Annotated in this window: 114 protein-coding genes and 1 pseudogene (1 of these 115 running past the window's edge); 67 read left to right on the top strand and 48 right to left on the bottom strand. The window is 51.9% G+C overall.

Annotated features, from left to right (window positions below; genetic code table 11):
• From gndA to BZG25_RS06665, 4 genes are all read left to right on the top strand, one after another.
• Window positions 1-104, top strand: partial view of an NADP-dependent phosphogluconate dehydrogenase gene (gene gndA, locus BZG25_RS06680; RefSeq protein ID WP_077638720.1) — the 3' end only. The gene continues 1,387 nt to the left of window position 1, outside the view; only the last 104 of its 1,491 coding nucleotides appear in the window; its start codon lies off the left edge, out of view; it ends in the stop codon at window positions 102-104.
• 109 nt (window positions 105-213) lie between these two features.
• A complete protein-coding gene (gntR, locus tag BZG25_RS06675; protein ID WP_077638719.1) occupies window positions 214-1,215 on the top strand; it encodes a gluconate operon transcriptional repressor GntR in 1,002 nt (333 codons plus the stop codon).
• Between the two features lie 35 nt (window positions 1,216-1,250).
• Complete coding sequence (locus BZG25_RS06670) at window positions 1,251-1,535, top strand: hypothetical protein (RefSeq protein WP_077638718.1); 285 nt, start codon at window positions 1,251-1,253, stop codon at window positions 1,533-1,535.
• A gap of 127 nt (window positions 1,536-1,662) precedes the next feature.
• A complete protein-coding gene (locus BZG25_RS06665) occupies window positions 1,663-4,803 on the top strand; it encodes a DUF3427 domain-containing protein (protein ID WP_077638717.1) in 3,141 nt (1,046 codons plus the stop codon).
• A gap of 325 nt (window positions 4,804-5,128) precedes the next feature.
• Here BZG25_RS06665 and BZG25_RS06660 read toward each other — a convergent pair whose 3' ends face one another.
• Entirely contained in the window at window positions 5,129-5,992 is an 864-nt protein-coding gene (locus tag BZG25_RS06660) for a YicC/YloC family endoribonuclease (RefSeq protein WP_077638716.1), read from the bottom strand.
• A 160-nt stretch (window positions 5,993-6,152) separates the two neighbouring features.
• Here BZG25_RS06660 and rph point away from each other — a divergent pair, with 160 nt between their 5' ends.
• Window positions 6,153-6,872: a ribonuclease PH gene (gene rph, locus BZG25_RS06655; RefSeq protein WP_046074690.1), complete on the top strand. Its 720-nt coding sequence runs from the start codon at window positions 6,153-6,155 to the stop codon at window positions 6,870-6,872.
• Window positions 6,873-6,966: 94 nt separating this feature from the next.
• Window positions 6,967-7,608: an orotate phosphoribosyltransferase gene (pyrE, locus tag BZG25_RS06650; RefSeq protein ID WP_046074691.1), complete on the top strand. Its 642-nt coding sequence runs from the start codon at window positions 6,967-6,969 to the stop codon at window positions 7,606-7,608.
• 63 nt (window positions 7,609-7,671) lie between these two features.
• Here pyrE and slmA read toward each other — a convergent pair whose 3' ends face one another.
• Together slmA and coaBC are read right to left on the bottom strand one after the other, a co-directional pair.
• Window positions 7,672-8,262 carry a nucleoid occlusion factor SlmA gene (gene slmA, locus BZG25_RS06645; protein WP_077578225.1) on the bottom strand — a complete coding sequence of 197 codons (591 nt, stop codon included), beginning with the start codon at window positions 8,260-8,262 and terminating at the stop codon, window positions 7,672-7,674.
• A 196-nt stretch (window positions 8,263-8,458) separates the two neighbouring features.
• On the bottom strand, window positions 8,459-9,709 hold the full coding sequence (coaBC, locus tag BZG25_RS06640; RefSeq protein ID WP_077638729.1) for a bifunctional phosphopantothenoylcysteine decarboxylase/phosphopantothenate--cysteine ligase CoaBC: 1,251 nt from the start codon (window positions 9,707-9,709) through the stop codon (window positions 8,459-8,461).
• A 245-nt stretch (window positions 9,710-9,954) separates the two neighbouring features.
• Here coaBC and radC point away from each other — a divergent pair, with 245 nt between their 5' ends.
• The 5 genes from radC to mutM all read left to right on the top strand — a co-directional run bounded on the left by radC (window position 9,955) and on the right by mutM (window position 12,670).
• Window positions 9,955-10,638, top strand: coding sequence for a DNA repair protein RadC (gene radC / locus BZG25_RS06635; protein ID WP_046074694.1), 684 nt, complete (start codon window positions 9,955-9,957; stop codon window positions 10,636-10,638).
• A 185-nt stretch (window positions 10,639-10,823) separates the two neighbouring features.
• Complete coding sequence (gene rpmB, locus BZG25_RS06630; protein WP_046074695.1) at window positions 10,824-11,060, top strand: 50S ribosomal protein L28; 237 nt, start codon at window positions 10,824-10,826, stop codon at window positions 11,058-11,060.
• A 13-nt stretch (window positions 11,061-11,073) separates the two neighbouring features.
• Window positions 11,074-11,244 carry a 50S ribosomal protein L33 gene (rpmG, locus tag BZG25_RS06625; protein WP_046074696.1) on the top strand — a complete coding sequence of 57 codons (171 nt, stop codon included), beginning with the start codon at window positions 11,074-11,076 and terminating at the stop codon, window positions 11,242-11,244.
• A 116-nt stretch (window positions 11,245-11,360) separates the two neighbouring features.
• On the top strand, window positions 11,361-11,840 hold the full coding sequence (locus tag BZG25_RS06620) for a hypothetical protein (protein WP_046074697.1): 480 nt from the start codon (window positions 11,361-11,363) through the stop codon (window positions 11,838-11,840).
• 17 nt (window positions 11,841-11,857) lie between these two features.
• Window positions 11,858-12,670, top strand: coding sequence for a bifunctional DNA-formamidopyrimidine glycosylase/DNA-(apurinic or apyrimidinic site) lyase (gene mutM, locus BZG25_RS06615; RefSeq protein WP_046074698.1), 813 nt, complete (start codon window positions 11,858-11,860; stop codon window positions 12,668-12,670).
• On the opposite strand, the gene coaD is transcribed toward mutM, so the two are convergent.
• Window positions 12,665-13,213 carry a pantetheine-phosphate adenylyltransferase gene (coaD, locus tag BZG25_RS06610; RefSeq protein ID WP_371326849.1) on the bottom strand — a complete coding sequence of 183 codons (549 nt, stop codon included), beginning with the start codon at window positions 13,211-13,213 and terminating at the stop codon, window positions 12,665-12,667. The two genes, mutM and coaD, sit on opposite strands and share 6 nt — an antisense overlap.
• 119 nt (window positions 13,214-13,332) lie before the next feature.
• Between coaD and BZG25_RS06605 the strand changes: the two genes are divergently transcribed.
• Complete coding sequence (locus BZG25_RS06605; RefSeq protein WP_241828666.1) at window positions 13,333-14,043, top strand: 3-deoxy-D-manno-octulosonic acid kinase; 711 nt, start codon at window positions 13,333-13,335, stop codon at window positions 14,041-14,043.
• A 2-nt stretch (window positions 14,044-14,045) separates the two neighbouring features.
• Here BZG25_RS06605 and waaA read toward each other — a convergent pair whose 3' ends face one another.
• Complete coding sequence (gene waaA / locus BZG25_RS06600; protein WP_077638715.1) at window positions 14,046-15,305, bottom strand: lipid IV(A) 3-deoxy-D-manno-octulosonic acid transferase; 1,260 nt, start codon at window positions 15,303-15,305, stop codon at window positions 14,046-14,048.
• 169 nt (window positions 15,306-15,474) lie between these two features.
• On the opposite strand from waaA, the gene BZG25_RS06595 reads away from it, so the two are divergent.
• Entirely contained in the window at window positions 15,475-16,389 is a 915-nt protein-coding gene (locus BZG25_RS06595) for a hypothetical protein (RefSeq protein ID WP_077578230.1), read from the top strand.
• Here BZG25_RS06595 and BZG25_RS06590 read toward each other — a convergent pair.
• The 8 genes from BZG25_RS06590 to rfaD are packed head-to-tail and all read right to left on the bottom strand — an operon-like array spanning window position 16,379 to window position 24,581.
• Window positions 16,379-17,416, bottom strand: coding sequence for a glycosyltransferase family 4 protein (locus tag BZG25_RS06590; RefSeq protein WP_077578231.1), 1,038 nt, complete (start codon window positions 17,414-17,416; stop codon window positions 16,379-16,381). The two genes, BZG25_RS06595 and BZG25_RS06590, sit on opposite strands and share 11 nt — an antisense overlap.
• 4 nt (window positions 17,417-17,420) lie before the next feature.
• The gene (locus tag BZG25_RS06585; protein WP_077578232.1) at window positions 17,421-18,203 is read right to left on the bottom strand and encodes a glycosyltransferase family 2 protein; all 783 of its coding nucleotides are present in this window, start codon (window positions 18,201-18,203) and stop codon (window positions 17,421-17,423) included.
• 15 nt (window positions 18,204-18,218) lie between these two features.
• Complete coding sequence (locus BZG25_RS06580) at window positions 18,219-19,121, bottom strand: glycosyltransferase (protein ID WP_158010014.1); 903 nt, start codon at window positions 19,119-19,121, stop codon at window positions 18,219-18,221.
• A complete protein-coding gene (locus BZG25_RS06575) occupies window positions 19,114-20,280 on the bottom strand; it encodes a glycosyltransferase (protein ID WP_077578234.1) in 1,167 nt (388 codons plus the stop codon). Before BZG25_RS06575 ends, BZG25_RS06580 begins: the two co-directional genes overlap by 8 nt.
• Window position 20,281: 1 nt before the next feature.
• Window positions 20,282-21,592 (bottom strand): O-antigen ligase, encoded by a 1,311-nt coding sequence (locus BZG25_RS06570; protein ID WP_158010015.1) that lies wholly within the window; start codon window positions 21,590-21,592, stop codon window positions 20,282-20,284.
• Window positions 21,589-22,614 carry a lipopolysaccharide heptosyltransferase II gene (gene waaF, locus BZG25_RS06565; protein WP_077578236.1) on the bottom strand — a complete coding sequence of 342 codons (1,026 nt, stop codon included), beginning with the start codon at window positions 22,612-22,614 and terminating at the stop codon, window positions 21,589-21,591. Before waaF ends, BZG25_RS06570 begins: the two co-directional genes overlap by 4 nt.
• Complete coding sequence (gene lpxM, locus BZG25_RS06560) at window positions 22,611-23,591, bottom strand: lauroyl-Kdo(2)-lipid IV(A) myristoyltransferase (RefSeq protein WP_046074706.1); 981 nt, start codon at window positions 23,589-23,591, stop codon at window positions 22,611-22,613. The genes waaF and lpxM overlap by 4 nt, the downstream gene beginning before the upstream one ends.
• A gap of 45 nt (window positions 23,592-23,636) precedes the next feature.
• Window positions 23,637-24,581 (bottom strand): ADP-glyceromanno-heptose 6-epimerase, encoded by a 945-nt coding sequence (gene rfaD, locus BZG25_RS06555; protein WP_077578237.1) that lies wholly within the window; start codon window positions 24,579-24,581, stop codon window positions 23,637-23,639.
• Between the two features lie 103 nt (window positions 24,582-24,684).
• Between rfaD and BZG25_RS06550 the strand changes: the two genes are divergently transcribed.
• The 3 genes from BZG25_RS06550 to tdh all read left to right on the top strand — a co-directional run bounded on the left by BZG25_RS06550 (window position 24,685) and on the right by tdh (window position 27,791).
• Window positions 24,685-25,353 carry a TetR/AcrR family transcriptional regulator gene (locus tag BZG25_RS06550; RefSeq protein WP_046074708.1) on the top strand — a complete coding sequence of 223 codons (669 nt, stop codon included), beginning with the start codon at window positions 24,685-24,687 and terminating at the stop codon, window positions 25,351-25,353.
• A gap of 193 nt (window positions 25,354-25,546) precedes the next feature.
• Entirely contained in the window at window positions 25,547-26,743 is a 1,197-nt protein-coding gene (locus BZG25_RS06545; protein ID WP_046074709.1) for a glycine C-acetyltransferase, read from the top strand.
• A 19-nt stretch (window positions 26,744-26,762) separates the two neighbouring features.
• The gene (tdh, locus tag BZG25_RS06540; RefSeq protein WP_108744014.1) at window positions 26,763-27,791 is read left to right on the top strand and encodes an L-threonine 3-dehydrogenase; all 1,029 of its coding nucleotides are present in this window, start codon (window positions 26,763-26,765) and stop codon (window positions 27,789-27,791) included.
• Window positions 27,792-27,875: 84 nt separating this feature from the next.
• Here the strand turns inward: tdh and BZG25_RS06535 are convergent, their stop codons facing one another.
• Both BZG25_RS06535 and gpmM read right to left on the bottom strand, forming a co-directional pair.
• Window positions 27,876-29,009, bottom strand: coding sequence for a peptidoglycan DD-metalloendopeptidase family protein (locus tag BZG25_RS06535; RefSeq protein ID WP_046074711.1), 1,134 nt, complete (start codon window positions 29,007-29,009; stop codon window positions 27,876-27,878).
• Between the two features lie 7 nt (window positions 29,010-29,016).
• On the bottom strand, window positions 29,017-30,555 hold the full coding sequence (gpmM, locus tag BZG25_RS06530; protein ID WP_046074712.1) for a 2,3-bisphosphoglycerate-independent phosphoglycerate mutase: 1,539 nt from the start codon (window positions 30,553-30,555) through the stop codon (window positions 29,017-29,019).
• A gap of 478 nt (window positions 30,556-31,033) precedes the next feature.
• Here gpmM and BZG25_RS06520 point away from each other — a divergent pair, with 478 nt between their 5' ends.
• The 4 genes from BZG25_RS06520 (at window position 31,034) to cysE (ending at window position 34,050) form a co-directional block, all read left to right on the top strand.
• On the top strand, window positions 31,034-31,495 hold the full coding sequence (locus BZG25_RS06520) for a rhodanese-like domain-containing protein (protein WP_046074714.1): 462 nt from the start codon (window positions 31,034-31,036) through the stop codon (window positions 31,493-31,495).
• 97 nt (window positions 31,496-31,592) lie between these two features.
• Complete coding sequence (secB, locus tag BZG25_RS06515; protein ID WP_077459041.1) at window positions 31,593-32,072, top strand: protein-export chaperone SecB; 480 nt, start codon at window positions 31,593-31,595, stop codon at window positions 32,070-32,072.
• A 9-nt stretch (window positions 32,073-32,081) separates the two neighbouring features.
• On the top strand, window positions 32,082-33,101 hold the full coding sequence (gpsA, locus tag BZG25_RS06510; protein WP_077578239.1) for an NAD(P)H-dependent glycerol-3-phosphate dehydrogenase: 1,020 nt from the start codon (window positions 32,082-32,084) through the stop codon (window positions 33,099-33,101).
• A 115-nt stretch (window positions 33,102-33,216) separates the two neighbouring features.
• Complete coding sequence (gene cysE, locus BZG25_RS06505; protein ID WP_231637427.1) at window positions 33,217-34,050, top strand: serine O-acetyltransferase; 834 nt, start codon at window positions 33,217-33,219, stop codon at window positions 34,048-34,050.
• Between the two features lie 129 nt (window positions 34,051-34,179).
• On the opposite strand, the gene pfkA is transcribed toward cysE, so the two are convergent.
• The 3 genes from pfkA to BZG25_RS06490 form a co-directional block, all read right to left on the bottom strand.
• Complete coding sequence (pfkA, locus tag BZG25_RS06500) at window positions 34,180-35,142, bottom strand: 6-phosphofructokinase (protein WP_077638714.1); 963 nt, start codon at window positions 35,140-35,142, stop codon at window positions 34,180-34,182.
• Between the two features lie 186 nt (window positions 35,143-35,328).
• Entirely contained in the window at window positions 35,329-36,219 is an 891-nt protein-coding gene (gene fieF / locus BZG25_RS06495) for a CDF family cation-efflux transporter FieF (protein WP_077638713.1), read from the bottom strand.
• Window positions 36,220-36,296: 77 nt separating this feature from the next.
• Complete coding sequence (locus BZG25_RS06490; protein ID WP_077638712.1) at window positions 36,297-36,746, bottom strand: Spy/CpxP family protein refolding chaperone; 450 nt, start codon at window positions 36,744-36,746, stop codon at window positions 36,297-36,299.
• 168 nt (window positions 36,747-36,914) lie between these two features.
• Here BZG25_RS06490 and BZG25_RS06485 point away from each other — a divergent pair, with 168 nt between their 5' ends.
• The 3 genes from BZG25_RS06485 to BZG25_RS06475 all read left to right on the top strand — a co-directional run bounded on the left by BZG25_RS06485 (window position 36,915) and on the right by BZG25_RS06475 (window position 39,526).
• Window positions 36,915-37,610: a response regulator gene (locus tag BZG25_RS06485; protein ID WP_077638711.1), complete on the top strand. Its 696-nt coding sequence runs from the start codon at window positions 36,915-36,917 to the stop codon at window positions 37,608-37,610.
• The gene (gene cpxA, locus BZG25_RS06480) at window positions 37,598-38,998 is read left to right on the top strand and encodes an envelope stress sensor histidine kinase CpxA (protein ID WP_077638710.1); all 1,401 of its coding nucleotides are present in this window, start codon (window positions 37,598-37,600) and stop codon (window positions 38,996-38,998) included. Before BZG25_RS06485 ends, cpxA begins: the two co-directional genes overlap by 13 nt.
• Window positions 38,999-39,061: 63 nt before the next feature.
• The gene (locus tag BZG25_RS06475) at window positions 39,062-39,526 is read left to right on the top strand and encodes a tRNA (cytidine(34)-2'-O)-methyltransferase (protein ID WP_077638709.1); all 465 of its coding nucleotides are present in this window, start codon (window positions 39,062-39,064) and stop codon (window positions 39,524-39,526) included.
• 50 nt (window positions 39,527-39,576) lie between these two features.
• Here BZG25_RS06475 and tpiA read toward each other — a convergent pair whose 3' ends face one another.
• Window positions 39,577-40,344 (bottom strand): triose-phosphate isomerase, encoded by a 768-nt coding sequence (gene tpiA, locus BZG25_RS06470; RefSeq protein ID WP_077638708.1) that lies wholly within the window; start codon window positions 40,342-40,344, stop codon window positions 39,577-39,579.
• 249 nt (window positions 40,345-40,593) lie between these two features.
• Between tpiA and BZG25_RS06465 the strand changes: the two genes are divergently transcribed.
• A complete protein-coding gene (locus tag BZG25_RS06465; protein ID WP_241828657.1) occupies window positions 40,594-40,971 on the top strand; it encodes a 5-carboxymethyl-2-hydroxymuconate Delta-isomerase in 378 nt (125 codons plus the stop codon).
• A 2-nt stretch (window positions 40,972-40,973) separates the two neighbouring features.
• On the opposite strand, the gene BZG25_RS06460 is transcribed toward BZG25_RS06465, so the two are convergent.
• From BZG25_RS06460 to glpX, 4 genes are all read right to left on the bottom strand, one after another.
• Complete coding sequence (locus tag BZG25_RS06460) at window positions 40,974-41,327, bottom strand: DUF3135 domain-containing protein (protein WP_077638706.1); 354 nt, start codon at window positions 41,325-41,327, stop codon at window positions 40,974-40,976.
• Between the two features lie 237 nt (window positions 41,328-41,564).
• Window positions 41,565-42,308: a ferredoxin--NADP reductase gene (locus tag BZG25_RS06455; RefSeq protein ID WP_046074726.1), complete on the bottom strand. Its 744-nt coding sequence runs from the start codon at window positions 42,306-42,308 to the stop codon at window positions 41,565-41,567.
• A gap of 9 nt (window positions 42,309-42,317) precedes the next feature.
• Complete coding sequence (locus BZG25_RS06450) at window positions 42,318-42,938, bottom strand: metalloregulator ArsR/SmtB family transcription factor (protein WP_046074727.1); 621 nt, start codon at window positions 42,936-42,938, stop codon at window positions 42,318-42,320.
• Window positions 42,939-43,057: 119 nt separating this feature from the next.
• On the bottom strand, window positions 43,058-44,065 hold the full coding sequence (gene glpX / locus BZG25_RS06445) for a class II fructose-bisphosphatase (protein WP_077606868.1): 1,008 nt from the start codon (window positions 44,063-44,065) through the stop codon (window positions 43,058-43,060).
• A gap of 291 nt (window positions 44,066-44,356) precedes the next feature.
• On the opposite strand from glpX, the gene zapB reads away from it, so the two are divergent.
• The gene (zapB, locus tag BZG25_RS06440) at window positions 44,357-44,599 is read left to right on the top strand and encodes a cell division protein ZapB (RefSeq protein WP_046074728.1); all 243 of its coding nucleotides are present in this window, start codon (window positions 44,357-44,359) and stop codon (window positions 44,597-44,599) included.
• A 52-nt stretch (window positions 44,600-44,651) separates the two neighbouring features.
• Here the strand turns inward: zapB and rraA are convergent, their stop codons facing one another.
• The 7 genes and pseudogenes from rraA to priA all read right to left on the bottom strand — a co-directional run bounded on the left by rraA (window position 44,652) and on the right by priA (window position 52,388).
• Window positions 44,652-45,170: a ribonuclease E activity regulator RraA gene (rraA, locus tag BZG25_RS06435; protein WP_046074729.1), complete on the bottom strand. Its 519-nt coding sequence runs from the start codon at window positions 45,168-45,170 to the stop codon at window positions 44,652-44,654.
• Window positions 45,171-45,289: 119 nt separating this feature from the next.
• Window positions 45,290-46,195 carry a 1,4-dihydroxy-2-naphthoate polyprenyltransferase gene (locus BZG25_RS06430; protein WP_077638705.1) on the bottom strand — a complete coding sequence of 302 codons (906 nt, stop codon included), beginning with the start codon at window positions 46,193-46,195 and terminating at the stop codon, window positions 45,290-45,292.
• 160 nt (window positions 46,196-46,355) lie between these two features.
• Window positions 46,356-47,687, bottom strand: a complete 1,332-nt coding sequence (hslU, locus tag BZG25_RS06425) for an HslU--HslV peptidase ATPase subunit (protein ID WP_077606822.1) — start codon at window positions 47,685-47,687, stop codon at window positions 46,356-46,358.
• Between the two features lie 2 nt (window positions 47,688-47,689).
• Window positions 47,690-48,226 carry an ATP-dependent protease subunit HslV gene (gene hslV / locus BZG25_RS06420; RefSeq protein ID WP_069361883.1) on the bottom strand — a complete coding sequence of 179 codons (537 nt, stop codon included), beginning with the start codon at window positions 48,224-48,226 and terminating at the stop codon, window positions 47,690-47,692.
• A 150-nt stretch (window positions 48,227-48,376) separates the two neighbouring features.
• Window positions 48,377-48,934 (bottom strand): SPOR domain-containing protein, encoded by a 558-nt coding sequence (locus BZG25_RS06415; protein ID WP_077578246.1) that lies wholly within the window; start codon window positions 48,932-48,934, stop codon window positions 48,377-48,379.
• A gap of 72 nt (window positions 48,935-49,006) precedes the next feature.
• Window positions 49,007-50,017 (bottom strand): annotated as a pseudogene (gene cytR / locus BZG25_RS06410) (DNA-binding transcriptional regulator CytR); the annotation flags it as partial.
• Window positions 50,018-50,186: 169 nt separating this feature from the next.
• Window positions 50,187-52,388: a primosomal protein N' gene (priA, locus tag BZG25_RS06405; RefSeq protein ID WP_077638704.1), complete on the bottom strand. Its 2,202-nt coding sequence runs from the start codon at window positions 52,386-52,388 to the stop codon at window positions 50,187-50,189.
• Window positions 52,389-52,604: 216 nt separating this feature from the next.
• Between priA and rpmE the strand changes: the two genes are divergently transcribed.
• Together rpmE and BZG25_RS06395 are read left to right on the top strand one after the other, a co-directional pair.
• Window positions 52,605-52,820 (top strand): 50S ribosomal protein L31, encoded by a 216-nt coding sequence (rpmE, locus tag BZG25_RS06400; protein WP_046074736.1) that lies wholly within the window; start codon window positions 52,605-52,607, stop codon window positions 52,818-52,820.
• A gap of 254 nt (window positions 52,821-53,074) precedes the next feature.
• Window positions 53,075-54,328 carry a malic enzyme-like NAD(P)-binding protein gene (locus BZG25_RS06395; RefSeq protein WP_046074737.1) on the top strand — a complete coding sequence of 418 codons (1,254 nt, stop codon included), beginning with the start codon at window positions 53,075-53,077 and terminating at the stop codon, window positions 54,326-54,328.
• 95 nt (window positions 54,329-54,423) lie between these two features.
• Here the strand turns inward: BZG25_RS06395 and metJ are convergent, their stop codons facing one another.
• Window positions 54,424-54,741: a met regulon transcriptional regulator MetJ gene (metJ, locus tag BZG25_RS06390; protein WP_046074738.1), complete on the bottom strand. Its 318-nt coding sequence runs from the start codon at window positions 54,739-54,741 to the stop codon at window positions 54,424-54,426.
• 186 nt (window positions 54,742-54,927) lie between these two features.
• Between metJ and metB the strand changes: the two genes are divergently transcribed.
• From metB to metF, 3 genes are all read left to right on the top strand, one after another.
• The gene (gene metB / locus BZG25_RS06385) at window positions 54,928-56,094 is read left to right on the top strand and encodes a cystathionine gamma-synthase (protein WP_077578248.1); all 1,167 of its coding nucleotides are present in this window, start codon (window positions 54,928-54,930) and stop codon (window positions 56,092-56,094) included.
• A 61-nt stretch (window positions 56,095-56,155) separates the two neighbouring features.
• The gene (locus BZG25_RS06380) at window positions 56,156-58,597 is read left to right on the top strand and encodes a bifunctional aspartate kinase/homoserine dehydrogenase II (protein ID WP_077638703.1); all 2,442 of its coding nucleotides are present in this window, start codon (window positions 56,156-56,158) and stop codon (window positions 58,595-58,597) included.
• Window positions 58,598-58,858: 261 nt separating this feature from the next.
• Window positions 58,859-59,758 carry a methylenetetrahydrofolate reductase gene (gene metF / locus BZG25_RS06375; RefSeq protein WP_077638702.1) on the top strand — a complete coding sequence of 300 codons (900 nt, stop codon included), beginning with the start codon at window positions 58,859-58,861 and terminating at the stop codon, window positions 59,756-59,758.
• A gap of 60 nt (window positions 59,759-59,818) precedes the next feature.
• On the opposite strand, the gene BZG25_RS06370 is transcribed toward metF, so the two are convergent.
• From BZG25_RS06370 to ppc, 3 genes are all read right to left on the bottom strand, one after another.
• Complete coding sequence (locus tag BZG25_RS06370) at window positions 59,819-60,367, bottom strand: PadR family transcriptional regulator (RefSeq protein ID WP_046074742.1); 549 nt, start codon at window positions 60,365-60,367, stop codon at window positions 59,819-59,821.
• Between the two features lie 64 nt (window positions 60,368-60,431).
• On the bottom strand, window positions 60,432-61,709 hold the full coding sequence (locus tag BZG25_RS06365; protein WP_077638701.1) for an O-acetylhomoserine aminocarboxypropyltransferase/cysteine synthase family protein: 1,278 nt from the start codon (window positions 61,707-61,709) through the stop codon (window positions 60,432-60,434).
• A 184-nt stretch (window positions 61,710-61,893) separates the two neighbouring features.
• Window positions 61,894-64,527: a phosphoenolpyruvate carboxylase gene (gene ppc / locus BZG25_RS06360; protein ID WP_077638700.1), complete on the bottom strand. Its 2,634-nt coding sequence runs from the start codon at window positions 64,525-64,527 to the stop codon at window positions 61,894-61,896.
• A gap of 529 nt (window positions 64,528-65,056) precedes the next feature.
• Between ppc and argC the strand changes: the two genes are divergently transcribed.
• The 5 genes from argC to BZG25_RS06335 all read left to right on the top strand — a co-directional run bounded on the left by argC (window position 65,057) and on the right by BZG25_RS06335 (window position 71,720).
• Window positions 65,057-66,067, top strand: a complete 1,011-nt coding sequence (gene argC / locus BZG25_RS06355) for an N-acetyl-gamma-glutamyl-phosphate reductase (RefSeq protein WP_077638699.1) — start codon at window positions 65,057-65,059, stop codon at window positions 66,065-66,067.
• A gap of 9 nt (window positions 66,068-66,076) precedes the next feature.
• Window positions 66,077-66,856 carry an acetylglutamate kinase gene (argB, locus tag BZG25_RS06350; RefSeq protein ID WP_077578253.1) on the top strand — a complete coding sequence of 260 codons (780 nt, stop codon included), beginning with the start codon at window positions 66,077-66,079 and terminating at the stop codon, window positions 66,854-66,856.
• A gap of 54 nt (window positions 66,857-66,910) precedes the next feature.
• The gene (locus BZG25_RS06345; RefSeq protein WP_046074747.1) at window positions 66,911-68,122 is read left to right on the top strand and encodes an argininosuccinate synthase; all 1,212 of its coding nucleotides are present in this window, start codon (window positions 66,911-66,913) and stop codon (window positions 68,120-68,122) included.
• 35 nt (window positions 68,123-68,157) lie between these two features.
• Complete coding sequence (argH, locus tag BZG25_RS06340) at window positions 68,158-70,038, top strand: argininosuccinate lyase (protein WP_046074748.1); 1,881 nt, start codon at window positions 68,158-68,160, stop codon at window positions 70,036-70,038.
• A gap of 215 nt (window positions 70,039-70,253) precedes the next feature.
• Window positions 70,254-71,720: an alkaline phosphatase gene (locus tag BZG25_RS06335; RefSeq protein WP_108743417.1), complete on the top strand. Its 1,467-nt coding sequence runs from the start codon at window positions 70,254-70,256 to the stop codon at window positions 71,718-71,720.
• Here the strand turns inward: BZG25_RS06335 and BZG25_RS06330 are convergent.
• The 3 genes from BZG25_RS06330 to BZG25_RS06320 all read right to left on the bottom strand — a co-directional run bounded on the left by BZG25_RS06330 (window position 71,717) and on the right by BZG25_RS06320 (window position 74,386).
• The gene (locus BZG25_RS06330; protein ID WP_046074750.1) at window positions 71,717-71,989 is read right to left on the bottom strand and encodes a DUF3624 domain-containing protein; all 273 of its coding nucleotides are present in this window, start codon (window positions 71,987-71,989) and stop codon (window positions 71,717-71,719) included. The two genes, BZG25_RS06335 and BZG25_RS06330, sit on opposite strands and share 4 nt — an antisense overlap.
• A 161-nt stretch (window positions 71,990-72,150) precedes the next feature.
• Entirely contained in the window at window positions 72,151-73,602 is a 1,452-nt protein-coding gene (locus BZG25_RS06325) for a dihydrolipoyl dehydrogenase (RefSeq protein ID WP_046074751.1), read from the bottom strand.
• 52 nt (window positions 73,603-73,654) lie between these two features.
• Window positions 73,655-74,386 (bottom strand): glutathione peroxidase, encoded by a 732-nt coding sequence (locus BZG25_RS06320; RefSeq protein WP_046074752.1) that lies wholly within the window; start codon window positions 74,384-74,386, stop codon window positions 73,655-73,657.
• 150 nt (window positions 74,387-74,536) lie between these two features.
• On the opposite strand from BZG25_RS06320, the gene oxyR reads away from it, so the two are divergent.
• Window positions 74,537-75,445, top strand: coding sequence for a DNA-binding transcriptional regulator OxyR (gene oxyR, locus BZG25_RS06315; RefSeq protein ID WP_046074753.1), 909 nt, complete (start codon window positions 74,537-74,539; stop codon window positions 75,443-75,445).
• Window positions 75,446-75,532: 87 nt separating this feature from the next.
• Here the strand turns inward: oxyR and BZG25_RS06310 are convergent, their stop codons facing one another.
• Entirely contained in the window at window positions 75,533-78,025 is a 2,493-nt protein-coding gene (locus BZG25_RS06310) for a penicillin-binding protein 1A (protein WP_046074754.1), read from the bottom strand.
• Window positions 78,026-78,167: 142 nt separating this feature from the next.
• Between BZG25_RS06310 and pilM the strand changes: the two genes are divergently transcribed.
• The 9 genes from pilM to dam all read left to right on the top strand — a co-directional run bounded on the left by pilM (window position 78,168) and on the right by dam (window position 86,841).
• Complete coding sequence (gene pilM, locus BZG25_RS06305) at window positions 78,168-79,082, top strand: pilus assembly protein PilM (protein WP_046074755.1); 915 nt, start codon at window positions 78,168-78,170, stop codon at window positions 79,080-79,082.
• A complete protein-coding gene (locus BZG25_RS06300) occupies window positions 79,073-79,651 on the top strand; it encodes a PilN domain-containing protein (protein ID WP_052708058.1) in 579 nt (192 codons plus the stop codon). The genes pilM and BZG25_RS06300 overlap by 10 nt, the downstream gene beginning before the upstream one ends.
• Window positions 79,648-80,259, top strand: a complete 612-nt coding sequence (locus BZG25_RS06295; protein ID WP_046074757.1) for a type 4a pilus biogenesis protein PilO — start codon at window positions 79,648-79,650, stop codon at window positions 80,257-80,259. The genes BZG25_RS06300 and BZG25_RS06295 overlap by 4 nt, the downstream gene beginning before the upstream one ends.
• Window positions 80,256-80,768, top strand: a complete 513-nt coding sequence (locus tag BZG25_RS06290) for a pilus assembly protein PilP (protein WP_046074758.1) — start codon at window positions 80,256-80,258, stop codon at window positions 80,766-80,768. The genes BZG25_RS06295 and BZG25_RS06290 overlap by 4 nt, the downstream gene beginning before the upstream one ends.
• A 13-nt stretch (window positions 80,769-80,781) precedes the next feature.
• Window positions 80,782-82,530 (top strand): type IV pilus secretin PilQ, encoded by a 1,749-nt coding sequence (locus BZG25_RS06285; protein ID WP_077578254.1) that lies wholly within the window; start codon window positions 80,782-80,784, stop codon window positions 82,528-82,530.
• A 144-nt stretch (window positions 82,531-82,674) separates the two neighbouring features.
• A complete protein-coding gene (gene aroK, locus BZG25_RS06280; RefSeq protein ID WP_025739049.1) occupies window positions 82,675-83,193 on the top strand; it encodes a shikimate kinase AroK in 519 nt (172 codons plus the stop codon).
• 19 nt (window positions 83,194-83,212) lie between these two features.
• Window positions 83,213-84,292, top strand: a complete 1,080-nt coding sequence (aroB, locus tag BZG25_RS06275) for a 3-dehydroquinate synthase (RefSeq protein WP_077578255.1) — start codon at window positions 83,213-83,215, stop codon at window positions 84,290-84,292.
• A gap of 11 nt (window positions 84,293-84,303) precedes the next feature.
• Window positions 84,304-85,938, top strand: coding sequence for an AAA family ATPase (locus tag BZG25_RS06270; RefSeq protein WP_077578256.1), 1,635 nt, complete (start codon window positions 84,304-84,306; stop codon window positions 85,936-85,938).
• A gap of 72 nt (window positions 85,939-86,010) precedes the next feature.
• Entirely contained in the window at window positions 86,011-86,841 is an 831-nt protein-coding gene (gene dam / locus BZG25_RS06265; protein WP_046074762.1) for an adenine-specific DNA-methyltransferase, read from the top strand.
• Between the two features lie 23 nt (window positions 86,842-86,864).
• On the opposite strand, the gene BZG25_RS06260 is transcribed toward dam, so the two are convergent.
• Window positions 86,865-87,053: a DUF2970 domain-containing protein gene (locus tag BZG25_RS06260; RefSeq protein WP_046074763.1), complete on the bottom strand. Its 189-nt coding sequence runs from the start codon at window positions 87,051-87,053 to the stop codon at window positions 86,865-86,867.
• A 150-nt stretch (window positions 87,054-87,203) separates the two neighbouring features.
• Between BZG25_RS06260 and rpe the strand changes: the two genes are divergently transcribed.
• From rpe to BZG25_RS06215, 9 genes are all read left to right on the top strand, one after another.
• On the top strand, window positions 87,204-87,878 hold the full coding sequence (rpe, locus tag BZG25_RS06255) for a ribulose-phosphate 3-epimerase (protein WP_046074764.1): 675 nt from the start codon (window positions 87,204-87,206) through the stop codon (window positions 87,876-87,878).
• Window positions 87,879-87,888: 10 nt separating this feature from the next.
• A complete protein-coding gene (locus BZG25_RS06250; protein ID WP_077578257.1) occupies window positions 87,889-88,569 on the top strand; it encodes a phosphoglycolate phosphatase in 681 nt (226 codons plus the stop codon).
• A 60-nt stretch (window positions 88,570-88,629) separates the two neighbouring features.
• Window positions 88,630-89,643, top strand: coding sequence for a tryptophan--tRNA ligase (gene trpS, locus BZG25_RS06245; RefSeq protein ID WP_077578258.1), 1,014 nt, complete (start codon window positions 88,630-88,632; stop codon window positions 89,641-89,643).
• A gap of 199 nt (window positions 89,644-89,842) precedes the next feature.
• A complete protein-coding gene (locus tag BZG25_RS06240) occupies window positions 89,843-92,185 on the top strand; it encodes an ExeM/NucH family extracellular endonuclease (RefSeq protein WP_077578259.1) in 2,343 nt (780 codons plus the stop codon).
• Between the two features lie 92 nt (window positions 92,186-92,277).
• A complete protein-coding gene (locus BZG25_RS06235; protein WP_077578260.1) occupies window positions 92,278-92,853 on the top strand; it encodes an aminodeoxychorismate/anthranilate synthase component II in 576 nt (191 codons plus the stop codon).
• Window positions 92,854-93,222: 369 nt separating this feature from the next.
• Entirely contained in the window at window positions 93,223-94,440 is a 1,218-nt protein-coding gene (locus BZG25_RS06230; RefSeq protein ID WP_077578261.1) for an aspartate aminotransferase family protein, read from the top strand.
• 29 nt (window positions 94,441-94,469) lie between these two features.
• Window positions 94,470-95,492, top strand: a complete 1,023-nt coding sequence (gene astA, locus BZG25_RS06225; protein WP_046074770.1) for an arginine N-succinyltransferase — start codon at window positions 94,470-94,472, stop codon at window positions 95,490-95,492.
• Between the two features lies 1 nt (window position 95,493).
• The gene (astD, locus tag BZG25_RS06220) at window positions 95,494-96,975 is read left to right on the top strand and encodes a succinylglutamate-semialdehyde dehydrogenase (RefSeq protein WP_046074771.1); all 1,482 of its coding nucleotides are present in this window, start codon (window positions 95,494-95,496) and stop codon (window positions 96,973-96,975) included.
• A 10-nt stretch (window positions 96,976-96,985) separates the two neighbouring features.
• On the top strand, window positions 96,986-97,777 hold the full coding sequence (locus BZG25_RS06215) for a DUF1338 domain-containing protein (protein WP_077578262.1): 792 nt from the start codon (window positions 96,986-96,988) through the stop codon (window positions 97,775-97,777).
• Window positions 97,778-97,844: 67 nt separating this feature from the next.
• On the opposite strand, the gene BZG25_RS06210 is transcribed toward BZG25_RS06215, so the two are convergent.
• The 7 genes from BZG25_RS06210 to BZG25_RS06180 form a co-directional block, all read right to left on the bottom strand.
• Entirely contained in the window at window positions 97,845-98,711 is an 867-nt protein-coding gene (locus tag BZG25_RS06210) for an ABC transporter substrate-binding protein (RefSeq protein ID WP_077578263.1), read from the bottom strand.
• Between the two features lie 130 nt (window positions 98,712-98,841).
• On the bottom strand, window positions 98,842-99,474 hold the full coding sequence (gene crp / locus BZG25_RS06205) for a cAMP-activated global transcriptional regulator CRP (protein ID WP_002535199.1): 633 nt from the start codon (window positions 99,472-99,474) through the stop codon (window positions 98,842-98,844).
• Between the two features lie 249 nt (window positions 99,475-99,723).
• On the bottom strand, window positions 99,724-100,593 hold the full coding sequence (locus tag BZG25_RS06200; RefSeq protein ID WP_046074773.1) for a phosphoribulokinase: 870 nt from the start codon (window positions 100,591-100,593) through the stop codon (window positions 99,724-99,726).
• A 56-nt stretch (window positions 100,594-100,649) separates the two neighbouring features.
• The gene (locus BZG25_RS06195) at window positions 100,650-100,868 is read right to left on the bottom strand and encodes a YheU family protein (RefSeq protein WP_046074774.1); all 219 of its coding nucleotides are present in this window, start codon (window positions 100,866-100,868) and stop codon (window positions 100,650-100,652) included.
• A gap of 108 nt (window positions 100,869-100,976) precedes the next feature.
• Window positions 100,977-101,993: a hydrolase gene (locus BZG25_RS06190; protein WP_077638698.1), complete on the bottom strand. Its 1,017-nt coding sequence runs from the start codon at window positions 101,991-101,993 to the stop codon at window positions 100,977-100,979.
• Window positions 101,977-102,519, bottom strand: a complete 543-nt coding sequence (locus BZG25_RS06185) for a TIGR02444 family protein (protein ID WP_077638697.1) — start codon at window positions 102,517-102,519, stop codon at window positions 101,977-101,979. Before BZG25_RS06185 ends, BZG25_RS06190 begins: the two co-directional genes overlap by 17 nt.
• On the bottom strand, window positions 102,462-104,390 hold the full coding sequence (locus tag BZG25_RS06180) for an ABC transporter ATP-binding protein (protein WP_077638696.1): 1,929 nt from the start codon (window positions 104,388-104,390) through the stop codon (window positions 102,462-102,464). Before BZG25_RS06180 ends, BZG25_RS06185 begins: the two co-directional genes overlap by 58 nt.
• A gap of 197 nt (window positions 104,391-104,587) precedes the next feature.
• Here BZG25_RS06180 and kefG point away from each other — a divergent pair, with 197 nt between their 5' ends.
• The 4 genes from kefG to slyD are packed head-to-tail and all read left to right on the top strand — an operon-like array spanning window position 104,588 to window position 107,716.
• Window positions 104,588-105,169: a glutathione-regulated potassium-efflux system ancillary protein KefG gene (gene kefG / locus BZG25_RS06175; RefSeq protein WP_046074778.1), complete on the top strand. Its 582-nt coding sequence runs from the start codon at window positions 104,588-104,590 to the stop codon at window positions 105,167-105,169.
• On the top strand, window positions 105,162-106,961 hold the full coding sequence (kefB, locus tag BZG25_RS06170; protein ID WP_077638695.1) for a glutathione-regulated potassium-efflux system protein KefB: 1,800 nt from the start codon (window positions 105,162-105,164) through the stop codon (window positions 106,959-106,961). The genes kefG and kefB overlap by 8 nt, the downstream gene beginning before the upstream one ends.
• A 9-nt stretch (window positions 106,962-106,970) precedes the next feature.
• Entirely contained in the window at window positions 106,971-107,174 is a 204-nt protein-coding gene (locus BZG25_RS06165) for a YheV family putative zinc ribbon protein (protein ID WP_046074780.1), read from the top strand.
• 50 nt (window positions 107,175-107,224) lie between these two features.
• Complete coding sequence (gene slyD, locus BZG25_RS06160) at window positions 107,225-107,716, top strand: peptidylprolyl isomerase (protein ID WP_046074781.1); 492 nt, start codon at window positions 107,225-107,227, stop codon at window positions 107,714-107,716.
• A gap of 52 nt (window positions 107,717-107,768) precedes the next feature.
• Here slyD and BZG25_RS06155 read toward each other — a convergent pair whose 3' ends face one another.
• Together BZG25_RS06155 and BZG25_RS06150 are read right to left on the bottom strand one after the other, a co-directional pair.
• A complete protein-coding gene (locus BZG25_RS06155) occupies window positions 107,769-107,990 on the bottom strand; it encodes a SlyX family protein (RefSeq protein ID WP_046074782.1) in 222 nt (73 codons plus the stop codon).
• A 12-nt stretch (window positions 107,991-108,002) separates the two neighbouring features.
• Window positions 108,003-108,986, bottom strand: a complete 984-nt coding sequence (locus tag BZG25_RS06150) for a WD40 repeat domain-containing protein (RefSeq protein ID WP_046074827.1) — start codon at window positions 108,984-108,986, stop codon at window positions 108,003-108,005.
• Between the two features lie 126 nt (window positions 108,987-109,112).
• Between BZG25_RS06150 and fkpA the strand changes: the two genes are divergently transcribed.
• From fkpA to BZG25_RS06105, 9 genes are all read left to right on the top strand, one after another.
• On the top strand, window positions 109,113-109,895 hold the full coding sequence (fkpA, locus tag BZG25_RS06145) for an FKBP-type peptidyl-prolyl cis-trans isomerase (protein WP_046074783.1): 783 nt from the start codon (window positions 109,113-109,115) through the stop codon (window positions 109,893-109,895).
• A 159-nt stretch (window positions 109,896-110,054) separates the two neighbouring features.
• Window positions 110,055-110,744, top strand: a complete 690-nt coding sequence (locus tag BZG25_RS06140) for a transcriptional regulator (protein ID WP_152795982.1) — start codon at window positions 110,055-110,057, stop codon at window positions 110,742-110,744.
• Window positions 110,741-111,133 (top strand): sulfurtransferase complex subunit TusD, encoded by a 393-nt coding sequence (tusD, locus tag BZG25_RS06135; protein ID WP_046074785.1) that lies wholly within the window; start codon window positions 110,741-110,743, stop codon window positions 111,131-111,133. Before BZG25_RS06140 ends, tusD begins: the two co-directional genes overlap by 4 nt.
• Window positions 111,134-111,140: 7 nt before the next feature.
• Complete coding sequence (gene tusC, locus BZG25_RS06130; protein WP_077578270.1) at window positions 111,141-111,497, top strand: sulfurtransferase complex subunit TusC; 357 nt, start codon at window positions 111,141-111,143, stop codon at window positions 111,495-111,497.
• A 10-nt stretch (window positions 111,498-111,507) separates the two neighbouring features.
• Window positions 111,508-111,798, top strand: coding sequence for a sulfurtransferase complex subunit TusB (tusB, locus tag BZG25_RS06125; protein WP_158010016.1), 291 nt, complete (start codon window positions 111,508-111,510; stop codon window positions 111,796-111,798).
• A gap of 177 nt (window positions 111,799-111,975) precedes the next feature.
• The gene (gene rpsL / locus BZG25_RS06120; RefSeq protein ID WP_025673238.1) at window positions 111,976-112,350 is read left to right on the top strand and encodes a 30S ribosomal protein S12; all 375 of its coding nucleotides are present in this window, start codon (window positions 111,976-111,978) and stop codon (window positions 112,348-112,350) included.
• Between the two features lie 97 nt (window positions 112,351-112,447).
• A complete protein-coding gene (gene rpsG / locus BZG25_RS06115) occupies window positions 112,448-112,918 on the top strand; it encodes a 30S ribosomal protein S7 (RefSeq protein ID WP_025673237.1) in 471 nt (156 codons plus the stop codon).
• Between the two features lie 75 nt (window positions 112,919-112,993).
• Window positions 112,994-115,090 carry an elongation factor G gene (gene fusA / locus BZG25_RS06110; RefSeq protein WP_046074788.1) on the top strand — a complete coding sequence of 699 codons (2,097 nt, stop codon included), beginning with the start codon at window positions 112,994-112,996 and terminating at the stop codon, window positions 115,088-115,090.
• A gap of 100 nt (window positions 115,091-115,190) precedes the next feature.
• Window positions 115,191-115,343, top strand: a 153-nt coding sequence (locus tag BZG25_RS06105; RefSeq protein WP_241828664.1) for a GTP-binding protein, incomplete at its 3' end; no start/stop codon positions are given.

Below are 115,343 nucleotides of genomic sequence, written 5' to 3'. Positions count from 1 at the left end.
GCGACTATTTTGGCGCCCATGGCTATGCACGCGTGGATGACGATGAGTCACGCCAGTACCATTTGACCTGGAGTGAGCAGCCAAAGCGACAACAAACACGATAATAGAAGGCGCGCTGTGATGGGCGCGCCTTTTTGTTACACGTAACAACAAAAAGGGCCAAAGAGTGGGTATGATGGAGCCAAAACAAGACTGCATCAACGACAGACCCAGATGGCGAATAAGAAAAAGCGACCGACATTACAAGACATTGCCGACCGAGTCGGCGTCACCAAAATGACAGTAAGCCGCTGTTTGCGCGATCCGGCGATGGTCTCGGACGCCGCCCGTGAAAAAATCCAATTAGCAGTAGAGGAGCTGGGTTATATTCCCAACCGCGCCCCCGATATTCTTTCTAATGCGAAATCCCACGCGATTGGCGTACTGGTGCCTTCCCTGACCAACCAAGTCTTTGCCGAAGTGATCCGCGGGATTGAATCGGTTACCTCACCAGAGGGCTATCAAACCATGATTGCCCACTACAGCTACAGCGCCGCGCTCGAGGAGCAGAGCATTGAGTCTTTGCTCTCGTATAACGTCGATGCGATTATTTTGTCCGAAAATGTCCATACCGATAGAGCGCGTAAAATGCTGCAAACCGCCTCGATTCCGGTGATTGAAATCATGGATAGCGTGTCGCCACGCCTCGAGCAAGCGGTCGGTTTTGACAACACCAAAGCCTCGCGGGATATGACCAACGCCCTGATTGAAAAAGGGCGTCGATGCATTGCATATTTTGCCGCTCGTATGGATGAGCGCACGCGCTTAAAGCTTGAGGGTTATCATCAAGCGATTGCTCAAACCCAGCAAATGCCGATCAGCCTGCAAACTGAAGACGCCTCGTCATTTACCTTAGGGGCCAAGTTACTCGGCCAACTGCTTGAATTACATCCCGAGGTGGATGGCATTGTTTGCACCAACGATGACCTGGCGATTGGCGCTTTATATGAGTGCCAACGACGCGGAATCAAGGTGCCGGAACACATTGCGATTGCCGGTTTTCACGGTCACGACATCAGCCAAGCCATGCTCCCCAAACTGGCGACAGTGATCACCCCCCGAGAAGAAATCGGCCGCGTCGCCGCCACCGAGCTTATCGCCCGACTCCGCGGTGCCGACACCTGGCCGAGCCACATCGATCTTGGCTACCGCATCGAACACGGGGAGAGTATTTGAGGTAGGAGCCATGGCACAGCGGTGGGGCGTTGTCTGTGAAAGCGTTAACCGCTATTTATCGCCAGCGTGAGCCTGGTTGCCAGCAAGCGCACGAGCAAGCGGATCGTACTTGCCCCAGTGGCTGCGATCCGGCATCACGCTATTTGCATCAGCCTCACGATAATGCTGCTTCCTTTGTTCAGTTATTTAAGCGCTCTGTCGCAGCCAATAGCCGTCGTGAAGTGTTATTAGCAAAATTATCGTTCAGTTTTAATTGGCTGAAAGCCTTTGTGCCCGCCTCTAGGTCTACACATTGTTACCTATTAAGTCACTTTGTGTAGACCTCAGATGAGAGTCTGACTTAACTCTTAGTTGCTATTGTTTGAAAAATATAGAAAAGTGACCCTTTCATAGCGCCTACAACCCGTGGTTTGTAAGGTGAAACTGACTCATCACGTGGAAGGAAAAATGCAGCAGGTCGGAATTTATGAGCAGCTGGTAACGCAGCTTATTGAGAGCCGTATTGATCGAGAAAGATTTTATGTTGGCGAGCGGACGCTTACCAGCAACGAGGCGTCAGTTTGGTTGTCTCGCTTTTTATCGCATGTTTTGCACCATGTGCTCGACGCCGTGCCTGCCAGTGATGATCGCCTAGAGCAGCAAATCACACTATCCAACCAATTCTTGCTGTGGCTGAAAACCAAGATCCACGATAAAGACATTATCGACGATAATTTGCTCGCGAGTCAGGGGAAAATCCTGACGGCCCTTTATGAGTTTGAAAACCCGATAGCATCTGATTTAGCGCGTTATGTGCAAGATGTTTTCCCACTCACCGGCTTAACGCAAAGTGAGCTTTTTTGTGGCAGTAATGCGGGTCTTTCATTGGAGTCAGAGCTGAAAAGAGAGATTTTATCCGCAGACAGAATTTATTGGTTGGTGTCATTCATCAAATGGGCGGGGATAAGAATTTTTCGAAAAGAGCTGGAAGCCTTTACCCGTAGTGGTCGCGAGTTAAAGGTCATCACCACATCATACATGGGCGCGACAGACGCGAAAGCGGTGGAGTATTTAGCCAGCCTACCTAATACCGAGGTGAAGTTAAGCTACAACACTGAGCGCGAGCGTCTTCACGCAAAAAGCTATTTGTTTCTGCGCGAGACCGGCTATCACACCGGTTATATCGGATCGTCAAACCTCTCTCATTCTGCACTGACGAATGGCTTGGAGTGGAACCTCAAAATTACCTCGCAAGAAATTCCCCATATTATCAATAAATCACTCAGCACCTTTGAAACGTATTGGGCCTCGAATGAATTTGAACGATTTGACGGAGATGTAAAAAGCACCGAAAAACTGAATCAAGCCCTTCGGCAGCAGCGCGGTGGCGAAGAAGATGGTGCTACGTTTTTCTTCGACCTCTCTCCTTTCCCTCACCAGAAGGAGATTTTGGAGCAGCTGACGGTTGAGCGTCAGACGCATCAACGTTTTCGCAACTTAGTGGTGGCGGCAACAGGCACTGGTAAGACACTGATCTCTGCGTTTGATTTCGCCCGTTTTTTGAAAAAACACCCTGATGCCAACTTTTTATTTGTGGCTCATCGTGAAGAAATCCTTAAGCAGGCGCGTGCGGCCTATCGAGGCGCATTACGTAACAGTACCTTTGGCGAGCTGTGGGTCGGTGGTCACACGCCAGATCATTACCGTCAGCTGTTTGTCTCGATTCAAACATTGAACAACCAGCTCGATACGCTCAACTTGACGGCCGATTACTATGACTACATTGTGATTGATGAAGTGCATCATATTGCTGCGAGCAGTTATCGCGCGGTTTTGCACTACTTTTCGCCGTCAGTACTACTGGGTCTGACGGCGACACCCGAGCGTCACGATGGCGGCGATATTCTCGCGGATTTTGGTGGTGTTATTGCGGCTGAGATTCGGTTGCCAGAGGCGATTAACCGTCGTCATCTTTGCCCATTCCAATATTTTGGTATTGATGATGATACCGATCTGAGGACCATTCCTTGGCAGCGTGGCCGCTATGATATTGCACAGCTGACTAACCTCTATACCTCCAACCAAGCACGGGTGGATAAGATATTACTCAGCATGAACGAGATCATCACGGATCTTAGCCGTATGAAAGCACTCGCTTTTTGTGTGAGTAAAGAACACGCTCAATACATGGCTCAACAGTTTTCACTGCAAGGGCTTAAGGCGGATGTGTTGACCAGCGACAATCGGCATGAACGCCAGCGAAAGCAGCAATCGCTGCGCGTCGGTGAGATCAATGTGCTTTGTGTGGTTGATATTTTCAACGAGGGGGTCGATATCCCTGAAATGGATACCTTATTGTTTCTGCGTCCCACCGAGAGTTTAACCATTTTCCTTCAGCAGCTAGGCCGCGGTTTACGGTTAGCCGAGGGCAAAGAGTGCTGTACCGTCCTGGACTTTGTCGGTCATTCGCGTCCAGAGTATGACTTTGCAAACAAGTTTCGGGCGCTGGTGGGCAAGAGCGCTCGAGCGATCAATCGCGAGATTGAACAAGGCTTCCCCCATGCGCCTTTGGGCTGTCGTATTGAGCTTACTAAGCGCACCCAAGAAATGGTCTTGGATAACATTAGCAAAGCGTCTCTAACGCTAAGGCGCTTAGTGGCAATGGTTCGGCAATATCCTCAGCACACCCATCTGCCGATGACGCTAGCGAACTTTCTAACCTTGTATCCGCATATTGATTTGAACGAACTATACAAGCGAGGCTGCTGGTCAGAATTGGTGTTCAAAGCAGATCTGCAGGTCAATGATGCTCCTGTTGATGAAAGTGCACTTAAAGCAATCAAGAAGGCGATTTTTCAGCGGATTTTAACTACTGATGATCATGCGTATCTAGAGTTTTTAAAGCAGCTTTGCCAAACAGATTTTGCGCCTGATACGGGTAGCGAACGGCATCGACTTATGTGCCATTATGATGTTTGGCAACAAACAGGGCCAGCTCTTGGCTTTTCATCCATTGCGCAAAGCTTTGCCGCGTTAAGGCGGCTGGGCATCAAAGCAGAATTAATGGACGTGTTGGACTGGAAACTGTCACAAACCAAGCATGAGCAGTTAAGGATGGACGATTTGCCTGATGTGCCATTACGGCTTCATGCTCGATATGCGCGTGAGCAAATTCTAGTTGGGTTTGGTGCTACCACTTTGGAGCGGCAGCCACCTGCACGAGAGGGACTTTATGCGCTGAAAGATCAAAACATTGAGTTGTTATTTGTCACCTTGGATAAAAATGAAAAGCAATTTTCCCCGACGACCATGTATCACGATTATGCGATCAACGCATCACGCTTTCACTGGCAGTCGCAAAACAGCTCGCGCCCTGATAAAGGCCGAGGCAAAGATTACATTCAACATCAAAAGATAGGGAAGCGCCTGTTTTTGTTTGTACGAGAGCAAACTAAAGATGAATTCGGGCGTACCATGGGATTTGTGAATTTTGGCGAAGTGAATTATATCTCACACACCGGCTCTCAGCCGATGGATATTACGTGGGAGCTGGTCACCCCGATGCCAAACTTTATGTGGCAGCAAGCGGCGAAGTTGGCGGTAGGCTAGGGGATGGCGAATCTTTTGTAGACACTGGTTGGATGAATAATGTGGGAGGGTAGAGCAAGCTATGACTGAGAATACGTGGACATTGATTGGGCTTTGGCTATTTTTTACTGTGGTATTCGCGTGGTGCGGGCTCAGCCTAAAAATCCAAAAAATGAATCAAAACAGTGAAAAGCGGGATAACACAAGCGGTTAATACAGATTTGCTTTACCGCTCCCGCAAAAGGGGCCTACTCGCATAACGCTATAGGCGATACAAAACAACCCGACATGTAGAGCCGAGCTGTCTTTATATGACTGATAGTTAAGCGCCGCGAACCGTTATTGTTCACTCAATATTCTGGATCTGCTCGCGCATTTGTTCGATAAGCACTTTAAGTTCGACGCCGGAGGCGGTGATCTCGGTGTTGATTGATTTGGAGGCGAGGGTGTTGGCTTCGCGGTTGAACTCTTGCATCATAAAGTCCAAGCGTCGGCCGCAGGCGCCGCCTTTTTTGAGGATTTTATGTGCTTCTGAAACGTGTGAGTCGAGGCGGTCAAGCTCTTCTGCGACGTCGACTTTTTGCGCCAGCATCACCATTTCTTGCTCAACGCGGGCTGGGTCGAGTTCCACTTGTGCTTCTTCTAAGCGCGTGGTTAAACGTTCACGCTGCCACTCAATCACGGTGGGCATCTTTTCACGGACTTTGATCACTTCGGCGCTAATGGCATCGAGTCGTTGCTCAATCAGGGCTTTCATGTTCTCGCCTTCACTGGCACGTGCGGCGATAAAGGCATCGAGTGCTTCATCAAGACCAGTTAATAAGGCGCGGTGTAGCTCGTCGGTGTCTTGCTCCGGCGCTTCCATCACGCCTGGCCAGTTCAGGACTTGAAACGGATTGATGTTGCCTTCACCCGCGGTCTCTTTCACCCATTTGGCGGCGTGAATCACTTGCTTGGCCAAGGCTTCATTGATGGTGAGCTTATCTTGGCTGGCTTGTGAGGTATCAAAGCGCAGGTTGCATTCCACTTTGCCGCGGGCTAGGCGCTTGCGAAAACGCTCGCGTACCACAGGCTCAAGGCTACGTAGCTGCTCAGGCATGCGAATGTAGGTTTCGAGATAGCGCTGGTTAACGGAGCGGATTTCCCAAACCGCGTTGCCCCAATCGCCCTTGAGTTCTTGACGGGCGTAGGCGGTCATACTGTGGATCATGTGTACCTGCTCTTGTGTGCTGAAGGTGAATGGCAAAGATTATACGCATCCACGCCCCTGTCGTCAGCTGTCTTGGTCTGTCGGGCGGACAGGGATCGCAAGCGGGCGGAGAAACACGTATAATCGCGCCCACATTCTGTCAGTCAATAAGGTAACTTGCATGCGCCCAAGTGGAAGAGCACTCGACCAAATTCGTCCCGTTAGCTTTACCCGCGGTTTTACGGCCCACGCAGAAGGCTCTGTGTTGGTGTGCTTTGGTGATACCAAGGTGATTTGTAACGCCACGATTGAAGAGGGCGTGCCGCGCTTTTTAAAAGGCAAGGGCCAAGGTTGGGTGACTGCCGAGTATGGCATGTTGCCACGTGCAACCCACACCCGTAACCGTCGTGAAGCGTCAAGCGGTAAACAAGGTGGCCGTACCGTCGAAATTCAACGTTTGATTGGTCGCAGTTTGCGCGCCGCGGTCGATTTAAAAGCACTGGGTGAGCGCACCATTACCGTTGACTGTGACGTGATTCAAGCCGACGGCGGTACGCGCACGGCGTCCATTTCGGGGGCGAGCGTGGCCCTGGCAGACGCGCTTAACGCGCTGGTACGTGATGGCAAGCTTGCAGCTAACCCGATGCGTGGGCATGTGGCCGCTGTGTCAGTGGGTATTTATCAACAAACGCCGATTTGCGACCTTGAATACGTGGAAGACTCGGCGGCAGATACCGACATGAACGTGGTGATGCTCGAAGATGGCCGCATGATTGAGGTGCAGGGCACCGCCGAAGCGGAGCCGTTTACCCCCGATGAGCTAAACGCGATGCTCGCGTTGGCCAGTAAGGGCATTGATGACATTGTCGTCGCGCAAAAATCGGCACTCGCCGACGCATAACAGATTGAATAGCTCCCACATCGGGGGCTATTTTTTTATCTATCCGACCCGGGTGACATGTGGCGTGTCACCAAGACAACCAAGAGAGGAACGAATGAAAGCCTATCAGCGCCAGTTTATTGAGTTTGCCCTTGAGCGAGAGGTATTAAAGTTTGGCGAGTTTACGCTTAAATCAGGGCGGAAAAGTCCGTACTTTTTTAACGCCGGCTTGTTTAACACCGGGCGTGACTTGGCAAAACTGGGTGAATTTTATGCGGCCGCGTTGATGGATGCAGGGATTGATTACGATGTTTTGTTTGGTCCTGCGTACAAAGGGATCCCGATTGCGACCACCACCGCGGTAGCACTTGCTGCGCACCATAATGTGGATACGCCTTATTGCTTCAACCGTAAAGAAGCCAAAGACCATGGTGAGGGCGGCAACTTGGTCGGCAGCGCGCTGAGTGGCCGTGTGATGTTAGTGGATGATGTGATAACCGCAGGCACTGCCATTCGCGAGTCAATGACACTGATTCAAGCGCAAGGGGCGCAGCTTGCTGGGGTGTTGGTGGCAATTGACCGCCAAGAGCGCGGTCAAGGTGAATTGTCGGCGATTCAAGAAGTGGAGCGTGACTTCGATTGTCAGGTGGTTTCCATTATCAGCTTGTCGGACTTGGTCGCCTATTTGGAACAAAGCCAAGCGGATCCGGCTCATCTAGCGGCGGTGAAAGCGTACCAGGCGAGCTACGGGATTTAAGTTACAGGTGTGCAGCTGGCTGGCTTGAGTGCGCCAGCTGCACTACGCTCGTTGCGCTGCTATTCACTGCAGTTGATTGGTGAGCAGTTGCCAGTATTGCTCGAAATTGGCGGTCGGCAGCTGTTTAAATGACGAGCGTACGTAGCGACAAAAGCCGCCTTCTACTTGGCTAATCAATTGGCTGGCAAGCACCGCCTCATCTAATGGAAACCCTTTTCCCTCACGTAAACGACGCTCGCGCAGTACTTGCTTAAGCTGTGCCTCGACGCGCTCAAACAGCTGGTTGATACGCGCTTGTAACCTATCTTGCTCAAACATCAATGCATGACCTGTCATAATGCGCGTGAGCCCCGGGTTGCGCTCACCAAAGGCCAGCAATAATTGCAAGATCAGTTTGAGGCGCACCAAGGTATCCTTTTCTTCCTCAATGATCAGGTTGATGCGGGATAACAGTGAATCTTCAATAAATTCGATTAATCCCTCAAACATCCGCGCTTTACTGGGGAAGTGGCGATAGAGTGCCGCCTCAGACACTCCGACTTGTTCGGCGAGTTTGGCCGTGGTGATGCGTTGGCTGCCTTGGGTTGACTCCAGCATCTGCGCGAGCGCTTGGAGGATCTCTTCGCGGCGATTACTTTTTTTTGGGGCTGCCATGGGTGCGATTCCTTTGTCTTTTTATCTATCACACTGGCGACCAGTAAAGGAGGCATCATGGAGAGGTGTCGCCCAGTGTGAGTCTTTCCTCCTATCTTAGCGACGAGGTCTCTGTATTAAAAGCAAAAAGCGTGGCCATGGCGCACGCTTTTGAACTTGTATTTTTGCTCAATATAAGCTGTTTGTATTGTGTGGTTCAGGGTTGCTTCTGACAGGTTTGTTGTAAATAGCACGCGTGAATGTGTGCCATGACATTGCGCGCTAATAAGCGTTTTTCCTCGACGGGCAGCGCCTGGTCGCCGCCAGGCCAGAACAGATGTAAGGCATTGCGATCGCTGTTAAAGCCTTGATCGGATTGAGACACATCGTTAGCACAAATCATATCAAGCTTTTTGCGCGCCAGCTTGTCACGCGCGTAGGCCGCGACATCTTGGGTCTCGGCGGCAAAGCCGATCGTAAATGGACGATGTGACGTTAAGCCCGCTACCGAAGCAATAATATCGGGATTTTTTACCATGGTGACGGTCATCGCGTCTTTATCCACTTGCTTTTTCATCTTCTGTTCGGCGATGTGTTGTGGACGGTAGTCCGCGACCGCGGCACAGCCGATAAAAATATCTTGGTCGGTGATGCGCTCATGCACCGCATCATGCATCTGTTGGGCGCTGGTGACATCAATACGCGTGATTCCTGCTGGCGCTGACAGCGCAACCGGGCCAGAGACTAAGGTGACGTCGGCCCCTAAACTGGCTGCCGCCTCGGCGAGGGCATAGCCCATTTTCCCTGAACTATGGTTAGAGAGATAACGAACAGGGTCCAAGGCTTCGCGGGTAGGACCGGCGGTAATCATCACGCGCTTGCCTGAAAGCGGTTTGGGGCCGGCCCAGCGTTCGCATTCAGTCACTAAGGCCAGCGGCTCGAGCATGCGCCCAAGGCCCACATCGCCGCAAGCTTGCGCGCCACTGTCGGGGCCCCATATCAAGCAGCCGCGAGCACGCAGTCTACGTAAGTTCGCCTGAGTGGCTTGGGCGCGGTACATTTGCTGGTTCATTGCTGGCGCAATCGCCAGAGGCGCATCGGTGGCCAAGCATACGGTGGTGAGCAAATCATTGCCCATGCCTGCGTGTATCCGGGCAATCAAATCGGCAGTTGCCGGGGCAATCAGCACGAGATCCGCCCATTTAGCCAGTTCAATGTGTCCCATTGAGGCCTCGGCAGCTGGGTCGAGCAAGCTATCAGACACGGGATGCCCAGAAACGGCTTGCATGGTCAATGGCGTAATAAACTCTTTTGCGGCATGGGTCATCACCACCTTGACGGTGGCCCCACGCTCGATGAGGCGGCGGGTGAGATCGGCACACTTATATGCGGCAATCCCGCCACCCATGCCAAGCAGAATACGTTTACCGGCCAGCGTCTGGGCTGGCTGCTGTGAACTATTGGCCATAATGCTCTGTGTGTTTGAACGACAATGACGAAACCATACCATAATCCTTAGCGCAAAAAGCTTGTTTGAGCGCATGAATCCGTATGGGGTGTGACGTGCGTTGGATGTGATATGGCTAGCGCGTGGCTGAAAGCATTGACGGTGGCACATGATAAAACCACGAGCGCGCCGCAGTTACATGGAAAAGCTATTGCGGCGTGAAAGAGGCTTACTTTAACTGGCGGCAACGTTGAAGAGGGAGCACCATGAGCCTAAAAACCTTGCCACAAGACTGTCGACCCAGAGAGCGTTTATTAGCGCGAGGGGCGGAAAGCTTATCGGACGCCGAGCTGTTGGCGATTTTTCTACGCACCGGCGTCACAGGGATGAGTGCGGTAGCGCTGGCTGACCACCTGTTGCAGGATTTTGGCTCGCTCCGGGCGCTGATGGGCGCCGACCAAGGGGCGTTTTGTCAGCGAAAAGGACTGGGTAGCGCCAAATATGCCCAACTTCAAGCTGTGCTTGAGCTGAGCCGGCGCTATTTAAAAGAAACCTTAAGCAAAACTGACGCACTGACCAGCCCGGACCATACTCGCCGTTATCTCTCGACGTTACTGCGCGACCGGCCTCGCGAGGCCTTCTACGTTTTATTTCTCGATAATCAGCATCGCGTGATAGCCGATGAGCAACTTTTTGAAGGCACGCACAATGCGGCGAGTGTTTACCCACGAGAAATTGTTCGCCGCGCGCTCGAATTGCATGCCGCTGCACTGATTTTGGCCCATAACCACCCATCGGGCGTGGCAGAGCCGAGCCAGGCAGACCGACATATTACCGATAGAATTGCCAATGCCTTGTCATTAGTGGATGTTCGCGTGCTTGATCACCTAGTGATTGGGGACGGAGATGTGGTATCGTTCGCCGAGCGAGGTTGGTTGTTATCCCCTTAAGGATCGCCATTGGCGAAAAAAACGATCAAAAAGCGCATAAAAGGATCTGCTCGGGACTTGAGCAATGTGAATTCAGTTAGTATAATGCGCCACCTTTGATAGCCTTGACCTTCGACCTGACCTTAACGATGCAGGACTGGCGGACAAGGTTGATATCGAGCCGAAACGATTTTGGAGAGACTTTCATGTCACGAGTATGCCAAGTAACTGGCAAGCGTCCTGTAGTTGGTAACAACCGCTCTCACGCTAATAACGCCACCAAGCGTCGTTTTCTGCCGAACCTGCAAACTCATCGTTTCTGGGTAGAAAGCGAAAAACGCTTCGTTAAACTGCGTCTATCTACTAAAGGTATGCGCATCATCGACAAAAAAGGCATTGATTCTGTACTTACAGAAATGCGTGCCCGCGGTGAGAACGTATAAGAGGAATTAGAGAATGGCTAAAAACGGCGTTCGTGAGAAGATTCGTCTAGTATCCTCTGCAGGTACTGGTCACTTCTACACCACAGACAAGAACAAACGTAACATGCCTAGCAAATTCGAGATCAAAAAATTTGATCCTGTAGTTCGCAAGCACGTTATGTATAAAGAAGCCAAAATCAAGTAAATTGATCGACGCTTTGAGAAAGACCCAGCTTCGGCTGGGTTTTTTTATAACTAAAATCTGGCCGCATTTGCGGTTATACTGCGGAGGACACGCGTAACGTCCTCAGGTGAACCGACATGAAGCTAAAGCGGCAGACATGGAATAACATCCTGATTTTCTCAGTGGTGGTTTTTTTTGGCTTAATGCTGCTGCCAGATTATTTGCGCCATCAGCGCCAAGCACGGGCGACGCCTGAGGGGGTAATCGCGCTGGTTGAATCGCGCAGTGAAGTGCTGTCGTTGCGGTTCTCCCATTTAACCCTGACGCGTACGTTAGAGGGGTGGCAATCGGATAAACCCCTGGTAATTAGTCCGACAGAGCTCGCTCAGCGCTGGTTGGGGCTGACTGGGACACAAATCGATGACACCACCTTGCAGTCGTTGCGACCCCAATTAACGTCTCCCCGTACGTTGGAGCTTACTCGCAGCCCCGACCAAGAGCCCATTCGCATTACCTATTATCAACAACCCCAGTTTTGGTTGATGCAAAACGAACACGGCCAATGGTTAGCTGTGTCAGTGGATAGTCGGTATCTTTTCCCGCTATCAAAGTCGTAAATATTAAGAGCTGTGTTATGCCCGAGTTACCTGAAGTAGAAGTAAGCCGTTTAGGTATCATGCCGTATGTCGAAGGGCAAACGGTCACCGAGATTACCATTCGTCAGCCCAAGCTACGCTGGCCCATTCCCGAAACGTTACAACAGTTGAAAGGCCAGGTGATACGTCGCGTCACGCGTCGCGCCAAGTATCTTTTATTGGAGACGGATGTCGGTACTGCGATTGTGCATTTGGGGATGTCAGGCAGTTTGCGGGTGCTGCCCACGTCACTGGCACCGGAAAAGCATGATCATGTTGATGTGACACTCAGCAATGGTCGCTTAATTCGTTACCACGATCCGAGGCGTTTTGGCGCCTGGTTGTGGCAGGAGGGAGATTTGCCGCATCCCGTGTTGGGAAAGCTCGGCCCTGAACCACTCACCGATGCGTTCAATTCAGATTATTTGCTGGCCAAGGCGGCAGGCAAAAAAATGGCGATGAAAAGCTTTATTATGGACAATGCAGTCGTGGTGGGCGTGGGGAATATTTACGCCAACGAATCGCTGTTTTGTGCTGGAATCCACCCTAAACGTCCTGCCGGTAGCCTGACGCAAACAGAAGCGACGGCGCTGGTGGATGAGATAAAAACGGTGTTGGCCGCGGCGATCACGCAAGGCGGTACGACGCTAAAAGACTTTACGCAGGTAGACGGGAAGGCCGGTTACTTTGCTCAAGCGCTACGCGTTTACGGAAAGTCGGGTGAGCCGTGTCCAGCCTGTGACACGACCCTTGAGCGCATAGTCATCGGCCAGCGGGCAACTGTCTTTTGCCCACAATGCCAGCCCTTATGACGACGTCTTGCTTTGCAGCTTTTCTTGTAAGGCCGTTAGCACGCTAGGCGCGACAAACTCACTGGTATCACCGCCGTGCAACGCGACCTCTTTGACCAAGGTAGAAGAAATAAACGAATGCTCCTCTGACGGAGTCAGAAAGACGCTTTCCAGTGCGGGCATCAGTCGACGATTCATATTGGCGAGTTGGAATTCATACTCAAAGTCGGAGACCGCACGCAAACCGCGCACCAGAATATTGGCTTGGTACTGTTTGGCAAAATTGACCAGCAACCCTGAAAACCCAACCACAGAGACATTGGGAAGGTGCGCGGTGACCGCTTGCGTGAGTGCCACTCGCTCATCCAGATCGAACAATGGTTTTTTGCTTGGGCTAGCCGCAATCCCCACAATCACATCATCAAACATCCTTGCTGCCCGCTCAATCAGGTCCAAATGACCATTCGTGATGGGATCAAATGTGCCTGGGTAAATCACGCGTGTATGCTGTTTGTGTGTCACGAGCTTTTCCTTAAAAACGTTGATCTGGAAAGAGGTTATCAAATCCTTGTCCATCACGCATTGTTCTTACGGTCCCGTGAGGTATCGCCTGTGAATCCATTGACGAGCAAGGTACACTAATGTGCGCTAGCGTGAGTGCGCAAACAGGAAAAACCGTGAGTATAGAAGTAGAGCAACGCGAAAACGAGTGTATTTGGTACGATCCGGCTTTAGTGGAGGGCGACCCTCGCCAGTATTTTGATATTCATTTTTGGCACCAGCAAGCCGCTGTCACCGGTTCAGCCAAAGGGCGCGGTACCACGTTCTTTATCCGAGGGCCGAAAATGGAGATGGCGTTACGTCATTACTATCGCGGTGGTTTGTTTGGTAAATTCGTGAAGGATCAGTATTGGTTTCAAGGGTGGGAGGCGACCCGTTGTGGCGCTGAGCTCAACTTACTGGCCTATCTTCGCGAGAAGAAAATGCCTGTGCCTCGCCCTGTCGCTGCACGCGCGGTAAAAAACGGCCGTACCTATCGTGCTGATATCTTGGTGGAGAAAATTCCAGGTGCACGCGATCTGGTCGCTATCTTGAGTGAAAATAGCTTACTTGCCCATGATTATCGTGCCATTGGTCGTTTGGTTCGCCGCCTACATGACGCTGGCGTGTGCCATACCGATCTGAATATCCACAACATTTTGCGTGATAGAAAAGGAAAGCTGTGGCTGATTGACTTCGATAAGTGCCAACAGCGCGATGGCGAACAGTGGAAAGAGGATAACCTTGCCCGCCTTCATCGCTCGTTTAAAAAAGAAAAAGAGAAGCGTCAGATCCGTTGGCAACCCGAGGATTGGGCTGCCGTATTAAAAGGCTACAACCATATCCGCAAGTAGCACTAGCGTGGGTGATTAAGCCAGGGCGCGATCGCCTGCAAAGTGCGCTCGACCGCGCCGCGATTTTGCTCTACCACAGAGAGCCCAGCGTTGCCGGCTTGTGCGGCAAGGGCGGGTGCACTGAAAAAAGCCCCGATTTTGGCAGCGAGATCTTGGCTGTCGTTACACACCTGTAGGGCGCCAGCGTCAATCAGAGCATCACCAATCACTTGGAAATTATAATAGCTTGGGCCTGTTAAAAGGGGCTTGCCTAACGCCGCGGGTTCAAGCAGGTTATGCCCACCCACTTTGGTACCCAGAAAACTGCCCGCCATCACTACCACATCTGCGCCAGCAAGGTAGGTCATCATCTCTCCCATGGTATCGCCAAGATAAACTTGAGTACTGAGTGCCAGCGGCTCACCTTCGGTGCGTCGTTGCACACTGAGGCCTTGGCTAGCCACTTGCTGGGCAACATCATCAAAACGTTCAGGGTGGCGAGGGACCAGTATCAGTAGCGCGTCTGGGTAATCGCGCAGTAATACACTGTGAGCGGCGAGCAAGGTGGCGTCTTCTCCCGCGTGAGTACTGGCACCTATCCAGCAAGGGCGATCACCGCGCGCTTGGCGAAGTGTGGCACCCAACGCCGGATCCACGGCTTTAATATCAAATTTCACCGAGCCAGCCACTGCAAGCTTGTCGTTAGCGACACCGAGGCTTGCAAAGCGCGCTTGGTCGTTTTGATGCTGACAAACGATTAAGTCGATATGTTTACTCATGGCTTGAAAGAGCGGTGCGATTTTCTGATAGCGTTGGCAAGCTTTTTGAGAAAGCCGGGCGTTGATAACCGTAATGGGAATGCCCGCTCGACCCACATGATGCAAGGTATTTGGCCAAAGCTCAGTTTCCATGATCACGCACACCCGTGGTGACACCGCGCGGAGAAAACGTTTTACCGAAAAAGGAAAATCAACCGGCATATAGCGGTGTATGATCCCATTAAGACGCCTGGCCTGCTCTGCGCCGGTGGCGGTGGTGGTGGTGACCAGGATCGGCACGTCTGGATAGGCTTGTTGCAGCGCGCTGATCACCGGCTTTGCCGCGAGAACTTCCCCCACCGACACCGCATGGAGCCAAATAGGCTGACCGTCTACGTTGGGCGTACCGCCAAAGTGCTCACGCCATCGCTCGCCAACAGCAGGCTTACCAGGCCGTTTACGGTACAGCCCAATAAGCAAAAAAGGGGCGGCAAGCGTGAGTAAGAGTGTATATATCCAGCGCACAAGTTAGCTCCTATTGATGGCTCCTCGCCATGATAGCGTCTTGATGAGTATTTGTTGATGTTTGATTGTCGGTAATAGCTCACGCCTTGGATGTTGTGAGCGCTAAGCGATGATGAAACTGTGCTAAAGTTGGCGCCATTTAGCGGAGAACAACAGCGATAACATGGGAATGCTTAAAAAAATAAAGAAAAGTATTAGAGAGCGGAAGCAGCGGCATCGGAACCAACGGGATATTGAAAGCATTTTTGCCACGCGTCTTCGTCAAGAGCAACTTCACCAACAGATGCTTTCTCATTCAGCCTCACTGGTGACATCTAAAGCCTATTTTGATGCACCCTTGGTGGTGAGTTTAACCTCGTTCGCCGAGAAGGTGCACGAAGTGTACTTGGTTATCGAATCCTTGGCGCAGCAGACGTGCCCACCAAACCGCATCATTCTTTGGCTGGATGAGAAGGAATACAGTGACGTTAACCTGCCTCATTCTCTAAAAAGACAATGTGAACGTGGGCTGGAGGTGAGGTATTGCGACAATATCAAGTCGTATAAAAAGATCATTCCCACACTGACACTAGCACCAGAGGCCTATATTTTAACCGTCGATGACGACGTTATGTATCCGCACAGCATGATTGAAGGGTTAATTCGCACTTGCCGCTATCATCCGGGGCATATTTATGGGCATAGAGGACACAAAATCACCACCCGTGGTGGCGAAGTGCGACCCTACAAACGCTGGCAATACTGCGCTAGCTTCTCTGCACCCAGTCATCATCTGATGCTCACTGGCTGCGAGGGGATATTATATCCGCCGCAATCGCTTCATCCTGATGTGCTCGATCAGTCATTATTCATGCAGCTTGCGCCGAACGCCGATGACTTGTGGCTAAAAATCATGGCAATCCGCCAAGGCAGTCTGTGCATGAAAGTGCCATATAGCGATCCATCGCTTGCTTTAAAACGGCACCGTGCGATTGGTCTAGCGCAGGCGAACATTCGCCAAGGTGGCAATGATAAGCAACTTAACATGCTGCTTGACCATTATCCTGAGGTCAAACAGGCATTATTGGCTGATGCTAGCGCGTGATCACTTGTTGGTAGAGATCTTGATAGGTGATGGCGGTTTGGGAGATATCACACGCAGCCGCTTGCTGGTGGCTGCCTTTAATAAGGTGAGCTCGCAGCGCGTCTTGTTGAGCAATGTCCGCGATATGTTGTGCTAACTGATTGGCGTTGCCTGGCTCAATGAGATGTCCGGTGACCCCATGTTCAATGATATCAGGTATCCCGCCGGCTCGAGCGCCTATCACGGGTAGCCCTGCTGCCATCGCTTCTAAAATAACCGAGCCTAAGCCCTCTGTGTAGGAAGGATGGACAAGCAAATCGGCCGCTGCGAACCAATCTCCCATATTGGTTTGTTTACCCATAAAATGCACATTCGTGAGCCCCTGAGCTTGCGCCTCGAGTGACGCGCGCTCTTTGCCATCACCCAGTAAACAAAACTGGATGTTGGTGTCTTGTTTCGCAAGTTTGCGAGCCGATTCGATAGTGACGTCAAAACCTTTGTGGGCATACATGTTCGCCGCATGAATCACCAAAAACTGCCCCGGGAATCGTGATTTAATCTCCTCAACCCGAGAGGGTGAAACCGGGTAGCTAACTGGTGAGCTTGGGATCTTAACCCGTTGAGCGGCTGGATGATGTTTTTCAAGCTGACAGAGAATCTCCGAGCTCAAGCCGACCAGCGCACTGGCTTTGCGGTACGCAAATTGATTTAACCACTTTTTCTTTAAAGGGTTATCAATACGGCGTGTCACTATGTAGGGAACACGATGCAATAGGTGTTGAAGCAACGCCCAATAAATGGCGCGGCCTTCGTGGACATGGACCAGATCGCATGTTGCGGTGATTGAGCGCCCGTGTCGCCGAGTATAGTGCGGACAAAGCACGATCTGGCATTGAGGTATCGCACGGAGTTCGTTGACCAGCGGGCTTTTGGGGTTCACCACTGCGGTGAGCTGATAGCCCATTTGGGCTTGTTGCTGGATCAAGGTGAGGGTTTGACGTTCACCACCGCTAAAACCTGATGCGAGATTGACGTGACAAATGTGCATATTGTCACCACACCTTATTGAAGTCTTCGTTTTCTAATACTGTCGGATCGCGTTGAAACTCCAAGAGCTTGGCATATTTAAGGTAGCTATTAACGGCTGAGCTCAGTGCGACTGTCATACCGTCAACACCCCCTAAAAAGCCCCGTTGAAACAGATATTTGCGAATAAAGGCATTGAGTCCGTGTATAAACGGTGAGAATGCGTTGGCGCGCTTGCCCTTTTGATACATTATTTTCGCGGCACGGCCGCTAAAGTTACGCCCAGGTTTGGCAAAGAGCTGTCCGATGTTCTCAAAGGAGTAGTGGATAAGATCGCAATCAAGCTGTTTAGGATTTTTAGCCTGTACTGCCGCGTGTTGCTTAACCTCGGCAAAACGGGTTTTTGACTTGTTATACAAGCGAATGCAGTAATCTGGATACCAACCGCACTGTTTCACCCAGCGGCTACCAATATGGTTACGACGGCGAAAGGCAAAGGCGTCATGCTCAGTATTAGCCAAATCTAGCGCTTGGATTTGCTCCACTGCCTCTTCGGTAAGACGTTCGTCAGCATCAATACTGAGGATCCATTGATTGTCAGTGTGCGCCAAGCCAACGTTTTTTTGCAGGCCATCACCGAGGTAAGGCTGCGTGATAACAGTCGCATCAAGCTGCTCAGCAATGGCAATAGTGCGATCTGAGCTTTGCGAGTCAACCACCACAATGTCAGAACACACCTGCTGGAGCGACTCGATACAAGCTTTGATGTTTTTTTCTTCGTTGAGCGTAATGACGACGCCTGTGATCATGATGACCTCTAATAATTAATACTGGGAACGAGCCACGCGTGACGTGAACCAATGCAACAGTTTTAGGACTTTGAGTTTGAGTTTGAACATATAAGAGTCTTCTACACCATACATGGCCTTAATATGTCTTTTATACAAGTCTGAAGGCGCTCCTTTCCTTTTCAGGTGTTGTATATACTTAAAGCAAGACTTTTGAAACGGGTAATAGAGGCACCGCTTGCCAGAGTAAATATTATATATAGAGTCGACAATTGTTATATAGTTAAGCTGATGCTCTGCGTCATACGAAAGTTGATTGGTAATAGAGTGACTTCTTACTCGATAATAAATAATGCTGTTATCTACTATCTGTATCCTAGGTTCAAGAGAGAATACTTGCCAGTAGAACTCTTCATCCTCGTGGATGATACCTTCTTTAAAGGTGAGCCCTTTAATAAAATCATGTCGATAGAGTTTGTTCCAGACGACAAGCTCGAGTTGAAAAAAATTCCTCTTTAAATCTACCTCTTTATGCCTTTTTTTCTTATAAGGCGTGTAGTGATTGGTGCTCTCGTGATAGACAGTCGCACTTCCAGCAACAACGTCAGCCTTTGCTGAATTAGAGACCAAAATGGATATTGCGTCTTGAGCTAGCCAGTCGTCAGCATCGATGAAAAAGATGAATTCGCCAGTTGCAAGAGCAAGCCCAGTATTACGTGCCGCTGAGACTCCTTGATTCTCTCTGTCTACAATATGTAGCCTTCTATCTTTCTTCGCAAAGGATTTACATACATGAAGGCTACTATCAGTAGAGCCATCATTGATGCAAATAATCTCAAGGTTGTCATATGTCTGGTTAATCACTGACTCTAAACACTGAGCAATAAAAGCTTCAACATTATAGACAGGAATAATGATACTCACTTTTGGGTTATGCATGAGAGGCCTTTTTATACTCAGACACAATTTTTCCACAGCTGAACTGGGCCAACTTTTCATTAACGTAGGTTTGCTCTGCGTCCGACCATGACGAAGTGAGCGACTTGTGCATTTTATCGGCGAGCGGCTCAGGCTCTTGGGCGCTGAGGTACTTTTCGAGTTCACCACCCATTATTTGGTGCACTCCGCCGGGGGAGTCCGTGCAGACGATGCGCGTGCCACAGGCCAGTGCTTCAAGTAATACCATGCCGAGCCCTTCAAATCTTGAGCTCAGTACAAAAAGATCGGCGTGTTGAAACCATGGGAATGGGTTTTTCCGTGCACCTTTGAAAAACACGCGATGTTCAATATTGAGTGCTTTTACTGACGCCTCGATATTGTCTCTATCTTTACCTTCACCCACGATAACCAGATCGTGATGGATATCATATGTCTTAACAAGGTGCGCGTATGCTTCGACCAGTAATGTAAAGTTCTTTACTTGGGTGAGTCGCCCAAGGCCAAGAATAAAAGGTCGAGGGTGCATATCGGGCTCTACCTTGTCCGCCTGCTCACGGATATACACCTCGTTATTAGGGTTGCTAATCACTCTAGCTTGAGACGGCGTGATGGCATGTGTTTGAGTCAGGGATTGGAACGTGTTGTAGGCACCATCTGAGACGCAGACGATATGTTTCTTATCGAACAATGCTCGGTAAATAACGCCGGAGAAAATACCATATTGCTGTGGCTTGATAATGTTTTCGCAGACATAAACAAAGCGGTCATCATGCAACGGCCAGAGCTGTTCAAAGGTGCCTTGGCCACGAAAAATGACCAAATCAAACGGTCCTTTTTCTGCTTCGAGCCGCCGGAGTTTTCGCTTGAAGAAAAAAGCACTGGGATAAGCAAATAGCAGCGGGAAGGTCTTGCTGATGAACGCATTAAATAGTTTGCAAATCAGATAGTAAAATGCACCTATGCCCGTTTTCAATACTGATTGTTTAAGATCAAAAAGGCGGACGTCAACATCCGACGTTGGCTTTATATCTTGAGGTCGATTTTTGAGATAGATTAACGTGGCATCGTCACCATTGGCGGCGAATGCATCGGATAAATTAACCGCAACTCTCTCCATACCACCGAGTTTCAGACAATTGACGACAATCGCGACACGCATATCAGCGCTCATCCTGTGTGTTGTTTTTTATGTTTGCCAGTGAGTAAAAACAGCCTGACACAATCACAAAGGCAAATACGCCAAGGCTTCGGCTGTTAAAGGTTTCAAAGGCATTGACCGTTAGCCAGTAGATAAAAAAGGCGATAGAGAAGAATGCGACTATCTTACCGCTCTTCGACGTATCGCGAGCGACAAAGCAACGCGTAGCAAGCTGGAAATAGGTAAATAAAATCAGTGCAAAACCTGCCAATCCATAGGCGACCAGTGTTTCTACGTGGTTGCTATGTAAATGCGATAGGTTGCTATACATAGGCACTGTTTTTTTTAGCTCTGAGAGCTTGTCGGAAGAAGAGATAACATACCCAATTCCATTTTCACCCAGACCCACAAAGGCGGTATTTTGAAATACATCCCAAGCCGCTAACCAAGAATTCAGTCTTACGCCAACACTGGTCATCGGAATATTGTCTAGGTTGCCCTGGATAACACTAGAGATGACAGCACTCTCTTTTAGTGCTCGGTTTTGAATATAGTCAGATTGACTGACTGCAAACAGGGTGATGACGACAAACGCGTAGCCTAAGAGCAACTTCTTCTTTCCCTCAATGACGCCCACAAAGAACAGCAGTATCGGCGTTAATGCGATGACGATCGCGAGGGCAAGCCACACTTGTCGCGACTGGCTGACCAGTGTCAATACGAGGCCTAGGATGGCTGAAAGTGCAAAGAACGCGCGAAGCGTCCAGCGACTTTTGTCGACGAGATAAAAGCTAAACGCCGAAATAATCGCAATCACACCGCCCAGCATCGAGGTGTACTGCGCATTCTTTAAACCAAAGTCGACGCGGTGCGTGTGGAGCAGTTGCTGAATTTGGTTTGAGAAGTCGCTTTGTGTATAGCAAGCAATGAACACGCCCAGAACAAAGCAGGCGGCGAGCCCGATCACGGTGTCTTTTCGCCCTTGCAACGCGAGGCCGATGGGGACGAGCAAAAATAGTTTTGCCAACCGGTCGACATGTGGGTAGGCATTGGCAATGTCAGGAATATGCATCAAGCTGTTTGCCCAGCTCAGGCACTGGACGATAATTACTCCAAAAAACGCCCAGACAATGGGATCTTTTTTAAGCTGGGGCCAGTGGATATAAAGCAAAGGCAGACTCAATAGCAAAAAGCCGGCACGGAAGACTTCACCCACGTCAGGAAATGCGATCGCACACAAGGCATAACCGAATAGGAAAAAGCGGGTGATTTGGTAATACAACTGATGACTCAGGTAACGAGAACTGGATGATGCCATGCTGATACTGCTCACGGTAGAATCCTTTTTACAACTCGGCTCGGGGCGAGATCGTTTAAACATTTTAAGTGCCCTAGGGGACATTCGCGCTGGAAGCAAGGACGGCACTCGATATCCGTGTGCACAATATCGACCTTACTGGTCAGCGGCGGGGTATAATCGGGGGATGTTGAGCCGTAGATGGCTATCACTTGGCAGTTGACTGCCGCGGCGATGTGCATCAACCCCGAGTCATTGCTGACCACGGTTTGACACGCGCCTAAAAGGTCGACGGCTTCGATTAAGTTGGTTTTGCCTGCCAATACATGAATATTAGGCGCATGCTCTGCGAGAGCGGCAATTTTTTCACAGGTTTCAACATCTTTCGCCGAGCCAAAAAGCCAAATTTGGTAGCCTTGTTGATGCGCTTGGCGTGCGACCTCAGCATAGTGCTGTTCTGGCCACTTTTTGGCAGGCCCGAACTCGGCACCCGGGCATAAACCAATCACAGGTTTGTCTTGGTTTAATCCTAGTTTGGCGATGACGGCCGCTTGGGCGTCTGGGTCGATGTCTAGCGCCGGCTTAGGGAGGTTGTCGAGCCCACCCAGCGAGGCAGAGCTTTGCATCTCGGTGCGCGGGTGAGCGAGGGCAACATAACGCTCAACCATGTATTGAAACGCTTTCTTGTTGGGACGCAGGTCGTTGAGCAAGCCATAACGCATTTCACCTTTCCAACCCGTACGCGTCGGGATCCCTGCAAACCACGGGATCAGTGCGGATTTAGCAGAATTAGGCAACACGTAGGCGCGATCATAACCGTACTTTGCTAAGCGTTTCCCCAGTTGGTAGCGCTTACCAAGTGCCAATTCGCCATGGCCGAGTGGCATTTCAATGCTGCGATTAACCTCAGGCATGCGCGCGAGAATCGGCGCGCACCAAGCGGGCGCCATCACATCAATCTTGGCATCCGGGTGCTGTTGCTTGAGGGTTTTATACAAAGACTGCGACATCACCATATCGCCGACCCATGATGGGCCAATGATTAATACGCTGGTCATGATGCCCGTTTCCTCTTTGCTTCTTGGTAGATATTACGGCCGTCCTCGCGGGTACGAAGTAGCTGCAAGATCCACATGTATTGATCCAGCTGACCGTCGAGCATGGTTTCTATTTGTTGGTTCATCATGCGTGCGTCGGTGCGACTGTCTCCCGTTGGGAAGTCGTTAAACGCAGGGTGAACCTCGATGACGAACCGACCCGTCTGGGCATCAAAGCCTGACAGCACAGGGACAATATGCGAGCGGGTGACTTTGCTTAATTTGCCTAGACTCGGCAAGGTCGCTTTGGTGGTGGCAAAAAACGGCACGAACTCGCTGCTCTCATCTCGCATATCTTCGTCGGGCAAGTAATATCCCAAAAATCCGCGCTTAACTGCACGGATAAAGGGCTTAATCCCTGCTTCGCGCTCATAACAGTTACCGCCATATTGTACGCGTTGGCGATGCATCAGCCAGTCTAGTAGCGGGTTTTTTTGTCGTTTTGAGAATGCCGCCACGGGGAGCCCTTGCGAGGCAAATAAAATCGCGGCTGCATCGATGGCCCAAGTATGGGGCACAAAGAGGATCACCGCTTCGTCGTTATCAGTGTGCCGAGTGATATGTTCCATGCCAGTCACATCACAGTGGTGTTGAAACCACTGGCGACTGCGCAAGGTGATCAGCGGAAAGCTCAGCAAAAAAGCCCCTGCGGTGGTCAAGGTGTCGACTAATATGGCTTCGCGTGCTTGCGCGGATTTCTCGGGAAAGCAGGCTTCCAAATTAAGCCAGGCGTTAAGGATCGTGCCTTTTTTCTTTTTAACCAGTTTGCGCGCCACCCATTGTGCGAAGCGATGCTTACCGCGCGCCGGCACCAGAAGGCTGAAAGGCATTGCGATGAGTAGCATCAGCCACGTGCCCCAGTATTTAGGCGCTAAGTAAGCACGCGAGAACTCTGGGTTATACGCGTGCGCGTCGTAGTCGTGTCGCTGTTTTGTCATTGCTCTTTCTCGCGTCCCACTATCAAGGGGGACGAATTGCTTTTATTAGCGGTTGATTTCGGCTAGGTAAGCGGCGACACCTTCAGCCACGGTCTTAAAGGAGGCGGTGTATCCCGCTTCACGTACCTTGGTCAGATCGGCTTGTGTGTACGCTTGGTAGCGACCTTTTAGGTGGTCGGGGAAGGGGATCTCTTCAATCTCTCCTTGACCGTGGAAATCAATCACCGCACTGGCAACCGCACTAAAAGGCTCGGCGCGGCCGGTACCACAGTTGTAGATCCCGCTGATCTGTTGCTGCCAGAACCAAATATTCATTGCGCAGACATCACCGACATAGACAAAGTCACGCTTGAAGGTATCACTGCCCTCAAAAAGTTTGGGGTTCTCGCCTTTTAGAATTTGTTGATTGAGGTGATAAGCCACTGACGCCATGCTGCCTTTGTGCTGTTCGCGCGGACCATACACATTAAAATAACGGAAGCCAGTAATCGGTGGCAGAGTCTCGCCATGGGCCTTGGCATCTTCTTGCACACGACGGACATAGTTGTCGAACTGCTGCTTGGAATACCCATAGACATTCAGCGCGCCTTCATACTCTGGCGCTTCAATGAAGTTACTGTCGCGGCCGCCATAGGTGGCTGCTGACGAGGCGTAGAGAAAGGGGATATCGCGGTCAATACAATAATGCAACAGTTCTTTCGAGTACTCGTAGTTGTTGAGCATCATGTATTTGCCGTCCCACTCTGTGGTCGCTGAGCAAGCGCCTTGGTGGAAAATGGCTTCGATCGGGCCGAAGTTCTCTCCGGCCATGATTTGGGTAAGAAAATCTTCCTTATCCATATAGTCCGCGATGTCGAGGTCAACCAGGTTAACGAATTTGGTGCCGTCTTTGAGGTTATCGACCACCACGATGTCACGGTAGCCTTGCTCGTTCAGTGCTTTTACTAAGTTGCTGCCAATCATGCCAGCACCACCAGTCACAAAAATCATATCGTTACCTAATTCATCTCTATCTGACGACAGACCCCGTCGCCATCACTGTTGACTGTGATAGTATGGTCAAGCATCAACCGGGCAGAGGACTGAACCATACATGAAAACCCGAGACCGAATTATCCATGCTGCACTGGCTTTATTCAATCAACATGGTGAACCGAATATCACCACCAACCATATCGCAGCAGAACTCGGGATTAGCCCGGGCAACCTTTACTATCACTTCCGTAATAAAGAAGCGATTATACACAGTATATTCGACCAATACGCGCAAGATCTTGCCCTTGCCTTTGATCCTAGTCAGCCTCGTGATGATACCCAAGCCTTGCTGCAGCATTACTTGGACGCGACCTTTAGCTTGATGTGGCGTTATCGGTTTTTTTACGCCAATTTGCCGGACATTTTGCGTCGTGACGAAGCATTGCAACAAAAATATCTTGGGGCGCAGCAACAGCTACAAACCAACTTGATGACCATTTTGCATCATTACCGTCAAGCCGGTTGGCTGAGTCTCAATGACAGTGCTTTGTCTGCGGTCGGAGAAACGCTTAAGCAAGTGGCGTCGAGCTGGATTTTTTATCAAAGTGCACAAGCTCCCCAAACGCAAATTCATGCAGGGGTGATCTACAAAGGTATTTTGCAGATGCTGGCATTGTTACATCCTCTGACATCGGCACAGGGACAAATGGCTATCACTGCGTTGATAGACCACTACGAGCAGCAGTTAGTTCGCCAAGACTCACGCTCGCTGGACACATTGAACTGAGCTATCTCTCTAGGCGGTGGTGGCATTGCGCGATATTCGCCCAGCTTGTCAGTGATTACACGATATGAATCACTGTCTCGCGCCCCTTATTGGCACAAAACGCGCGAACGTGCCATGATAGCAAGCATTCATTCGTCGTACACAATGTGTGCGGCGGCCTTCCCAAAGTAATCATCACAGCACGGAGATTGCGATGACGGCTGCCTTCTACCAGCAAATCCGTCATCAGCTTGAGCAAGTTAAAGCTGATGGCTTGTACAAAAGTGAACGCCTTATTACCTCACCACAAGCGGCCAGTGTGGCCGTCAATCATGAACAGCAGGTATTGAACTTTTGCGCCAATAACTATTTGGGGCTCGCTAACCATCCTGAGTTGGTGGACGCTGCCAAAGCAGGCATGGATGAGCACGGCTTTGGTATGGCGTCGGTACGGTTTATTTGTGGGACGCAAGATGCGCACAAAACCCTGGAAGCCAAGTTATCTGACTTTCTCGGGATGGAAGATACCATCCTGTATTCCTCATGCTTTGACGCCAATGCGGGATTATTCGAAACCATTCTCGGCCCAGACGATGCCATTATTTCTGATGCGCTAAACCATGCGTCGATTATCGATGGCGTGCGCTTATGTAAAGCCAAGCGTTTCCGTTATGCCAACAACGATATGGACGAGTTGGAAGCCCAGCTAAAAGCGGCGAAAGCGGCCGGTGTGGCGAATATCTTGATTGTGACTGATGGTGTCTTCTCGATGGACGGCGTGGTAGCGAATTTGCCGGCTGTGTGCGATCTGGCGGAGCAATATGGTGCGTTGGTGATGGTGGATGACTCTCACGCGGTCGGCTTTATGGGCCAGAACGGTCGAGGCACCCACGAATATCATCAAGTGATGGATCGTGTCGACATCATCACTGGTACCTTGGGCAAAGCAATGGGCGGTGCTTCAGGAGGCTACACCTCAGGGAAAAAAGAGGTGATTGATTGGTTGCGTCAACGTTCGCGCCCTTACCTTTTCTCCAACTCGCTGGCACCGGCGATTGTATCTGCCTCTATTCGCGTACTGGATATGCTGGCCGAAAGTGATCACTTGCGTGAGCAGCTTTGGGACAACAGCCAACACTTCCGTGCACGCATGACGGAAGCGGGCTTTACCTTAGCGGGCGCTGATCATGCCATTATTCCCGTGATGCTGGGTGATGCCAAAGTGGCCAGTGAGTTTGCCGAGCGGATGATGGAAGAGGGTGTCTATGTGGTGGGCTTCTCCTACCCAGTGGTGCCCAAAGGGCAAGCACGTATTCGTACCCAGATGTCAGCCGCGCATACGCGTGAGCAACTGGACCGTGCCATTGATGCCTTCATCAAAGTGGGCAAAGAGATGAAATTGATTGGGTAATGTCATGACACAAACAACCATGAAAGCCTTGGCCAAACTCAAGGCGGAGCCCGGCATTTGGATGACGGAGGCCGAGCTTCCTGAGCTGGGGCATAACGATCTGCTGATCAAAATTCGTAAAACGGCCATCTGTGGCACCGATGTGCATATTTATAAGTGGGACGAGTGGTCACAAAATACCATCCCTGTTCCTATGGTGGTCGGCCATGAATATGTCGGTGAAGTCGTCGGCATTGGTCAAGAAGTGCGTGGCTTTTCACTGGGGGACCGTGTCTCTGGTGAGGGCCATATCACCTGTGGGCACTGCCGGAACTGCCGTGGCGGTCGTACCCATCTATGTCGTAATACCGTCGGGGTGGGGGTCAATCGCGAAGGGGCGTTTGCCGAGTATTTGGTAATCCCTGCGTATAATGCGTTCAAAATCCCCGATGAGATTTCGGATGATTTAGCCTCGATTTTTGACCCGTTTGGCAACGCCGTCCACACCGCGCTCTCGTTTGATTTGGTGGGCGAGGATGTGCTGATCACCGGTGCAGGTCCGATTGGGATCATGGCCGCTGCGGTGGCGCGCCATGTCGGGGCGCGTCATGTGGTGATCACCGATGTGAACGAGTATCGCCTCGAGCTTGCCCGCAAAATGGGGGTGACCCGTGCGGTCAATGTCGCCAATACCTCGCTGGAATCAGTGATGGAAGAGCTGGGGATGAGTGAAGGCTTTGATGTTGGCCTCGAAATGTCTGGTGTGCCGGCGGCGTTTAATAGCATGCTGACGGCCATGAATCACGGTGGCAACATAGCGCTTCTTGGGATCCCACCCAGTGATATGGGGATTGATTGGAACCAAGTGATTTTTAAAGGCTTGGTGATCAAAGGTATCTATGGCCGTGAGATGTTCGAAACCTGGTACAAGATGGCGTCGTTAATCCAATCAGGGTTGGATTTAACCCCGATCATCACCCATCACTACAGCGTGGATGACTTTCAACAAGGCTTTGATGTGATGTGCTCAGGCCAATCAGGCAAGGTGATCCTCGATTGGCAGAGCTAAATACCACGATTGCCGCGTCCATGTTGAACCATGGCGATGGGCTCTGTTAGATGACAAACGCGCCCGCCGATGAGGTGGGCGTGTTTAATCCAGCCAAGGCACGGGGTTGGTGGTGTTGCCTTTACGGCGAATTTCGAAATACAGAGAAGGGGTGGATTGTCCACCACTGTCGCCGACCAAGGCGATAGCTTCCCCGGCAGTGACCGTATCGCCTACGTCTTTTAGCAAAGCTTGGTTGTAGCCATATAAGGTCATGTCCCCTTTGCCATGGTCAACGGCAATCAATAACCCATAGCCGCGTAGCCAGCTAGAAAGCACGACTTTACCCGCATGCGCCGCTTTGACCTCGGTACCGCGTTTGGCCCCAATTACGATACCATTCCACGAGACTTCACCTGACTGACGCTCACCAAAACGGTGGAGCAGCTTCCCTTGGGTGGGCCAGTGAAGTTTGCCTTTGGCTTTTCCAATGCCCGCCATTTTTACTTGTGCACGGCGCGCCGCCGCAGCAATTTGCTCTTGCAGCCGTTGCTTGTTTGTCTTGAGCTCAGCTAAATAAGCATTGTCGCTGGCAATTTTGGCCCGGATTTTTTTCGCGGTCTGGCTTTGCGAGGCTTGCTCCCGCTCCAGTGCTTGTTTTTTCTCGGTTAACTCTGCCACCAAGCTAGCCTGCTTATCACGTTGTTGTTTGAGCTGGTGGGCCGTGAGTTGATAATCGGTGCGAGTCGCAGCTAATGATTCGATCGCCTCCTGCATGGTGCTTGCAAGCACTTCAGCATACTTCGTGAGTCGGTCGAGCTTGGTGGGTGACTCTTGGCTAAGTAGGCGTTTTAGCTGATCATGCTCGCCTTGGCGATATTGGGCGTCGATCAATTCGGCTAACTGTGCCTGCTGGGCAATCATCTCTTGTTTGAGTCGCGCTTGCTTTTTGCTTAGGCGCGTGATTTGAGCATCAGTCTGCTGCAGGGTTTGCTGAGCTTGGCGCGTTTTTTTAGACAGGGTATCAATGCGTTTCGACTGTGCTTTTAGATCGCTTTGTAACGCATTGAGCTTTTTATTGTGCGCCGCCAATTGCGATTGCTGGCGGGCAATTTCATCGCTCACTCCCTCTAGCTCAGAGTTGGCATTGGCTGAGCCAATCAACAGGCAGAGAAAAACGCCAGTGCATAATGCACTGGCGCGGAGGGTTTGGCTTAAGCGTGTTCGTTTCTCCCGCATAGGGGGATTATTTCAGATCGAACAGTGGCTTGCCAGTCATCTCTTCAGGAATCTCCATACCGGTTAATGCCAGCATAGTCGGTGCCAGGTCAGAGAGCTTACCGCCTTCTTTCAAGCTTACCGGCTGACTGCCCACATACATCAGCGGGACAGGCAGGTTGGTGTGTGCCGTATACGCACCGCCGGTCTCTTCGTTGACCATCATCTCAGCGTTACCGTGGTCGGCGGTGATCAGCATCTGACCATCCACTTCTTTGATGGCTTCCAAGACACGGCCGATGCAGTGATCGACGGCTTCGCAGGCCTGTACTGCAGCGTCATACACCCCAGTGTGGCCAACCATGTCGCCGTTTGGATAGTTACAGATGATCATATCGAACTTACCAGACTTAATCGCATCAACGAGCTTGTCGGTCAGCTCTTCTGAACTCATTTCTGGTTGTAGATCATAGGTAGCCACTTTTGGTGAGGCGACCAAGGCACGCTCTTCGCCTTCAAACACGGTCTCGATACCGCCGTTGAAGAAGAAAGTTACGTGTGCGTACTTCTCGGTTTCAGAGATACGCAGCTGAGTTTTACCATTTTTTGATAGCCATTCGCCAAGCGTGTTGGAGAGGCTTTCAGGTGGGAAGGCCACCGTGGTATCGATGTCAGCGGCGTATTCCGTCAGCATCACAAAGTCAGACAGTTCCGCGTATTTTTTACGCGCAAAGCCATCAAAATCCGGCATAAAAGCGCGCGTCATTTGACGAGCACGGTCGGCACGGAAATTCATGAAAACAACCGCATCGCCATCGTTAATGGTCGCTTTGTTGTCCCCGTCACGGTAAATTTCTGTTGGGGCGACAAATTCATCATTTTCTTCACGTGCGTAAGCCGCTTCCAAGCCTTCTACAGCGCTGGTCGCAGTGAATTCGCCTTGCGCTTGGGTGAGCAAATCATAAGCGCGCTCGACACGGTCCCAGTTGTTGTCACGGTCCATGGCGTAGTAGCGACCAACCAGTGATGCGGTACGGCCTTTACCCAGCTTTTCAAACAGGGCATCGAAGCGCTCTAGCGATGCTTTTGCACTGCGTGGCGGCGTATCACGGCCATCCAGGAAGCAGTGTAGATAAATCTGATCGGCACCGCGCTCTGCGGCCAGTTCAACCATGGCGGCAATATGATCTTCATGGCTGTGTACACCGCCAGGCGACATCAGACCCATAATATGCACGGCTTTGCCTTTATCGACGGCTTTATCAACGGCGGCCGTCAGTGCTGGGGTTTGGTTAAACTCACCGTCCGCAATGGATTTGCCAATACGGGTCAAGTCTTGGTAAACCACGCGACCTGCGCCGATGTTGACATGGCCAACTTCTGAGTTACCCATTTGCCCATCAGGCAGACCCACATCGAAACCGGACGCTGAAATCAGTGTGCTGTTCTCGGCCATGAGGCTGTCGATCACAGGGGTGTTGGCGTTGGTAATCGCGTTATCGCTTTGTGGGTCGCGATAACCCCAGCCATCGAGAATCACCAGTGCAAGTGGTTTTTTCGCAGACATGTTACGTCCTCTTAATTCAAGCAAAAGACTGACATTGGATGCCAATGACATTGGATGTCATGGAGCAACCACTGAGGCATGGAGCCAGATGCATGGCTAGCTTCAGGGCTCAGTGTGTGCGTAATTTTACAACATTTTACGGGCTGATATGTAGGCTAAGATCAATTATCCCAGCTGACAAGTTAACCAGCAAGCCTTGGTTCACTTGCCTTCGAACCTTGACTCCCCTCATTATGGCGAAGATCGCCGCTGTGCGCGAATGGCTTGGCTCGATTTCTGCGATTGATGAAACCTTCTTTCTTTTCAAGTTATTGAGCGGAAGGTGAAAACGCGGGGACGTGCGTATGAGTGAGCAAACGCGCGATTTCGTCTCGGCAGGCTGTAAAACCATGGCGAGCAGGTTATACTCGACACCATTTTCACCCCTTGATGGACTCTCGCCCTCGGCGAGACAAGCAAGCAGTATAGAGCAAAGGTTATGCAGGAATATATTGATTTTGTCTCCAATAACATGATTCTCACCCTTGTCTGGGTAGGCTTGGCGGCCGCTTTACTGATGTCGCTGATTAAACAAAAAACGGCTGCCTATAAAGTGGTAGGCCCTAATGACGCGGCGATCCTTAACAACCGAGAAAATGGGGTATTCGTCGACATTCGTGGCCATGATGATTTTCGCGCCGGCCATATCACGGGGGCGATTAATGTGTTGCCGAGTGAAATCAAATCACAGTCGTTTGGTGAGCTTGAAAAACACAAAAATGACCCCATCATTGTGGTATGCAAAACCGGTCAAACGGCGGCAGACAGTGCCAATCAACTGGCAAAAGCAGGCTTCGAGTCCGTTTATATTCTTAAAGACGGTTTGACCTCTTGGAACGATGCCAAAATGCCGCTGGTCCGTGCCAAAAGCGGTAAGGGCAAGAGCAAAAAGAAAAAGTGATCCTTCACTCAATTCTCGAGCGACCGCATGACGCGGTGGCTCGCATTTTTTAATGTGCCAGGCGCATTTGCAATTTTTAAAATAAGGACGAACCATCATGGCTGAAGCCGAAAACAACCAACAAGCCGAGCAAAATTTTGCCATTCAACGCGTTTTTCTCAAGGACGTGTCTTTTGAAGCGCCAAACTCGCCAGAAGTGTTCCAACAAGATTGGGCGCCAGACGTTAACCTTGATTTGGACACGCAAAGCCGCGAGTTGGGTGAAGGCATCTATGAAGTGATCTTGCGTTTGACCGTGACGGTGAAAAACCAAGAAAGTAATGCCTTCCTTTGTGAAGTGCAGCAAGGTGGTATTTTCTCTGTGTCAGGCATGGAATCGCCACAATTGGCACATTGCCTGGGCGCTTTCTGTCCTAACATTCTTTTCCCTTATGCGCGTGAAACGATTTCGAGCTTGGTCGTTAAAGGAACCTTCCCGCAACTGAACCTGGCACCGGTTAACTTTGATGCCTTGTTCATGAACTACCTGCAGCAGCAGGCGGGCGAAACAGCTAGCGAAGAAGACGCGCAAGCGTAAGGTGTGATGATGACAGATCTTGCTCCTACTCAAGATGCGGCCATTACGGTACTGGGCGCCGGCTCTTACGGGACGGCGCTAGCAATCTCGTTGGCCAGAAATGGCGCCAACGTGGTGTTATGGGGGCACGATCCGAGTCATATCGCACAGCTGGAAATTGATCGCGCCAACCAAGCGTTTCTTCCCGATGTGGCGTTTCCAGACTCATTAGTGCTCTGTGCGGATCTATCTGTTGCGGTCAATGCCAGTCGCGATTTGCTTGTGGTCGTCCCCAGCCATGTATTTGGTGATGTACTGAGCCAAGTGCGCCCTCACTTACGGGCCGACTCTCGTGTGTGTTGGGCGACTAAAGGCCTAGAGCCGGAAACCGGTCGTCTATTGCAAGACGTGGCACGTGAACAATTGAGCGACGATATACCGCTCGCGGTGTTATCGGGGCCTACGTTTGCTAAAGAGCTTGCCGCGGGCATGCCTACCGCGATTTCGGTGGCCTCGCCCGACGCAGAGTTCGTGAGTGATTTACAAGAGACCATTCATTGCCAACACAGCTTTCGCGTCTATGGAAACCATGACTTCATTGGTATGCAGCTTGGCGGCGCGGTGAAAAACGTGATTGCGATTGGTGCTGGGATTTCCGATGGTATTGGCTTTGGCGCAAACGCACGAACGGCATTGATTACCCGAGGGCTTGCTGAAATGACCCGGCTGGGTGAAGCGCTGGGCGCCTCTCGAGATACCTTTATGGGGATGGCGGGATTAGGCGATTTGGTGCTCACGTGCACCGATAACCAGTCGCGCAACCGTCGCTTTGGCCTAGCGTTAGGCCAGGGTGAGGACGTACAAGGTGCCCAAGATAACATCGGCCAAGTGGTCGAGGGGTATCGCAACACCAAAGAAGTATGGGCACTGGCCCAGCGCGCGGGCGTCGAGATGCCTATTGTGGAGCAGATTTATCAAGTGCTCTATCAAGGCAAACTGGCCCATCATGCTGCGCGAGATTTGCTGGCACGAGACAAAAAGTCCGAATAACAGCAAAGACGAACAGAGTAACGCGCGGGGTGAGAACCGCGCGTTTTTTTTATACACTGGCGTGGGGCGGTGTTGTCGCCTGAGTGGTAGATCATTTGGGATAAGGATGAAGGCAGTGAATCAGGCTAAAAAACAATGCCAACAAGATCGTGTCTGGCAAGCAGTGAAAAAAGAAGCGCGCGAGCATTCAGAGCGTGAGCCGATGTTGGCGAGTTTTTACCACGCCACCATTATTAAGCACGACAATTTAGCCAGCGCATTGAGTTATATCCTCGCCAACAAGCTTTCCACGCCCTCGATGCCCTCAATGGCGGTGCGAGAAGTGATAGAAGAAGTCTATGCCAACGATGCTTGCGTGGCGGAATCCGCCGCGTGTGATATCTGTGCCACCGTTGAGCGCGATCCGGCTGTCGAATTGTATTCAACGCCACTTTTATACCTGAAAGGCTTTCATGCGTTGCAAGGCTTTCGGGTCGCTAACTGGCTATGGCGTCAAGGACGAAAAGAGTTGGCCACCTACTTACAAAACCAAATTTCGGTGACCAGCCAAGTGGATGTTCACCCAGCGGCCTGTATTGGTCGTGGCATTATGTTTGACCACGCCACGGGTATTGTTATCGGTGAAACCGCAGTCATTGAAGACAATGTGTCTATTCTCCAAGATGTCACCTTGGGCGGCACCGGCAAAGAGGGCGGCGACCGCCATCCGAAGATCCGTACGGGCGTGATGATCGGTGCCGGGGCGAAAATTCTGGGTAATATTGATATTGGAGAGGGGGCGAAAATTGGCTCCTGCTCTGTGGTGCTTAACCCCGTACCGCCTCACACCACGGTGGCTGGCGTACCGGCCAAGATTGTGGGTCGGCCCAGCTCGCACATGCCGTCGCTGGATATGGATCAAGAATTTAATGGCTCGCACAAGACGTTTATCTCGGGAGATGGGATATAGCGCGGCTTGCATAAGCGCGGCTTGCATAAGCGCGGCTTGCATAAGGGTGGGCCTCATCCAAGCCATCTCAGAATAAAAAACGGAGCCGTCAGGCTCCGTTTTGTTATGCATAAATCATGATGTCGCTATTTAGAACAGCTTTTCGGCGACTTCATATAGGTCGTCGCGGAATGGGCGCTTCATGTTTTCAATCGCGTCAACGATGTCATGATGCACCATTTTGTCATTCTGAATACCGACACAACGGCCACCTTCACCTTGTTGCAGAAGGTCAACGGCGTAAGCGCCCATGCGCGAGGCAAGAATGCGGTCAAAGGCACCGGGTTGGCCGCCACGTTGAATATGGCCAAGAATGGTCGCGCGTGTTTCGCGGCCGGTTTCGGTCTCGATGAACTTCGCGAGTTCATTCGCGTCGGTCATCAGCTCAGTAATTGCGATAATCGCGTGTTTCTTACCTTTGTAGATGCCTTCTTTAACCTTGGCGAGGAGCTTGTCTTTATCCAAGCCGATCTCTGGGGTGATGATGTATTCACAGCCACCGGCAATCGATGCCATCAGGGTCAGATCGCCGCAATGGCGTCCCATCACCTCAACAATTGAGATACGCTGGTGAGAAGATGAGGTGTCGCGCAGGCGGTCAATCGCATCAATCACTGTGTTCATCGCCGTCATGTAGCCGATGGTATAATCCGTACCGGCGACGTCGTTGTCGATGGTGCCAGGTAAGCCGATGCAGGGGTAGCCCATTTCGGTGAGCTTTTTCGCTCCCATAAAGGAGCCATCACCACCGATCACGACCAAGGCGTCGATGCCGTGCATTTTCAGGTTCTGAATCGCTTGCTCACGCACTTTTTCGTCGGCAAATTCAGGAAAACGCGCTGAGCCTAGGAAGGTGCCGCCGCGGTTAATCACGTCAGAAACGCTTGTGCGATTGAGGCGCTCAATGCGGTTTTGATGCAGGCCGAGAAAACCATCATAAATACCATATACTTCTAAGCCTTCGCTGAGCGCGCTGCGAACCACACCGCGAATCGCTGCGTTCATACCTGGCGCATCACCGCCACTGGTCAAAACACCAATTTTTCTAACCATGGTTACCCTCTAACTGTTCGTCACTTATTTCGTGCCGATTGCGGTAATGGCAACCTGCTTGCCCCAGTGAACCCGCAATGACGATCGCTTAAACTGTAATTTTCCTACTTCTGTAATAGTATTACAATTGCTATAGAAAAAAAGTTGATACATGTCAGCCCGATGAGCTTTTGTTCATGCCGTCCCTCACGCTTTTGCCCCCTTTGGCACCACGGATTTCGGGTCTTGATGGATGATCACATCCGCCCCGGGAAACGCGACGAGCAATCTATCTTCCACTTCATCGGCGATAGTATGTGCATCCACTAAGGGTAGCTCGTCATCCAGCTCTATGTGTAATTGGATAAACTTTGTCATGCCCGCCTGCCGAGTGCGCAATTGATGAATGCCGTGCACCCCTACCACTGAGCTCGAGAGCACCGCTATTTTTTCTTGTTCTTCAAGCGGTAGCTGCCTGTCGAGCAGTGATTGGATGGCCTCGTAAGCCATTTTAAGTGCTTGCGATAAAATAAACAGGCTGATGGCAATCGCAAACCAAGCATCGGCTTGCGCCCAGCCGTACCAGCTGAGGCCAAGCGCAATAATAATCGCAATGTTCATCAATAAATCAGATTGGTAATGAAGCGCATCAGCGGCGATGGCGGGGCTGGCGGTTTTACGGATCACCCATTTTTGAAACAGCACCAAGCCAAAGGTGATCAAGGTGGCACCGACACTGACCATAATGCCAAGTTCAGGAGCGGCAATCGGTACGGGCTTGAACAAACGTTCGAGCCCGCTGAGCAGCAAGAATGAGGCGGAGCCAATAATGAAGGTAGATTGCGCCAAGGCGGCCAATGATTCCGCTTTACCATGACCAAAACTGTGTTCACTGTCCGCGGGCTGAACTGCGTAGCGCACCACGACTAAATTGGTGAGCGAGGCGAGCAAATCGAGCAATGAGTCAACAAAGGAGGCCAGCACACTGACCGAGCCGGTGAGCCACCAAGCGATGAGTTTGGCTAATAGGAGAAGGGTCGCCACACAGGTGGCTGCCCACGCCGCGGCTTCGACCCAAAACGCATACTTTTTTGTCATACAGAGGGCAGTCGGTTAATCAACACTGCCCTCAAGTATATATGCCATTGACGGCAAACGTATGACACGGCGCAGGTTTAGCGCCAACAGTCACCTTTTTGACCCGACTGGTGATGCCCCCCTTTGCCACGGTGACCGCGGTGATCCCGTTTTTCCATCATCGCATCAAAAAAGGCGCTTTGTTGCTCAGGTGTCAGTACTTGCAACATGGCGTGTTGGTGACGAGCGTGAGCCAAACGACGCTCAAGCTTAGGTTGTGACTGAGACGCCAAGAGATCGCGCACCGCTGCTTCATCAAACGTCTCTTGGGTGAGCAGTGTATGCATGTTGGTATGGAAGTCGCCTCGTACTTGTTGGCGCTGGGCTCGGTAATCGTCTCGCAATGCTTCAAGCTGCGTCTTTTGCTCAGCGGTCAAGTCCAGGTCACGCCACATACCGCGGTCCATGCCACCGCCAAAGTGCGGAGCAGCCAAGGTGGGAAGGGTCACTGCTGCAAGTGCCAAGCCAATGGTCAAGCGTTTCATCATCTTTCTCCTTTAGTGGATTGTTTACCCTGTTAGCCTACGTGCTGGGATGTAAAGTGACGTTATGGGATGTAAAGATGGGTAAAGTCACGCATGTGTATGAGCCGCTATGATAGAAATACACCCTGTTGGGTGTCACAAACACGCCACCTTGGGAGTGAGTGTAAAAGCATGTATCAGGTTTTAATCATCGATGATGACACAGCGTTAACGGACCTTCTAAGCGAACTGCTGTCCTTGGAGGGATTTTCGGTGCGCTGCGCGGATAACGGCCAAGTGGGTTTGGAGATGGCCAATGCGTCACCGCCCGATATTATTTTACTGGATGTGATGATGCCTGTGCTCAACGGGATGGAAACCTTGCGCCAGCTACGCGCGACCTCCAACGTGGCGATTTTGATGCTAACCGCGCGAGGTGAGGAAGTGGATCGTGTGATGGGGTTAGAATTAGGTGCGGACGACTATTTGGCTAAACCCTTTAGTGATCGTGAACTGCTTGCCCGAATGCGAGCGATTTTACGCCGGACGCAGGGAGATGGCGCCGAACAGACGCAATCGGACGAGGAACCTGTCCTCGCGCATCATGACGTGCGGGTCTACCCACGCCGGCTGGAAACGCTATGCCAGGACGCACCGGTGGATCTAACGGGGATGGAAACAGAAATGTTGGCATGCCTACTGCAACACCCTGGCGAAGTGGTGAGTAAAGCCCTGCTCAGCGAACAAGTGCTGGGCAAGCGCTTAATGCCGTTTGATAGAGCGGTAGATGTACATATCTCCAACTTACGCAAGAAGTTGCCAGAGCGCCTTGATGGTAAGCCAAGAATCAAGACCTTAAGAGGTAAGGGGTACCTATGGGTCGATTAGCGACGTGGCGACAACGATCCGGGGCGCGTTGGGCGCGGGTGCCTTTTCTCGGCAGCTTATACGGTCGGGTTTTTATTATTTTCTGGCTTACTTTGCTGGTGGTATTAGCCGCGGTGATGTGGGCTCAGCGTGGTGACCCGCGTAGCCTGCATGCGATCCCATCCCCAGAAAAAGCGCGTATACAAGGTCAGATTGAGAAACTGATGGCCGTCGCGCAAGGTCGGGAGATACCGCTTTCCGTGTTGGTTGCACGGCAAAATCAACATCATGGACACCGTCGCACACCCTATAAGCTCTACTGGGTGCCTGACAGCGCACCACTCGACGCTCTTCCTCGCGAGTTACGCCACTTTATGTCACGCACTTCAGACTCCGCTACCCCCATGCAGCGGCTTTACCGAGGGACCATGCTCGCTGGGCCGTTTCCAGTTGTGACACCTGAAGGAGCAGGCCGTTTTTACCACGCCAGACGTTGGCAGCCTCGGCTACCCTTTGTCCTCAAAATACTGGAAAAGCCAGAGCACTTGCTGGTGGTAACCATGTTGGTGAGCACCCCTTTGCTGTTGTGGCTAGCGTATACCTTAACGCGACCGGCCAGACGTTTTCAGGCGGCCAGCCGACGAGTGGCGCACGGTGAATTGGTGACCGATCCTCAGCTTGAGCGAGGTCCAAGGGAGTTTCGTGATGCAGGGCGGGGTTTTAACCAAATGGTCACAGCGCTTAATCAGATGGTGACGGGGCAACAACAGCTGGTCTCAGATATTTCTCATGAATTACGCTCGCCGCTCACGCGTTTGCAAATGGCGCGGGCCCTCGCTGCGCGTGAGCTGGGCGATAGCGAGGCGTTAGCGAGAATTGAGCGCGAAGCGAGCCAACTTGAGGCGTTGATCAGCGAGTTACTCACTTTGTCACGCTTACAATCCCAAGGCCACCTAGAGCGAGAAAGAATCAGTGCTGATGCCTTGTGGCAAACAGTGATAGAAGATGCCCAGTTTGAAGCCAGTCAACAAGGTAAGCAAGTGACCAGCAATGGGATCCCCGATGCCATGCTGACCGCCAATGTGCGCCTGGCACGTAGTGCCTTAGATAACGTATTACGCAACGCCATTCACTATGCAGACCAACAGGTTAGCATCACGGTTGAGCGAAAAGGGGCACAACTGTGCATTGTGGTCGAAGATGATGGGCCTGGGGTACCAGAGACGATGTTAAAAGACATTTTCCGCCCGTTTTACCGAGTATCGGCCGCGCGTGATCGCCAAAGTGGAGGCTCAGGGCTTGGACTGGCGATTACCGCACAAGCGATTCAACAGCACGGTGGGCAGGTTAACGCGGCCAATCGCCCACAAGGTGGGCTGGCGGTGTGTTTATATTGGCCATGTAGTTAATATTGCGCAATCCACAAGCGGTTGCGACAATACCGCCTTTGCTGGATTTTGCGGGTCACTGCCATGTTTGATATTGCGCTCTATGAGCCTGAAATTGCACCGAATACGGGCAATATTATTCGTCTGTGTGCTAATTGCGGCGCGCACTTACATCTGATTGAGCCGCTAGGCTTTGATCTTGACGAGAAGAAAGTCCGTCGCGCGGGATTGGATTATCACGACCTTGCTCGCGTAACACGGCATAAAGATTACGCAGCCTTTGCAAAAGCGATGGCGGGGCGTCGTATTTTTGCGTGTACCACCAAAGCCACCCAGTTTCATACGGAGGCGACGTTTGCGGACGGTGATGTGTTGTTGTTTGGGCCAGAAACGCGCGGCTTGCCTGATGCGTTGATCCAAGCATTACCAGACGTGCAGCGGTTACGCATTCCCATGCAGCCAGAGGCGCGTAGCCTTAATCTGTCTAATGCCGTGGCCATTATTGGCTATGAAGCGTGGCGGCAATTAGGGTTTGCCGGCGCACAATAAAAAACGTCCCCAGTCTGGGGACGTTTTTTTAGGCGTTTAGCGTCAGTCGCTTACGCTTTTTTCGCGTCAGCCGCTGCTTTAGCAATCGCCGCAAAGCCAGCGGCGTCAAGTGCGGCACCACCAACGAGCGCGCCGTCGATGTCTGGCATTGCAAACAGCTCAGCCGCGTTGCCTGCTTTCACCGAGCCGCCGTATTGAATAACCACTTTGCTCGCCACGTCTTCACTGTAAGATGCAATGTGCTTGCGAATCGCCGCATGGATATCTTGCGCTTGCTGTGCGGTAGCCGCTTTACCGGTGCCGATTGCCCAGATTGGCTCGTAGGCGATCACGGCATCGTTCAAGGCTTCAACCCCTTGTGATTGGATCACAGCGTCAAGCTGACGTGCGCATACCGCGAGGGTTTCGCCGGCTTCGTTTTGTGCTTCAGACTCACCGATACACAGCACAGGCGTTAGGCCGTTTTCTTTTAAGAAAGCAAACTTCTGCGCGACAAATTCGTCAGACTCTTGATGATATTCACGACGCTCTGAGTGGCCGATAATGATATGGGTCGCACCAAAGTCTTTCAGCATCTCTGCAGAGATATCACCGGTGAATGCGCCGCTGTTGTGTGTGTCGACGTTTTGCGCACCGAGTTTGATGGCACTATCAGCCAGCAGTTGCTCGGCTTGAGCCAAATACATCACTGGTGGCGCGACGGCAACGTCCACGCCTTCAACACCTTTAAGTTCAGCGTTTAGGCCGTTAAGCAGTTCAGTGACCATGGCTTTGCTGCCATTGAGTTTCCAGTTACCCATTACCAATGGACGGCGCATAGGAATTCCTCCGCGGTTTAGTTGATTTGAAGTCAAAAGATGTAAAGAAGGTAGTCTATTGTAGCGCGGCCTTCTCTGTTTAAAATCATAGAATGGCGAGAATGCTTTTGTTTTTACCCGTTTTAGGCCGAAAAGGGAACCTTAAGGTAGTAAATTTTCATCATAATGACAGGCTGACATCGGCAAAATTGTGACAGTCGCGCTCGTGGTAAGGCAAGACTTTCGGCACTATGCGAATTGGCGTTTTTAATGGAGGGACGTTTTATGCCCCATCTGGTGATGGAATACACAGACGCACTGGCCGAGCGAGTCAATATTGATCAACTGGTGGATGATCTTCATCGTGCCGCGATTGCTACCGGCAGCTTCGACCCCGAGGCGTTAAAATCACGTGCTGTTCCTTGTGGTGTGTGGCGGGTTGGTGCTCAGTCAGACCGCAGTGAATTTGTCCACGTGGAGTTTCGTTTGCTTGCCGGACGCAGTGACACGCAAAAAGCGGCGATTAGTGACGCACTCACCACACCGCTACGCGAGCACGCCGGTCACGTGAGCAGTTTAACGGTAGAAGTACGCGACATGGACACCAACAGCTACCGTAAGTGGGTGGGCGACAAGCAAGCGATGTAAGGCTAGCTTGGACGCTCGGGCGCATTGGCGGTCGCTTTTCTGGCGGCTTGGCCGACGCGAAAGTCCATAATGTCCGCTTGATGACTGCGCAACTCTTCCGGCGCCGTAAAGGCAGTGGCAAAGCGCGAGTATTGGCGGGTGAGAGCCTGAAACAACATCACGTTGACGTGTAAAGGGTTCTTGCCATGGTCAATCATTCGGTTGATATGGCTCAACATCGCGTGGAGCTGAGGTTGGGTGGCGTAAGATGCATTGGCGATGACATCTTCACTCATTGTTAGCCTCAGCTCTTCTAACGCACGAGGGTCAGACTCAGCCAGTGCCGCTAACTCATCGAAAGAGGGTAGGGTTTTCATCGCGTACTCCTTACACGCCGCCGATCCGCTGATCGTGTTACCAAAGCGTTAATTTAACTATGAGCCGGGGGCTGGAGGGGATCAAATAAGCGATGTCTGGCTATGTTGACGGCCTGAATGGAGATGCAGACGGAGGCGGGGGCAATCGACTGAATCTGAATTGGTTTTTGTGGTTAATTCTCGTCGATAAAAATGCCCTGCTTTACCGTATGCGTGTCAGCAAAGCAGGGCTCGCGTTTACCAATAGTGCTCGGTGGTGACGTTGCCGGGTTTACGGCGCAGGTTTTTGCTGAGTCCTTTGCCTTCCAAGAGTGTTTTCACTTCTTTGACCATGGCGGGGTTGCCACACAGCATCACTTGGCTGTGTTCAGGCGTGAGGGGCAGACCAACCACCCGTTCGAGTAGCCCATCCTCTAGTGCGTGGGTCACACGCCCAGAGAGCGCACCCGCGGTCGGCTCACGACTGACAAATGGCTGCACCACTAGTTGGTCAGGGTATTGCTCTTGCAGCGCGTTAATGCGTGCTTGGTAGGTTAAATCGGCGGCGAAGCGTACCGCATGCACCAGTATCACTTTACGAAAACGTGACCACAGATCGCCTTGTTCCATCAGTGAGATGTAAGGGCCGATTGCCGTCCCAGTGGCAAACATCCAAAGGTGTTGGCCTTGTGGCACTTCATCGAGGGTAAAGTAGCCGGCCGGATCTTGCGTGATCATCACGCTGTCGCCTGGCTCGAGTGCATGGAGGCGGGGTGACATTATCCCGTCGGCGACACGCGTGGCATAGACTTCTAAGTATTTACTTTGTGGAGGATTCACGAACGAGTAGGCACGCTGGATCAACTTACCATCGATCTCCATGCCGAGTTTTGTGAATTGGCCTGCCTTAAACGGCTCGACAGGGGCGGATAACACCAGGCTGAAGAGATCCTTTGTCCAATGTTGGTTCTCCACTACCTCAGCCTTGATCCAAGTGGCCATATTACCTCCTCACGTCTTCTCTCCAATACGATATGTGCAGCGGCGCTGTCCAGAGACGATATGCTCTTCGCGTTCGACCCGGTAGGCCTCACCGAGTAGGTGGCGGAATAACTGGATTTCTGAGCGGCATAATGCCGGACAGGACTTCGCTGCATGACAGATAGGGCAGTGATGTTCAATCAGTATATAGTCGGTGCCGTCTTGATGAAGCTCGGCCATATATCCCTCGCTCTCTCTAAGATACGCCAAGGTTCGCAATTTAGCCTCTAAATTATCGCAATCTTTGAGCGCGTCTTGATATTGGGCAAAGGTGGCGGCTTCACGTTGAGCAATGACTTTTGCAACACCTTGCTCGCCAAACACGTCTTGCACGGAATCGATAAGGGTAATCGATAAATCATGGTGGCTGTCGGCAAAGCGGCGGTGACCATGGGCGGTTAGGGACCAATGACGAGAAGGTCTGCCCACTTTGGCGCGGATATCCTCAAAGTCGACCAAGCCATCGCGCTCTAAGCTTTGCAAATGTTGACGTACGCCCATGGTGGTCATGCCAAGCTCATCAGCCAAGGCTTTCGCACTTACGCTGCCTTCGCGTTTGATGGTGTGTAGAATGCGGTCAGTGGACTTCATGATTCGATTTCGATTACCCCAATCGTGTCGTCGCAAATAAATAAAGTAAACTATTTATAAAAGGGTAATCGAAATCGACGGGCTTGACCAGTCAAGGGCCGTATTCACGGCCACTGAGGTTACAGGATGTGCGGTTTGATCGCCGCATCTTTGCGGCTTAAATAATGGGTCGAGCGGATCCGACGAATGGTGCGGCACTGTCCGCGTACCACCAAGGTTTCAGTGGTGGCTAAATCCCCGTGTCGGGTAATGCCATCGAGCAGATCGCCTTTAGTGATCCCGGTCGCCGCAAATACCACATTATCACTGCTGGCCATGTCCGATAGCGTTAACACCTGATGAGCGGCAATCCCCATTTGCGTGCATCGTGTCATTTCTTGTTCACCGAGCAAGCGGTTGTCTGGGGTATCCCCTTTCACGTCGTGGCGTGGTAGCAATCGCCCTTGCATATCGCCGCCCAGCGCCCGGATTACGGCCGCGGACACCACGCCTTCTGGCGCACCGCCAATGCCAACCATCACATCCACTTCACTTTCAGGCATACAGGTCAGAATGGAGGCCGCCACATCCCCATCGGGAAACGCAAAGACGCGGATCCCTTTCGCCTGCATGGTGGCGATGATCTCATCATGGCGTGGTTTAGCCAAGGTGGCGACCACCAAGGTATCGAGTGTTTTATCCAGCGCCACCGCAATGCGCTCAAGGTTATCGATTAAAGGTTTACTGAGGTCAATCGCGCCTTTGGCGTCGGGGCCGACAACCAGTTTTTCCATGTACATATCAGGGGCTTTCAAAAAGCTGCCTTTCTCGCCGGCGGCGAGCACCGCGAGCGCGTTGGCTTGCCCCATGGCCGTCATTCGTGTGCCTTCTATCGGGTCAACGGCAATATCGACCGCATCGCCACCCAACCCGACGTGTTCGCCAATGTAGAGCATCGGGGCATCATCGATTTCACCTTCCCCTATCACGATTTCACCGTCGATATCGGTGAGGTTAAGTAAGGTGCGCATTACTTCAACAGCCGCGCCATCGGCCGCGTTCTTGTCTCCTCGTCCCAGCCATTTGTACCCAGCCAATGCTGCGCCTTCGGTCACACGCGAGAAAGCCAATGCGAGATCACGTTTCATCAGTACTCCGGAAATGTCAGCCACATTAAGACAGGCCTTAGCCCAATTTGCGCGCAAGTCTACCAGAAAGAGAAAACGTTTGCGTTGGGTCAGGTCGGGTGTTTTTGCCGAATCTGAAACGGTGATGACAAAAGGCGCTGCATTTTTGCGCACTTGTACGCGGGCAGGTAGCGAGAACAGTGGCAGTCTGGTATCACCTGAGTACAATAAAGCCGGGGTGCACATTCAGTTGCACGGGTTGCTGCACATTAGGCAGTAACGGGATCAATCGTCAGAAATAAGGTGGCCTTGATGTCATTGGAAGTATTAGAACAACTCGAAGCTAAAGTACAAATGGCGGTGGATACCATTTCGCTGCTACAAATGGAAATCGAAGAGCTCAAAGAAAAGAACGGGTCACTCGAGCAAGATGCCGTCGCGGAAAAAGAGCGCCGTGAGCAGCTTGAGCAGGAAAACGCCAAACTGCGCGACGAGCAGCAAGCATGGCAAGATCGCATCCGGAGCTTGTTAGGTAAGATTGAGAACGTCGAATAAACAAAAACAGAGCCAATTGGCTCTGTTTTGCTATTCGGTGTCAGGCGACGAGTCAGTCGTCGTCTTCCGCCTCATCGATGTCCGCGTCTGCCATGGTCAGCGCATCAGGTGAAAGGATCACGCCGGTGGTGTCGGCATAGACATGATCATCAGGCAAGAAGGTAACGCCGCCAAAGTTCACTGGCACGTCCGTTTCACCGACACCTTGCTCGTCAGCCCCCACTGGAATTGAAGCCAGTGCTTGAATGCCGATATCGATTTCATCAATGGTATCGACATCACGGACACACCCATAAACAATCATGCCAGCCCAGTCGTTGTCAGCGGCAAGCTGCGCAATCTCGCCGTCAATAAGGGCGCGACGTAACGAACCGCCGCCATCAATCAGCATAATTCGCTGCTCGCCGTCTTGTTCGGCCATTTCACGAATTAACCCATTGTCCTCAAAGCATTTTACTGTGGTAATTTGGCCACCAAACGAGCTGCGGCCCCCATAAGAGCTAAACATTGGCTCCACGACATCCACGTGTTCGGGGTACATGTCGCATAGTTCCGAGGTATTATATTCCATAGTCTAACTTCTTGTTGAGGCAGAAAAAGGCTGGCAAGCTAGTGTTGCCAACATGGCAAGTCCAAGTATAACGAGCCCATAAGGGTTTGCAATGTTAAAGCGGACAATCTGTGGCCTGATTAGACTAACAGCATACCGGTCATAAACAGGCCATTGGTGATCAGTGCACAACGCACCATGGTTCCCATCATGGGACGCAGGGCGTTGGCATTGGTGGCTTGGTAAACGTCACGCCCATGGCGCACCAGTAAGGGCACACTGGCAAGGAACAACCAACCCAACCAGGCTTGCAAGGTGAGGGCGGCAAATAAGGAATAACACGCAACCGCCCCGGCCAGTAAAATCACATGATACTGACGTCCGCGCTCCGGCCCTAAACGCACCACTAAGGTATGCTTACCACACGCGCGATCGTTATCAATATCTCGTAAATTATTGATATTGAGTACGCCGACCGCTAATAAGCCACACGCCGTCGCGGGTAAAATGACCAAGGAATCAATGTGGCCGACCTGCAAATAATAAGTGCCTGCCACCCCGAGCCAACCAAAGAAGATCAGCACCGACACATCTCCTAAACCGCGATAGCCATACGGCTTGTTGCCCACGGTGTAGGTAATGGCCGCGACAATCGCCATCACACCGAGCAGCAAGAAACTAATAATGTCAGTCGGCTGTTGGCAGGCAATCGCAATCAGTGACCCACCACTGAGTAGGGTTAAACCAATATTAAGCATGAGCGCACGGCGCATGGTGGTCAGGCTGACGTGGCCGGATTGGATCGCGCGCATGGGACCGATACGCGTCACGTTATCCGTGCCTTTTATCGCATCACCATAGTCGTTCGCGAGGTTAGACAGGATCTGCAGCAATAAGGCAGTGACGAGCGCCATCAAGCTGATTGACCATGACAGGCTCCCTTGCGAGGCAGCGACCGCACTGCCGGACAAAATCGAGGTAACGGCCAGCGGTAGCGTTTTAGGTCGCGCCGCATCCAGCCATATCGCGAGAGTAGAAGGCCGCATAGCGATCCTCAAGACGAAAAAACGATGTCACCATTATTGCGCAAGCCAGGGGAGGAGTAACCCATTGTCGGCTGAAATCCGACTTGCTGTTGCGCTAGCTCAAATTTTGATGCAAAAAAGGGCAGCGTTTGCTGCCCTAGTATTGCGGTCTCGAGCTCGTTTAGAGGATGAAGCGACTCAAGTCTTCGTCATCAACCAACTCTTCGAGGTGGCGGCGGACATAATCCGCATCAACGGTGACACTTTGACCGGCGCGTTCGCTGGCGTCGTATGAGACCTCTTCCATCAAGCGTTCCATCAAGGTATGCAGGCGACGGGCGCCGATGTTTTCGGTTTTCTCGTTCACCCGCCACGCGGCAGAGGCCAGCTCATCAATACCACTTTCCTCAAACGCCAGATCAATCTCTTCGGTTTTTAGCAGTGCGGTATATTGCTGAGTGAGCGACGCATTTGGCTCGGTGAGGATCCGCTTAAAGTCATCGGTGGATAGCGCTTCAAGCTCAACACGGATGGGCAAGCGCCCTTGCAATTCCGGGATCAGATCAGACGGACGTGATACTTGGAAAGCGCCTGAGGCGATAAACAGAATATGATCGGTTTTGATCATACCGTGTTTGGTAGACACTGTGCTGCCTTCGACCAATGGCAAGAGATCGCGTTGCACCCCTTCGCGAGACACCTCGCCACCACTGGTGTTGCCTGACTTACAGATCTTATCGATTTCATCCACAAACACGATGCCGTTGTTCTCCACCATGTGGATGGCTTGCTCTTTAATTTCTTCTTGGTTAACCAGCTTGGCGGCTTCTTCCTCGGTCAGCGCTTTCATGGCGTCTTTGATTTTCATCTTACGCTTTTTGGTGCTGTTGCCACCGAGGTTTTGGAACATGCTTTGAAGCTGGTTGGTCATCTCTTCCATGCCTGGCGGCGACATGATTTCCACCCCCATTTGTGGGGCGGCGACATCGACTTCCACTTCTTTATCATCAAGCTGGCCTTCGCGTAATTTTTTACGGAAGCTTTGCCGTGTTGAAGAATCCTCTTGGCTGGCCTCATTTTGGCCCCATGCGTCGCGTGCGGGTGGCAGCAAGATATCGAGGATACGATCTTCAGCTTGTTCTTCAGCGCGGAATTTTACCTTTTCCATCGCTTGCTGCTGGGTCATATTCATCGCCACATCCGCCAGATCGCGAATAATGGTTTCCACCTCTTTCCCGACATAACCCACTTCGGTGAACTTGGTAGCTTCCACCTTGATAAAAGGCGCGTTGGCAAGGCGTGCTAACCGGCGAGCGATCTCCGTTTTACCCACACCGGTTGGACCAATCATCAAGATGTTTTTCGGGGTGACTTCCGCACGCAGCTCTTCGGCAAGCTGCATTCGGCGCCAGCGGTTTCGCAGTGCGATCGCCACCGCACGTTTGGCATTGTCTTGACCGATAATGTGACGGTCAAGCTCATGCACGATTTCGCGTGGAGTCATTTCAGACATCACTAATCCTGTTTCTTACTCTCGAGTTCTTCAACGGTGTGCTGCTGGTTAGTAAACACACATATATCACCGGCGATGGTTAGCGCTTTCTCTGCGATCTCGCGGGCATCTAACGCCGTGTTTTCAAGCATAGCAACGGCGGCGGCTTGGGCATAGTTGCCGCCAGAGCCAATGGCGATCAAGTCGCGCTCTGGTTCAACCACATCGCCGTTACCGGTAATGATCAATGAGGCGGTTTCATCAGCGACCGCCAGTAGGGCCTCTAATCGACGTAGCGCGCGATCAGTACGCCATTCTTTAGCCAGTTCAACGGCCGCTTTGGTTAGGTGCCCTTGGTGTAATTCAAGCTTGCGCTCGAAGCGCTCAAATAAGGTGAAGGCATCAGCAGTGCCGCCAGCAAATCCGGCGAGAACTTGGCCGTTATACAAACGACGGACTTTTCGGGCATTGCCTTTCATCACGGTATTGCCGAGTGACACTTGGCCATCGCCAGCAATAACCACTTTACCTTCGCGACGAACGGAAACGATTGTAGTCACGGGAACCTCTTTCTTTGTGTCTGGTACACCAGGTGGGTGATTAATGTAAGAGGTTGGGCTTTGCCGCTCACTTTTCAAGGGGAGAAGGAAGGATTTCAATCAAGGCTGGGCAAGGAATAGACTTGACCCAGCCGATAAAATGCGGCGCTGTTATTCCCAGTACCAAATAGCACAAGGCTCAACCCCGGCGCGGCGGAGCATATTACGGTCACGCTCTGCTTGACGCTTGCGTGGGTAAGGACCCAATACCACCCGGTACCAGGTGCCTTTTTCTCCTTGGCTTATCTTGATTTGGCTTTCTAGCCCTTGAAAAGCGATGATCGCTTTACGTTCATTTGCCTGCTCTTGACTGCGGTACGCACCGCATTGCATCAGGTAAGGACGCGTGGATTGCGGCAATGCTTTGGCCTTCACTTCCACCTCTTTACTCTCCAGCTCTTCGATGTAACTCCATTTTTCTTCAGGCTTTTTAGGCAGATGTGCCTTCTTGCTCTGCGTGGAAGGCTGAGGCTGTGTGTCTGTTGCCGGTTTAGGCGCGGGCGCGTCGGTATTACTTAATAGGTACAGGCCATAACCAAACGCGCCAACCAAGCAGACGGCAAGCAACGCCCATTTTAATGGGAAACGAGCACGCGCTTTGGGTGGTTGGCGGCGGGTATTTTTTTTACGTGGTGCTTTACCACGTTTTACGTAGTCACGAGTTGCCACAGCAAATATTCAATTTCAAAAAGCCAGTAAAGCGCTCATGTTACTGGCTTCGACTCGTGCTGACCAGTCTTACTACCGAGACGGTGGGGCAACGCTCTCACGGATCACTAATTTGGCATCTAAAAGTCGTGATCCTGCATTCACTTCACGCCCTTGCAAGGTGTTGAGCAGCATTAACATCGCCTGACGACCAATGTCGTAGCGAGGTTGGGAGACAGTGGTCAGGGGAGGATCGCAATATTCGGCGAATTGGATGTCATCAAACCCTACAATCGAAATATCTTGCGGCACGCGCATGCCTAGGCGCTTTGCTTGTTGCATGGCACCGACGGCCATCACATCACAATGACAGAATACCGCGGTGGGAGGCTCAGGGAGGGACAATAGATTGGTCATTGCCCGCGCTCCAGAGGCAAAACTGAAATCTCCCACCACGCTGTAGGCTGGGTTGACTGTAATCCCCGCGCGCTGCAGGGCCTGCTGATAGCCTTGTGAGCGGAATTGCGTCAGTGCGGTTTCCGGCACCCCAGTAATATTGGCAATACGGGTGTGGCCGACTTGGGTGAGGTAATTGACCGCCTCAAAAGCGGCAGTCAGGTTGTCGATATGCACCGTCGGCAATTCAAGATCCGGGGCATACTCACATGCCATCACAAGCGGAGGGAGATTTTTCTGCTCGGGCTTACTGACATCAAAGGGAACATCGGAGCCCAGTAGGAGCATGCCATCTGCCTGTTTGGTAAAAACCAAGTTGACGAATGAGTTTTCGCGGTGGTGTTGTTGGGCACTATCTCCGAGCAAAACCAGGTAACCGTGCTCCATCGCCGCTTCTTCGATCCCGCGGATGATCTCACTAAAGTAAGGATCGCAGATGTCTGGGACAATCGCGACGATGGTTTTGGACTCGTTGCGGCGTAGGTTACGTGCAAGTGAGTTAGGGGAATAGCCAGCTTCTACGACCGCTTGCTCAACCTTTTTACGGGTTGTGGCCGAGACCTTCTCAGGGTTCATCAGCGCGCGAGAGACGGTTGCTGTGGATACACCGGCAATGTGGGCAACGTCCTTCATTGTCGCCATAATGACAGTCCTCTTGTTATCTGTATTGTGAGATCAGACAGTTATTAGCTCGTCTGACCTGTTCTCTTAGCCAATTGCGGCCTTATTCTACCTAGCCTTGTCCGATTTAAACACGGACAAGCTAACACTTATTGCAATGAAAGTGTGATTGCTGTCGCTTTACTGCAAGGGAATGTTAAGAAAGGTCTTGCGGCTCGACATCTAATGACCACCTCACTTTACGCGACAGAGGGAGCTGTTGGATGGCCGGGAGCGCCACTTGGAGCCATTGCTGCATGATTTTTCGGCTGGGCGCTTGAATGAGGAGTTGCCACCGATAGCGACCCGCGCGTTTCGCCATGGCGGCGGGCATAGGCCCCATAATATGGCATTCATCCTGTTGAATCGGTGAGGTAGCCAGCGTTTGACGCACCTGTTGTAAAAACTGCTGGACGCTGTTTTCTTCATGCCCGTCGGCGCGAAAGAGACTAAGAAACGTGTAAGGCGGCAGCCACGCCTGACGCCGTTCATTTAACGCAGATTCGGCAAAGGCTTGATAACCTTTATGCACTAAAGATTGGATCAGGGTGTGCTCTGGATGGTGGGTTTGTAATAACACGGTACCCGGCTTACTGGCGCGGCCCGCTCGCCCGGCGACTTGCACCATCAATTGGGCCAAACGCTCAGGGGCACGAAAGTCATTACTGAATAGAGCCCCGTCAACATCGACTAAGGCGACCAGGGTGACGTTAGGAAAGTGATGGCCTTTGGCGAGCATTTGTGTGCCCAATAGAATTTGATACTCACCCTTTTCAATGTCGGCCAAGTAACCTTCAAGGCTCCCTTTTCGCCGGGTATTATCGCGATCAATGCGAACGGTATTGTATTCGGGAAACAAGGTGCCAAGCTGGGATTCGAGTTGCTCGGTACCGACACCGACGCTAATAAGCTGGGTAGAACCACAGTCGCCACATTGGGGAGGCACACGTTTTTGGTGGCCACAGTGATGACAACGCAACTCTTGGTGTTGTTGATGAAGGGTATAGTAGGCATCACAGCGTTGGCAGTTCGCTAGCCAGCCGCATTCGTGACACATCATCGCGGGCGCATAACCGCGGCGATTTAAAAACAGCATCACCTGGTTACCTTGTTGCAGGTGCTGACGCATTTCAGCAATCAGCGGCGCCGACAAGCCAGCTTCGAGGTGATGGCCTTTGATATCGAGTATCCCTTGCCGGGCGGTGACCGCGTTACCAGGGCGTTGCGTGAGCTTAAGGTACTGGTATTTGCCGGTTTTTGCGTTGTGTAAGCTCTCCAGTGATGGCGTTGCCGAGCCCAAGATCACCGGCACTTGTTCTTCATGCCCCCGCATGACAGCCAGATCGCGGGCGTGATAGCGAAAGCTATCTTGCTGCTTATAGGAAGGGTCGTGCTCCTCATCGATAATGATGATGCCAAGCTTTGCCATGGGGGTAAAAAGCGCTGAGCGTGTGCCAATCACTATCGCGGCTTGATTCTCCCGTGCGGCCAGCCAGGCGTTGAGACGGTCGGTATCGCTGAGCCCTGAATGCATCACGGTCACAGGAACAGCAAAGCGGCGCTCAAAACGGCGAATGGTTTGTGGTGTCAGGCCAATTTCTGGCACCAGGATGAGCGCTTGCTGGCCACGTGCGAGCACCGGCTCAAGCACATTGAGATACACCTCGGTTTTGCCTGAGCCAGTGATCCCCTCTAATAGCGCGCAGGCAAAACCATCGCCAGCATTGAGGGTGGCAACCGCCATCGCTTGCTCGTGGTTTAACGTCGGTTTTTCTTCGGTCACCGCAAAGTTTTTTACCCAAGCATTGGCCTGAGAAGGGGGCGAGTAGGGCGCGATCCAGCCTTTTTCTGCCACCGTTTTTAGCACCGGCGTGCCGATGTCTTGTTCGATTAAGTCGGCTTGAGTGGCTGGACCGTGCGTGAGAAGCTGCAACACTCGGGCTTGTTTGGGGGCGCGGCTCAGACCTGATAGAGGTTGGTTTTGTCCTGACTCGGTGATTTGCCACCATTTTTGTTGCTGCAATGTCGCAGGGCGTCCTTTACGCAGCGAGGTTGGCATCACCGCCCCCATCGCATCTCCTAGCGGATGATGGTAAAAACGGCTCGCCCATTGCAGGAGATTGTATACCGCGGGGGTCCAAACCGGCTGCGTGTCGAGTACGGTATCAATCGCTTTGAGTTGGCTGGCTTCCACACTGGCCGTTGGCGACAAGCCGGTAACGATGCCAACTTTATGCTGGCGTCCAAACGGCACCTTGACGCGCCCTCCGATGATCGGATGCTGATCGTCTGCAATACGGTAATCAAAGGTTTTCGGCAAAGGGACAGGCAAAGCCACCTGAGCAAACTGTTCCATCACAACATCTTATTGGCCAGAAGGAATGTCAGTGTAACGGTTAGCCACACGTTGGCAAAGCCTTGTTGCACCGTAAGAGACACGCGGATTGCACAAAAAAGTTGCGAAAAAGAGGGCGCTTGATTAGAATTGCGCGCCTTAGAAAATGTTTGTTAACGACGTGTGGTGCCCGGCTTAGGATCGGGAGAGCGACACGGCCTTTAAGATGAGGTTATCCCTATGAAAGCTGGTATCCATCCAGAGTACAAAGCCGTCACAGCAAAATGCTCTTGCGGTAACGAATTCGCGTTCAGCACAACCCTAGGCAAAGACATTTACCTAGACGTGTGTGACAAGTGTCACCCATTCTACACTGGTAAGCAGCGTATCCTTGATACCGGTGGCCGTGTTGACCGCTTTAAGAAGCGTTTCGGTGCCCTTAGCAGCAAAAAATAAGCCGCTATTGACCGAATACAGAGAAGGGACGCATCAGCGTCCCTTTTTTGATCGTATCGTCCCTGTCATCGGACAACAGGTCCGAGCATCATCGCGAATGTGCTGTTAGTACTGGTGGACGTTTGCTCCCTGCGTTACCATCTTTTTTATTATACAAACCTTCCCTGTGTGGTTTGTAGAGTGTCTGACTAATATCGGTGACGCTTCCCTGTCGATATTAGTTTCCCCTTCACGATAATAATTAGGAACACTAGATGTCGGACGATAAACGCCAGCAAGCGCTGGATTATCATGCATACCCTACTCCCGGAAAAATTTCTGTTGAATTGAGCAAACCTGCCGACTCGGCCGCGGATCTCGCGTTGGCGTACAGTCCTGGCGTTGCTGAGCCTGTGCGTGAGATAGCGCAAGATGCGGATGCGGTTTACCGCTATACGGGTAAAGGCAACATGGTGGCGGTGGTCTCAAACGGCACCGCGATTTTGGGGCTAGGAAATTTAGGCCCCATGGCTTCTAAGCCTGTCATGGAAGGTAAAGCTTTATTGTTCAAGCGTTTTGCTGGATTGGACTCGATCGACATTGAAGTCAAACACCGTACTATCGATGAATTCGTGGATACCGTGGCGAACATCGCGGATACCTTTGGCGGTATCAATCTCGAAGATATCAAAGCCCCAGATTGTTTTGAGATTGAAAAACAATTAATTGCACGTTGCGAAGTGCCTGTATTTCATGATGATCAACACGGCACTGCCATCGTCACCGCTGCCGGCATGCTTAACGCGCTTGAGCTGCAAGGCAAAGATATCCGCGAGGCGACGGTGGTGTGCATGGGCGCAGGCGCAGCGGCTGTTGCCTGTATGGAGCTATTAATAAAATGTGGCGCTCAGCGGGAAAAAATCTATATGTTGGATCGTAAAGGCGTGATCCATACGCGTCGTGACGACATCAACAAATACAAGCAGCTGTTTGCCAATAACACGGATAAGCGTACCCTCGAAGATGTGATTGAGGGCGCGGATATGTTCGTTGGCGTCTCCGGTCCAGACTTGCTTTCACCCGACGCCTTGAAGCTGATGGCAGATAAACCCGTGGTATTTGCCTGCTCGAACCCAGATCCTGAAATTCATCCGGATGTGGCGCATCAAGTGCGCGATGATCTGATCATGGGAACCGGGCGTTCGGATTACCCGAATCAGGTCAATAACGTGCTCTGCTTCCCGTTTATTTTCCGTGGCGCATTGGATGTACGTGCCAGTGAAATTAACGATGCGATGAAGTTGGCAGCGGTAGAGGCCATTCGCAGCCTAGCCAAAGAGCCTGTCCCACAAACGGTATTAGACGCCGCCGGTTTGTCTTCGCTAAGCTTTGGCCCAGATTACATTATTCCCAAGCCAATGGACGCGCGTTTATTACCTAAGGTTGCCCGCGCGGTAGCGCTGGCCGCCGTGGAAACCGGCGTGGCTCGTATCGAGATGCCAGAAAACTATATGCTCGACAAGGCGTAATGCTTGAGCGTGAGGAAAAGCGCGGTGGAATAGAGCCTGAGAAGGTTGTGCTGAGCACCTATCATTACAGAAAACCCGCCAATCGGCGGGTTTTTTTAGTATTCGCTATCGTCGAACTCGATACCAAGCTCTTCCATGATCCGACGTGCTTCAGCGGGAATGCTGTCGGGTTTATCCTTACGGATATCGTCATCGGTTGGTAGTGGTTGGCCGGTGTAGGCATGAAGAAATGCCTCACACAACAACTCACTGTTGGTCGCATGACGGAGGTTTTGCACCTGACGACGAGTACGCTCGTCGGTAAGAATTTTTAGTACTTTTAATGGGATAGAGACGGTGATCTTCTTTACCTGCTCTTTCTTTTTACCATGTTCGGCATACGGATTAATGTAGTCGCCGTTCCACTGCGCCATGTCTCACCTATCTTGATTATGGAATACCCAGAATGATGCTGCGGAGATTTTAGCTATATTAACCGCCACATGCAAAGGAGTATAGACGTCTAGAAGTGTTGACGTCCCAAAAAGCGCAGGGTAAGGTGGCAGTATGAAACCTGGATCACGCCCACCATGCGCAAACCAGACTAGCAAGGATAGATCATGACTGAGAAAAAAACCGACACTATCGCCGTTCGGACCGGGATTGGGACTGACACCCAGCACCATGCGGTGGTGCCTCCCCTGTACTTATCGACCAATTACCGTTTCCCGGCACTGGGTGATGTGCCTACTTACGACTACGCGCGAGGCGGCAACCCAACGCGTGCGCAGCTCGAACAAGCGCTGACTGACTTAGAAGGGGGCGCAGGTGCGGTGGTGACCAACTGCGGGATGTCGGCGATAAACTTGGTGCTATCTCTGTTGGAGGCTGGCGAGCATATTGTCGCCCCACATGATTGTTATGGCGGCACCTATCGCTTGCTCGAATCGCGTGCCAAACAAGGGATCTGGCAGGTAAGTTTTGTCGATCAATCGGACCATGATGCGTTGGACCAGGCATTGGCCAAACAGCCCAAGCTCGTGCTGGTGGAAACCCCATCCAATCCACTCTTACGCGTGGTCGATATCGCAGAAATATGCCAAAAAGCCCATCAAGTGGGGGCTTGGGTAGTGGTCGACAACACGTTTTTATCGCCAGCTTTGCAAACGCCTTTTGCGCTGGGCGCGGATATGGTGGTGCATTCGACCACCAAATTTATTAATGGCCATTCTGATATTGTCGGTGGCGCGGTGATCGCCGCGACCAGTGAACTTGCCGAGACATTGGCTTGGTGGGGAAATTGCTTAGGGGCGACGGGCAATGCATTTGACAGTTATATGACACTGCGAGGGTTGCGCACATTGGGTGCACGCGTTAAACAACACCAACACAACACTGAAGCGGTACTCAGCTACCTGCAAACGGTGTCGGCAGTGCGGAAAATCTACTACCCCGGGCTGGCCTCTCACCCTGGCCACCAAATTGCTGCGCGCCAGCAAGCGGGGTTTGGTAGCATGCTGAGCTTAGAATTGGATACAGACCAAGCCGGTGTGGCGCGATTTATTGATGGCCTCACGTTATTTGCCCTCGCCGAGTCTCTCGGGGGGGTAGAAAGCTTAGTGACGCACCCTGGTTCGATGACACACAGAGCCATGAGTGACGCCGCGCAAGCGGAGGCGGGCATCGCACCGACCTTGTTGCGTTTTTCCATTGGATTAGAAGATGCGCAAGATTTGGTTGCCGATTTGGCGAACGCCTTTGCCCGTTTAGAGGGTGACACCCCATAGAGGCTGCGCTTCAGTGCGCGCCGCTTTACCGAGATCGATAGACATTAAGAGAGACCTTGCCATGCATGCGCAACCGACGGAAACGTCCCCCGAGTCACCACGCCAATTGCACAAGTTTGGTGGCAGTAGCCTTGCGAGCCCTGATTGCTATCGCCGTGTGGTCGATGTATTGACCGCGCATGCGAGCCAGCAAGACTTAATCGTGGTGTCCGCGGCAGGAAAAACCACTAACCAGCTGATCATGTGGTTAGCACAGTTAGACAAGGATGGACGAGTGGCGCATGAGACCTTGCAAGCGGTGCGCGCCTTTCAGCAAGACTTGATTGAGAACTTGATTGATGGTGAACCCAAGCAGCAGCTGGTGGATGCGCTTTATGCCGATATCGCAACCATTGCGTCGTTGGGCGATCAGGGCGTGAACGAGAGCGACAAAGCGTACGTGCAAGGTTTTGGAGAGGTCTGGTCGGCGCGTCTGTTGGCCCAGTTATTGAAACAGCATCGACGTGCCGCGGTGATGTTAGATTCACGCCAATGTTTGCGCGCCGAGCGCGCCGCTCAGCCGGAAGTAGATCGCGGGGCGTCTTGGCCTTTATTGCAAAATCAGCTTTCTCAGCATGGCGATACGCATGTGGTGATCACCGGCTTTATGGCACAAAATCAAGCGGGAGAAACAGTGCTGTTAGGGCGCAATGGCTCCGATTACTCGGCCACTGTCTTGGGGGCGCTTGCAGGCGTGAGCCGTGTGACCATTTGGAGTGATGTCGCCGGGGTCTATAGTGCGGACCCACGCCATGTTGATAATGCCTGTTTGCTGCCTTTAATTCGTCTCGACGAAGCGGGCGAGCTGGCGCGACTCGCCGCTCCCGTGCTGCATAGCCGAACCTTACAGCCGGTGGCGCAAAGTGCGACCGACCTGACGTTGCGCTGCACCCAAGCGCCGGATAGCGGATCAACACGTATTGAGCGCGTGTTAGCCACCGGGCGCGGGGCAAAAATCATTACGGCGTTGGATGAGGTGAGCTTGCTCCAGTTTGATGTTGCGCGAGGACAAGATTTTCAAGCGATAAAACAAGAGCTCAGCCGGATTTTGTCACAGCTAAAAGTACAGCCATTAGCAACGGATTACCAAGACGACCAGTACCGTATTTTGTTAGCGTTTACCACGGAAGTCGTGGCATTGGTAATGGCGCAAATTCAAGACGCCGGCCTCCCAGCTGAACTCAAACTGCGTGAAGGCTTTACCATGGTGGCGGCGGTTGGGGCAGGCGTGGTGAACAACCCCGTACACTGCCATGGCTTCTATCAGCAACTCAAATCACAGCCGGTGGAATTTATCAGTGAGTCGGCCTCTGGGCTGAGCCTGGTTGCTATCCTACGCCACGTCCACACTCAGGCACTGGTTGCCAGTTTGCATGATGCCTTGTTTCAAGCTCAGCGCCGTATCGGCTTGGTGTTGGTGGGCAAAGGCAATATTGGTACCCGTTGGCTAAGCCTTTTTGCCGAGCAAAAAGCACACTTGGAAAAGCGTCATGGTAAGGAAGTCTCACTGATTTCAGTGATGGACAGCCGCAACCAATGGCTTGATTTTGCCGGTATTGATGCCACGCATGTGTTGGATGGGTTTGACGAGCGTTGCGAGCCTTATTTTGATGATGAGTGGCTCACTCGTCTACTGAATCACCCGTATGACGATGTGATTGTGTTGGATGTCACCGCCAGTGAGTCATTAGCGTACTTGTATCCGCGACTTGCCGAGCATGGCTTTCACTTAATCTCCGCCAACAAAGAGGCGGGCGCCGCACCCGCCGAGCAGTACCACGCGATTCAGCAGGCGTTTAGCAAAACCGGGCGCCATTGGCTCTACAATGCGACCGTGGGCGCCGGGTTACCGATTAACTACGCGGTGCAAGATCTGCGTGAAAGTGGTGACACGATTGTTGCACTGTCTGGGATCTTTTCTGGCACTTTGTCATGGCTGTTTTTGCAATTCAGTGGTGAGGTCCCCTTTAGCGTCCTGCTTGAGCAGGCTTGGCAGCAAGGCCTAACCGAGCCTGACCCACGGGATGATCTTTCTGGGGCTGACGTGGTGCGTAAATTGGTGATTTTGGCACGTGAAGCGGGCATGTCCCTCGAACCTGAGCAGGTAAAGGTTGAGTCCTTGGTGCCTAAGTCACTGGCTGATCTGTCTTTGGATGCCTTTCTTGATAATGCACACCAAATGGATGAACCGCTACAAGAGCGATTAGACAAAGCGCATAAAAATCGGTCAGTGCTACGTTATGTGGCGCGCTTGGAGGTTAACGGTCACGCCCATGTGAGCCTAGAAACCTTACCCAGCGAGCATCCACTTGCGCATCTATTACCGTGTGACAATGTGTTTGCGATTGAAAGCCAATGGTATCGCGAGAATCCTTTGGTCATTCGTGGGCCAGGGGCGGGACGCGATGTCACCGCAGGCGCCATTCAATCCGATCTAAATCGCTTGATAAGTCGCCTTCACTAACCCGCTAATGGATAACCGTGATCAAGCTGTCTGCGCGCTGCGTAGGCAGCTTTTTTTGTGCCGTTACCCGCGTTGTGAGGTGTGCATTGATGGCTGTGTCGTCTATCTTCATAACACCATGAGTTTTTTTCATGGCTTGCATCGTTGACATTTTAGCCGAATCACGACAATCTTTAGACATATGGACGTCTAAACGTATAAATCAAAAGCAGAGCAGAAACAGGCAGACTGAACAGCGTCGTTCGGTGTCAGGGAGAGGATATGAGCTACACACACGCAGGCCACATTGATGCACTCAATCAGAACATTGCTGACTTAGATGGCGATATTAACGTCTCATTTGAGTTTTTTCCTCCCAGCACCCCAAGTATGGAAGAAACCCTCTGGAACTCAGTACATCGCTTAAAAGCACTCAAACCTAAGTTTATGTCGGTAACCTATGGCGCCAACTCCGGTGAGCGTGATCGCACCCATGACATCGTGAAAAGCATTCATGACCAGACTGGTATCGCGGCAGCACCCCATCTAACCTGCATTGATGCCACTGAAGATGAGCTCCGTCATATTGCCCGTGATTATTGGCAAAATGGCATCCGTGACATTGTGGCGTTGCGTGGCGACTTGCCATCGCCGGAGAAGAAGCCGGATATGTACGCGGTCGATTTAGTCCGTTTGCTCAAAGAAGAGCATGACTTTGATATCTCGGTTGCCGCTTACCCTGAGGTGCACCCAGAAGCGAAAAGCGCGCAGGCGGATTTGATTAACCTCAAGCGCAAAGTGGATGCTGGTGCTAGCCGGGCGATTACGCAGTTTTTCTTCGATGTCGAAAGTTATCTACGTTTTCGTGATCGCTGTGTTGCCGCCGGGATTGATGTGGAAATTGTCCCAGGGATTTTGCCCGTCTCTAACTTTAAGCAGGCGTCGCGCTTTGCCAAGATGACCAATGTGCGTGTGCCGCAGTGGATGCACAAACAGTATCAAGGGCTGGAGGATGATCCTGTCACGCGTCAGATGGTTGGCGCCTCTATTGCGCTTGATATGGTGCGAGTGCTAAGCCGTGAAGGCGTGAAAGATTTTCACTTTTATACCCTCAACCGTGCGGAATTGACGTATGCCCTGTGCCATACCTTAGGGGTTCGCCCGCTTACGGTCACGCCTTAAAAAAATACGCCCCGGTTATGTCGGGGCGTATTAGGTTGCGTGTTGTGTTTGTTGTAGTGATTAAGCACTGGCGGCGAGCATAGTGAGCTCGTCGCGCACTTCCTGCGCCCATGCCATCCATGCACGACGTTGATGGATGCTGCGTCGCAGTGCGAGGCGCATTAAACGTTGTTGTGACGTGAGCAGAGTGACTTGGCCATATTCACGCTGTTCCAGTAGCGTATAGTGATTAAGCAGCTGCTGAGACTCGGCAATCAAGTTATTCACATGATCCAGCATGGGAGCTGGGTCGAGTACATCACAACTGAGTAGTCTGGCGACATACTCGTCACGTGGTGGGGCTAACTTGGGTGTTTGAATAAACCACGCCTCAAGCATCTCAGTGCCGACAGGTGTGATGGCGTAGACCTTCCTATCGGGTTTACCGACTTGCGGCTCCAGGCGGTAGGTGACAGCACCTCGATCGGCGAGCTTATTGAGTTCACGATATACCTGTTGATGGCTGGCTTTCCACACATTGCTGATGGTGGTGGAAAACGCCTTGGTAATATCATAACCCGTGGCCTCGCAGTTGCTTAGCACTGTCAGTATTACATGGGGGAGTGACATCTCTTATATCCACAGTTTTGTTTGTACAACGATTGTTTCCTGGCGGCGGCTAGCCTTCTTTGGGCTATTTCACCGTCGCCAAGGCTTGTTCCAAGTCGGCAATGATGTCATCGATATGCTCAATGCCGACACAAAGACGGATCATCTCTGGCGTTACCCCGGCTTTGGCTTGTTCTTGCTCATTCAGTTGGCGGTGGGTCGTCGAGGCGGGGTGACAAGCCAGCGATTTAGCATCACCGATATTCACTAAACGTTTGAACAGATTAAGCGCATCATAAAATTTCACCCCTTCATCAAAGCCGCCCTTTAAGCCGAATGACAGCAATGACGCGGGCAGCCCGCCGCGTATCAGTGACTGGGCGCGGGTATAATGTGGGTGAGCGGATTGACCCGCATAGTTCACCCACGCGACGGCGGGATGATGGGCAAGGTAATCGGCCACGGCTTTGGCGTTTTCGCAGTGGCGCTCCATCCGCAGACTTAAGGTTTCTAAGCCTTGCATCAACATAAAAGCATTCATCGGCGAGAGGGCTGCGCCACTGTTACGCAGCGGTACCGTACGTGCGCGGGCAATAAACGCCGCAGGACCAAAAGTCTCACTGTAAACCACGCCATGATAGGCCGGTTCCGGTTGTGAGAATTGCGGGAAGCGGGCTTGATGGGCCACCCAGTCAAAGGTACCGCCATCGACAATCATGCCGCCAAGGGTGGTGCCATGGCCGCCAATGTATTTAGTCAGCGAGTGCACCACGATATCGGCGCCATGCTCAATGGGTTTACACAAAACGGGCGTAGCCACGGTATTGTCGACCACCAAAGGGACACCATGCGCGTGTGCGATTTTGGCAAAACCCGGTATATCCGCGATATTGCCAGCAGGGTTGCCAATCGACTCGCAATAGACCGCTTTGGTGTTGTCATCGATCAGCGCCTCAATCGCACTGGCGTCGTCACTCGCGGCAAAACGCACCTCGATGCCTTGCTCGGGAAGCATGTGGGCAAACAAGGTATAGGTGCCACCATAAAGCTGTGGCGTGGCGACGATGTTGTCACCGGCCTTGGCAAGTGTTTGAATCGCATAGGTGATGGCGGCTGCACCGGCACTGACGCAAAGCCCTGCGATACCCCCCTCTAATGCCGCCACCCGTTGTTCCAACACGTCGTTGGTCGGGTTCATGATCCGTGAGTAGATATTGCCTGGCACATCGAGGTTAAATAGATCAGCGCCGTGTTGGGCATTATCAAACTCGTAAGCGACGGTTTGATAGATAGGTGTCGCCACCGATTTGGTGGTGGGGTCGGTCTGGTAGCCGTGATGAATCGAGAGGGTTTCGTCTTTCATGGCAATTCCTTTGCGTTGTTGGGTCGCGTCAGTGCGACCTTCAATAGTAATAATATTATCAATGCAACAGCAAGCATTCGCTGACGCTTTAGCTAAAAAAAACGAGCAGCGGTTGCCGTGACACGACAAATCGATACGGAAACAAAAAAGCCGTACCCTGAGGTACGGCTTGGTGCTCGGTGATTTAACCGGTATTACGTAGGCCGGCGGCAATCCCCGCGATGGAAATCATCAAGGCATCGTCGAGTGATTGGTCCGGATCCTCTTGCTGACGCGTGCGGTATAACAGTTCGGCTTGTAGCATGTTGAGCGGCTCGACATAAATATTACGTAAGCGAATCGCTTCAGCCCCCCACGGGTTTTGCTCCATCAGGTTATCGCTGTTTTCCACCGCCAGCACCACTTGGATATCTTGGCGTAATTGCTCACGCAAGGATTCACCTAGCGGCCAGAGGCTTTCATCGACCAAGCGCTGATCATAGTACTTGGCAATGTCTAGGTTGGTTTTGGTAAACACCATTTCCAGCATCCCGAGACGGGTGGAGAAAAACGGCCATTCGCGGCACATTTCTTCCAGCCGGGCTTTGTGGCCCTTTGCAATGGCGTGATCGATTGCTTGTCCAGCCCCCAGCCAAGCCGGTAGCAATAAACGGTTTTGACTCCAGGCGAAAATCCAAGGAATCGCGCGCAAGCTTTCCACACCGCCGTTGGGGTTGCGTTTAGAAGGGCGCGATCCCAGTGGTAGTTTGCCTAATTCAAGCTCAGGGGTGGTGGAGCGGAAGTAAGGGACAAACTGCTCATGCCCACGCACTACATCACGGTAGGCTTGGCAGGAGATGTCACTCAAGGTGTCCATCAGCTGTCGCCATTCCTGCTTAGGCTCCGGCGGTGGCAGCAAGTTCGCTTCCAAAATCGCGCTGGTATACAGGTTTAAGCTGTTAACGGCGACACCAGGCAGCCCCAATTTAAAGCGGATCATCTCGCCTTGTTCGGTCACGCGTAGGCCACCTTTTAGGCTGCGAGGTGGCTGTGAGAGCAAGGCGGCGTGGGCAGGGGCACCTCCCCGGCCAACCGTCCCGCCACGGCCATGGAAAAGGGTGAGATTAACCCCTTGTTCATCACACAAATTGACCAAGGCTTCCATGGCGCGATATTGCGCCCAACCCGCGGACATGACTCCAGCATCTTTGGCGGAGTCCGAGTAACCGATCATCACCATTTGAACGTTCTGGGTAAAGCCTCGGTACCAATCAATGGCCAGCAGCTCACCAATCACCGCCTCGGCATTGTTCAGATCGTCCAGGGTTTCGAATAATGGACACACATCCATGCGGAATGGACAGCCAGCTTCTTTTAGCAATAAATGCACGGCCAGCACGTCGGAAGCGGTGCGAGCCATCGAAATGACATAGGCACCCAAGGCTTCGCGCGGCTGTTCGGCAATTACTCGACAGGTGTCGATCACTTCTTGTACCTCAGGCGAGGGTGACCAATCACGTGGCAACAACGGACGCTTAGACGCCAGCTCGCGAGTCAGGAAGGCTTGCTTGTCTTGCTCGCTCCATTGGGCGTAATCGCCCATCCCCAAATAACGGGTTACTTCTGAGAGCACATCGGCATGGCGGGTACTTTCTTGGCGAATATCGAGCTTGATCAGGTGCACGCCAAAGCATTGCACGCAGCGAAGTAGGTCAAGCAACTTGCCGTCGGCAATAATGCCCATGCCACATTGATGGAGAGACTGGTAACACGCCAGTAATGGTTGCCACAATTGCTGGGTGTCGGTCAGGATACCTTGTGATGAGGCGCGCTCGCCTTTCAGTTTGGCATCCAAGTAGTTCAAGGTATGAGTTAGCTGACTGCGCATGGTTTTGAGGATGGCGCGATACGGTTCGTGCGCCTCGCCGGCCATCTCACGCACAGTGTCATCACACTGTGTCATTGACAGTTCACTGATCAAATCCTGCACATCGCGCAAATACAAATCCGCTGCTTTCCAGCGTGATAACAGCATCACTTCACGGGTAACCTCGCTGGTGACATAGGGGTTACCGTCACGGTCGCCGCCCATCCAAGAGGAAATTTGTACCGGTTTGGCATCAATGGGTAAGTTGATGTCGAGATGGCTTTCAAGCTGCTGATCAAATTGGCGCAAAAACGCCGGTACTGCTTGCCACAGTGAATTTTCAATCACCGCAAAGCCCCATTTGGCTTCATCAAGTGGGGTAGGTCGCTCTTGGCGGATCACATCGGTGTGCCATGCTTGTGCAATCAACTGCTCAAGACGTTTCTCAGTTTTGGCACGCTCTGCCGCCCCCAAATGTTCACTGAGCTCTAATTTCGATAAACATTTATTAATCTGCACCAAGTTATGAATGGTGGTGCGGCGTGCGATTTCGGTCGGGTGAGCGGTCAGCACTAACTCAATTTTTAAATCGGCGATCGCTTGTTGCGCGTCATTGGCATCAATTTCACCTTGGCTGACACGGCGGAGTAAATCGTCGATAGCGTCCGGGCTGCACTCCAACGCGTCGCATTGACGCGAGACGGTGTGATATTGCTCGGCGATATTAGTCAGATTCAAAAATTGGCTAAAGGCGCGGGCGACCGGAAGCAGTTGGTCAGCCGGCAAGTTTTGCAGCACGGTTTTCAGCTTAGCATGATCGTCCTGATTGCCAGCGGCAGCCGATTTTGAGAGCTGACGAATTTCCTCAACTTTTTCTAAGAGTGCTGGACCATGGGCATCTTGGATGGTGTTACCCAGCAGACGGCCAAGCATACTGACATTGCTTTTCAAGGCAGAGTACTTTTCGTTCATAGCGTATCCATTCTGTAACAAAGTTACATCCTACTGTGACTGTAAAGAACCAATCTAGCGAATATTGCGCGATCGGGTCAACTTAACCGCAAATTAGCGCGAAAACTGGCCACCGGATTTGATGCTTATCATAGCACCACCCTAAAAGCTGAAAAAAAGTTTCAGCTTTTAGGGCTGCCAATCGCGAGAGGCACTCTCCATGCCTGCCATATCGCGATATTCTCGCGAATCGCGATAGGGTAACTTGCATGATTAGATAGAATTATTGCTCTATTATGAATGAATAGACATAAAAAGTGACTTTTTACGCTTTTAGGGCTTGACGGCTAAACGGGAATACGATAAAAAATAACCATTCACTATTTATGAATAAAAATATTTTTGAGAGTTGACCCATGATGCCACTCGCCACCAAATACAATGCCCTTTCTGCTCGACGACGCTAGCCTGCCTTGCGTGGCTATTGGCTACGCCCTCGATACTCTGCTGCCCCGCAGCACACCGTAAACACCCATAAAGAGAGACACCCATGACACGTAACACCATTATTGTCGGTGCCAGTGGCTACACAGGAGCCGAGCTTGTCGCCCTTGTCCATCGCCATCCGCAACTGCACTTGGCCGGTTTATATGTCTCGGCAGGCAGTGAAGACGCCAACCGCCCCGTGAGCGCGTTGCACGGCCAATTGCGTGGTGTAGTGGATATGCCACTGATGCCTTTGACCTCGCCACAGGATGTGGCCAAGCAAGCCGATGTGGTGTTTTTAGCCACTGCGCATGCGGTTAGTCATGAATTGGCGCCGATTTTTCTGGCTCAAGGTTGCGTGGTGTTTGATTTGTCGGGGGCGTATCGGGTCAATCAAGCGGATTTTTATCCTACCCATTACGGCTTTTCGCACCAGTCACCGGCATGGCTGGCGCAAGCCGTGTATGGCTTGGCGGAGTGGCAACAGGAAGCATTATCTGCAGCGCAGCTGGTCGCCGTGCCTGGATGTTACCCGACCGCCAGCCAATTAGCGCTCAAACCTGTGCTGGATGCAGGCTTGTTGGATAAACAAATGTGGCCGGTGATCAATGCCACCAGTGGCGTAACGGGCGCGGGGCGCAAAGCGAGCCTGACCAATAGTTTTTGTGAAGTGAGCCTGAATGCCTATGGGGTGTTTTCTCATCGTCATCAGCCAGAGATTGCCGCACACCTAGATACGCCGGTGATTTTCACCCCACACCTTGGCAGTTACAAACGCGGCATTCTTGCCACCATTACCGCCAAATTAGCGCCAGGTGCTAGTGAGGCCGAGGTGGGGCAGGTACTGAACCAAGCTTATCAAGATGCGCCGCTGGTACGGGTACTTCCTGCCGGTGAGGTGGCCAAGCTGCAAGCGGTGCAACATACCGGCTTTTGCGATATTGGCTATCAGGCCGCGCATGGGCATCTGATCCTTACCAGTGCGATCGATAACTTACTTAAAGGCGCGGCCAGCCAAGCCGTGCAGTGTTTAAACCTTAAGTTTGGCTTTGCCGAAACCACAGCGATTGTCTAGGAGAAACGGATGAAAACGCCATTAGTGATTAAATTAGGCGGCGCAGCACTGAGCTGCAGCGAGACCCTCGCCAAGGTTTTCGGCGCGATGAACACCTATCGCAGTGAGGCTGAGCGCCCGCTAGTGCTGGTGCACGGTGGCGGCTATTTGGTCGATGATCTACTTAAAAAGCTCAGTCTCACCAGTGTAAAAAAACAAGGCTTACGGGTCACGCCAGTCGACCAGATTGATTATGTCACCGGCGCTTTAGCTGGCACGGCCAATAAGCTGCTGTTAGCTGAGGCGCGTAAGGCGAAGATTAAAAGCTGCGGCTTGAGCTTGGCCGATGGTGGCTTGTGTCAGGTCAGCCAGCTGGACCCTGAACTGGGGGCAGTGGGGGAAGCCAGCGCCGGTGATCCGAGTCTGCTGCAAGCGGTACTGGCCGCGGATTGTGTTCCTATTATTAGCTCGATTGGCATCAGTGACCAAGGTGAGCTGATGAACGTCAATGCCGACCAAGCGGCGGTAGCGGTGGCAACCACTCTTGGCGCGGAGCTGGTATTGCTGTCGGATGTCAGCGGCGTATTAGACGGCAAAGGACACTTGCTGCCTTGCCTCACCGAGTTAGATGCGCAGCACTTAATGGAAAAAGGGGTGATCACCGATGGCATGGTGGTCAAGGTCAACGCGGCGTTTGCCGCTGCCCGTGAACTGGGTAAACCGGTTGAGATTGCCACCTGGCGTTACCCAGAAAAACTCACGCAATTATTCGATGGCCAGCAAATCGGCACCCGGTTTAGCGCCAGTTAATTAGACGTATAACGACGCGACGAAACCGTCGATTTAGGATTTAAGGAGAGCAAGATGAGTAAGGTAAATAAAGTCGTACTGGCCTATTCGGGTGGATTGGATACTTCGGCCATCATTCCATGGCTAAAAGAAAACTATGACTGTGAAGTGGTGGCCTTTGTCGCTGACGTGGGTCAAGGCGAACAAGAGCTCGAAGGCATTGAGCAAAAAGCACTTGCCTCGGGGGCATCACAGTGTTTTATCGCCGATCTGAAACACGAAATGGTGGCGGATTATATTTACCCCAGCCTGAAAACCGGGGCGGTGTATGAAGGCAAGTATCTACTGGGCACCTCGATGGCACGTCCTATCATTGCCAAAGCGCAGGTCGAGTGCGCCCTTGAGGTTGGGGCGGATGCACTGTGCCACGGCTGTACCGGCAAGGGGAACGATCAAGTCCGTTTTGAGAGCACCTTCTCCGCGTTGGCGCCGCAACTGAAAGTGATTGCGCCTTGGCGGGAGTGGGATCTTACCAGTCGTGAAGCCTTGCTCGATTACTTGGCCGCCCGTGATATTCCTTGTACGGCGAGCCTTGAGAAAATTTATTCACGTGATGCCAATGCTTGGCACGTTTCGACCGAAGGCGGTGTACTGGAAGATACTTGGACCGCGGCCAATCAAGATTGCTGGGTATGGACAGTGGCACCGGAAGAGGCGCCCAATACGCCCGAGTTTGTCACCTTGGGAGTACAAAGCGGGGAAGTGGTCTCGGTCGATGGTGAGTCCATGTCGCCTTATGACGTGCTGACGCTGCTGAACGACAAAGGCGCCCAACATGGCGTGGGACGGATTGATATTGTTGAGAACCGTTTGGTGGGGATGAAATCCCGCGGCTGCTATGAAACCCCGGGTGGCACCATCATCATGGAAGCGCTGCGTGGCGTTGAACAACTGGTGCTGGATAAAGAGAGTTATCAGTTCCGTGAGGAGCTCGGTTTAAAAGCGTCTCACCTGATTTATGATGGGCGTTGGTTTACGCCGCTTTGCCAGTCGATTGTTGCCGCGGCTAATTCCCTTGCCGCACCGGTAACGGGCGAGGTGGTGATCAAACTCTATAAAGGGCAAGCGACTGTGGTACAAAAACGCTCGACCAATAGCCTGTACTCGGAAGACTTTGCCACCTTTGGTGATGATGATGTCTACGATCACAGCCATGCCGAAGGCTTTATCCGTTTGTATTCGCTGTCGAGCCGGATTCGGACGCTGAACAAACAAAAACAATCCTAATTAAAAAAGCATCGTGAGCAGTAAGGAGAGACAGCATGGCATTATGGGGCGGACGCTTTAGTCAGGCAGCAGACAAACGGTTTCAAGCGTTTAACGATTCACTGCGCTTTGACTATCGCTTAGCAGAGCAAGACATTGTGGGCTCCATTGCTTGGTCCAAAGCCTTGCGTTCGGTGGGCGTGCTGAGTGATGACGAGCAACAGCAATTGGAGCTCGCGCTCAATGAGCTCAAGCTGTCGGTGATGGAAAACCCGAAGCAAATCTTACGCTCAGAGGCCGAAGACATTCACAGCTGGGTCGAGCAGCAACTGATCGACAAAGTCGGGGATTTGGGCAAAAAGCTGCACACCGGGCGCTCGCGCAACGATCAGGTCGCTACGGATCTCAAGCTCTGGTGTCGCCAACAAGGCCAGCAAATCTTGCTGTCTCTCGACAAGCTTCAGCAGCAGCTGGTGGATGTGGCCAGCCAACACCATGATACCGTGTTGCCCGGCTACACCCACTTGCAGCGTGCGCAGCCAGTGACCTTTGCCCATTGGTGTTTGGCCTATCTGGAGATGTTTGAGCGCGACACCACCCGCTTACAAGATGCGCTTAATCGTCTTGATACCTGTCCGTTAGGATCTGGGGCGCTGGCAGGCACGGCGTATCCGATTGATCGCGATGCCTTGGCACAACAACTGGGCTTTGAACGGGCCACCCGTAACAGCCTTGACTCAGTCTCGGATCGAGATCATGTGATGGAAATGCTGTCTGCGGCGTCGATATCAATGCTGCATTTATCACGGATGGCCGAAGATATGATCTTCTATAACTCGGGCGAATCCGGGTTTATCGAGCTGGCCGATACGGTGACATCAGGCTCATCGTTGATGCCACAAAAGAAAAACCCTGATGCGTTAGAGCTTATCCGCGGCAAAACCGGCCGTGTCTATGGCACCTTGTCGGCGATGATGATGACGGTGAAAGCCTTGCCACTGGCCTATAACAAGGATATGCAAGAAGACAAGGAAGGGCTCTTCGATGCCATGGACACTTGGCATGATTGCTTGGATATGGCCGCCTTGTGTTTTGAAGGTATCACCATTCACAACGACAAAACCTTGCAGGCGGCGCAGCAAGGTCATGCCAACGCCACCGAGCTCGCGGATTATTTGGTGAGCAAAGGGATCCCGTTCCGTGAAGCGCACCACATAGTGGGCGTGGCGGTGGTGTCTGCCATTGAGCAAGGTTGTGGACTGGAAGATTTACCGCTTGCCACCTTGCAGCAATTCTCACCGGTGATTGAAGACGATGTGTATGCCATGCTCACGATCGAATCTTGCTTGGCCCAACGTCGGGCGCTGGGTGGGGTAGCGCCTGAACAGGTCAGCTTTGCCATTCAAGAGGCGCAAAAGCGTTTAGATAAGCGCTTTACCCCCAAAGTCACGGTGCGCTCGGCAAGGCTCACCGACCTCGATACCATCGAAGGCATGGTGGTGTATTGGGCGAAATTGGGGGAGAACTTACCTCGTGATCGCCATGAATTGGTGCGTAATATCGGCCTATTTGCAGTATCCGAGCACCAAGGGGATCTCACCGGCTGCGGCTCGCTCTATATTTACGACTCAGGGCTGGCAGAAATTCGCTCCTTAGGGGTTGAAGCAGGCTGGCAGCGCCAAGGTCACGGTACGGCGCTGATGATGCACTTGATTAAAAAAGCCAAGCAAATGGCGATTGAGCAAGTCTTTGTCCTCACCCGGGTGCCCGAGTTTTTCACTCAATTGGGTTTTACCCCGGTGTCGAAATCGCAACTGCCTGAGAAAGTGATGAAAGATTGTGAAATCTGTCCGCGCTTCCACGCCTGTGACGAAGTGGCACTGACCTATAACATTGCCGGGCCAGCCACGATCTCGACCTTCTCTACGCTGGAGTAGGGTGACATCGTCTATTGCCTGACGATATCAGCGTCGTCGTTATCCCTTCTTAAGGCTGCGTGCTGACTAAGTCGCAGCTTTTTTTGTGTCCTCGTCATAAAAAATTCATCAAAATTAGCTGCTTACAAATTGTTACATTGTACGGTTTGTCACAGAAGCGTCACGCGCAATGACCATCATGCCCGCGTTTTCTCGTTAATAATGGAGATTTTGTGGTGAAGACAATCCTTACGGCCGCGGTGGCCTCAGCCTTATTAGCGGCAACTGCACACGCGGCAGTGCCTCAGCAAAACGATGTCTGGTATCAAGACGCGCAAGCGGCATTGGCGGCCGCTAAAGCTAACCCACCTATCACGGGCAAAGCCAAAAATGTGATCCTCTTTGTCGGCGACGGCATGAGCGTGGGGACAATCACCGCGGCGCGGATTTATCAGGGGCAGCAGCAAGGACAAACCGGTGAGGAAAACCGCCTTGGCATGGAAAGCCTGCCGCATGTTGCGCTAGCCAAAACCTATAACACTGACATGCAAACCCCTGACTCTGCCGGCACCGCGACGGCGATGGTCACTGGGGTGAAAACCAAAGCCGGGATCATCAGTGTTGACGATAACGTTCAGCGTGGTTTTTGCAGCACCGCCAAAGGTAACGAAGCGAAAACCTTATTTGAAATGGCGGGCGAGAAGGGCAAAGCATTAGGGTTAATCTCAACCGCCCGTTTAACCCACGCCACCCCGGCCACTACCTACGCGCACAGTGCGGATCGCAATTGGGAGAACGATAGCAAGTTACCCAACATTGCCAAAAACCAAGGCTGTACCGATATCGCCAGCCAATTTGTCGACTTTGATGCTGGGGAGGGTTTTCAGGTGGCGTTCGGCGGTGGACGGCGTGAATTTATTCCTGCCGATAGCGTCGATCCTGAGGGCAAAAAGGGCAAGCGTAAAGATGGACGCAACCTGATTGAGGCATGGCAAACCCGTCACCCTGATGGTCAATACATTTTCGATAAATCCGGTTTTGATTCCATCGATCCGGCGACCACATCACGCGTGTTTGGTTTGTTTGAAAGTAGCCACATGAAATATGAAGCGGATCGCCGTGAAAGCCAAGATGAGCCGTCATTGGCGGAAATGACCAGCAAGGCGATTGATATGCTCAGCCGCAACCAGGACGGCTATGTGATGATGGTGGAAGCCGGACGTATCGACCATGCTCACCATGCGGGTAACGCTGCGCGAGCGTTAGAAGATACGCTGGCTTACGACGATGCCATCAAAGTGGCCTTAGAGAAAACCAACTCAGAAGACACCCTGATTATTGTCACCGCCGATCATGCCCACACCATGGTGATGAACGGTTATGCGGAGCGGGGCAATCCTATTCTCGGCTTGTCACGTCAAAAAGGGCGCTTGAATCAGGATGATTTTGGTAAAACCTATACCACGATTACTTATGGCAACGGCCCGGGTGCGGTGAAAGGTGAGCGTGAAAACTTGCAAGAAGGGCAGGTGCGTAAGCTGGATTACAAACAGCAATCCTTGATTAAGCTCGGTTCGGAAACCCACTCCGGTGAAGATGTGGCCATCATGGCGCGTGGTCCAATGGCGTGGTTGTTCCAAGGGGCCGTGGAGCAAAACTACATTTTCCACGTGATTAACGAAGCCACGGATCTGGCTGATTAATCGTCTGGTGTGTCTGATGACCCGCGCTCCGGCGCGGGTTTTTTATTGCGCCGAAACGGATAAATCACCACATGCAGGGTGAGTAGCACACTGGCACTGCCGGCGGCGAATAACAATGCAATTGACTCCACTTGCCGTGGCGTGTCGGCATAGCCCCACCACCAGAGTGGCCAAAGTAGCGCGCACATGGCGGCCAGTTGTTTCATACAACGGGTACAGCGTCCCAGTTTTTGTTGCCAAATCGCGGACTGACAGTATTTGCAAGCCATGCGGTGTCTCTTGGTCGGTAATGGCGATAGCTTATTGTGGCGCAGTGGGCCGCCGGATACAAAAAAGCCCTCCAACGAGGAGGGCAAAAGGTAAGCAAGTGCTTGGGGAAGCAACAGGCAGCGCCTGTAAAGCGCCGAGTGTCGGCGAAAAGGGCAGTGGATTAGCAGCCTGGGCCGCAGTCCATGCAGTGTTTGATCATTTCAGGACCGAGTTTGAGCTTGGCATTCACATCCCGCAATGCGGTACGTACCCCCTCCTCAATCACTGGGTGATAGAAGGGCATATCTAGCATTTGCGAAATGGTCATTTGGTTTTGATGTGCCCATGCCAACAAGTGGGCCAAGTGTTCGGCGTTCGGTCCTATCATTTCGGCGCCAAGGAAACGGCCTGTGCCTTGTTCGGCATAAACGTGTAACAAGCCTTTGTTACGCAGCATTACTCGTGAGCGGCCTTGGTTTTCAAACGACACCACGCCGGTTTCGAAGCAGCCACAGGGGCCGAGACGGTCGGTAATCGCTTTGTAGCTTTCGCCCACCATTGCGATTTGTGGGTCGGAGAAAACTGCAGAGAGCTTGCTACGGCGCAATCCGGCACGGATATCTTTGCCGCGTCCGGCGTTGTCACCGGCGATACGCGCTTGGTCAGCCGCTTCGTGCAGCAACGGAATTTGGTTACTGGCGTCACCGGCAATAAAAATGTGTGGTGCCGTGGTTTGCAGGGTGTAACTATCGGCAACTGGCACGCCGCGGGCATCCACTTTGATGCTGGTCGCATCGAGGTTTAGCTTGTCGACATTGGGGCGACGACCGGTGGCGGCAACTACATAGTCGACCCAGCGCAGTTGGCTTTCGCCCTCTTTATCACGATAACGGATTTGTACCTTATCGCCTTCACGCACCATCTCTTCCACCTTGGCATCGGCGTCGAGATAAAACTCCTCGCTAAAGGTTTTATCCGCATATGCCATGATCTCTGGGTCGGTCAGCGGGCCCACTTGGCCGCCGACGCCAAACATGGTCATCTCGACCCCGAGGCGATGCAGCGCTTGTCCGAGCTCTAGGCCAATTACACCCGGGCCAAATACCGCAACTGAGTCAGGTAGATCGTCCCATTCAAAAATATCATCATTGACCACTAAACGATCGCCAAGGTGATCCCAAGCAGACGGCCAGCTTGGGCGCGAACCTGTCGCGATCACGATGCGATCAGCATGGATGGTGGTGTGATCGTCGACCATTAAGGTGTGATCATCCACAAAACGCGCATAGCCGTCGATTTTGTCTTGAGCGGGAATGTCATCGACACTTTCCAGTACAAAGCCGACAAAACGGTCACGCTCGCGTTTCACCCGATCCATCACCTCACGGCCATTAATTTCCGTGGTGCCGCCGGGGTACACACCGAAGCCGGGCGCTTTGTCGATATGATGCGCCGCTTCAGCCGCCGCAATTAACAGTTTGGAAGGCATGCAGCCAACTCGCGCACACGTGGTGCCATAGGGACCGCCTTCAATCATCACCACGTTATCCGTATGTGCTTTGGCTGCGCGATAAGCACCGAGTCCGGCAGTTCCGCCACCAATCACAGCCACATCAACCGTTAATGTTTTCATTGCTTTCTCCTGGGAAAATAACGGGCGGCGAAGAGGCCGCCCAAACAGCGGATTACTGATTTAGATAGGTGTCGAGCTCTTCACTGCCACCGATATGACGGCCACCGATAAATACTTGTGGCACGGTGGCGCGACCGCTCACCGCACGCAAAGAAACCGTGGTGGCGTCTTTACCGAGGATGATTTCTTCAAACTGAAGGCCTTCATCGATCAGGGCTTGTTTGGCCTTGGCACAGAATGGGCAGCCTGGCTTACTAAACACGGTGATCGAGTCTTGCAGTTTGTGCTCAGGGGCGATGTAGCCCAGCATGGTGTCGGCATCAGAGACCTTGAACGGGTCGCCTGGTTCGTTGGGTTCGATAAACATTTTCTCGACCACGCCGTTTTTCACCAGCATGCTGTAGCGCCATGAGCGTTTGCCAAAGCCAAGATCGTTTTTGTCGACCAGCATCCCCATGCCATCAGTGAACTCACCGTTGCCGTCAGGCAGGACATGAATGTTGTCAGCGTCTTGGTCGGCTTTCCATGCATTCATCACAAAGGTATCGTTGACGGATACACAGACAATGTCATCGACGCCGTACTGTTGGAACACCGGATACAGCTCGTTATAGCGTGGCAGGTGCGAGGATGAACAGGTTGGGGTAAATGCACCTGGCAAGCTGAATACAATCACGGTTTTGTTGGCAAAAATGTCATCGGTCGTGACGTCTTTCCATTGATCGCCTTCGCGAGTACGGAAAGTAACTTGTGGTACTGGCTGACCTTCTTTTGTTGCTGTCATGGTGATGTCCTTTTTATTCAAGTATTGATTCAAGTGAATGGGCGAGTGCTTCGCCGCGTTTTGATGGGATCAGTATTACCGATTGCAATTGATAGCTCTAATCGCTTAATGCTATGGTTTTGATAGTTATCCTCTATAGAAGAGACAAAGATGAACATTCGTGACTTGGAGTACTTGGTCGCCTTGGCCGAACATCGACATTTTCGTAAAGCGGCCGAAGCCTGCTTTGTTAGCCAGCCGACCTTAAGCGGGCAAATTCGCAAGTTGGAAGATGAGCTGGGTGTGAGTTTGTTAGAGCGAACCAGCCGTCGTGTGTTGTTCACCGATGCCGGTATGAGGTTAGTACAACAGGCACGTAACGTCTTGCGGGAAGTCACAATTTTGACCGAATTGGCCAGTGAGCAAGGGGAAAGTATGACCGGCCCTTTGCATATCGGTCTGATCCCTACGGTCGGGCCTTACCTGCTGCCTAAAATTATCCCGCTACTGCGTGATCGTTTCCCTGAGCTGGAGCTGTTTATTCACGAAGGACAGACGCAGCAGTTAGTGCAGCAACTGGAAGAGGGCAAACTCGATTGCATCATTTTGGCCTCTGTAGAAGAAACCCAGCATTTAAAAGAGCTCCCACTTTACAGTGAGCCGATGTTGCTCGCGGTCAATGAAAAGCATCGCCTCGCCGATTGTGCCGAGGTGGCGTTAGATGTATTGCAAGGCGAAACCTTGTTAATGCTCGGCGATGGCCATTGCTTACGTGACCAAGCGATGGGTTTTTGCTTTAAAGTGGGCGCGCGCGAAGATCAGCGCTTTCGTGCCACTAGCTTAGAGACCTTGCGCAACATGGTTGCGGCGGGGAGTGGGATCACCTTGTTGCCTCAATTGTCCGTGCCTGCTGATAAGCGAGATGGTGTGGTGTATATTCCGACGACCTCGCCGACGCCGTCGCGACAAATCACCCTCGACTACCGTCCTGGCTCGCCATTACGTGGCCGTTATGAGCAGTTGGCTGACGCCATCCATGAACAAATGACGGCCGTGATGAATGATCGAACTCGTCACTAGAGCGGCGCGTGACGCGTAGATAAAAAGACGCCCGCATCGTGAATGCGGGCGTCTTGATTTTATGCGGCTATTGACGATGTAACAGAGTTAAAACAGCGACTCTGTGCCTGACTCATAAATGTTGCCATCTGATTGCGATGACACATACTCGGTTGGCTCGGTGCCTTTTATAAAGTACTCGAACATCGATGTATGATCGGTTTTTCTGGTTAACAGCCCTGTTTCGCGGTCAATGCGCACTTTGACGATCCCCGGTGGCACGGTTTTATTCTGCTCAGGTACGTCCGCGAGTGCATGCTGCATAAAATCAATCCATGCTGGCTCCGCCGTTTTGGCCCCCGACTCCGCGCCGCGGATAGGCTGACGCTCGTCGCCTAAGTTTGCATTACGGGTCGTGCGACCCAGTTTACGGGAGTGATCATCAAAGCCCACCCACACAGTGGTCACAATCCCTGGGCCATAGCCGGTGTACCAGGTATCTTTGGAGTCATTGGTGGTCCCCGTTTTTCCGCCGATATCGCGTCGCTTGAGCGCTTGTGCGCGCCAGCCCGTGCCATTCCAGCCTGTCCCGTAGCGCCAATCACCGCCACCCCAGATGTTGCTTTGCATCATTTCACGTACCAAAAATGCATTTTGCTCATCAATGACTTGTTTAGCATGACGCTGTGTGGTGGTGTCGTCGTTCTCTAGCAAATTCTGCTCATTAAACGGATCGGCCTGTTCTGCTTTTTGTTCGCAGTTATCACAAATGATGGGTGGATTGGCGCGATATATTTCCTCGCCAAAGGGGGTTTCGACCCGATCAATGATAAAGGGCTCCATAAAATAGCCACCATTGGCAAACACGCTAAAGCCCTGTGCCATTTCAACCGGCGTCAAGCTTCCCGCACCAAGCGCAATGGCTTCTGCACGCGGTAAATCATCTCGTTTAAAGCCAAAGCGGGTGAGGTAATCGAGAGCGTCATCCAATCCCACCCGACGCAGGACACGTACGGCCATGACGTTTTTCGACTGTGCCAGACCAAGTCTCGCCCGCAGTGGCCCTTCATAACGTGGTGGCGAGTTTTTCGGCCGCCATGCCACGCCTTGACTGCGATCCCAGCGATTAATGGGGGCGTCGTTAATCAGGGTGGCGAGTGTCATGCCCTCATTCACTGCCGCGGAATAAATAAACGGCTTGATGCTCGAGCCCACCTGACGTACTGACTGTGTGGCACGGTTAAATTTGCTATGGACAAAATTAAATCCGCCCACCAGTGCTTTGATTGCTCCGGTTGAGGGGGACATGGAAACCAGTGCGGTATTGGTCGTCGGGACTTGGGCTAAATGCCAGCTGTTATCCACTTGGCGAATAAACACTTGTTGGCCACTGGCAAGGAATTCATCAGCGCGTTGAGGGGCCGGACCTTGACGGCTATCGGTGATATAAGGGCGCGCCCAGTCAAGTCCCTCCCAAGGCAGTTCGATTTCACGGCCATTGGGTCCGACAACCTGCGCCGATTTAGCTTGGACATCAATCACGACGGCGGGCTCTAGCGGGCCGTAGCTGGGTTGCTTGGCCAAGTGATCAACGATGCGCTGGTGTTGCCAACGTTGGCTAGGGGCTTGCCATAGCGTGGCAACTGGCCCACGGAACCCATGGCGACGGTCGTAGGCGAGAACGTTTTCTACTGCCGCCTCATTTGCGGCGCGTTGCATATCGGCATCGACGCTGGTGAAAATACGCACCCCCGAGGTATAAGCGTCTTCGCCAAACTGCTCAACGGCCCATGCGCGTGCCATTTCTGCTACATAGGGTGCGGACAGTTCAATTTCAGCCCCATGATAGCGGGCTACGATCGGCTCGTTCTTCGCTTGTTGGTACTCGGCGTTGGAAATATATCCCTCTTTAAGCATGCGCCCCAGCACCACATTCCGGCGATCGGTGGCGCGCGACAGCGAATACAAAGGGTTCATGGTGGAGGGCGCTTTGGGTAATCCGACAATCACCGCCATCTCACTCAAGGTCAGTTGATCGAGGGTTTTGCCAAAGTACACCTGGGCAGCAGCGCCAACCCCGTAAGCACGATAGCCTAAGAATACTTTGTTGAAATAGAGTTCAAGGATCTCTTCTTTGTTCAACAGCTGTTCGATATGCACGGCGATAAAAATTTCTTTTATCTTGCGCATAATGCGTTTTTCGTTAGAGAGGAAGAAGTTCCTTGCCAGCTGCTGCGTGATAGTACTGGCCCCTTGCTTGGCCGTACCTGACATCGCCACCACCACCGCGGCGCGGACAATGCCGATAGGGTCAATCCCTGGGTGTTGGTAAAAGCGACTGTCTTCTGTGGCAATCAATGCATCAATCATAGGCTGAGGGATGTCCTCGAGCATGACTGGGATGCGACGCTTTTCACCGAACTGGGAGATCAACTCACCATCGGCGCTATAGACCTGCATCGGAGTCTGCAGTTCGACACTTTTTAGTGTCGCTACATCGGGGAGGTCAGGTTTTACATACAGGTAAAACCCAAAGATTGTAGTGACTCCAAGCACTGTGCAAACCAGTGCAAAGATAAGCAAACGCTTTATGAACTTCACCTGAGATTTCCCGTTCTGTTGCCGTTGAGCCGTTCAATAATCATACGTGAGTAGTATAAAGGCACCAGCATTAAAAATAACCCGTGATGAGGCCAGTTTTGTAAATACTGACTTCACGCTGACGTTGGGAGCCTAACACGAAATGATGCGAAGTTCGGCAGTTTTAGGTATCGATATCGGCCGAGATATCATTCACGCCATTGTGGTTCGTGCACATCGACAAGGTATTCAGGTGGCAGGCCATCATCGGGTACCGTATCGCGCGACTGACGATCTCTGTGTCCCGCTTACCGAGATAAAAAAACGATTACTCGCGTGTTTACCTTGGTATCAGCGTCTACACATCTCTGTGGTGGTGGGGGTCGATGAAGAGGCTGTGATCACCAAGCAAATGACGGCGCCACTGATTGACGACGAGATTGAGCAAGAAGCTTTGATCGGCCAAAAGCTGAGTGCCGCCCTCAATATGGACATGGATACATTATATTACGACTTTGCGGTTATGAGCGGCGTGACTGTTCAGCCGGGACAAGTCTGTTATCAAGTGGTGGCATGCCGGCGTCATGCGCTCACTCCGGCCCTAGACGCGCTCAAGCGGGTCGGGTTATCGCCTACGGTGGCAGACATCAACAGCCAAGCGTTAGTCGGCGTTTATCAAGCACTCCGCCCTGTTGCGCAGGCAAACCACTGGCCATTGTGGCTGCACTATCACAGCGGCTTGCTGACTGCGATTCGTCTTTATCCTGATGGGCAAGTTTATCAGCATCGCTGCCGTTTGGGGGAGGGAGAGCGCTATGAACACCGCGAGTCAGCGGCCAACGCCTTGGTGCAGCAGCACTTTGATCAGGCTTGTCATCGAGCGCGTGAGCATAATCGACTCTTGCCCCTGAGCACGGTTTGGATTAGCGGCGCTTGGCCGGCCACGCTAGCGTCTGAGCACCTTACCATCATGCGATTCAATCCAGTGGCGATGTTGGATCAAACGGCGCCGAACATCAGCGATGATGCGTCTATTGCCTTGGGGTTAGCGCTGCGGGGAGAATATTCATGCGTATAAATCTACTCCCTTGGCGAGAAAAAGCGCGCCGCGCGCAGCGTCAAACGTTTATGGTCCATAGTGGTTTGGTACTGCTGGGTGTGGTGTTAATGGTCAGTGCCGTGAACGCGGTCCAGCAGCACTGGCTGACTGAGCAGCAGGCACGTAATCAACGCTTAACCGCAGGGGTGAACGATTTTCGTGCCACCTTACAAGCTTTTAAGCGCGAAGATAAAAAGCGTGCCGCGCTGCAATCGCGCTTACAACTGGTCAACGCGTTACAGCAACAGCGCAACAATGTCACTGCATTGCTGAATTTCATTCCAACCGTGATGCCTGAAGGGGCGTATTTGAGTCGTTTGGCGCAGCAGAAGGGGCGTGTCACGGTCGAAGGCTGGGTCACATCCAATGCGGAGATGGCAAGTCTATTGGCAGCGTTAGAGCAAAGTGCGTTAGCCACCGACGTTGATATTGACACTGTGATCACCGAATCAGGATCGCAACGCGCCAACAAACGCTTCACGTTAAGCTTCCGCTTGACCGACTACGTCACACCGCAACTCCCTAAGCCCAAAGGCGTGCAGTCATGATTAGCGCCTTTGCATGGGATTGGCAAAAACTCCCCAGTGCGCCACTCGCCACCCGCGCCATTGTTTGGGCGGTGGGCGCGATCGCGCTATCGATGCTCGCAGCTTTGCTGATTTTGCAGCCCAACCAAGAGGCGCTGGAGGCAGCGACTCAGCGCGAAGCACAACTTAAAGCCGAGTATCGGTTGTTGGCCAATCGCGTCGCCGCTCTGCCCGATGTGGAGGCACAAATGCGCGCGTTAAATCAGCAATATGCCACCTTGATTGCCCAACTGCCGGAAGAAGAAGAGCTTTCGGGATTACTCGCCGGGGTTAATGAAGTTGGGATCCGTCATCAGTTAGGTTTCAACACACTGAAGTGGCAGCCAAGAAAGCATGGTAGTTGGCTCGATGCGATCCCGATGACGGTTGTCTTGACCGGGGATTATGCCTCTATTGGTGCATTTAGCGCGGATATTGCCGCCATGACTCGCTTGGTGTCGCTGCAAGATTTTGTCTTAACCCGTACTGAGGACGATGACATTCATGCGCCCCTGCAGCTGTCGGTGTCGGCGACCACATATCGCTATACCGGTGAAGGTATTGCCACTGATAAGGAGTTCGTACAGTGAAGCGTCTTTTGGTGTTGTTATTTGGGTTGAGCTTGGTGGGCTGTGATAGATACCACAGTGATATCGAACAGTTTATGCAACAAACTCAAGCCAGTGCGCAAGTCAATGCGACCCGCATCCCCCCTTCGCCGAATTACCAATCGATAGCCTTTGTCACCGATCAGCGGGATCCCTTTGTGCTACCCGCAATCAATGTTGGTGGACAGGCTTCAACGGGCGACTGTTGGCAGCCCAATTTACAACGGCCTTTAGAGCCGCTTGAGCAATTTCCACTGGCAAGCCTTGCCATGAAAGGCAGCTTAACCAAAGGCGCACAGCAACAAGCCTTAATTGCCCGTCCTGATGGCACCATCACTCAAGTCAGTGAAGGTGCGCATTTAGGCGAAAACCGTGGCCGTGTAGTGGCCGTGAATGCAAATCAGATCGCGATTGAAGAAGCCCTGCCGGATGGGTTGGGGTGTTGGCAGCTTCGCACTGTCACCTTGTCGATGGAAGCAACTTTGCCGTAGTTAGGATACCAATATGATAATACGCCCTTACCTTTCCCGCACGTTTACGCCAAGCGTTCGCTCAGTCTGGCTCATACTACTGACACTGATACTAAGCGTTGGCTCGGCGCAGGTTGCCGCAAAGAGTACGCTGACCGATATCGCGGTGAAGCGCCTCGACAATGGTGATGCTAGCGTCTCGCTGACGTTTTCTGACGCCGCGGTAGCGGCTGACTTTCGCCAACCGACGCCTCAGCAAGTCACGTTACGCCTACCGAACGTGCAGCTTAAACCGGCACTGCTGGCGGTCCTCGATACTCGCCGTCGTCAGACGCCCGTGACTGAGATTGAAACCTTTCAGGCACCTGAGCGTGCCCGCATCGTACTGCGTGCTGAGCAGGCTGTGGATTTTGATTATCAGCAGCAAGGAAAAGTATTGACCATCCGCGTGTCTGCGGCCAGAAAAGCGCCTTCCGCGACCGCCTTAGCGCAAAAAGGGGCGGCGATCTCGATTAACTTCCAAGATATTCCGGTCCGTACCGTGTTGCAGCTGATTGCTGAGCAGAATGATTTTAACCTTGTGACCTCGGACTCGGTGCAAGGCAATATCACCATGCGCATTGATGGTGTGCCTTGGCAAGATGTATTGGATGTGATTTTGCGCGTAAAGGGGCTGGATAAACGCCAACGGGGGCAAGTGATGCTCGTTGCCCCTCGCCGAGAGCTCATGGCACAAGAAAAGCAAGCGCTCGAAATGCGTCAGCAAGCGGACGCCTTACTACCACTGAGCTCAGAAGTGCTCACGGTGAACTATGCCAAAGCGAGCGATATCGCCGCACTGATTAAAGGACAAGGCGAAGGGGTCAGTTTACTGTCGCCCAGAGGGGCGGTATCGCTTGATGAGCGAACCAATGCGTTGATCATTAAAGATAATCAAAAGAATTTAGCCCGCATTCGCACCTTGGTTCGTCACTTGGATGTGCCCGTTAAGCAAGTCGAAATTGAGGCACGTATTGTGACGGTCGAGCAAGGTTCAGTGGACGAATTAGGCGTGCGTTGGGGACTGTTGAATCGAAATGGCTCAACCACGGTTGGCCCGTCTGTGGAAGGTAATTTGATGTGGGATAGCAATGTCACCGGGCAAGGACCTGAAAGCTTAAACGATGCGGCGACAGACGGCGCAAATATTGGCGACTTCCTCAGCGTGAACCTGGCCGCTGCTAACCCCTCGGCCTCAAGCATGGCCTTGCAAGTGGCGAAGCTTGGCAATGATCTTCTGCTCGACTTGGAGCTGTCTGCGCTTGAAAGCGAAAGGAAAGCAGAAGTGGTATCGAGCCCCCGACTTATCACCACCAATAAAAAAGCGGCCTATATTGAACAAGGGACTGAGCTACCTTACCTTGAGGCGTCTTCAAGTGGTGCGGTGGCGGTGTCTTTTAAAAAAGCAGTGCTGAGTTTATCGGTGACCCCACAAATCACGCCCAACAATACGCTGGTTTTGGATTTAAAATTAACCCAAGACATGCCCGAAAAAGCCGTGGTGGCCGGGAAAGGCGAAGCGATGTCGATCAGTACCAAGCGCATTAATACCCAAGTGCTGGCGGAAAATGGTGAAACCGTGGTCTTAGGGGGGATCTTTCAGCAAACCATGATCAATAAAGAGACCCAAGTGCCGCTGCTGGGGGATATTCCGTTGGTTGGCAACCTGTTCAAGCACCAATTGAAAGACCATGCAAAACGCGAACTTCTGATCTTTGTGACCCCTAAAATCGTCACAGACTAGGTTAGGTGTTGCCAAAGGGGTCACTGTCCTGAGATAATTTTTAATCTGATCACGAAATATCTGTGAGGAATTGGCGCCTCGGGCTTTTTTCATTAAGCCTGCGGGCGGTGTTGTCTTATTTAACCGCGCGTAAAATTGCTTAAAATGGCTGAAAAACGAAACATCTTTTTGGTAGGCCCTATGGGGGCTGGTAAAAGCACAATTGGTCGTCATCTCGCTCAGCAACTTCATATGGAATTCTATGATTCTGATTCAGTGATTGAAGATCGTACTGGAGCAGACATTGCATGGGTATTTGACGTTGAGGGTGAAGAAGGTTTCCGTAAACGCGAAGAAAACGTGATAAACGACCTCACTGAAGAGCAAGGTATCGTTCTCGCGACTGGCGGTGGCTCGATCATGAGCAAAGAAAGCCGCAACCGTCTCTCTGCTCGTGGTGTTGTGGTGTATTTAGAAACCACCATCGAGAAGCAGCTGGCACGCACCCAACGCGATAAGAAACGACCATTATTACAAACTGACCAACCACGTGAAGTGCTTGAGTCGTTAGCGGAAGAGCGTAATCCTCTTTATCAAGAAATTGCTGATTATGTTGTACGTACTGACGATCAAAGTGCCAAAGTGGTGGCCAATCAAATCATGGCTCTGTTAGAGCAGCAATAACCAAACACAGGACCCGACCATGGAACGGATAGACGTTAACCTAGGGGCACGTAGCTACCCTATCTCGATCGGTGAAGGGCTGTTAGCTGATGCTAGCCTATTTGGGAGCGTCCATTCGCGTCGGGTTGCTGTCATCAGCAACGAGACAGTGATGCCGTTATACGGTGACGCACTGGTCTCAACCTTAAAACAGGCAGGCGCGGCGGATGTCGCTCGCTTGAGCCTACCCGATGGTGAGGCTTACAAGTCTTTAGAGACATTTAACACCATTAACACCTTCCTATTAGAAAACAATTACAACCGTGATGTGGTACTCGTTGCACTGGGTGGCGGTGTGATTGGTGACATCGTTGGCTTTGCCAGCGCCTGTTATCAGCGCGGGGTAGACTTTATCCAAGTGCCCACCACATTACTGGCGCAGGTGGACTCGTCGGTTGGTGGCAAAACCGCCATTAATCATCCACTGGGTAAAAACATGATTGGGGCTTTCTATCAGCCTCAAGCGGTCGTGATTGATACGCAGGTGCTTAGCTCTTTACCGCGTCGTGAATTTGCCGCGGGCATGGCCGAAGTGATTAAGTATGGCATTATTGCCGACGCGCCTTTCTTTGATTGGCTCGATAGCGAAATGGCTGCACTGACAGCGCTCTCGCCGGATGCGCTACGTTATGCGATTCGCCGCTGTTGCCAGATAAAAGCCGATGTGGTCGCACAAGATGAAACCGAGGCGGGTGTCCGTGCACTCTTAAACTTGGGTCATACGTTTGGCCATGCCATTGAGGCAGAAATGGGATACGGCAACTGGCTGCACGGTGAAGCGGTCTCAGCAGGGACGGTGTTGGCGGCTAAAACGGCACAGCAACACGGTCTGATTGAGCCAAAAACTGTGTCACGCATCACTGCCTTGCTGGAAAGTGCTGATCTTCCCATACAGGCACCCAGTGAGATGAACTACGATGCTTTTATTAAGCACATGATGCGTGATAAAAAAGTGCTTTCAGGACAGTTGCGCCTGGTTTTGCCGACAGCGATAGGCCAGGCTCAAGTGGTTGCAGATGTGCCCCATCAGTGTATTGCTGATGTGATTGATGCCGGTTAACCATTGAATGCATGACAGACACTTTTGATACCTTAACCTTGGATCTGGAAAGCCAAACCCAGCTCCTTTCTCGACTGCAATTTATTACCCGCTTTAGTGCCAACTTGATCCAAGTGACTGGGCCTGAGGGGGCGGGTAAAACCTGGCTCAGTGAGCGCTATATGGAGCAGTGGGCAGATGCCCATGTTCATGCATTATTGGCGTGCCACACCGCTCAGAGCGATGCACAGCGCCGCGCTATCTTGCTGCGGCAAATTGTTAAAGATGGGGTGTTTAACGAAGCCGACCCGCTCATTGATAGTCTCACCATGATGCTCGATGGTGGTGGGTGCGATGCCTTATTGGTGATTGATGATGCGCATCGTTTGACCCCCGGTTTGTTGTCAGAGTTGTGGGCCTTGGTACAGCACGCCCAGCACCAAGCCAATTGGCGTATCAACGTGGTGCTTTTCTCGCTACCTGGAAAGTTGAACAAGTGGCTAGGCCAGGTGTCTTACGGGCACGAGCAAAAACCCCTGGAGCTCGAAATCTCTCCCCTCAACGAGGGAGAAGCTGAGATGTTTATTGATGTGCTGGCGGTCACCCAGCGCATCGGTGGCGAGAAAAAGAAACAGTGGTTAGCCAAACTTGCCAATCAAACCGTTTACCCCGGCACCATTATGGGAAAGGACAATCAGGAGACAGGCGCTGTGAGTAAAGATAAGAAAAAGCCCGCTAAAAACAACAAACCCTTCTTAATGCTGCTCCTTGCGGTGGTATTGATGATCGTCGGCGCGGGGGTGATTTGGTGGGTATTTCCAAGCCAGCAAGGTGACGCTGCGTCAGAAGCGGTGCTTCCTGAAGGGCTCAAGAATTTAGATGATTTGCTCAGTGAACAAGAGGAGCAAGCGATCACTGATCCGCAAACCGCGACCCAAACTGGCACACAACCTAGTGCGTCTAACGCGGATGCGGGGAGCGAGACGATGACGTCGCCATCAGCCGATAATGGTGCGGTAACGGAAGATCAGGCGACCCTACCAGAGGATATTAATGGTGAAGGGCTGACTGTTGGGCGCAGTGATGAAGGGCAGCGTGTTGTGGTGCCCGATGATGTGGTCGATGCGATTATTGACGAACAAGATGCTGGAGGAGACGGCACTGACGCCGTTGATGAGCCATTAGCCAGCGAAATCAGTGAGGCGGTGCCTGCGCCTGCGGCACCACAAACCGCTGCGGATGACGTCGCGAACGCGGGTCAAACAACCGATGAGGGCGCAACGGCATCGGCTACAAATGCCGATTCAGGCAATCGCAGCCAAGACACTCTTAGCCAAAATGAGAGTGGGCGAAATGGGTTGCCTTTAGCGCCACAAGCTTTGCTCAATATCCCTGCCCAGCGTTATGCCCTGCAATTGGCCGCCCTGCAATCTCGGCAAGATGCGGTTGCCTTGATTGAGGATTATCAATTAGCTGATCGCGTGCAGGTGTACCAAACGCAGCGCAATAATGCGACTTGGTATATGGTGCTATTGGGTGACTATGCCAGTGTAACTGAGGCTCGTCGTGCTGAACTAAACTTGGCGGATAATGTCCGTGCACTGCAGCCTTTTGTGAAATCATTCAGTCAGATCCATCGCGAAATTAACCGAGCAAATGGCCAGTAAAATCCGCTGATTGATGAAGCAAAATAGGGTACAATCCGCCCCTTTTCAGACCGCAGAGATAGACTAGGGGCAATGAGAAAGCATCGCGCGTTTCTAAAGTGGGCGGGAGGTAAGTACTCACTGGTCGATGACATTCGTCGTCATCTTCCTGAGGGGAACACGCTGATAGAGCCCTTTGTTGGCGCCGGATCGGTGTTTCTCAATACCGATTATGACCACTATATCTTGGCGGACATCAATCCCGATCTGATCAACTTATACAACATTATCAAGCAAACCCCGATGCGGTTTGTGGCTGATGCGCGCGCGTTTTTTTGCCAAGAGTACAACCAAAAAGAGCGTTATTTGGATGTGCGTCGTGAGTTTAATCTCACCACGGATCCCTACTTACGCTCGTTGTTTTTCCTCTATATGAATCGTCACGGCTTCAATGGCTTGTGTCGTTACAATAAAAAGGGTGGCTTTAATGTGCCCTTTGGCTCCTACAAAAAACCTTACTTTCCGGAAAAAGAGCTCGCGGTTTTTGCCGAAAAAGCGCAACGGGCAGAGTTTGTTTGTGAAGGGTATGCGGAAAGCTTTGCCCGCGCCAAGTTAGGCGACGTGATTTACTGTGATCCGCCCTATGCGCCGCTTACCGCCACGGCGAACTTTACCACCTATGCTACCAATGGCTTTACGCTGGACGATCAAGCCTTACTGGCCGAACACGCTGAACAGGCCTCTGTCAGCCAAGGGATCCCGGTTCTTATCTCCAACCATGATACGCCTTACACGCGTCGGCTATACCGTGGCGCGTCGTTTAACGTGGTGAAAGTCAAGCGTACCATTAGCCGTAATGGACAAGGCCGGAATAAAGTGGACGAGCTACTGGCACTGTTCGACCCGCCATCGCCTACTCTGTGATGCTTCTCATCCGTCTTGGGCCATTAGGTCAACACACTGACTAACGCCAGCAAGGCAGCGACAAAGATCCCAATCATCACCACACCGGTGATGATATACGCCGCCGGCGAATCATGGCCAAAATCTCGTTCGCGATTTTGTTGCGATTGGACGCCAAACAATGCCGCGATGACGCTCTTCATAACGTCAGTGAGTCTAGGTTTGCTGTCCATGATGCCTCCTTTTTTGGCGCCTCTGTTTACTCTAGTCAAGCCACGATAACTTGTCAGTGTTAGCGAGGAGAAAACCGTGAACGGGTAAGACTTCGTGGCCAAAATCGGGTAGAATTGCGGCAACTTTTTGGTAACTGAGGCGACCGTGCTATGAAGGATTTTTTGATCGCGCCATCGATTTTATCTGCTGATTTTGCGCGACTGGGTGAAGAAGTGGACAAGGTGCTCGCCGCGGGGGCGGACGTGGTCCATTTTGATGTGATGGATAATCATTATGTCCCCAATCTCACCTTTGGTGCCCCGGTTTGTCAGGCGTTACGTGACTATGGCATTACCGCCCCCATTGATGTCCACTTGATGGTTAAACCCGTCGACAGGATTATTCCTGATTTTGCCAAAGCGGGCGCCAGCATGGTCACCTTTCATGCAGAAGCCAGTGAGCACATCGATCGTACCTTGCAGTTGATTAAAGAGCATGACATGCAAGCGGGCTTAGTCTTTAACCCGGGCACGCCGTTGCATTATCTCGATTACGTGATGGATAAGCTGGATATGATCTTGCTGATGTCGGTCAACCCAGGCTTTGGGGGGCAGTCGTTCATTCCCACCACGCTTGATAAACTCCGAGCCGTTCGACAGCGTATTGATGCCAGCGGTCGAGACATCCGTCTCGAAATCGATGGTGGCGTAAAAGCGAACAACATTGCTGAGGTTGCTGAGGCAGGCGCAGATATGTTTGTGGCGGGCTCCGCCATTTTTGGTCAGCCAGATTACAAGGCCGCCATTGATGAAATGCGTGCCGAACTGGCAAAAGTAGAAAGGTAGTTGAAGTAGTATGAGCCTGCGTTATATTGCATTTGATTTAGACGGCACCTTAGTCGATAGCGTGCCAGATTTGACCCAAGCGCTGCAGATGATGTTAGCTGATTTGGACAGACCCACAGTGAGCGTTGCGGAGGTCACCGGCTGGATTGGTAATGGTGCCGATATCATGATTCGTCGTGCATTATCGCGTGCGCATAATCACGATCCCGATTTAGACCCAGCCTTGGTGGCGCAAGCCAGAGAGCGCTTCAATTTCCATTATGAAAACAATGGGCATGAAAAGACGGTGCTGTACCCTGGGGTGAAAGACACCTTGAATCACTTACACCAGCAAGGCTATCAACTGGGGGTCGTCACCAATAAGCCCTACGCCTTTGTGCCGGCCATTTTAGCTGATTTAGGCCTGGCCGAATTATTTACCGATGTGATCGGTGGCGATAGTTTGTCGACCAGCAAGCCCGATCCTGAAGGCCTACACCTGCTGCGCGACAAGCACGGATTAACCAATGCCCAGATGTTGATGGTCGGTGATTCAAAAAATGATATTTTGGCGGCCCAGAATGCCGGATTCGCCTCCGTCGGCCTGACCTATGGCTACAACTATGGTGAGCCCATCAGTGATAGCCGACCTACCTATATCTTGGACAACTTTAGTGAGTTAGTTTCTGTGGTTGCCAACCACCCCGTATAACGCGTTTAATAAGTCAATAAGACCGCCCCCACGGGCAATATGTAAAGGAATCAAATCATCATGAGTCAACCTTCAAAACCCATTGTATTGAGTGGTGTGCAACCCTCTGGCGAGCTGAGTATTGGTAACTATCTGGGCGCGTTGCGTCAGTGGGAACAGATGCAAGATGATTATGACTGCCAATATTGCGTGGTGGATTTACATGCGATCACCGTCCACCAGGATGCTGACGCGTTACGCGAAGCCACGCTTGATGCCTTAGCGCTTTGCTTGGCGGTGGGGGTGAGCCCAGAAAAAAGTAACCTATTTGTGCAGTCACACGTGCCTGAACACGCGCAACTGAGTTGGGTACTTAACTGTTACACCCAAATGGGTGAGTTAAACCGGATGACCCAGTTCAAAGACAAGTCGCAGCGTCATGCTGAGAACATTAATGCGGGGCTGTTTGGCTATCCGGTGTTAATGGCGGCAGATATCTTGTTGTATCAAACTAACCAGGTGCCCGTTGGTCATGACCAAAAGCAACACCTGGAGTTGGCGCGCGATGTGGCGACCCGCTTTAACAACCGTTATGGCGATGTATTTGTGCTCCCAGAGCCCTACACGCCTGATGTCAATGCGCGGGTCATGAGCCTACAAGATCCGACCAAAAAAATGTCTAAATCGGACGATAATCGCAACAATGTGATTGGTTTGCTGGAAGACCCTAAAGTGATCGCGAAAAAGATTAAACGTGCGGTGACTGACTCCGAAGAGCCACCACGGGTGCGTTTCGATATTGCGCAAAAGCCAGGGGTGTCTAATCTGCTTGGACTATTGTCGGGCGCCACGGGTGAGTCGATTGACGCGCTCGAGCAAGCCTACGAGGGCAAGATGTACGGGCATTTGAAAAAGGATACGGCCGATGCGGTGGTCGCTATGCTTGAGCCGTTGCAAGCGCGTTATCACGAGTATCGTGCCGATCGCGCATTGCTTGATAGCGTGATGCAAAAAGGGGCAGCCCATGCCTCGGCGCGCGCGCAAGAGACACTGCGCAAAGTCTATGACGCGGTTGGCTTTGTTCCACGCGTGTAGCGGGTCACTAAAAGATGATAAAAGCAGCGGGTGAAAGCTCGCTGCTTTTTTTTAACATAACTGAACCAGCTTCTCACTTCTAATTACTTCATCAATAATCGCTGATTCCGGTGCGATTCATATCACGTCATATCCTGTATCTATCATGAATAATACACTCGATTTTCGAGTAAACACTCAATTACGTGAAGGAACAGGTATGAAAAAGCCAATGATGTGGTCACCGCTTGCGCTGGTAATGGCGGGGATTGCACTGCCCGCGGCGGCAAAAGCGCCACTTACCGAGAGCTACCAATGTGGGGTGACCACCCCGACCCCCATTTATGCCATTCAAGGCGATGGGGCGCGGAGCCCGCTTGTCCCGGATGGCAAATATAGCTCAGACAAAACTTATGCCGTGCAAGGGGTGGTGACGGCGGTCACTCAGGGATTGTATAAAGGGGTCTGGATTCAAGATCCGCAAGGTGATGGCAACCCTGCCACGTCTGACGGGTTGTTTGTCTATTTGCGTGACGCGCAACACTTAGCGTTGGCGCCCGGCGATACCCTTTGTGCCAGCGGTAAAATTAAAGAGTACTACGGGCATACCCAGTTAGGCGTCACGGATGGACAGGTGGCAAAAGGGCCTTACCAAGGTGATGTGCTACCCACTGCCATCCGTGTGGGGGCAGAGGAAACCCTTGATCAGGCACTGGAGCGCTATGAAGGCATGAAGGTGACCATGGACGCTGACAGTGAATTAGTGATCACCCGTAACTTTGGTTTTGACTACGATGCGTTCCGTAACAACATGGTGTTATCACATCAGGCACCTTTGTATAAACCGACACAATTGTATCCAGCATTAACACCAGGCGCTGAGGCGTTGGCAGAGAAAAATGCCCAAAACCAGCTTTATATTGAAACCGACCAGAAAGCGAAAGATGGCGAGATCCCGTACTTCCCTGGCCTTGATGCTGAGCAAGGCTATTTGCGGATTGGCGATCGCATCGAACGGTTGAGTGGTGTGCTGGGCTATAGCTACAGCCAGTATCGTCTGGTGGCGACTAACACGATCACCGCTGGGGATATTGTGCATCGCAATGACCGTCAACCGGCGCCTAAGACGGTACCAGGCACAGATATTAAGGTCGCGAGCTTTAATGTGCTTAACTACTTTACTAGCGCCAGTGCGGTCGGTGGCCCACTCAATGTGACCTGTGAAGATCAAGCCGACGCGGATGCGAGCCGTGGCTGTAACCGTGGCGCAAAAACCGCGGCTGAGTTTGAACTGCAACGCTCGAAAATCGTTAACGCATTGACGGCAATGGATGCTGATATCGTTGGGTTGATGGAGATTGAAAACAACGGCTTTGCAGCGGGTAGTGCCATTGATGATCTAGTGACTCAACTCAACGCCCAGTTTGCTGACCCCCGTGATCACTACCAATTTGTTGAACCGAGTGAGGCGGAGAAAAATCAAGGCGCTTACTTTGGCTCTGATGCCATCATGGTAGGCATGATTTATCGTCCTGCGACAGTGGCATTAGCAGGCAATGCCCAGGCTATCCCAATGCCCGAGCAGCATATCAGTGGCGAAAGCCCAGACGGAGAAACCAAGGCACTCGACAAATACCAGCGTGATAGCTTGATCCAACGCTTTATGATTAATGATCAGCCTCTTAGTGTGGTGGTGAATCACTTCAAATCAAAAGGCTCGGGCTGTTATGAAGATTGGGTTGCCGGCGAGTTTGATAGTGAAACGGCTGACCTGCAGGGCCGTTGTAATGAGTTCCGCGTCTCGGCGGCGGTGGCATTACGTGACCGATTAAACACCGTAGAGGGTGATGTCCTGATCTTAGGTGACTTGAATGCGTACGCGCAAGAAGATCCTGTTCGTGTGCTGACGGACTATCAGCGTCGCGAGGGTCAGCGTGATATTCTCACCGCTGCGGGCACGGAAATTCGTGGTGTGCCTATGCATGCGACCGGCCAACCCGTGGAAGAAGGATTGGGGTATACCAATTTGGCCACCGACTGGTTAGGGGACAAAGCCTATTCGTATTCGTTCTCTGGAGAGCTGGGTGCGTTAGATCATGCTTTGGCCAATGCCAGCTTGGCAAGCAAAGTGGTTGGCGTAGAAGAGTGGCACATTAACTCGGTAGAAAGTACGCTGTTTGAATATAGCCGCCAGTATACGGGTGATTTGGTGAAATCGAACAATGCGTTCTCATCCTCCGACCACGACCCTGTCTTGATCTCGCTTGACTACCCAGAGCCTGTGGTGCCGGTTTCTGTGACCGTGAACAATCGCAGCATTTTACCGATTGTGCCGCTGCTTAACGGACAGAAAAGCCCGGTTCATGCGTGGATGAAATGGCGCGCGACGCGCACGTTCAACCAAGCCAGCCCTTTGGTGCAATCCTTGGCGTTAAGCGCAGATGATCGTATTGCGGTTGCGGTGAAAGCCTTGGGGTTGTTCCCTGTATACTGTGGCAGTGCCCCCGCTGATACACCGATGACAGTGACATACACTGGCTTTCGCTGTCAGTTAAATCGTTAACCAATAAGCGTCGTCCCTAGCTCACGCTAGGATGACGCCCTATAAGCACTGTGTTAGCATCATGCCGGTTTTCAATCGCATGGCCGCGCACAGTGCTTCTTATCATCGATAACTACGACTCGTTTACCTACAACCTGTATCAATACTTTTGTGAATTGGGCGTATCTGTTTGCGTCAAACGCAATGATGCGATTAGCTTGGCGGAGATAGAGGCGATGGCACCCACACATATCGTGGTCTCGCCAGGCCCGTGTACCCCAGATGAGGCTGGGATCTCGCTGGCGGTGATTGAGCACTTTGCGGGAAAGATCCCCTTGTTAGGTGTCTGTCTGGGCTACCAAGCCCTAGCGCAAGTATTTGGTGCTAAGGTGATACGCGCGAGGGCAGTGATGCATGGTAAAACCTCGCCCGTTGATCACGAAGGACAAGGTGTCTTTGCGCATTTGCCAAGCCCGCTTACCGTCACGCGATATCACTCCTTAGTGGTGGATCCACACAGCTTACCTGCTTGTTTGATGGTAACAGCGACCACCACGGAGGCGGATGGACGTGAGATCATCATGGGGTTAAAACACCGAGAGCTCGCGGTGGAAGGGGTCCAATTTCATCCAGAAAGCATCCTCACCCAAGAGGGACATGCGTTACTGGCTAACTTTCTCCAGCAATAAAGCCGACAGGATAAAGGCGCGACAGTTTTAAGCGCCATTACCTCGGGGCATCCCAGTCGCGCCCGCTATTACACACTCTTGCACAAAATGGCGATCTTTATCACTAATTTTACATTTCGCGATTTTTGACTGCCTTATCAATGGCTGCAACCTTATGCAACCTGGGTGTTGTCTCCCTTCAGTCTTGCCTATTTGGCATCATAGCCTTGCTCGCTCTGCGCTTCTCTCTGCTCACAGTTTATGCATAACTATCTCTGTAAACTGCATGAGATCGGTTACCCTGCTGAAAACAAAACATAATCTGCTATTGCCGCGGTTAAAATAATGTAAATACTATGCGTCATAGATAAAACACAGAAGGATTGAGTGATGACAATGGAGCACAAAGTAGAACGTAAACTCTTCGATGAAGTCATGGTGCCATGTTACAACCCAATGCCGATGATCCCAGATCATGGTAAAGGGTCGCGCATCTGGGATCAGGAAGGTCGAGAGTATATCGATTTTGCCGGTGGTATCGCGGTGAGCTGTTTAGGCCATTGTCATCCGGTAATGGTGGATGCACTGACCGAACAAGCACAGAAGCTGTGGCACCTGAGTAATGTGATGACCAATGCCCCTGCGTTGCGCCTTGCTAAACGCCTCACCGAGCTTTCCTTTGCCGACCGCGTGTTTTACGCGAACTCAGGCGCCGAGGCGAACGAAGCCGCACTGAAACTGGCGCGTCGCTGGGCAAAAGAAGAGCACGGCGAGCACAAAAGTGAAATCATCGCGTTCACCAAAGGTTTCCACGGTCGTACCTTCTTTACCGTCACGGTAGGGGGACAGCCCGCTTATTCCGATGGCTTTGGCCCCAAGCCTGGCGATGTGACCCACCTTCCCTACAACGACATCGCCGCATTGGCTGACCATATCTCCGATCGCACCTGTGCGGTGATGATGGAGCCATTGCAAGGTGAGGGCGGCATCGTGCCACCGGAGGCAGGCTTTTTGCAGGCCGTGCGCGAGCTGTGTGATAAGCACAATGCGTTGTTGATTTTCGACGAAGTCCAAACCGGCAATGGCCGTACTGGCACCTTCTATGCCTATCAAGAATCAGGGGTCGAGCCGGACATTCTGGCGACCGCCAAATCATTAGGTGGCGGGATCCCCATTGGTGCCATGCTTACCACCGAACGTCTCGCGGCACATATGAAACCTGGCGTTCACGGCTCTACCTATGGCGGCAACCCACTGGCATGTGCCGTGGCAGAAGCGGTGGTCAATGAAGTGACCAAACCTGAAGTCTTAGACGGTGTGATTGAGCGAGAGCAATGGTTACGTGACGGTTTAGAAGCGATTAACGATAAGTACGGTATCTTCAGTGAAGTCCGTGGCAAAGGCCTGCTACTCGGTGCGGCACTGAACCAAGACTGGGAAGGCCGTGCCCGCGATATTTTGGTTGCCGCGGGTGAAGAAGGCCTGTTGGTATTAGTCGCCGGCCCAAATGTGGTGCGTTTTACCCCCTCATTGGTGATTACCAAAGCTGATATTGAAGAAGGGATGGCACGCCTAGAGCGCGCGATTGCGAAGGTCGTTGCAGGATAAGCGACCTCATACACTCGGAGGGATTTGAGATGTTAGTTATTCGGCCTATCCGTGCATCAGATTTTGATGCACTGATGTTGTGTGCGGAAGCGTCCGGCCATGGGTTTACCTCGTTGCCGGTGGATGCCGATTTGCTACAAGGGCGAATTGATAATTCGCTAGAAAGTTTTGCCAAAAAGGTAACAGAGCCTGGCCCGGAAGGGTACTTGATGGTCGCTGAAGATGTAGAAACGGGTGAGATTGCTGGGACAACAGGCATCGAGGCCGCGATTGGCCTCGACAACCCATTTTACAGTTACCATCTGACGAAGGTGGTGCACTCGTCGCGCAAACTGAATGTGCATAACATCGTGGAAGTGCTGACGTTTGGCAACAACTACACCGGCACGACAGAGATCTGCACCTTGTTTATGCGCCCTGAGTTTCGTGGCGGCCTAAACGGCAAGCTCTTGTCCAAGTGTCGGTTTTTGATGTTGGCACAATTTCCAGAGCGTTTCGCAGACGTGGTCTTTGCTGAGATGCGTGGTGTGTCTGACGACGAGGGGAACTCGCCGTTTTGGCAATGGTTGAAGGATAACTTCTTTAACATTGACTTCACGTTGGCTGACTACCTCACCGGGATTGGGGCGAAAGGCTTCATTGCTGACCTGATGCCAAAACTGCCGATTTACGTGAGCCTGCTTAGTGAGGAGGCGCGAGCGGTGATCGGGCAAGTGCACCCAAATACCCGCCCAGCGTTGCGCTTGTTGGAAAAAGAAGGCTTTTCGTGCCGTGGTTATGTCGACATCTTTGATGCCGGCCCCACGGTGGAATGCTTACGTCACAATATCGAATCCGTGCGTCATTCTTTTAACGCCTCGGCAAGCGTAAGAGAGCACAGCAGCGCGCAGGACTATTTGATATCGAACACGGACTTTGCCGGTTTCCGCGCCACGGCGGCGAAAGCGGCGGTGGATCATGAAACCAATCAGGTGGTGATCAGCCCCGCGGTAGCAGATGCATTGAATGTAAAAGAAGGCGATCAGCTGCGTTTGATTGCCATGGAGGGATAAGATGACAAAGCAATCAGCAGGCCATCTGATTAACGGTGAATGGGTGAAAGGCGAGGGCGAGGTGATGACCTCGCAAAATCCCTTTGATAGTCAGTGTATTTGGCAAGGTGAAGAAGCGACGCGCCCCCAGGTTGAACAAGCGGTTAGCGCCGCACGTGAAGCCTTTCTTCGTTGGCGTAATACTGAATTTGCCGAGCGCCAAGCGCTGGTTGAGCGCTTTGCCGAGATAGTGAAAGCGAATACGGATGATTTAGCGCGCACCATTGCGGAAGAGACGGGCAAACCATTCTGGGAAACCAAAACCGAAGTCGGTGCCATGGTCGGAAAAGTGGCGATCTCATTACGCGCTTACCACGAGAGAACGGGCTCACGCGAGAAGGACGTCAATGGCACGCAAGCGGTGTTGCGCCACCGCCCGTTAGGTGTGATGGCGGTCTTTGGTCCTTACAACTTCCCGGGTCATCTGCCCAATGGTCACATTGTTCCCGCGTTACTGGCCGGTAACAGTGTGGTATTCAAGCCGTCAGAGTTGACGCCGAAAGTGGCGGAGAAAACACTGGCGTATTGGCTAGAGGCGGGGCTGCCACATGGCCTTATCAATTTGGTGCAAGGTGGCCGTAATACCGGTGAGGCACTCGCGCAAGCGCGCGGCATCGACGGACTGCTATTTACCGGTAGCGCCAATACTGGCCATATTCTCCACCGCCAGTTTGCCGGTCAGCCTGATAAGATGCTCGCACTTGAAATGGGGGGAAATAACCCCTTGGTGGTCAGTGATCAGTTTGGTGATTTAGAGGCCACCGTGTATACCATCATTCAGTCAGCGTATCTTAGCGCCGGCCAACGCTGTACCTGTGCGCGCCGCTTGCTGTTGCCTGAGGGGGAAGTGGGTGACAAGATCTTGACTCGCCTAGCTCAATGGACAAAAACCGTGCGTGTAGGCGGTCAGTTTGATGATCCGGCTCCGTTTATGGGCGCACAGATCTCAGTGGCGGCAGCGGAAGGCATCCTGGCGACACAACAAAAGCTTGTTGATCTGGGCGCGAAGCCAGTGATTGAGTGTGAACATCAGCATGATGCGGTGATCTCGCCAGGGATCTTGGATGTCAGTGGTATCCAAGACTTACCGGATGAAGAGTATTTTGGCCCGTTGTTGCAAGTGCAGCGTTACCAGGATATGGCCGATGCGGTCACCAAAGCCAATGACACCCGTTATGGATTGTCTGCCGGGCTTATCAGTGAAGACGATGGTGAATGGCAGTATTTCCTTGACCATATTCGTGCAGGGATTGTTAACCGCAATCGTCAACTGACCGGAGCCAGTGGCGATGCGCCATTTGGTGGGCCAGGTGCTTCGGGGAACTTACGCCCTAGCGCGTATTACGCGGCAGATTATTGTGCTTATCCCATGGCATCCATGGAGGGCGAGCAGGTGATGCTTCCCGAGACGTTCGCCCCCGGTATACCGACTCAACAGGACTAAGGAGAGCAACATGGACAGTGGCCAAGCGTTATTCGACAAACTGTGGCAGGACTACATCAACCGCCTGTGCCCTTCGGCACATAAGGTGCATGCCTTATTAGAGGAAGGGCAACCTTTGATCAATGACCATATTGCCTTACGGACATTTGGTTTGCCTAAGGTTGGACTAAAGGTACTCGCGCGTCCATTTCTCGCCTTGGGGTATCAGCAAAAAGGTGACTATACCTTTGAAGCGAAAAAGCTCAAGGCTTGCCATTTTGAGCACCCCGATCCCTTGATGCCGAAAGTCTTTATCAGTGAGTTGATGGTCGAGCAATGCTCGCCCGCGCTTCAGGCGATTGTTGAGAAGCTGGTGGCACAAGTTGATGCGTCGTCACTTACAGGCAGCGATTTTCTCCATCAGGGCCGCCTATGGGATATTGATTGGGCAACCTATCAAACGCTTGCCGAAGAGAGTGAATATGCGTCTTGGGTGGCGGCACACGGTTATGGTGCGAACCATTTTACCGTGAGTGTGAATCAGCTGAATGCGCATGATGATTGCCTCTCGGTGAACAACCGATTGCGTGATAATGGCTTTGCGATTAACGAGTCAGGTGGGGAAGTCAAAGGGGATGCATCTGTGTATCTGGAGCAATCCTCCACCATGGCTGACCGCGTGCCCGTTACTTTCTCCGATTGCACGCAAACCATCCCGGGTGGCTTTTACGAGTTTGCTAAGCGGTATGTGTTGCCCAATGGTGAACTCTACCAAGGTTTTGTGGCTGCTTCGGCAGACAAAATCTTTGAAAGCACCCATTAGTGCGTCACACATTGCTTATCGACATCATGGGAAAAGGGAGCGTGTGATACGCTCCCTTTTTTATCGTCTATTGAGCCTCGATGTCGAGCCAAAACGTGTCTGGAATCGCTTGTGTTTCGTTGCTTAAATGCGGGTTGTCGACTCGGATGACAGTACGCTCACCAATGTTCGCCTTTTCAAAGGTTTCCTTAACTAAAGGCGCATTATTGAAAAACTCGATAAATGATCCGTCTTGATACGCCGCTTCAAAAGCGCCATTTAACATCTCGGCGACGTCAGCATGTTGCGGAGACACAAACAGGAACATTGGGAAGCGATAGATCAGCATCAGGTGTGGGTCAACTAACAGGTTACCGTATTGCGGCCGCTCGGCTAATTCACTAAAAGGCTCAATCAAGGCACGAGGGAAGAGATCGGCCCGGCCCGTATCAACCACTTTGAAAATGTTTTCAAAGCTCGATATTTCACGTACGCGAAATCCCGCTGAGTTAAGCACCTTGACGTCGGCCCAACCTTGTCCCTGAATCATAGTAAGAGACTGCAAGTCACTCGCGCTACTTATCTGAGCAAGTTGGGGCTCGGTGGCTTGGTTGGTAATAAACAGGCGGTGGCCGAGTAAGCCACGAAACACGGGATAGCGAACGGGGATCAATTCAGCTTCCAGTGTACGGTCGGCACCAAGCCAGTCGACGGTGAGCTTGCCTTGCTTGAGCATTTCCACCTTACGAGATTGAGAGCCAATTTGGCCGTCAAAGGCTTGTAAGGTAACAGATTCTCCCGACTTTTCGGCAAGAAACTCGATGAGCTCAATGGCATAGAGATCAAGCGCCGAGCCGGCGCGTGGCTCGGGGTGGACAATCGTCGTATTGGACGCAGCATGGACTGAAAACACAGAGAGCGCGAAGGCGGTGAGGGTAATCATGAGTTTTTTCATAAACGACACCTTGTTAATTTTATGTTAACCATGTCGTTTTGAGTGTAGAAGCAATCCGCGTGCTTGCCAGATAATGGAGATAAAAAAACCGACGCCAGGGCGTCGGTTGGTGATACAGAGAGCGGCGCGATTAGCGTGTGCCGTATACCACGATGGTTTTACCGTGTGCGGAAATGAGGTTTTGCTCTTCCAGCATTTTAAGGATACGTCCCACTGTTTCGCGTGAGCAGCCAACGATTTGGCCAATTTCCTGACGGGTGATCTTAATCTGCATACCATCAGGATGCGTCATGGCATCAGGCTGCTTCGCCAAGTTCAATAGGGTTTGCGCAATGCGCCCTGTGACGTCCAGGAAGGCAAGATCCCCCACCTTTTGGCTCGTTACCTGCAAGCGGCGCGCCATTTGTGAGGACAAGCGCATCAAGATATCAGGATTCACTTGGATAAGCTGGCGGAACTTTTTGAATGAAATTTCTGCCACTTCACACGGTGATTTGGCGCGTACCCAAGCAGTGCGCTCTTGGTCTTCTTCGAAAAGCCCGAGCTCACCGATGAAGTCACCTTGGTTAAGGTAAGACAGGATCATTTCCTTGCCTTCTTCATCTTTGATCAGTACGGCCACAGACCCTTTCACGATGTAATACAAGGTCTCCGCCTTTTCACCAGCATGGATAAGCGTGCTTTTCGACGGATACTTATGAATATGACAATGTGAAAGGAACCACTCGAGTGTAGGGTCTGTTTGAGGTTTTCCTGGAACCATATAACTTATTTCCTCTGCATGTGTTGCCCGGCAACAACGTCCTATCTTTGTCTGAGGGGTAACCCATCAGATCATTGCACAGAATACGAAGTCTGAACGCGGGCTACAAGCTCACTGTATGTTAACAAGAGTGTATCTTTTTTTGTTGGTGATTTCTTGATTTTGATCTAGGCCAACCGCCTAAAAAACTGGCAAAAACGTGGCTAAGATCACGGCTTGAGAAGTAATACATCATGAATGCGCTACGCCTCAGCCAATCTTGCCTTTTTCTATCAATTGCTGGATCAATGGACGTATGATCAATTCCATTGCAAAGCCCATTTTTCCTCCCGGCACCACTAAGGTGTTATGGCGCGACATAAACGACCCGGTGATCATTTGCAACAGATAAGGGAAGTCGACGTTTTTCATGCCACGAAAGCGGATCACCACAAAGCTTTCATCCAAAGACGGAATCCCTTTGGCATTTAATGGGTTTGAGGTATCTACCGTGGGAACGCGCTGAAAGTTGATATGGGTGCGAGAAAACTGCGGGGTGATATAGTGCAGATAATCATCCATTGAGCGCACAATCGAGTCGGTCACCGCTTCACGAGAATGGCCTCTATCGCGCGTATCACGGACAAATTTTTGAATCCACTCTAAGTTGACGATGGGGACCATACCAATCAAGAGATCGACGTGCTGCGCAACGTTGACGTCACCGTCGACCACGCCGCCGTGCAACCCTTCGTAAAACAATACATTGGTATTGTCGGCCAAGTCTTGCCATGGCGTGAAGGTACCAGGCATTTGGTTATAGGGCACCGCTTCATCAAAGGTATGTAAGTAGCGGCGGTACTTCCCGGTGCCTTGGTCACCATACTCACGAAAAAACTGTTCCAGCCGAGGGAAGTCGTTGGCGGTGGGGCCAAAATAGCTGATATGTTTACCTTGCTCACGCGCTTTACGGATCTCGACGTCCATTTCGGGACGGGTAAAGCGATGAAAGCTGTCCCCTTCTAGCCAGGCCGCTTTGATGTTCATCATTTGGAACATCTTTCGGAAGGCTTCCGAGGTGGTGGTGGTGCCGGCCCCTGACGAGCCGGTGACCGCAATAATTGGATGTTTAGCCGACATGACGCGCCCTGTCATTCAGTCTGAATTTGTATCGCGATACGGCGAGTACTGCGATGCTAGGATCCGAGTGCTGCTTTACGACGAATATCCACTGTCTCGTGCAACTCAGAATACACAATCACGGCTTCTCCGGATTGCAGTTGTTGGCGAACGTCCTCCACTTTTTGTGCAAAGCTGACTTCTTGCTCACCATAATCGGTTCCTTCCCGTAACACAAAATGCTCAATTAAACCTGTGAGTGTCTCGTCGGGAATCGATTGCCATGGAACCATCATACTACATCACCTTTTATCGATCTCAGGATGGCATGCTAGGGTGCCTGATGTGAATGTTGTGAATTGGCTCGCATTTTACCCGATCATTCCGCGTAATGCAGTGGTTCTCTACGCTTTCTTGATCGTGCGCGTGTCACTCACACGATCCGAATGAGGTGATGGTACGGGTAGATAAGTGGCAAGCCAGTGGGGGACGGCGTGCTCAAGCCAAAACTGTGGCTGTCGCCAACTACCGGCGACAAAGCCAACATGGCCGCCATGTTCAGTGAGTTGGTAATCAATGTTTGCGGGTAACGGGGACGTAGGGATCACCGCGTCGGTCATAAAAGGATCGTCTTTGGCATGAATAATCGCCAGTGGGGCCTTGATGGTGTCGAGCACCGATAAACCACTGCAGGCGCGATAATAGTGGAGGGCATCGTCAAAGCCATGAAGCGGAGCGGTGACGGTTTGGTCGAACTCGAACAGAGTGTTTATCGCCGGGCGCTCCCCCGCGTGCCATCGGCCTACTTGCTGATGCCGTGTGAGCTTTTCCGCTAGGGTTTGTCGCATCGAGCGCAATAAATAGGCTTGATAAATACGGGAAAAGCCTTGCTGGATACGCATCGAGCAGGCGGCAAGGTCAAGTGGCGGCGACACGGCGCAGCCACAGGTCACGATGGGATCATCGTGATAGTCGGCCAGGTAACGCACCAGCATGTTTCCCCCCAAAGAGACCCCGACTGCGCCAATTTGACTCTCTGGATAGGTTTGACGCAAATGGGTTAAGAAGGCGCGTGCGTCCTGGGTTTCTCCCGAGTGATAGGTCCGCGCGGCACGATTGAGGCGGCCACTGCAGCTGCGAAAGTGCATCACCACGCCGCACCAACCTTGGCGTTGGAAGGCCGCGAGCAAGCCGTTGGCATACGGGCTGTCAAAACTGCCTGCTAAGCCATGGAATAAAACAACAATCGGCTGTCCAGGTTGCGGCTGATGCGTCCACGCCAGATCAACAAAATCGCCATCGGGCAGGTCAAATTGCTGCCAGCGAGGGGTGAAAAGCGGGGCACGACGCAGAAAGCGAGGCAACAAGGTTTGCAGGTGCGCATTCCGCGCGCTGGGAATGGGTTTAAACGGTGTCATCATGGTTGCTTCCCTGTTCCTCGGCGGGTGTCACCTTCAGTGATGTGTATAGGTTGCGTGCTGATGGTGACAACTGACGGCAATAGTAGGCGAGAGGAGAGGCGCTGTCCGTGAGCCAGGTTTGACGATTCAGGGCATCGACTAAATCTTGCTGTTGGAATTTTTCTAAGCTGAGCTCGAAGTTAAGCATTTTTTTATATTGCCCACTCCCGACACGCGGCTTGATGTCACGCCGTAAATGACGGTAAGCAATCAGTAAGTGCTCAGAGCGGCTCAATGCGTGCTTCAGTTGTGTGAGGCTCTCGGGCGCAAGACCATAGCCGTGCTGTTCAATCCAGGCGAGTAATAAGGCAAGGTTGACGTTGCCTTGATGCTCGTCTTGGAGCCTGAGGCAAGCTTGCTTCACCTCTGGCTTGCCATAATGATGTAAACAAAACTGCCATAGGTCGGCGGGGTTCGCCATCCCAGGGGTTAGTGTTGATTGAATGTCGCCTCCAGGGCTTCCAGCTCTTCTTGTCGCTCCATCCATTCTTGTTCCACCTCTTCGAGCGTCGATTTGGCATCCGCTTGACGTTGCAATTGCGCCGTGAGTTGCGCCTTATTATCAGTGTGATAAATGTCAGGGTCCGCCAACTGATTTTCTGCGTCAGTGATAATGGCAGAGAGTTGCTCTATCTGTGTGTCGAGATTGTCAATTTTTTTCCGCAAAGGCGCGGTTTGCTTGCGTAACTCGGCATCGCGGCGTTTTTGCGCTTTGCGATCCATCTGTGTTTGTTGCGGCGCTGTTTTCTCCGCGGCCGCTTGTTTTTTGGTCTCGGCGCGATCGGCGCGCTGTTGATCGGTCAGCCAGCGATGATAATCGCTCAAGTCTCCATCAAAGGGTAGCACTGCGCCATTGTCGACCAAGTACAAATCATCGGTGGTGGCGCGCAGCAAAAAGCGATCGTGACTGACAATCACCATCGCGCCCTCGTAGGACTGTAAAGCGAGTGTCAGCGCTTGGCGCATATCCAAGTCCAGATGGTTGGTTGGCTCATCAAGTAACAATAAGTTCGGCTTTTGCCAGACCAGTAAGGCGAGCACAAGGCGGGCTTTTTCTCCGCCAGAGAAGGGGCCAATAGGCTCGAGCGCCTTGTCGCCTTGAAAGCCAAACCGGCCGAGAAAATCACGCAAGGTTTGCTCAGCGGTGGTGGGGGCCAACCGGTTTAAGTGCTGAAGTGGTGTATCGTCGATGCGTAACGTATCGAGTTGGTGTTGGGCAAAATAGCCAATTTTTACCCCTTGTGAATAGGTTAATTCGCCCGCCATGGCGGGTAAGCTGCCCGCGAGGAGTTTAATCAGGGTCGACTTACCCGCACCATTGCGCCCCAGTAAGCCAATGCGCGCCCCCGGCACCAGGTTAAGGCGAATGTTTTCAATAATGGGGGTCTTATCATAACCGGCCGCCACCTTGTCCATCATTAAAATGGGAGTGGGTAAGGCATCCGGTGTGAAGAAGGTAAAACTAAACGGATTATCGTATTGCGCGGGCAATACTTTCTCCATGCGCTCGAGCGCTTTAATCCGGCTTTGCGCTTGGCGGGCTTTGGTCGCTTTGTAGCGAAAGCGGTCAATGTAGGATTGCATGTGGGAAATTTGCTTTTGTTGCTTCTCGTACTGCGCCTGTTGTTGGGCCAATTTTTGCGCGCGCATCTGCTCAAAGTCAGAATAATTACCGGTGTATTCATTAAGTTGTTGATGCTCAATATGAATAATTCGGTTGACGACAGGATCCAAAAAGTCCCGGTCGTGGGAGATCAACACCAAGGTGCCTGGGTATTGTTGTAACCATTTTTCCAGCCACATCACCGCATCGAGATCCAAGTGGTTGGTAGGCTCATCCAGCAACAATAGATCAGAGCGGCATAATAGCGCTTGTGCTAAGTTCAGTCGCATTCGCCAGCCCCCTGAGAATTGGGTGAGCGACCAGTGGACTTGGGGTTGGCTAAAGCCCAAACCATCAAGCAGACTCGCGGCGCGAGCTTCAATGGTGTAGCCACCAATGGCATCCAATTTGTCGTGTAACATCGCCACCGCGTTACCATCATCACGGGCTTCGGCGTCGCGTAGGGCTTGTTGGAGCTCGCGGTATTCGCTGTCGCCATCAATGACATATTCAAGGGCGCTTTTATCAAGTGCGGGGGTCTCTTGCGCTACCCAAGCCACTTGCCATTGGTTTGGGTAATCACAACGGCCGGCATCCAGGGATAATTGGTGGCGGAGCAAGGCAAACAGGCTAGATTTGCCACAGCCATTTTTGCCCACCAAGCCGACTTTATCGCCTGGTGAGATAGTGGCTGAAGTGTGGTCAAGCAGGGGCTTACCACCACGAAGCAGTTGAATGTCGGAGAAGCGAATCATGATTACTCAGTCTGTCTCGGGTTGATGGATGCGCATTGTTGCGCGGTCGTTATACCAGCTTGATACGGGGATTGCCAAATTCTACCGCGTCATCCTACTGGTCAGACACAGACGGGGCATATTTGTGTGTTAAAGTTAAAAACACGGAATAAATGAACAGATTGCGTTCTGACCATAATCATAAGACAAGGAAGCCTATGCCCCGAGATAAGGCTGAAAGCCCCTCTCTTCCCAAGGTACTGGTGATTTTTGCTCACCCCGACCCCGATGAATCCGTTGCTAATCGTCGTTTAATTGAGGCCATTACCCCGCTGGCCCATGTCACCGTGCACGATATTTACGCTGCATACCCTGATTTTGTGGTGGACGTCCATCATGAGCGCGCGTTGGTCACTGACGCCGATGTATTGGTCTTTCAGCATCCACTGCAAATGTATTCCTGTCCGGCGCTGTTAAAAGAGTGGATAGATGTGGTGCTAGGGAAAGGGTTTGCACATGGTCAAGGTGGGGATGCGTTGGCAGGTAAAACCTGTCGCTTTGTAGTGACCACCGGGGGGGCGGCCGAAGCGTTTAGCCAACAAGGTTACAATAAATATTCGATGGCTGAACTCTTGCAGCCCTTTGAATTGACCGCCTCATTATGTCGGATGTATTGGATCCCACCGTTGGTCTTGCACTGGGCGCGTCGCGTTGGCGATGCCGATCGCGAGGCGTTTGCCGAGATTTATGCCGATTGGCTCGCCGATCCGCTGGTGCAACAAGGAGGAGAGGATGGATAACAACCTCTTATCGGTGGCTTTTGTCTTTTTATTGGCGGCGGTGATTGCGGTTCCGTTGGCGCAGCGCTTGGGCATGGGCTCTGTCCTTGGCTATTTGCTGGCAGGCATAGTGATCGGGCCCTGGGGGCTGGGCCTAGTCCGTGATGTGGATGCGATTCTCCATTTTGCGGAGTTCGGCGTGGTGCTGCTGCTTTTCCTGATTGGCTTGGAGTTGAACCCCAAAAAGTTGCTCCAGATGCGACGGCCGATTATCGGGCTTGGGGGCAGTCAGGTCGTGGTCACAGCGTTGTTTATCGGTGTGATTTGCGCATTGGCAGGCTTGACACTCTCGCAAGCGTTGGTAATTGGGGTTGGCTTGGCGCTTTCTTCAACCGCGATTGCGATGAAGATTATTGAAGATCAACGCCTGATGCGCAGCGAAACCGGGCAAGCGGGGTTTGCGGTCTTACTCTTCCAAGACATTGCGGTGATCCCGATGCTCGCGATGATCCCTGCGCTTGCCGGTGGCAGCGCTGGCAGTTGGCTCGACGTATTATGGATGTTTGTTGGCATCGGTATCTTGCTGGTGGGCGGTCATTTCTTGCTGCGCCCACTGTTTCGTCTAGTGGCTATGAGCGGTGTTACCGAGCTATTTACAGTGACCTCATTGGCCTTGGTGATTGGGATTGCCCTCGCCATGCAAGCGTTAGGGTTATCAATGGCGCTAGGTGCTTTTCTTGCTGGGGTACTGCTGGCTGAAAGTGAATACCGGCATGAATTAGAAACCGCGATTGAGCCTTTTAAAGGTTTGTTGCTCGGGCTGTTCTTTATTGCGGTGGGAATGACCGTTGACCTTGGTTTATTGCTCGACTATCCACTGGCCATTCTGGGAGCGGTTGCGGCGTTAATTTTGGTGAAGACCTTGCTGCTTTATGGCTTGGCGCGTGCCTTCGGGGTCGTACCGAAAGCGCGTAGTCAAATGGCGGTATTACTCAGCCAAGGGGGAGAATTTGCGTTTGTCATTTTCAATGCGGCGCGTAACCAGGGTTTGCTTGACCAAGAGTTAAACGCGTTTTTGTTGGTGGTGGTCAGCTTGTCGATGATGACCACGCCTTTAATGCTGACGCTTCAACAACGCTGGTTTGCCCGCACGTTCAACGAGCCAGAGGAGGCGCCGCCCCAAGGACAGTTTGAGCAAGCTGATGCGCGCGTGATCATTGCCGGTTTTGGTCGCTTTGGTCAGGTGGTGGGCCGGTTGATGTTCGCCAATAAAATTGGGGTGACCATATTAGAACGTGATCCGACGCAAATTAAGCTGCTACGTCGCTTTGGCTATGAAGTGTATTATGGCGATGCAACTCAGCTCGATTTATTACGGGCGGCAGGGGCGCATACCGCTGAAGCGATTGTGATTTGTACTGATTCGCCTGATGAGGTGATGGAAATTGTTGATCTTTGTGCGCGCCATTTCCCTAACCTTAAAGTAATGGCGCGGGCAAGGAGCCGTGTAGAGGCTTATCAATTGATGGCGCAGGGCGTGGATCAATTCTCGCGTGAAACCTTTTTGGGGGCGCTTGAGCTCGGGAGACAGACGCTAGAGTCACTGGGTATGCATCCGTACAAAGCCAAGCGAGCCGAAATTCTATTTCGTAAGTTGGATATGCGGGTATTGCAAGACTTGTTACCCCAACACAGTGAAGATTTAGCGACGGCCTCTCGGGTGAAAGAAGCGCGCAAAGAGTTAGAAGAAATTTTTGACCGAGAAATGCGCGGTGATAGTGAGCGGCACCAAAGTTGGAACCGAGATGAGTAAGGTGTTGAAGTGAAAAAACGTTTCATTGCTGGGGCTGCTTGCCCAGCGTGCCAACAGCTCGATACGTTACGAGTGTGGCGCGAAAATAATATTGACAAAGTAGAATGTGTCAGCTGCGATTATCATGATAGTCGGTTGCCTGATTCGGCACAACAGTCACACTCTGGTGCCGAGTCAGCAGAGAATGTCATTGGGATCTTTAAACCGGAGTAGGGGATCCGTTATCATCGGCAATCCATTTACCTTCCGGTCTCGGAGCGAGCATGAAAATTGCAAAAGATGTGGTAGTCAGCCTGGCTTACCAAGTAAAAAATGAAGATGGTGCACTTGTTGACGAATCAACAGCACAAGAGCCTCTCCAATACCTGCACGGTCATCGTAACCTGATTGTAGGTCTTGAGAACGCGCTGGAAGGCCGCGAAAAAGGTGAGAGCTTTGACGTGACTGTAGGCCCAGACGAAGCTTATGGTGACTACCAAGAAGCCATGGTACAACGCGTACCTGCTAACGTATTCCAAGGCGTAGACCAAGTAGAAGTGGGCATGCGCTTTATGGCAGAAACGGACCAAGGCCAAATCCCAGTTGAAGTGACTGAAGTTGATGGTGAAGAAGTGGTGGTTGACGCTAACCACATGCTAGCCGGTCAAACCCTGTCTTTCTCTGTGGAAGTGGTTGACGTTCGCGAAGCGACAGAAGAGGAAGTGTCTCACGGTCATATTCACCAAGACGGTGAAAGCTGTGGTCACGACCACTAAGACGGTATCCGTCTGTGGTGAATGAAAGGCGCCGAATGGCGCCTTTTTCGTATCAGTAGTGTGGTGGCGGGGTTTCTTCTGCTTGGCTGGCAATGTTTTCCGGCTCTATGTTTTTTAACTTACTGACTAAGTATTGAATTTGCACTGTCATACGCTCAATATCCCCCTGCTGCTGGGTTAACGCGCTGTTGAGCTGCTCGATGGTGTCTTCTTGAAAAGCGACCTTATATTCCAGATCGTCGATTTGCTGCTGTAACTTATCAATCTCGCTCATACTGCTCTCTCGCTATTGCGCGTCGGTTAACCAAGCTTGGGCGATACCGGCGGATGTCCCGGAAATCACTCGCCCGGTGGGGTCGATAGCCACATCATACACGACTGCGCTCGGCGGGCGAGTGTCTGGTTGTGCCAAGGCTTGCCAGCGGCCGATGTTTTCACCGCTTTGTACGTCCCATAACTCGACCCGCTGTGAAGGCGTGCCCGTCGCCAACTGACGGCCATCATCGGAAAAACGGGCACTGGCGTAAATGGCTTGGCGAGCGAAAATATCTAACTCACTCACCTTCTCGCCACTGGGTAAAGCCCAAATCACGGCGCGGTTGCCGCCATCAGAGACGAACGCGTATTGCCCGTCACGATGCAGGGCCACTTGCTTAACCCGTTGATCATAGGCGAAGTCGTTGATAATTTGTCCCGACTCGGTATCCCAAAAGTAGGCATGATGGTCATTACCGCCTGACAGGACGTAAGCACCATTGGGGGAAATCGCGACCGCATTGACTTTATCGCGATGCGCTAGGAACTCTAGGCGCCTCCCCGTGCCTAAGTCGATGAATAATGCTTTGCCGTTAGACATGGCAAGCACCAGCTTTTCACCATTGTTGCTGATCGCAGCATCGCGAATGATGCCGTCAGAAATGGACCAAAGTCCCTGAGACTGGCTCCAAGCCAGGTCCCAAACGGCAAAGTTTTGTGCCGTTGCGGTGATAGCGTAGCGTTTATTATCGGAAATATGGCTGACCACGACGGGGTTCGCATTGGGGTCTTGCGGCCCCAGCTCCGCCAACTGCTGATTGGTGACAAGGTCCCACAGCACAATATCGGTCTCGTCCGAGGCGAGTAGGGCAAATCGCCCGTCTCGACTCAGGCTAAAGCTGGTGGCGCCCTCAGGGTGGATTGACCAGCGCTGGGCTTCTTTGCCAGACTGCCAACAGCCGAACAGGGTGCTTAAAACAATAAAAATGCCAACAATGTGGCGGATTTTGGGCATCATACTTGAGTTCCAGTGTGTGCAGCCATATAACCACGAGTATATGGATAGAAACAGGCTTTCGCATGGTTGATGCGTCAGTAAATACAATACGAGGATTAATCCTTACCATCAACGGAGTACCCAATGAAATCAGTAATGAAGATGTCGCTACTCGCGGCAACCGTTGCCTTTGCCGTCGGCTGTCAGCAAGAAGACGCAAAAGTAGAGCAAACTAACCAAGCGGCTGAAAAAGCCGAAGCAGCGTTTGCGAACGAAGACGACAAAGCAGCCTACGCGATTGGCGCTTCTTTGGCACAATACCTCAACGCCAATTTGGAGCAGCAGGCCGAGATTGGTCTCGAGCTGGATAAAGAGGTGGTATTGCAAGGGGTGCAAGACGTCTTTCAAGGTGAGTCAAAGTTAACTGATGAGCAAGCACAAGCGGCACTGCAATCGCTTGATCAGCGTGTGACCAAGCTTGCGCAGCAACAAGCGAAAGAAAAGGCAGAAGCCGCCATCGCTGACGGTGAAAAATACCGCACTGAGTTCGCGCAGAAAGAAGGCGTAAAGGAAACTGACTCTGGGCTGTTGTACAAAGTCGATAGCATGGGTGATGGCGAGAAGCCATCAGCTGAAGACACCGTCGTGGTGCATTATAAAGGTACTCTGACTGACGGTACGCAATTTGATAGCTCGTACGAGCGTGGTGAACCTGCGACGTTCCCGCTTAATCGTGTGATCCCAGGTTGGACTGAAGGGGTGCAGCTGATGCCTGTAGGCTCTAAGTTCACCTTTGTTGTGCCGCCAGAGTTGGCTTATGGCGACCAAGACACCGCATCGATCCCGGCTAATTCAACCTTGGTGTTTGATGTTGAGTTACTTGAAATTAAAGACGATAGCAACAAAGAAGCGGCCAGCGAAGGCTAAATCACCCCGTCTTGTCGTATAGCATTCGCCCCGGCCTAGCCGGGGCTTTTTACATTTTTCAGCGTGAATTCTGTTAAACTGAGCGCAGAACAAAAAAGAGACATGGTCGAATAAGGATAGGCGTACGTGGTACCGACAGAGGGTTTTGGCGCGAACATTATGACGGAAAGTGAGCTCATTGAGCCCAATCCACTCAACCAACAAGACAGCATTATATTGCAGTCATATTCGGCTGTGGTTGATGGGCTAGCAGCCTTGATTGGTGAGCACTGTGAAATCGTGCTGCATGCATTAGACGATTTAAATAAGTCTGCAATAAAAATTGCCAATGGCGAGAACACCGGGCGCCAGGTAGGCTCGCCCATCACTGATTTAGCGTTGCGTATGCTACGTGATATCGAAGGGTCCGAGCGCAACTTTTCTCGCGCTTACTTTACGCGTGCGAAAAGTGGCACCTTGATGAAATCAATCACGGTGGCCATTCGCAATGGAGACAATCGCATCATTGGGCTGTTATGTATCAATATCAATTTAGATGCCCCTTTTTCTCAGGTACTGCAAGCCTTCATCCCCGACGACCAAGCTAAACAAGCGGCCTCATCGGTTAACTTTGCCAGTGATGTTGACGAGCTGGTGGATCAAACGGTCGAGCGTACCGTTGAAGAAGTGAACGCCGATAAAAGCGTGTCTAACAATACCAAAAACCGCCAGATAGTGATGGCGCTCTATGATAAAGGCATTTTTGATATCAAGGATGCCATTAATCGGGTCGCGGCTCGGCTGAATATCTCTAAACATACGGTGTACCTTTACGTCAGACAACGTAAAACCGAAGAGGCTGAGTCATGAGTTTGCAGTATGTGTTAGTGGTGACTGAGCCGGCTTATGGGTCACAGATGGCACGTACCGCGTATCAGTTTGCCTGTGCGGCGATTGAAGCAGGACATCAGGTCAGTAAGGTGTTCTTTTATCAAGACGGCGTGTTAAACGGCATGGCGACCACGGTGCCTGCCAACGATGAGTTTGATATGGTGACAGCATGGCAAACCCTCGCGCGAGATCATCAGGTGCAACTGGAAACGTGCGTGGCGGCGGCGCTGCGCCGTGGTGTGATCAGTGATCAGGAAGCGACACAACATGAGTTAGCGCAAAGCACCTTGGCCGCGGGGTTTTCACAAGCGGGGCTCGGAGCGCTAGCGGAAGCTTTATTGACCGCAGACCGCGTGATGCAGTTTTAAGGGGGATGTGATGCAAATAGGGTTTGTTTTTTCCTCGGCGCCTCACGGTCGCGCGAGTGGTCGAGAAGGGCTTGATGCGCTGCTTGCCGCGTCCGCCTTTTGTGACAACCTTGCGGTGTTTTTTATCGGCGACGGTGTCTTTCAATTACTTGAAGGGCAGCAACCGAGCCACATTTTGAGCCGCGACTATATTGCCAGTTTTAAAATGCTCCCTTTGTGTGATGTCGAAGCGATTTATGTCTGTCAGGCCTCGTTGACCGCACGAGGACTTGAGCAAGCCTCGACTGTGCTGCCAACTCAAGCGTTATCCGTCGAGCAAATCAAAACGCAGCTGTCAGGCTGCGATCGCATTTTGCATTTTTAAGGAGAAGGCCGTGCTGCACCTGGTCAAACACTCACCATACAGCCGTCAAGCCTTGGCACAGTGCTTAGACTACGCGCCGTCAAACAGTGCGATTGTCTTGATCAGCGATGCCGTCGTCGCCGGGATGGCGGGGAGCGAGTGGGCAACCCGATTGTTTACCGAGACTCATGCTGTTTATTTGCTCAAAGATGATGTGGACGCACGAGGGCTAGGCGATACATTACACCCTCGTGCTGAGCTGATTGATATGCATCAATTGGTCGATTTGAGTGCTGAACATGTCACGCAAATGACATGGTAATCGGCTAGTCTTTGTCGTGTGTGAAAATCCCCCGCGTGTTGTTCGAAAAACAAACAATGCAAAGATCTCTGTATAAATCTTGACACCCCATACCCCGACGCCTAAAATTTCGCGTCCCTGTTGTATTGGGGCTAGATTTTTCACACTTATACGTTAAGTAATATCAGGAGCTATTTAATGGCAACTATTAACCAGCTGGTCCGCAAGCCACGCTTGAAGCAAGTTGCGAAAAGCAACGTGCCTGCGTTGGAAGCGTGTCCACAAAAACGTGGTGTATGTACTCGTGTTTACACCACTACTCCAAAGAAACCAAACTCTGCACTGCGTAAAGTATGCCGTGTACGTTTGACCAATGGCTTTGAAGTCACCTCTTACATTGGTGGTGAAGGCCACAACCTGCAAGAGCACAGTGTTGTGCTTATCCGCGGCGGTCGTGTTAAAGACTTGCCGGGTGTGCGTTACCACACTGTTCGTGGCGCACTAGACTGTGCAGGCGTTAACGGCCGTAAACAAGGTCGTTCTAAGTACGGTGTGAAGCGTCCTAAGTCTTAATGGATTCCGTTAAGTAAGGCCAAACACTCAAACAATTGAATTTTGAAAAAACTGAAAAGTTTTGGATAAAACCTGAAGAAGACAACGGAGATAATCCATGCCACGTCGTCGCGTAATTGGTCAGCGTAAAATTCTTCCAGATCCTAAGTTCGGATCAGAATTGCTGGCAAAATTTGTAAACATCCTGATGGTTGACGGTAAGAAGTCAACTGCTGAAAAAATCGTTTATGGTGCACTAGACATCATGGCTGAGCGTTCTGGTAAAGAGCACTTGGCTGTATTCGAACAAGCTCTTGAAAACGTACGCCCAGCGGTCGAGGTTAAATCTCGCCGTGTAGGTGGTTCAACTTACCAAGTGCCAGTAGAAGTACGTCCTGTACGTCGTAACGCACTGGCTATGCGTTGGTTGGTTGAAGCCGCTCGTAAGCGTGGTGAAAAATCTATGGCTCAGCGCCTAGCAAGCGAGATGCTAGACGCGTCAGAAAACAAAGGTACTGCTGTTAAGAAACGTGAAGACGTTCACCGTATGGCAGACGCGAACAAAGCGTTCGCACATTACCGCTGGTAATGCCTTCATGGCGTGTCCCATTCGGGGCACGCCAAACCCATTTTCTAAGGTTAACCTTAGCAAGAGGATACTATTGTGGCTCGTAAAACCCCTATCGAGCGCTACCGTAACATCGGTATTTGTGCTCACGTAGACGCCGGTAAAACCACGACTACCGAGCGGATCCTGTTCTACACAGGTCTGTCACACAAAATCGGTGAGGTACACGACGGCGCCGCTACCATGGACTGGATGTCGCAAGAGCAGGAGCGTGGTATCACCATCACCTCAGCCGCGACCACGACTTTCTGGGCCGGTTCTGATCAGCAGTTCAAACAACACCGCGTAAACATCATCGACACCCCTGGACACGTTGACTTCACTATCGAAGTTGAGCGTTCTTTGCGTGTGCTTGATGGTGCGGTAGTTGTATTCTGTGGTTCATCAGGTGTTGAGCCTCAGTCTGAGACCGTATGGCGTCAGGCTGACAAATACGAAGTACCGCGTATGGTATTCGTGAACAAGATGGACCGTGCGGGTGCCGATTACCTGCGCGTGGTTGATCAAATCAAAAACCGTCTTGGCGCACATCCTGTGCCAATTCACTTGAACATTGGTGCAGAAGACCAGTTCAAGGGCGTCATTGACCTGATCAAAATGAAAGCGATCAACTGGAACGAAGAAGACATGGGTATGACTTATACCTATGAAGAAATTCCAGACGATCTGAAAGAGCAAGCAGAAGAATGGCACAACTACCTGGTTGAGTCTGCTGCGGAAGCCTCTGAAGAGCTGATGGACAAGTACCTTGAAGAAGGTGAGTTGTCTGAAGAAGAAATCAAGACAGCGCTGCGTCAGCGTACGCTTGACAACGAAATCGTACTGGCAACCTGTGGTTCTGCGTTTAAGAACAAAGGCGTTCAGGCCGTACTGGATGCGGTTATCGAATACTTGCCTTCACCGATTGACGTTAAGTCAATCAAAGGTGAAGACGAAGACGGTAACCCAATCGAGCGTCATGCAGACGATAAAGAACCGTTTGCATCACTGGCATTTAAGATTGCAACCGACCCATTCGTGGGCACGTTGACCTTTATGCGTGTTTACTCAGGCGTGGTTAACTCTGGCGACACTGTCTATAACTCAGTGAAGCAAAAGCGTGAGCGTTTGGGCCGTATCGTACAGATGCACTCGAACAAGCGTGAAGAGATCAAAGAAATCCGTGCCGGTGACATCGCTGCTGCGGTTGGTCTGAAAGACGTGACCACGGGTGACACCCTATGTGCAATGGATTCAAAAGTAATCCTAGAGCGCATGGAGTTCCCAGATCCAGTTATCCAAATCGCGGTTGAGCCTAAGTCTAAAGCTGACCAAGAGAAAATGGGTATCGCGCTAGGTAAACTGGCGGCAGAAGATCCATCTTTCCGTGTTGAGTCTGACGAAGAGTCTGGCCAGACCCTGATTTCTGGTATGGGTGAGCTTCACCTAGACATCATCGTTGACCGTATGCGTCGCGAATTTAACGTTGAGTGTAACGTTGGTAAGCCTCAGGTAGCTTATCGCGAAACCATCCGTGGTAGCACCAAAGTTGAAGGTAAGTTCGTTAAGCAGTCTGGTGGTCGTGGTCAGTACGGTCACGTATGGCTGAAAATCGAACCATCAGAGCCAAACGAAGGTTTTGTCTTCGTTGACGAAATCGTTGGTGGTGTGGTTCCACGTGAATACATCAGCTCTGTTGCTAAAGGTATCGAAGAGCAGATGGCCAACGGTGTACTCGCTGGCTATCCGGTACTTGACGTTAAGGCAACCTTGTTCGATGGTTCTTACCACGATGTTGACTCTAACGAAATGGCGTTTAAGATCGCCGCATCAATGGCATTCAAGAAAGGTGCTCACGACGCGCAACCTGTTATGCTTGAGCCAATGATGAAGGTTGAAGTAACCACGCCAGAAGAGTGGATGGGTGACGTTGTTGGTGACTTGAACCGTCGTCGTGGCCTGATCGGTGGTATGGACGAAGGCCCAGCGGGTCTGAAGATCGTACGTGCCCAGGTTCCACTGTCTGAAATGTTCGGTTACGCTACTGACCTACGTAGTGCAACACAAGGCCGTGCATCTTACTCGATGGAATTCAGCGAGTACGGTGAAGTGCCTAAGAACATCGCTGACGCCCTGATCGCAGAGCGTAGCTAATTATTTTGGTCCAGATGCCGACATCATGGTCGGCATCAAACACTGACTTCTGAGTTACTAGGCCAAGTCCTTTAACTCACAACTAGGAAGGAAGACGATCGTGTCTAAAGAAAAATTTGAACGTACGAAAACGCACGTTAACGTTGGTACTATCGGCCACGTTGACCATGGTAAAACTACGCTGACCGCAGCTATCTGTACGGTACTTGCAAAAGTACACGGCGGTGCTGCTCGTGACTTCGCGTCAATCGAT

It is taken from the genome of Salinivibrio sp. ML198, from assembly GCF_001996015.1.
GTDB lineage: Bacteria > Pseudomonadota > Gammaproteobacteria > Enterobacterales > Vibrionaceae > Salinivibrio > Salinivibrio siamensis.
This window is presented reverse-complemented; position numbering and strand designations above follow the sequence as displayed.

Coding starts and splice junctions, on each gene's coding strand:
- gntR (WP_077638719.1), top strand. CDS start 214: ATGGCGAATAAGAAAAAGCGACCGACATTACAAGACATTGCCGACCGA.
- BZG25_RS06665 (WP_077638717.1), top strand. CDS start 1,663: ATGCAGCAGGTCGGAATTTATGAGCAGCTGGTAACGCAGCTTATTGAG.
- BZG25_RS06660 (WP_077638716.1), bottom strand. CDS start 5,992: ATGATCCACAGTATGACCGCCTACGCCCGTCAAGAACTCAAGGGCGAT.
- rph (WP_046074690.1), top strand. CDS start 6,153: ATGCGCCCAAGTGGAAGAGCACTCGACCAAATTCGTCCCGTTAGCTTT.
- pyrE (WP_046074691.1), top strand. CDS start 6,967: ATGAAAGCCTATCAGCGCCAGTTTATTGAGTTTGCCCTTGAGCGAGAG.
- slmA (WP_077578225.1), bottom strand. CDS start 8,262: ATGGCAGCCCCAAAAAAAAGTAATCGCCGCGAAGAGATCCTCCAAGCG.
- coaBC (WP_077638729.1), bottom strand. CDS start 9,709: ATGGCCAATAGTTCACAGCAGCCAGCCCAGACGCTGGCCGGTAAACGT.
- radC (WP_046074694.1), top strand. CDS start 9,955: ATGAGCCTAAAAACCTTGCCACAAGACTGTCGACCCAGAGAGCGTTTA.
- rpmB (WP_046074695.1), top strand. CDS start 10,824: ATGTCACGAGTATGCCAAGTAACTGGCAAGCGTCCTGTAGTTGGTAAC.
- rpmG (WP_046074696.1), top strand. CDS start 11,074: ATGGCTAAAAACGGCGTTCGTGAGAAGATTCGTCTAGTATCCTCTGCA.
- BZG25_RS06620 (WP_046074697.1), top strand. CDS start 11,361: ATGAAGCTAAAGCGGCAGACATGGAATAACATCCTGATTTTCTCAGTG.
- mutM (WP_046074698.1), top strand. CDS start 11,858: ATGCCCGAGTTACCTGAAGTAGAAGTAAGCCGTTTAGGTATCATGCCG.
- BZG25_RS06595 (WP_077578230.1), top strand. CDS start 15,475: ATGCTTAAAAAAATAAAGAAAAGTATTAGAGAGCGGAAGCAGCGGCAT.
- BZG25_RS06590 (WP_077578231.1), bottom strand. CDS start 17,416: ATGCACATTTGTCACGTCAATCTCGCATCAGGTTTTAGCGGTGGTGAA.
- BZG25_RS06585 (WP_077578232.1), bottom strand. CDS start 18,203: ATGATCACAGGCGTCGTCATTACGCTCAACGAAGAAAAAAACATCAAA.
- BZG25_RS06580 (WP_158010014.1), bottom strand. CDS start 19,121: ATGCATAACCCAAAAGTGAGTATCATTATTCCTGTCTATAATGTTGAA.
- BZG25_RS06575 (WP_077578234.1), bottom strand. CDS start 20,280: ATGCGTGTCGCGATTGTCGTCAATTGTCTGAAACTCGGTGGTATGGAG.
- waaF (WP_077578236.1), bottom strand. CDS start 22,614: ATGACCAGCGTATTAATCATTGGCCCATCATGGGTCGGCGATATGGTG.
- lpxM (WP_046074706.1), bottom strand. CDS start 23,591: ATGACAAAACAGCGACACGACTACGACGCGCACGCGTATAACCCAGAG.
- rfaD (WP_077578237.1), bottom strand. CDS start 24,581: ATGATTTTTGTGACTGGTGGTGCTGGCATGATTGGCAGCAACTTAGTA.
- BZG25_RS06550 (WP_046074708.1), top strand. CDS start 24,685: ATGAAAACCCGAGACCGAATTATCCATGCTGCACTGGCTTTATTCAAT.
- BZG25_RS06545 (WP_046074709.1), top strand. CDS start 25,547: ATGACGGCTGCCTTCTACCAGCAAATCCGTCATCAGCTTGAGCAAGTT.
- tdh (WP_108744014.1), top strand. CDS start 26,763: ATGAAAGCCTTGGCCAAACTCAAGGCGGAGCCCGGCATTTGGATGACG.
- BZG25_RS06535 (WP_046074711.1), bottom strand. CDS start 29,009: ATGCGGGAGAAACGAACACGCTTAAGCCAAACCCTCCGCGCCAGTGCA.
- gpmM (WP_046074712.1), bottom strand. CDS start 30,555: ATGTCTGCGAAAAAACCACTTGCACTGGTGATTCTCGATGGCTGGGGT.
- BZG25_RS06520 (WP_046074714.1), top strand. CDS start 31,034: ATGCAGGAATATATTGATTTTGTCTCCAATAACATGATTCTCACCCTT.
- secB (WP_077459041.1), top strand. CDS start 31,593: ATGGCTGAAGCCGAAAACAACCAACAAGCCGAGCAAAATTTTGCCATT.
- gpsA (WP_077578239.1), top strand. CDS start 32,082: ATGACAGATCTTGCTCCTACTCAAGATGCGGCCATTACGGTACTGGGC.
- pfkA (WP_077638714.1), bottom strand. CDS start 35,142: ATGGTTAGAAAAATTGGTGTTTTGACCAGTGGCGGTGATGCGCCAGGT.
- fieF (WP_077638713.1), bottom strand. CDS start 36,219: ATGACAAAAAAGTATGCGTTTTGGGTCGAAGCCGCGGCGTGGGCAGCC.
- BZG25_RS06490 (WP_077638712.1), bottom strand. CDS start 36,746: ATGATGAAACGCTTGACCATTGGCTTGGCACTTGCAGCAGTGACCCTT.
- BZG25_RS06485 (WP_077638711.1), top strand. CDS start 36,915: ATGTATCAGGTTTTAATCATCGATGATGACACAGCGTTAACGGACCTT.
- cpxA (WP_077638710.1), top strand. CDS start 37,598: ATGGGTCGATTAGCGACGTGGCGACAACGATCCGGGGCGCGTTGGGCG.
- BZG25_RS06475 (WP_077638709.1), top strand. CDS start 39,062: ATGTTTGATATTGCGCTCTATGAGCCTGAAATTGCACCGAATACGGGC.
- tpiA (WP_077638708.1), bottom strand. CDS start 40,344: ATGCGCCGTCCATTGGTAATGGGTAACTGGAAACTCAATGGCAGCAAA.
- BZG25_RS06465 (WP_241828657.1), top strand. CDS start 40,594: ATGGAGGGACGTTTTATGCCCCATCTGGTGATGGAATACACAGACGCA.
- BZG25_RS06460 (WP_077638706.1), bottom strand. CDS start 41,327: ATGAAAACCCTACCCTCTTTCGATGAGTTAGCGGCACTGGCTGAGTCT.
- BZG25_RS06455 (WP_046074726.1), bottom strand. CDS start 42,308: ATGGCCACTTGGATCAAGGCTGAGGTAGTGGAGAACCAACATTGGACA.
- BZG25_RS06450 (WP_046074727.1), bottom strand. CDS start 42,938: ATGAAGTCCACTGACCGCATTCTACACACCATCAAACGCGAAGGCAGC.
- glpX (WP_077606868.1), bottom strand. CDS start 44,065: ATGAAACGTGATCTCGCATTGGCTTTCTCGCGTGTGACCGAAGGCGCA.
- zapB (WP_046074728.1), top strand. CDS start 44,357: ATGTCATTGGAAGTATTAGAACAACTCGAAGCTAAAGTACAAATGGCG.
- rraA (WP_046074729.1), bottom strand. CDS start 45,170: ATGGAATATAATACCTCGGAACTATGCGACATGTACCCCGAACACGTG.
- BZG25_RS06430 (WP_077638705.1), bottom strand. CDS start 46,195: ATGCGGCCTTCTACTCTCGCGATATGGCTGGATGCGGCGCGACCTAAA.
- hslU (WP_077606822.1), bottom strand. CDS start 47,687: ATGTCTGAAATGACTCCACGCGAAATCGTGCATGAGCTTGACCGTCAC.
- rpmE (WP_046074736.1), top strand. CDS start 52,605: ATGAAAGCTGGTATCCATCCAGAGTACAAAGCCGTCACAGCAAAATGC.
- BZG25_RS06395 (WP_046074737.1), top strand. CDS start 53,075: ATGTCGGACGATAAACGCCAGCAAGCGCTGGATTATCATGCATACCCT.
- metJ (WP_046074738.1), bottom strand. CDS start 54,741: ATGGCGCAGTGGAACGGCGACTACATTAATCCGTATGCCGAACATGGT.
- metB (WP_077578248.1), top strand. CDS start 54,928: ATGACTGAGAAAAAAACCGACACTATCGCCGTTCGGACCGGGATTGGG.
- BZG25_RS06380 (WP_077638703.1), top strand. CDS start 56,156: ATGCATGCGCAACCGACGGAAACGTCCCCCGAGTCACCACGCCAATTG.
- metF (WP_077638702.1), top strand. CDS start 58,859: ATGAGCTACACACACGCAGGCCACATTGATGCACTCAATCAGAACATT.
- BZG25_RS06370 (WP_046074742.1), bottom strand. CDS start 60,367: ATGTCACTCCCCCATGTAATACTGACAGTGCTAAGCAACTGCGAGGCC.
- BZG25_RS06365 (WP_077638701.1), bottom strand. CDS start 61,709: ATGAAAGACGAAACCCTCTCGATTCATCACGGCTACCAGACCGACCCC.
- ppc (WP_077638700.1), bottom strand. CDS start 64,527: ATGAACGAAAAGTACTCTGCCTTGAAAAGCAATGTCAGTATGCTTGGC.
- argC (WP_077638699.1), top strand. CDS start 65,057: ATGACACGTAACACCATTATTGTCGGTGCCAGTGGCTACACAGGAGCC.
- argB (WP_077578253.1), top strand. CDS start 66,077: ATGAAAACGCCATTAGTGATTAAATTAGGCGGCGCAGCACTGAGCTGC.
- BZG25_RS06345 (WP_046074747.1), top strand. CDS start 66,911: ATGAGTAAGGTAAATAAAGTCGTACTGGCCTATTCGGGTGGATTGGAT.
- argH (WP_046074748.1), top strand. CDS start 68,158: ATGGCATTATGGGGCGGACGCTTTAGTCAGGCAGCAGACAAACGGTTT.
- BZG25_RS06330 (WP_046074750.1), bottom strand. CDS start 71,989: ATGGCTTGCAAATACTGTCAGTCCGCGATTTGGCAACAAAAACTGGGA.
- BZG25_RS06325 (WP_046074751.1), bottom strand. CDS start 73,602: ATGAAAACATTAACGGTTGATGTGGCTGTGATTGGTGGCGGAACTGCC.
- BZG25_RS06320 (WP_046074752.1), bottom strand. CDS start 74,386: ATGACAGCAACAAAAGAAGGTCAGCCAGTACCACAAGTTACTTTCCGT.
- oxyR (WP_046074753.1), top strand. CDS start 74,537: ATGAACATTCGTGACTTGGAGTACTTGGTCGCCTTGGCCGAACATCGA.
- pilM (WP_046074755.1), top strand. CDS start 78,168: ATGATGCGAAGTTCGGCAGTTTTAGGTATCGATATCGGCCGAGATATC.
- BZG25_RS06300 (WP_052708058.1), top strand. CDS start 79,073: ATGCGTATAAATCTACTCCCTTGGCGAGAAAAAGCGCGCCGCGCGCAG.
- BZG25_RS06295 (WP_046074757.1), top strand. CDS start 79,648: ATGATTAGCGCCTTTGCATGGGATTGGCAAAAACTCCCCAGTGCGCCA.
- BZG25_RS06285 (WP_077578254.1), top strand. CDS start 80,782: ATGATAATACGCCCTTACCTTTCCCGCACGTTTACGCCAAGCGTTCGC.
- aroK (WP_025739049.1), top strand. CDS start 82,675: ATGGCTGAAAAACGAAACATCTTTTTGGTAGGCCCTATGGGGGCTGGT.
- aroB (WP_077578255.1), top strand. CDS start 83,213: ATGGAACGGATAGACGTTAACCTAGGGGCACGTAGCTACCCTATCTCG.
- BZG25_RS06270 (WP_077578256.1), top strand. CDS start 84,304: ATGACAGACACTTTTGATACCTTAACCTTGGATCTGGAAAGCCAAACC.
- dam (WP_046074762.1), top strand. CDS start 86,011: ATGAGAAAGCATCGCGCGTTTCTAAAGTGGGCGGGAGGTAAGTACTCA.
- BZG25_RS06260 (WP_046074763.1), bottom strand. CDS start 87,053: ATGGACAGCAAACCTAGACTCACTGACGTTATGAAGAGCGTCATCGCG.
- rpe (WP_046074764.1), top strand. CDS start 87,204: ATGAAGGATTTTTTGATCGCGCCATCGATTTTATCTGCTGATTTTGCG.
- BZG25_RS06250 (WP_077578257.1), top strand. CDS start 87,889: ATGAGCCTGCGTTATATTGCATTTGATTTAGACGGCACCTTAGTCGAT.
- trpS (WP_077578258.1), top strand. CDS start 88,630: ATGAGTCAACCTTCAAAACCCATTGTATTGAGTGGTGTGCAACCCTCT.
- BZG25_RS06240 (WP_077578259.1), top strand. CDS start 89,843: ATGAAAAAGCCAATGATGTGGTCACCGCTTGCGCTGGTAATGGCGGGG.
- BZG25_RS06230 (WP_077578261.1), top strand. CDS start 93,223: ATGACAATGGAGCACAAAGTAGAACGTAAACTCTTCGATGAAGTCATG.
- astA (WP_046074770.1), top strand. CDS start 94,470: ATGTTAGTTATTCGGCCTATCCGTGCATCAGATTTTGATGCACTGATG.
- astD (WP_046074771.1), top strand. CDS start 95,494: ATGACAAAGCAATCAGCAGGCCATCTGATTAACGGTGAATGGGTGAAA.
- BZG25_RS06215 (WP_077578262.1), top strand. CDS start 96,986: ATGGACAGTGGCCAAGCGTTATTCGACAAACTGTGGCAGGACTACATC.
- BZG25_RS06210 (WP_077578263.1), bottom strand. CDS start 98,711: ATGAAAAAACTCATGATTACCCTCACCGCCTTCGCGCTCTCTGTGTTT.
- crp (WP_002535199.1), bottom strand. CDS start 99,474: ATGGTTCCAGGAAAACCTCAAACAGACCCTACACTCGAGTGGTTCCTT.
- BZG25_RS06200 (WP_046074773.1), bottom strand. CDS start 100,593: ATGTCGGCTAAACATCCAATTATTGCGGTCACCGGCTCGTCAGGGGCC.
- BZG25_RS06195 (WP_046074774.1), bottom strand. CDS start 100,868: ATGATGGTTCCATGGCAATCGATTCCCGACGAGACACTCACAGGTTTA.
- BZG25_RS06190 (WP_077638698.1), bottom strand. CDS start 101,993: ATGATGACACCGTTTAAACCCATTCCCAGCGCGCGGAATGCGCACCTG.
- BZG25_RS06185 (WP_077638697.1), bottom strand. CDS start 102,519: ATGGATGGAGCGACAAGAAGAGCTGGAAGCCCTGGAGGCGACATTCAA.
- BZG25_RS06180 (WP_077638696.1), bottom strand. CDS start 104,390: ATGATTCGCTTCTCCGACATTCAACTGCTTCGTGGTGGTAAGCCCCTG.
- kefG (WP_046074778.1), top strand. CDS start 104,588: ATGCCCCGAGATAAGGCTGAAAGCCCCTCTCTTCCCAAGGTACTGGTG.
- kefB (WP_077638695.1), top strand. CDS start 105,162: ATGGATAACAACCTCTTATCGGTGGCTTTTGTCTTTTTATTGGCGGCG.
- slyD (WP_046074781.1), top strand. CDS start 107,225: ATGAAAATTGCAAAAGATGTGGTAGTCAGCCTGGCTTACCAAGTAAAA.
- BZG25_RS06155 (WP_046074782.1), bottom strand. CDS start 107,990: ATGAGCGAGATTGATAAGTTACAGCAGCAAATCGACGATCTGGAATAT.
- BZG25_RS06150 (WP_046074827.1), bottom strand. CDS start 108,986: ATGCCCAAAATCCGCCACATTGTTGGCATTTTTATTGTTTTAAGCACC.
- fkpA (WP_046074783.1), top strand. CDS start 109,113: ATGAAATCAGTAATGAAGATGTCGCTACTCGCGGCAACCGTTGCCTTT.
- BZG25_RS06140 (WP_152795982.1), top strand. CDS start 110,055: ATGACGGAAAGTGAGCTCATTGAGCCCAATCCACTCAACCAACAAGAC.
- tusD (WP_046074785.1), top strand. CDS start 110,741: ATGAGTTTGCAGTATGTGTTAGTGGTGACTGAGCCGGCTTATGGGTCA.
- rpsL (WP_025673238.1), top strand. CDS start 111,976: ATGGCAACTATTAACCAGCTGGTCCGCAAGCCACGCTTGAAGCAAGTT.
- rpsG (WP_025673237.1), top strand. CDS start 112,448: ATGCCACGTCGTCGCGTAATTGGTCAGCGTAAAATTCTTCCAGATCCT.